Source organism: Paenibacillus sp. J22R67 (assembly GCF_059692175.1).
Genome location: NZ_JCAUAX010000006.1, coordinates 173,014 through 288,356, shown reverse-complemented (window position 1 = coordinate 288,356; position 115,343 = coordinate 173,014). Strand labels below are relative to the sequence as shown.

96 protein-coding genes, 4 tRNA genes and 1 pseudogene (2 of these 101 only partly in view) are annotated in these 115,343 nt (G+C 43.4%); 12 read left to right on the top strand and 89 right to left on the bottom strand.

Going from position 1 to position 115,343, the window contains the following annotated elements; translation table 11 throughout:
- From AC58VC_RS23315 to AC58VC_RS23200, 24 genes are all read right to left on the bottom strand, one after another.
- Positions 1-342, bottom strand: the 5' end (the start) of a protein-coding gene (locus AC58VC_RS23315) for a glycosyltransferase (protein WP_497371819.1). Its footprint begins 840 nt before the window's first position; only the first 342 of its 1,182 coding nucleotides appear in the window; the start codon lies at positions 340-342; its stop codon lies beyond the left edge, outside the window.
- Between the two features lie 17 nt (positions 343-359).
- Complete coding sequence (locus AC58VC_RS23310) at positions 360-1,472, bottom strand: polysaccharide pyruvyl transferase family protein (protein ID WP_497371817.1); 1,113 nt, start codon at positions 1,470-1,472, stop codon at positions 360-362.
- Positions 1,469-2,704 carry a glycosyltransferase gene (locus AC58VC_RS23305; protein WP_497371815.1) on the bottom strand — a complete coding sequence of 412 codons (1,236 nt, stop codon included), beginning with the start codon at positions 2,702-2,704 and terminating at the stop codon, positions 1,469-1,471. Before AC58VC_RS23305 ends, AC58VC_RS23310 begins: the two co-directional genes overlap by 4 nt.
- Complete coding sequence (locus tag AC58VC_RS23300; protein WP_497371813.1) at positions 2,697-3,299, bottom strand: acyltransferase; 603 nt, start codon at positions 3,297-3,299, stop codon at positions 2,697-2,699. Before AC58VC_RS23300 ends, AC58VC_RS23305 begins: the two co-directional genes overlap by 8 nt.
- Before the next feature lie 26 nt (positions 3,300-3,325).
- Complete coding sequence (locus tag AC58VC_RS23295; RefSeq protein WP_497371811.1) at positions 3,326-4,048, bottom strand: glycosyltransferase family 32 protein; 723 nt, start codon at positions 4,046-4,048, stop codon at positions 3,326-3,328.
- Between the two features lie 151 nt (positions 4,049-4,199).
- Complete coding sequence (locus tag AC58VC_RS23290) at positions 4,200-6,005, bottom strand: ABC transporter ATP-binding protein (RefSeq protein WP_497371809.1); 1,806 nt, start codon at positions 6,003-6,005, stop codon at positions 4,200-4,202.
- Between the two features lie 10 nt (positions 6,006-6,015).
- Positions 6,016-7,200: a nucleotidyltransferase domain-containing protein gene (locus tag AC58VC_RS23285; RefSeq protein WP_497371807.1), complete on the bottom strand. Its 1,185-nt coding sequence runs from the start codon at positions 7,198-7,200 to the stop codon at positions 6,016-6,018.
- 24 nt (positions 7,201-7,224) lie between these two features.
- Positions 7,225-7,626: a lasso peptide biosynthesis B2 protein gene (locus AC58VC_RS23280; RefSeq protein WP_497372137.1), complete on the bottom strand. Its 402-nt coding sequence runs from the start codon at positions 7,624-7,626 to the stop codon at positions 7,225-7,227.
- A gap of 38 nt (positions 7,627-7,664) precedes the next feature.
- Positions 7,665-7,964, bottom strand: coding sequence for a lasso peptide biosynthesis PqqD family chaperone (locus tag AC58VC_RS23275; protein WP_497371805.1), 300 nt, complete (start codon positions 7,962-7,964; stop codon positions 7,665-7,667).
- A gap of 3 nt (positions 7,965-7,967) precedes the next feature.
- Positions 7,968-8,894, bottom strand: coding sequence for an aldolase (locus tag AC58VC_RS23270; protein WP_497371803.1), 927 nt, complete (start codon positions 8,892-8,894; stop codon positions 7,968-7,970).
- A gap of 109 nt (positions 8,895-9,003) precedes the next feature.
- On the bottom strand, positions 9,004-9,141 hold the full coding sequence (locus tag AC58VC_RS23265) for a paeninodin family lasso peptide (RefSeq protein ID WP_497371801.1): 138 nt from the start codon (positions 9,139-9,141) through the stop codon (positions 9,004-9,006).
- A 14-nt stretch (positions 9,142-9,155) separates the two neighbouring features.
- Positions 9,156-11,090, bottom strand: coding sequence for an asparagine synthase-related protein (locus AC58VC_RS23260; RefSeq protein ID WP_497371799.1), 1,935 nt, complete (start codon positions 11,088-11,090; stop codon positions 9,156-9,158).
- Between the two features lie 195 nt (positions 11,091-11,285).
- Positions 11,286-12,311: a nucleotidyltransferase family protein gene (locus tag AC58VC_RS23255; RefSeq protein ID WP_497371797.1), complete on the bottom strand. Its 1,026-nt coding sequence runs from the start codon at positions 12,309-12,311 to the stop codon at positions 11,286-11,288.
- Positions 12,280-14,070, bottom strand: coding sequence for an ABC transporter ATP-binding protein (locus AC58VC_RS23250; protein WP_497371795.1), 1,791 nt, complete (start codon positions 14,068-14,070; stop codon positions 12,280-12,282). The genes AC58VC_RS23255 and AC58VC_RS23250 overlap by 32 nt, the downstream gene beginning before the upstream one ends.
- A gap of 23 nt (positions 14,071-14,093) precedes the next feature.
- A complete protein-coding gene (locus tag AC58VC_RS23245; RefSeq protein WP_497371793.1) occupies positions 14,094-14,549 on the bottom strand; it encodes a S24/S26 family peptidase in 456 nt (151 codons plus the stop codon).
- The gene (locus tag AC58VC_RS23240; RefSeq protein ID WP_497371791.1) at positions 14,536-14,805 is read right to left on the bottom strand and encodes a PqqD family protein; all 270 of its coding nucleotides are present in this window, start codon (positions 14,803-14,805) and stop codon (positions 14,536-14,538) included. Before AC58VC_RS23240 ends, AC58VC_RS23245 begins: the two co-directional genes overlap by 14 nt.
- Positions 14,805-15,524, bottom strand: coding sequence for a hypothetical protein (locus tag AC58VC_RS23235; protein ID WP_497371789.1), 720 nt, complete (start codon positions 15,522-15,524; stop codon positions 14,805-14,807). The genes AC58VC_RS23240 and AC58VC_RS23235 overlap by 1 nt, the downstream gene beginning before the upstream one ends.
- A 134-nt stretch (positions 15,525-15,658) precedes the next feature.
- Positions 15,659-15,865, bottom strand: a complete 207-nt coding sequence (locus AC58VC_RS23230; protein ID WP_497371787.1) for a hypothetical protein — start codon at positions 15,863-15,865, stop codon at positions 15,659-15,661.
- A 13-nt stretch (positions 15,866-15,878) separates the two neighbouring features.
- Positions 15,879-17,600 carry a hypothetical protein gene (locus AC58VC_RS23225; protein ID WP_497371785.1) on the bottom strand — a complete coding sequence of 574 codons (1,722 nt, stop codon included), beginning with the start codon at positions 17,598-17,600 and terminating at the stop codon, positions 15,879-15,881.
- A 21-nt stretch (positions 17,601-17,621) separates the two neighbouring features.
- Positions 17,622-18,851 (bottom strand): efflux RND transporter periplasmic adaptor subunit, encoded by a 1,230-nt coding sequence (locus tag AC58VC_RS23220; RefSeq protein WP_497371783.1) that lies wholly within the window; start codon positions 18,849-18,851, stop codon positions 17,622-17,624.
- Positions 18,852-18,947: 96 nt separating this feature from the next.
- The gene (locus AC58VC_RS23215; protein WP_497371781.1) at positions 18,948-19,613 is read right to left on the bottom strand and encodes a CpsD/CapB family tyrosine-protein kinase; all 666 of its coding nucleotides are present in this window, start codon (positions 19,611-19,613) and stop codon (positions 18,948-18,950) included.
- Positions 19,594-20,355: a YveK family protein gene (locus tag AC58VC_RS23210; protein WP_497371779.1), complete on the bottom strand. Its 762-nt coding sequence runs from the start codon at positions 20,353-20,355 to the stop codon at positions 19,594-19,596. The genes AC58VC_RS23215 and AC58VC_RS23210 overlap by 20 nt, the downstream gene beginning before the upstream one ends.
- A gap of 188 nt (positions 20,356-20,543) precedes the next feature.
- Complete coding sequence (locus AC58VC_RS23205) at positions 20,544-20,840, bottom strand: response regulator transcription factor (RefSeq protein ID WP_497371777.1); 297 nt, start codon at positions 20,838-20,840, stop codon at positions 20,544-20,546.
- Positions 20,840-21,874, bottom strand: coding sequence for an HD-GYP domain-containing protein (locus AC58VC_RS23200; protein ID WP_497371775.1), 1,035 nt, complete (start codon positions 21,872-21,874; stop codon positions 20,840-20,842). The genes AC58VC_RS23205 and AC58VC_RS23200 overlap by 1 nt, the downstream gene beginning before the upstream one ends.
- Positions 21,875-22,142: 268 nt before the next feature.
- Between AC58VC_RS23200 and AC58VC_RS23195 the strand changes: the two genes are divergently transcribed.
- Positions 22,143-22,883: a hypothetical protein gene (locus AC58VC_RS23195; RefSeq protein ID WP_497371773.1), complete on the top strand. Its 741-nt coding sequence runs from the start codon at positions 22,143-22,145 to the stop codon at positions 22,881-22,883.
- Positions 22,884-22,949: 66 nt separating this feature from the next.
- Here the strand turns inward: AC58VC_RS23195 and AC58VC_RS23190 are convergent, their stop codons facing one another.
- The 9 genes from AC58VC_RS23190 to AC58VC_RS23150 all read right to left on the bottom strand — a co-directional run bounded on the left by AC58VC_RS23190 (position 22,950) and on the right by AC58VC_RS23150 (position 35,714).
- Positions 22,950-24,662, bottom strand: coding sequence for a glycosyl hydrolase (locus tag AC58VC_RS23190; RefSeq protein ID WP_497371771.1), 1,713 nt, complete (start codon positions 24,660-24,662; stop codon positions 22,950-22,952).
- A gap of 272 nt (positions 24,663-24,934) precedes the next feature.
- Complete coding sequence (locus AC58VC_RS23185; RefSeq protein WP_497371769.1) at positions 24,935-27,157, bottom strand: glycoside hydrolase family 88/105 protein; 2,223 nt, start codon at positions 27,155-27,157, stop codon at positions 24,935-24,937.
- Positions 27,158-27,173: 16 nt separating this feature from the next.
- The gene (locus AC58VC_RS23180) at positions 27,174-28,913 is read right to left on the bottom strand and encodes a hypothetical protein (RefSeq protein WP_497371767.1); all 1,740 of its coding nucleotides are present in this window, start codon (positions 28,911-28,913) and stop codon (positions 27,174-27,176) included.
- Between the two features lie 9 nt (positions 28,914-28,922).
- Positions 28,923-29,873, bottom strand: coding sequence for a sugar phosphate isomerase/epimerase family protein (locus AC58VC_RS23175; RefSeq protein WP_497371765.1), 951 nt, complete (start codon positions 29,871-29,873; stop codon positions 28,923-28,925).
- Between the two features lie 88 nt (positions 29,874-29,961).
- A complete protein-coding gene (locus tag AC58VC_RS23170; RefSeq protein WP_497371763.1) occupies positions 29,962-30,984 on the bottom strand; it encodes a Gfo/Idh/MocA family protein in 1,023 nt (340 codons plus the stop codon).
- Between the two features lie 58 nt (positions 30,985-31,042).
- Positions 31,043-32,122 (bottom strand): Gfo/Idh/MocA family protein, encoded by a 1,080-nt coding sequence (locus AC58VC_RS23165; protein WP_497371762.1) that lies wholly within the window; start codon positions 32,120-32,122, stop codon positions 31,043-31,045.
- Positions 32,123-32,233: 111 nt separating this feature from the next.
- The gene (locus AC58VC_RS23160) at positions 32,234-33,910 is read right to left on the bottom strand and encodes a type 2 periplasmic-binding domain-containing protein (protein WP_497371760.1); all 1,677 of its coding nucleotides are present in this window, start codon (positions 33,908-33,910) and stop codon (positions 32,234-32,236) included.
- A gap of 61 nt (positions 33,911-33,971) precedes the next feature.
- Complete coding sequence (locus AC58VC_RS23155; protein ID WP_497371758.1) at positions 33,972-34,844, bottom strand: carbohydrate ABC transporter permease; 873 nt, start codon at positions 34,842-34,844, stop codon at positions 33,972-33,974.
- Positions 34,845-34,859: 15 nt separating this feature from the next.
- Positions 34,860-35,714, bottom strand: coding sequence for an ABC transporter permease (locus AC58VC_RS23150; protein WP_497372135.1), 855 nt, complete (start codon positions 35,712-35,714; stop codon positions 34,860-34,862).
- A gap of 252 nt (positions 35,715-35,966) precedes the next feature.
- On the opposite strand from AC58VC_RS23150, the gene AC58VC_RS23145 reads away from it, so the two are divergent.
- The 4 genes from AC58VC_RS23145 to AC58VC_RS23130 all read left to right on the top strand — a co-directional run bounded on the left by AC58VC_RS23145 (position 35,967) and on the right by AC58VC_RS23130 (position 41,419).
- Positions 35,967-37,829 (top strand): cache domain-containing sensor histidine kinase, encoded by a 1,863-nt coding sequence (locus AC58VC_RS23145; RefSeq protein WP_497371756.1) that lies wholly within the window; start codon positions 35,967-35,969, stop codon positions 37,827-37,829.
- On the top strand, positions 37,816-39,369 hold the full coding sequence (locus AC58VC_RS23140) for a response regulator transcription factor (RefSeq protein WP_497371754.1): 1,554 nt from the start codon (positions 37,816-37,818) through the stop codon (positions 39,367-39,369). The genes AC58VC_RS23145 and AC58VC_RS23140 overlap by 14 nt, the downstream gene beginning before the upstream one ends.
- Positions 39,370-39,544: 175 nt before the next feature.
- Positions 39,545-41,065: a sensor histidine kinase gene (locus AC58VC_RS23135; RefSeq protein WP_497371752.1), complete on the top strand. Its 1,521-nt coding sequence runs from the start codon at positions 39,545-39,547 to the stop codon at positions 41,063-41,065.
- A 201-nt stretch (positions 41,066-41,266) separates the two neighbouring features.
- The gene (locus AC58VC_RS23130) at positions 41,267-41,419 is read left to right on the top strand and encodes a hypothetical protein (protein WP_497371750.1); all 153 of its coding nucleotides are present in this window, start codon (positions 41,267-41,269) and stop codon (positions 41,417-41,419) included.
- 184 nt (positions 41,420-41,603) lie between these two features.
- Here AC58VC_RS23130 and AC58VC_RS23125 read toward each other — a convergent pair.
- The 14 genes and pseudogenes from AC58VC_RS23125 to lacZ all read right to left on the bottom strand — a co-directional run bounded on the left by AC58VC_RS23125 (position 41,604) and on the right by lacZ (position 62,331).
- Positions 41,604-42,028, bottom strand: a pseudogene (locus AC58VC_RS23125) (EAL domain-containing protein).
- A 108-nt stretch (positions 42,029-42,136) separates the two neighbouring features.
- A complete protein-coding gene (locus AC58VC_RS23120) occupies positions 42,137-42,310 on the bottom strand; it encodes a hypothetical protein (RefSeq protein ID WP_497371748.1) in 174 nt (57 codons plus the stop codon).
- A gap of 21 nt (positions 42,311-42,331) precedes the next feature.
- Positions 42,332-44,125, bottom strand: coding sequence for an adenine deaminase (gene ade, locus AC58VC_RS23115; RefSeq protein WP_497371746.1), 1,794 nt, complete (start codon positions 44,123-44,125; stop codon positions 42,332-42,334).
- A gap of 411 nt (positions 44,126-44,536) precedes the next feature.
- Positions 44,537-46,015, bottom strand: coding sequence for a four-carbon acid sugar kinase family protein (locus AC58VC_RS23110; RefSeq protein WP_497371744.1), 1,479 nt, complete (start codon positions 46,013-46,015; stop codon positions 44,537-44,539).
- Between the two features lie 6 nt (positions 46,016-46,021).
- On the bottom strand, positions 46,022-47,281 hold the full coding sequence (locus tag AC58VC_RS23105; protein WP_497371742.1) for a ribulose-bisphosphate carboxylase large subunit family protein: 1,260 nt from the start codon (positions 47,279-47,281) through the stop codon (positions 46,022-46,024).
- 33 nt (positions 47,282-47,314) lie between these two features.
- A complete protein-coding gene (locus AC58VC_RS23100; RefSeq protein WP_497371740.1) occupies positions 47,315-47,995 on the bottom strand; it encodes an aspartate/glutamate racemase family protein in 681 nt (226 codons plus the stop codon).
- 135 nt (positions 47,996-48,130) lie between these two features.
- Positions 48,131-49,855 (bottom strand): glycoside hydrolase family protein, encoded by a 1,725-nt coding sequence (locus tag AC58VC_RS23095; RefSeq protein ID WP_497371738.1) that lies wholly within the window; start codon positions 49,853-49,855, stop codon positions 48,131-48,133.
- 13 nt (positions 49,856-49,868) lie between these two features.
- On the bottom strand, positions 49,869-51,437 hold the full coding sequence (locus AC58VC_RS23090; protein ID WP_497371736.1) for a response regulator transcription factor: 1,569 nt from the start codon (positions 51,435-51,437) through the stop codon (positions 49,869-49,871).
- Positions 51,438-51,474: 37 nt separating this feature from the next.
- On the bottom strand, positions 51,475-52,293 hold the full coding sequence (locus AC58VC_RS23085) for a carbohydrate ABC transporter permease (RefSeq protein ID WP_497371734.1): 819 nt from the start codon (positions 52,291-52,293) through the stop codon (positions 51,475-51,477).
- The gene (locus AC58VC_RS23080; protein WP_497371732.1) at positions 52,293-53,162 is read right to left on the bottom strand and encodes a carbohydrate ABC transporter permease; all 870 of its coding nucleotides are present in this window, start codon (positions 53,160-53,162) and stop codon (positions 52,293-52,295) included. Before AC58VC_RS23080 ends, AC58VC_RS23085 begins: the two co-directional genes overlap by 1 nt.
- A 71-nt stretch (positions 53,163-53,233) precedes the next feature.
- Positions 53,234-54,595 (bottom strand): ABC transporter substrate-binding protein, encoded by a 1,362-nt coding sequence (locus AC58VC_RS23075; protein WP_497371730.1) that lies wholly within the window; start codon positions 54,593-54,595, stop codon positions 53,234-53,236.
- A gap of 111 nt (positions 54,596-54,706) precedes the next feature.
- Positions 54,707-56,461: a sensor histidine kinase gene (locus tag AC58VC_RS23070; protein ID WP_497371728.1), complete on the bottom strand. Its 1,755-nt coding sequence runs from the start codon at positions 56,459-56,461 to the stop codon at positions 54,707-54,709.
- Positions 56,462-56,628: 167 nt separating this feature from the next.
- Entirely contained in the window at positions 56,629-59,235 is a 2,607-nt protein-coding gene (locus AC58VC_RS23065) for a family 78 glycoside hydrolase catalytic domain (RefSeq protein ID WP_497371726.1), read from the bottom strand.
- Between the two features lie 15 nt (positions 59,236-59,250).
- A complete protein-coding gene (lacZ, locus tag AC58VC_RS23060; RefSeq protein ID WP_497371724.1) occupies positions 59,251-62,331 on the bottom strand; it encodes a beta-galactosidase, LacZ type in 3,081 nt (1,026 codons plus the stop codon).
- Between the two features lie 175 nt (positions 62,332-62,506).
- On the opposite strand from lacZ, the gene AC58VC_RS23055 reads away from it, so the two are divergent.
- Positions 62,507-63,409, top strand: a complete 903-nt coding sequence (locus tag AC58VC_RS23055; protein ID WP_497371722.1) for an aldo/keto reductase — start codon at positions 62,507-62,509, stop codon at positions 63,407-63,409.
- 194 nt (positions 63,410-63,603) lie between these two features.
- Here the strand turns inward: AC58VC_RS23055 and AC58VC_RS23050 are convergent, their stop codons facing one another.
- The 7 genes from AC58VC_RS23050 to AC58VC_RS23020 all read right to left on the bottom strand — a co-directional run bounded on the left by AC58VC_RS23050 (position 63,604) and on the right by AC58VC_RS23020 (position 70,802).
- The gene (locus AC58VC_RS23050; protein ID WP_497371720.1) at positions 63,604-64,647 is read right to left on the bottom strand and encodes a response regulator transcription factor; all 1,044 of its coding nucleotides are present in this window, start codon (positions 64,645-64,647) and stop codon (positions 63,604-63,606) included.
- Positions 64,644-66,431, bottom strand: coding sequence for a sensor histidine kinase (locus AC58VC_RS23045; RefSeq protein ID WP_497371718.1), 1,788 nt, complete (start codon positions 66,429-66,431; stop codon positions 64,644-64,646). Before AC58VC_RS23045 ends, AC58VC_RS23050 begins: the two co-directional genes overlap by 4 nt.
- An 85-nt stretch (positions 66,432-66,516) precedes the next feature.
- A complete protein-coding gene (locus AC58VC_RS23040; RefSeq protein ID WP_497371716.1) occupies positions 66,517-67,314 on the bottom strand; it encodes a carbohydrate ABC transporter permease in 798 nt (265 codons plus the stop codon).
- Between the two features lie 92 nt (positions 67,315-67,406).
- Positions 67,407-68,261: an ABC transporter permease gene (locus AC58VC_RS23035; RefSeq protein ID WP_497371714.1), complete on the bottom strand. Its 855-nt coding sequence runs from the start codon at positions 68,259-68,261 to the stop codon at positions 67,407-67,409.
- Positions 68,262-68,398: 137 nt separating this feature from the next.
- Positions 68,399-70,009, bottom strand: a complete 1,611-nt coding sequence (locus tag AC58VC_RS23030) for an extracellular solute-binding protein (RefSeq protein WP_497371712.1) — start codon at positions 70,007-70,009, stop codon at positions 68,399-68,401.
- 622 nt (positions 70,010-70,631) lie between these two features.
- Positions 70,632-70,713 (bottom strand) — tRNA-Leu (locus AC58VC_RS23025).
- Between the two features lie 17 nt (positions 70,714-70,730).
- A tRNA-Glu gene (locus tag AC58VC_RS23020) sits at positions 70,731-70,802 on the bottom strand.
- Positions 70,803-70,957: 155 nt separating this feature from the next.
- On the opposite strand from AC58VC_RS23020, the gene corA reads away from it, so the two are divergent.
- Positions 70,958-71,887 carry a magnesium/cobalt transporter CorA gene (gene corA / locus AC58VC_RS23015; RefSeq protein WP_497372133.1) on the top strand — a complete coding sequence of 310 codons (930 nt, stop codon included), beginning with the start codon at positions 70,958-70,960 and terminating at the stop codon, positions 71,885-71,887.
- Positions 71,888-72,150: 263 nt separating this feature from the next.
- Here the strand turns inward: corA and AC58VC_RS23010 are convergent.
- The 3 genes from AC58VC_RS23010 to AC58VC_RS23000 all read right to left on the bottom strand — a co-directional run bounded on the left by AC58VC_RS23010 (position 72,151) and on the right by AC58VC_RS23000 (position 72,815).
- Positions 72,151-72,239: transfer RNA gene (locus AC58VC_RS23010), tRNA-Ser, on the bottom strand.
- Positions 72,240-72,246: 7 nt separating this feature from the next.
- Positions 72,247-72,322: transfer RNA gene (locus tag AC58VC_RS23005), tRNA-Asn, on the bottom strand.
- A gap of 19 nt (positions 72,323-72,341) precedes the next feature.
- Positions 72,342-72,815: a SprT family protein gene (locus AC58VC_RS23000; RefSeq protein ID WP_497371710.1), complete on the bottom strand. Its 474-nt coding sequence runs from the start codon at positions 72,813-72,815 to the stop codon at positions 72,342-72,344.
- Positions 72,816-72,966: 151 nt separating this feature from the next.
- Between AC58VC_RS23000 and AC58VC_RS22995 the strand changes: the two genes are divergently transcribed.
- Positions 72,967-73,320 (top strand): hydrolase/acyltransferase, encoded by a 354-nt coding sequence (locus tag AC58VC_RS22995; protein ID WP_497371708.1) that lies wholly within the window; start codon positions 72,967-72,969, stop codon positions 73,318-73,320.
- Positions 73,321-73,394: 74 nt separating this feature from the next.
- Positions 73,395-73,559, top strand: coding sequence for a cortex morphogenetic protein CmpA (gene cmpA, locus AC58VC_RS22990; protein WP_090818813.1), 165 nt, complete (start codon positions 73,395-73,397; stop codon positions 73,557-73,559).
- 360 nt (positions 73,560-73,919) lie between these two features.
- On the opposite strand, the gene AC58VC_RS22985 is transcribed toward cmpA, so the two are convergent.
- From AC58VC_RS22985 to AC58VC_RS22955, 7 genes are all read right to left on the bottom strand, one after another.
- Positions 73,920-74,066, bottom strand: coding sequence for a hypothetical protein (locus AC58VC_RS22985; protein WP_497371706.1), 147 nt, complete (start codon positions 74,064-74,066; stop codon positions 73,920-73,922).
- 136 nt (positions 74,067-74,202) lie between these two features.
- On the bottom strand, positions 74,203-76,533 hold the full coding sequence (locus AC58VC_RS22980) for a Tex family protein (RefSeq protein ID WP_497371704.1): 2,331 nt from the start codon (positions 76,531-76,533) through the stop codon (positions 74,203-74,205).
- Between the two features lie 87 nt (positions 76,534-76,620).
- Complete coding sequence (locus AC58VC_RS22975; protein ID WP_028553893.1) at positions 76,621-76,971, bottom strand: type II toxin-antitoxin system PemK/MazF family toxin; 351 nt, start codon at positions 76,969-76,971, stop codon at positions 76,621-76,623.
- 3 nt (positions 76,972-76,974) lie between these two features.
- Positions 76,975-77,256 (bottom strand): CopG family ribbon-helix-helix protein, encoded by a 282-nt coding sequence (locus AC58VC_RS22970; RefSeq protein ID WP_028553892.1) that lies wholly within the window; start codon positions 77,254-77,256, stop codon positions 76,975-76,977.
- Between the two features lie 216 nt (positions 77,257-77,472).
- Complete coding sequence (gene alr, locus AC58VC_RS22965; protein ID WP_497371702.1) at positions 77,473-78,645, bottom strand: alanine racemase; 1,173 nt, start codon at positions 78,643-78,645, stop codon at positions 77,473-77,475.
- 444 nt (positions 78,646-79,089) lie between these two features.
- Positions 79,090-80,235, bottom strand: coding sequence for an outer membrane lipoprotein-sorting protein (locus AC58VC_RS22960; protein WP_497371700.1), 1,146 nt, complete (start codon positions 80,233-80,235; stop codon positions 79,090-79,092).
- Positions 80,236-80,379: 144 nt separating this feature from the next.
- Positions 80,380-80,685 carry a hypothetical protein gene (locus AC58VC_RS22955; protein ID WP_497371698.1) on the bottom strand — a complete coding sequence of 102 codons (306 nt, stop codon included), beginning with the start codon at positions 80,683-80,685 and terminating at the stop codon, positions 80,380-80,382.
- A 198-nt stretch (positions 80,686-80,883) separates the two neighbouring features.
- Between AC58VC_RS22955 and AC58VC_RS22950 the strand changes: the two genes are divergently transcribed.
- Complete coding sequence (locus tag AC58VC_RS22950) at positions 80,884-81,963, top strand: acyltransferase family protein (RefSeq protein ID WP_497371696.1); 1,080 nt, start codon at positions 80,884-80,886, stop codon at positions 81,961-81,963.
- Between the two features lie 55 nt (positions 81,964-82,018).
- Here AC58VC_RS22950 and AC58VC_RS22945 read toward each other — a convergent pair whose 3' ends face one another.
- The 22 genes from AC58VC_RS22945 to AC58VC_RS22840 form a co-directional block, all read right to left on the bottom strand.
- Positions 82,019-82,144, bottom strand: a complete 126-nt coding sequence (locus AC58VC_RS22945; protein ID WP_268894366.1) for a hypothetical protein — start codon at positions 82,142-82,144, stop codon at positions 82,019-82,021.
- Between the two features lie 83 nt (positions 82,145-82,227).
- Positions 82,228-83,634, bottom strand: coding sequence for an undecaprenyl-phosphate glucose phosphotransferase (locus tag AC58VC_RS22940; protein WP_497371694.1), 1,407 nt, complete (start codon positions 83,632-83,634; stop codon positions 82,228-82,230).
- A 6-nt stretch (positions 83,635-83,640) separates the two neighbouring features.
- Positions 83,641-84,507: a glycosyltransferase family 2 protein gene (locus AC58VC_RS22935; RefSeq protein WP_497371692.1), complete on the bottom strand. Its 867-nt coding sequence runs from the start codon at positions 84,505-84,507 to the stop codon at positions 83,641-83,643.
- Between the two features lie 96 nt (positions 84,508-84,603).
- Positions 84,604-85,551, bottom strand: coding sequence for a glycosyltransferase family 2 protein (locus AC58VC_RS22930; RefSeq protein WP_497371690.1), 948 nt, complete (start codon positions 85,549-85,551; stop codon positions 84,604-84,606).
- Positions 85,538-86,395 (bottom strand): dTDP-4-dehydrorhamnose reductase, encoded by an 858-nt coding sequence (rfbD, locus tag AC58VC_RS22925; protein ID WP_497371688.1) that lies wholly within the window; start codon positions 86,393-86,395, stop codon positions 85,538-85,540. Before rfbD ends, AC58VC_RS22930 begins: the two co-directional genes overlap by 14 nt.
- Positions 86,396-86,397: 2 nt before the next feature.
- Entirely contained in the window at positions 86,398-87,414 is a 1,017-nt protein-coding gene (gene rfbB, locus AC58VC_RS22920) for a dTDP-glucose 4,6-dehydratase (RefSeq protein ID WP_497371686.1), read from the bottom strand.
- Between the two features lie 18 nt (positions 87,415-87,432).
- Positions 87,433-87,978, bottom strand: coding sequence for a dTDP-4-dehydrorhamnose 3,5-epimerase (gene rfbC, locus AC58VC_RS22915; RefSeq protein ID WP_497371684.1), 546 nt, complete (start codon positions 87,976-87,978; stop codon positions 87,433-87,435).
- A 14-nt stretch (positions 87,979-87,992) separates the two neighbouring features.
- Positions 87,993-88,736 (bottom strand): sugar phosphate nucleotidyltransferase, encoded by a 744-nt coding sequence (locus tag AC58VC_RS22910; RefSeq protein WP_497371682.1) that lies wholly within the window; start codon positions 88,734-88,736, stop codon positions 87,993-87,995.
- A gap of 145 nt (positions 88,737-88,881) precedes the next feature.
- Positions 88,882-89,859, bottom strand: coding sequence for a glycosyltransferase family 2 protein (locus AC58VC_RS22905; RefSeq protein ID WP_497371680.1), 978 nt, complete (start codon positions 89,857-89,859; stop codon positions 88,882-88,884).
- A gap of 17 nt (positions 89,860-89,876) precedes the next feature.
- The gene (locus AC58VC_RS22900; protein WP_497371678.1) at positions 89,877-90,839 is read right to left on the bottom strand and encodes an NAD-dependent epimerase/dehydratase family protein; all 963 of its coding nucleotides are present in this window, start codon (positions 90,837-90,839) and stop codon (positions 89,877-89,879) included.
- 24 nt (positions 90,840-90,863) lie between these two features.
- On the bottom strand, positions 90,864-92,639 hold the full coding sequence (locus AC58VC_RS22895; RefSeq protein ID WP_497371676.1) for a thiamine pyrophosphate-binding protein: 1,776 nt from the start codon (positions 92,637-92,639) through the stop codon (positions 90,864-90,866).
- A 37-nt stretch (positions 92,640-92,676) separates the two neighbouring features.
- Positions 92,677-93,756: a CDP-glucose 4,6-dehydratase gene (rfbG, locus tag AC58VC_RS22890; protein ID WP_497371674.1), complete on the bottom strand. Its 1,080-nt coding sequence runs from the start codon at positions 93,754-93,756 to the stop codon at positions 92,677-92,679.
- Entirely contained in the window at positions 93,753-94,550 is a 798-nt protein-coding gene (gene rfbF, locus AC58VC_RS22885; RefSeq protein WP_497371672.1) for a glucose-1-phosphate cytidylyltransferase, read from the bottom strand. The genes rfbG and rfbF overlap by 4 nt, the downstream gene beginning before the upstream one ends.
- Positions 94,551-94,569: 19 nt before the next feature.
- Entirely contained in the window at positions 94,570-96,123 is a 1,554-nt protein-coding gene (gene rfbH / locus AC58VC_RS22880; RefSeq protein WP_497371670.1) for a lipopolysaccharide biosynthesis protein RfbH, read from the bottom strand.
- A complete protein-coding gene (locus tag AC58VC_RS22875) occupies positions 96,107-96,520 on the bottom strand; it encodes a GtrA family protein (protein WP_497371668.1) in 414 nt (137 codons plus the stop codon). The genes rfbH and AC58VC_RS22875 overlap by 17 nt, the downstream gene beginning before the upstream one ends.
- Positions 96,521-96,642: 122 nt before the next feature.
- Positions 96,643-98,592 carry a glucosyltransferase domain-containing protein gene (locus tag AC58VC_RS22870; protein ID WP_497371666.1) on the bottom strand — a complete coding sequence of 650 codons (1,950 nt, stop codon included), beginning with the start codon at positions 98,590-98,592 and terminating at the stop codon, positions 96,643-96,645.
- 354 nt (positions 98,593-98,946) lie between these two features.
- Positions 98,947-99,873: a glycosyltransferase family 2 protein gene (locus AC58VC_RS22865; protein WP_497371664.1), complete on the bottom strand. Its 927-nt coding sequence runs from the start codon at positions 99,871-99,873 to the stop codon at positions 98,947-98,949.
- 25 nt (positions 99,874-99,898) lie between these two features.
- A complete protein-coding gene (locus tag AC58VC_RS22860; RefSeq protein ID WP_497371662.1) occupies positions 99,899-102,178 on the bottom strand; it encodes a glycoside hydrolase family 99-like domain-containing protein in 2,280 nt (759 codons plus the stop codon).
- 11 nt (positions 102,179-102,189) lie between these two features.
- Positions 102,190-103,683 (bottom strand): coiled-coil domain-containing protein, encoded by a 1,494-nt coding sequence (locus AC58VC_RS22855; RefSeq protein ID WP_497371660.1) that lies wholly within the window; start codon positions 103,681-103,683, stop codon positions 102,190-102,192.
- A 3-nt stretch (positions 103,684-103,686) separates the two neighbouring features.
- Positions 103,687-104,592 carry an SAM-dependent methyltransferase gene (locus AC58VC_RS22850; RefSeq protein WP_497371658.1) on the bottom strand — a complete coding sequence of 302 codons (906 nt, stop codon included), beginning with the start codon at positions 104,590-104,592 and terminating at the stop codon, positions 103,687-103,689.
- 35 nt (positions 104,593-104,627) lie between these two features.
- Entirely contained in the window at positions 104,628-105,884 is a 1,257-nt protein-coding gene (locus tag AC58VC_RS22845; RefSeq protein ID WP_497371656.1) for an ABC transporter ATP-binding protein, read from the bottom strand.
- A gap of 30 nt (positions 105,885-105,914) precedes the next feature.
- On the bottom strand, positions 105,915-106,697 hold the full coding sequence (locus AC58VC_RS22840) for an ABC transporter permease (protein ID WP_497372132.1): 783 nt from the start codon (positions 106,695-106,697) through the stop codon (positions 105,915-105,917).
- 121 nt (positions 106,698-106,818) lie between these two features.
- Between AC58VC_RS22840 and AC58VC_RS22835 the strand changes: the two genes are divergently transcribed.
- Positions 106,819-109,329 (top strand): O-antigen ligase family protein, encoded by a 2,511-nt coding sequence (locus AC58VC_RS22835; protein ID WP_497371654.1) that lies wholly within the window; start codon positions 106,819-106,821, stop codon positions 109,327-109,329.
- A gap of 50 nt (positions 109,330-109,379) precedes the next feature.
- Here AC58VC_RS22835 and AC58VC_RS22830 read toward each other — a convergent pair whose 3' ends face one another.
- The 3 genes from AC58VC_RS22830 to AC58VC_RS22820 all read right to left on the bottom strand — a co-directional run bounded on the left by AC58VC_RS22830 (position 109,380) and on the right by AC58VC_RS22820 (position 114,053).
- Complete coding sequence (locus AC58VC_RS22830) at positions 109,380-112,421, bottom strand: DEAD/DEAH box helicase (protein ID WP_497371652.1); 3,042 nt, start codon at positions 112,419-112,421, stop codon at positions 109,380-109,382.
- Positions 112,418-113,686 carry a hypothetical protein gene (locus tag AC58VC_RS22825; RefSeq protein WP_497371650.1) on the bottom strand — a complete coding sequence of 423 codons (1,269 nt, stop codon included), beginning with the start codon at positions 113,684-113,686 and terminating at the stop codon, positions 112,418-112,420. The genes AC58VC_RS22830 and AC58VC_RS22825 overlap by 4 nt, the downstream gene beginning before the upstream one ends.
- 112 nt (positions 113,687-113,798) lie before the next feature.
- Positions 113,799-114,053, bottom strand: coding sequence for a hypothetical protein (locus tag AC58VC_RS22820; protein ID WP_497371648.1), 255 nt, complete (start codon positions 114,051-114,053; stop codon positions 113,799-113,801).
- A gap of 315 nt (positions 114,054-114,368) precedes the next feature.
- On the opposite strand from AC58VC_RS22820, the gene AC58VC_RS22815 reads away from it, so the two are divergent.
- Positions 114,369-115,343, top strand: the 5' end (the start) of a protein-coding gene (locus AC58VC_RS22815) for a GGDEF domain-containing protein (protein WP_497371646.1). It continues 3,261 nt past the right edge of the window; only the first 975 of its 4,236 coding nucleotides appear in the window; it begins with the start codon at positions 114,369-114,371; the stop codon falls past the right edge of the window.

The window sequence follows — 115,343 nt, the reverse complement described above, 5'->3', positions numbered from 1 at the left end:
GATTCCCTTAGATGTCCAGTTCCAGCTAATTTGTGCTCCATGCATCTTTTTAATTTTGTATGGATTTCTCAGCGCTATTGATCCTCTAAATCTTAAGTACAACTCTTTAAACTTTCTATTAATAATTAAATTTTTAACTCCGTTCGTCTGTCCTAGGATATAGGCTGGGACATCTAACACATTAACTTCTTTGGGGAGAAGCGGGAGATACAATCCATCCTGTGAAAACATAAGCAAATCTACTTGATATTTTTCATAATCAAATAAGGAAAGTAAAGATAATAAACTTTTCTCAGCTCCCCCGCTGTGCAAGGAGTCAATGACAAAAAGTATCTTTTTCATACATGAGTCCTCTCACTTCATTTCTGAATGGCAAGTACATCCTGTAAATATTTTTTTGAAAGTCTAATTTTCTCATGTAATATCGCATTGCTCTCTTTATAATTAATTTCTGATAGTACCTTTTCTAAGCTGTATTTCTCGTCAACAAGCCTATCCTTTAACTGTAAATCGTCTAACAAATCTCTCATTCTTGTATTTATTGCTTCATTTCTGTTCACAATAACGAACATTTTCTCATAAAGAACTGAAAAAACAGCTGCATGAAACGAGTTCGATATAACAAATTGTGCGTCTCTGACAAGAGATACAAATGTCTCAGGTCCATCTAATGTAAAATACTTATCTGCATATTTAAGCTTGCCTGAATAAATCGTGTAAATCTTATACCCCTTTGCCTTCGCGATTTCTAAAGCTATTTTCTTTATTAGGCTGCTGTTATCAAAATCGTATATAAGTATGTATTTTTCTTGAAATTCCTTTTTACACATGTCGTTCCAATCATTCTTGTCTAACAAAAACACGGGATCAACAACATGATTGGCTTTCTGAATATTCAACTTATTTAGGATTTCAACGCCACTCTTCTCTCTCACACCTACAGCATCTAGCCTCTCAACTCTTTGTTTTACAACCGGCTGATATTCGGATGCGATGGTATCTGTCGCGAAGCTTGCAGCATAAGAGGCCTTTATTTTTTTATCTGGAACAAAGTCTAAGTAGAACGCAGGATCCTTACCATTCTTGTGCAAGCAATTCCAAATTTGATCACTGCCACATATATAGGCATCCGCGTAAGGGGTATTATTCTTTAATTCCTCATTTGATTCATATCTCATCTCGGTAATTCGTAAGTAATCATCTTTAAATTTATCAAATGCCCTTTTCCTAGCTCGTTCTCGCAATCTACTTGGTATTTTCAATAATAAATAAAGATACTTGGTGACAAAGTTCTTCTCCCATCTAGGGTTATCTACGCTCCATAAATTATAATGATTACTTAAATAATCAGGTTTATAATCAATAATTTCTGCCTCATGACCGCTGTTCTTTAGGTATTTCAATAACCCATAGGCCTGCAACGAAGCACCATGATTATAAACATCATGGCAAGTAATTGTACAAACCTTCATACTGTCACTTCCTTCATTACATAGCTCTGCTCTGGAACATGCACTATGCTGTATAGTTTATTCAATTCATCGTTATTGCTATAATCCATTTGCAAGCAATTGTTAGCGAAGTTAGCTCTTAACTCACTATCTGAAAATAACCGCTCTATCCCATCCGCAATCCCTTCAACACTCAACCCACAAATGAAACCCTCTACCCCATCCTCAATCTGACTGCTCGCAGTTGGATAATTGGTAATCAAGATCGGCTTACCTAGTATTTTGGCCTCAGTTACCGTCACTGCTTTGCCTTCATACCTGGAGGGCTGGACGTACAAGTCGCATGCCTTAATATAAGGATATGGATTTACTTTCTTACCTAGTAACACGAAGCTTTCTTCTAAATGGTTATTGGCTATTAACTGTTTAAGTTCATCCTCGTAACCACCATACCCTACGACTAGCCACTTTATTTGGGTTAGACCTTTATCATGTAACAGTCTCAATGCCTTGACAGCCATATCAAAACCCTTAACATAAGAAAGTCTTCCAACAGATACAATGGTAAAACCATCTTGATATCTTTCATGTAACGGAATATCGCTTTCCGCCATCTTTCGAATAAAACTAGGTGAAGTAATATTCTCAATAAGCTTAATTTTGTCTTGTAAGGAAGGGTATGTGCTTAGAAATGCTTCTGTACATGCATCCGAGATAGAAGCTATAACATCGAACTTCTTCCAAGCTGCTAAGTCAATGTTATTATCTATTTCTAGCTCGCTATAGTCTGTATGGATCCAAGCTATTTTCTTAGCCGCGGATACCTTATTTGCCACAATATCATGAGGCCAGGCATAGCTAATAGCCAAATCGTAATTCTGCTTAAACCTAGGTAACACATAGGAAGTGTATTTAAGATCAAGCTGCATTTGAATATACCCAGAGCCTTCTTTTAAACGTCTAGCTCTAGCTTTCATAGAGGCAATTGTTTTACTCAGCAATCTAATAAATAAGGCCGAGAAATGTCCTTCTTTCAAGCAATCAATCATTGATTTTCTAAATACCGTGTATTTAGGTATCTGCGGCAGAAGATTAACTTTCTCCGGTATCAAGCTAAGAAAATCTCCTGAGTGATGACAGATGAATAAATCCACTTCATAGTTATCGTAATCGAAGCTTTCGAGCATGTTGATTAAGCTTCTTTCGATTCCGCCAATTTCCATGTCATAGACAGTAATCAGTATTTTACGCATATTGAATATAGCTCTTTTCCCTTTTATTTAAGAAGACTGTATTCGCAGGAACTTTCCCCTTCACTACGCTGCCAGCCGCAATTACAGCATTATCTCCGATGAACGTATCTCTTAGAATCACAACGTTCGAACCAATCCATACATTTTCCCCTATCACGACTTCACCTCTAACAAGATGATCCTCTGTTGCATTTTTAAAATTGTGGTCATGATCATTGATACTCACGTTCGGAGCTATCTTGGTATACTTGCCTATTGAAATCTTATAAGCACAATTAATATTACAGTTATCATTAATAAAAACTTTATCGTCAATCAGGAGTTCCCCATAGTGATCGACTCTTATGCTCGTATTTTTCCGGATAAACACGAATTTACCAACACGAATCCTAGCATGCTTGCTGTATGCCTCAATCCTGCTGTTAGCTTGAAGTGAGAATATGGATGATTTGATATTTTTAAAATAGATAAGCTTATTCAGATAGGCCCTCAGGATACCAATCACATGGGATAAATTCATAAGGATTGTGTAGTAAAGTCCCCTATCGCGGCTTTCCTTCATGATGGTAGATAGGATTTTCGCAAAGATACGCATCATACTGTTCTCCCAGAGGATTTATTTTAACTCATTAATTTTCGTAACTTAGCAATATTATTACCGCCGATAATCTTTGCCAGCAGCCATTTCATCTGACCCTTCAACCGCGCCTTAGGAGGCAACCAGCTCTTATAAAAATGATGCATGGCATAAGTATTTGAGGACATAAATGTCCTGCAGTTAATGTAATCATAGGGAGAAAAATACGTTTGGGGATAAAAGGTGCCAACCCCCTCTATGTCTTGATAGAGACCACTCGGCTCAACGCCCCAGTCTCCTAATATCTCCGTTATCAAGGCAACGTTGGTTAGCGAATCAAAAGAGCCATCTTCCCGAATGAAGTTCTTATTCTGATAGGAATCCATAAAAACTTGGATCAATTTATTTTCTTTTGCAGCCCCGATCGTACTCGTTGCAATAAAATTCTCCTGCTCAAACCCCCAGAATGACTCATGATGCAGCAGGTCGTCAAAGGATTTGAACACTTCAACATCGGTGTCTAAATAAATACCGCCAAAGTGATATAGCGCAAACACCCTTGCATAGTCGCTGACGAACGCAAATTTGCCCGCTTCATAAGCTTGCTTCACATAGGCGTTTCTGTTGACATCAAAGTTGTTTTCGTTCCACTCTATGAATTGATAGTCAGTGAGACGGTTATGCCAGCTTGCTATGCAGCGCTTAACGATATCTGGCTTTTCTTTCCCGCCAAACCAACAATAATGAATGATTTTTGGAATTGTCATTTGATAATCTCCCTTATCCGACAGCCTGTGCCTAAGGCAGCATAGTTCTTGATAAAGAACATCTGCTTATTCTCTATATTAGTTCTTTATAAAGAACATGTCAACCTTGATGTACTTCATTAGAGAACTTTTACACAGTCTTAATTCTTAACTAAGAACTAACGGCTAGTTGGTTGCCTAACAAGTTGGAAAACTGACCATCTCGTTCTCCGGCCAACTGGTCGTAATCTCCTTGTTGAATAACGCTCCCCTGATCCAGAACAATCACTTGATCCGCATTTCGTATGGTTGATAAGCGGTGAGCGATAACGACTAGCGTTATTTTTCCTTTGAGCAAATCTAGTGCCTCTTGAATCCCCGCCTCATTCTCAGTATCCAAAGCACTCGTTGCCTCATCAAGCACAAGGATGGATGGCTTTCTCAAGATTGCTCGGGCGAGCACAAGCCGCTGCCGTTCTCCACCAGAGAACCGCACACCCCTGTCACCGATGATTGTATCCAAGCCTTGAGGGAGCTTTCTAACGAATTCATCAGCTGCCGAGAACTCAAGTGCTTCCCACATCTGCCCTTCAGATGCCTCTGGGCTGATCATCAAGAGATTCTCCCGAATACTTGCATGAAAGAGAAAAGGATCCTGTGAAACATAGCTTATGGATTTCCGTAAGGACAATATCTTGTCATCCTGAAGCGGCTCCCCATCGATCAACACCTGCCCTATTTCGGGTTGCATAAGGCCCATAATGATATCAACTAGGGTACTTTTGCCGGCACCTGAACGTCCCACGATAGCTGTCATTTGCAGTGCCGGGATATGGAGGTTAATGTCCGTTAGTGCATATGTAGCCTCATTCCGGTTGTAACGAAAGGATACTTGGCGGCACTCAATGCCATATTTCACAGCTATCGGAGATACTCCTTTAGAATCCTGCTCATTCTCCGCATGAAACTCCCTGGCATTGGCGAATTCCTCTTGCAATTGAAGTAGTGAACGAAAGGCAGGAATGGAGGAAGCTATCTGTTCCATATTGGACTGTATGCTGGTAAAGCGTGGCCACAGCCGAGAGAAAATTACGATAATTAACAATAGCTGCTCCACTTTCGTGTGAAACAAGGTGACAGAAAGATAAATAAAGGAAGCAATTAATATCGCAGAGGCTGCTTTATAGAAAAATTGGGAAGCTGATCTTAGCTTTATATAATCAACCTGCTCATTCATTATTTTCTGAGTTAGGGAGTGAAACCAAGCTAGCCTGGATCCCTCCAGCGTATTGCTTTTAATGTCCTTAATGCCTCCAAGCTGATCGGTAATCCCAGCAAGAAAGCTTTGTGACAATTCGGAGGTTTGCCCACCAAGGGATTTCGCTTTTTTGATAAATTGACGAGAAAATAAGGTGAGGATGAAACCGAAGGCTAGAACAAAAAGTGTCATGACCGGAGATAGCCAAAAAGCTAAACCGATTTGAATCAGTGTAAAGATGACGGAAGCAATAAGTTGAAGGATTAACGTTGTTCCGAATCCCACTCTGGTTAGCTCCGTAGTTAGAGAGTTAATGAGATCCGATTTTCTACGTTTTATAAAAAAGATCCAATTCGACTGCATCAAAGCTGTATACGTGTCCAATCTTAGGTGACGGAGAAATTTCTGCTGAATGGTAGCTTCTCTAATGGTGAGAAACCGCTGCAACCAATTTTGGCCAAACATCAAGACAACAAACATACCGAGAATAAGGGGCAACCCTAATGCCTTCGGAAAATTTTGCAGAAAGGTCAAGAGGCCAGAAATCGGAGATGCACCTGTATTTACGTTGGCAATGCCGCTAGCGCTTATGATAGGAAGCAGCAAAAATACACCTGCACCTTCAAGTAAACTAATTAATACCATGCCAATGACGCTAATAATTAGTTTATTACCTGAATAAGCATACAGCTTTTTTAAATAATGAATGATGTAGCCCATGTGTTTCCCCCTATAGCCATGCCTGTTTCCGGGTTTTTCTCCAAATCCACAAGAAAGGTCTCAGAGGAAAATATAAGAAATGGAGGCTCTTTGGCAGCGGCATTATTTCCACATCCATCGGATAGGGATATAGAAAGCTTAGTACATACAGCAGCTTTAACTGAAAGGACATTAAAGTGAATAAGTGGCGTTTATGATATTTGGCAACGTCATCAGGCAGTGGTTCTTTATGCAGGTGAATCATTTGTTTAATATAGAATAAGGTTTCCTGTGCTAATTGTTTAGGTCGTTTTCCAACGGCTAGTGCGTTCAATTCCACAGGGATAGGAGTACCTAACAACTCAGAGGATAATAGAAGTGCTTGCCCTCCTACATGTTTTAGTTGATACTTTTTTAAAAGAAAACCTAATTTCCCCCAGCCGTGATGAATCCTTAGAATACGATCCATATCTAATAGCCAGCGAAGCCTTGACCATCCATGGCGTGCACCATGTGAAACCAGGAACATAAAGAGATCTTCATAACCCAACATATAAACAGGAGAACTTGTTAATGTGCTACGCCTCTTCCTTGCCCATAATTCGCTGAAAGCTGGTTCAAATGAGGGGCCGGGATTAAGTCTCCAATGAATTTCAAGCTTAATTTTCTTCTGAGGATGGAAATAGGTCATGTGATGATGTCTCCATCTCCAGTCATTCAAGACGGTCGAGAAGTACTCATCCCTAATGTATCCGCCATTTACCAGCAATTCATGTGTTTTGTCCAAATCATCAATGGAAATAAGCACATCCAAATCACTGCAAGTTCGCTTGGATAGATCATTATACAGGTCTGCAGCGAGGGCTGGGCCTTTAAGTAGCAGAACCTTAATCTCATTGTCGGACAGTAATTTGCAGAATTGCTCCATCTCTCCGCTTAAACGCAGCATGTGAAACGTATTGCGCTGATATTCATGGCGCAGCTCTTGAATTACACAGGATGGTACAACACTATCCATCGTTTTCACTTGATTAAATATGTAGGGATAGACACGATGATGCCGCGCTAGTTCCAAGAAGAGATTCCAATCTGTGCCCATAAACAGATCTTCTTGATAACGAGTTTTGCTTCCCTCGCTTTCGTTCTTCACGAATAGGAGCAGCAGTTTCAATTCATTTGGCAAAACAGCTAAATCCAAGTTCCAATCAGTTCCCATCGTATAACTCCCTATCCCTTGCCGCTATGGATTCGTTTTGGCGAATTTTCCAACGACAGTAAATTTCTCCATTCCTTCTTTGCCTGTTACATAATAATGCCCGCTTCTCAGCCATGCATGTGCAATCATCTTCTTGGATTCATCTTTGGCTGTTCCCAAATACAGGGTGCTTTCAATTCGGCGTCGATTTAGCATTTTCATACCTGCTATAGCCCTTACAAGACATTTACTTTCCCAGAGCGTGTACTTGCTCATAATGTCTATCGCACTGGATATTTGCCGTAGGATCATCCGATTCGTTTCCACTTGCATCGTGGATGTTTCATGCATCGCCATTCCAAGTGAAGGAGCTACCTTGGTGAACGGGAGTTTCACTAAAATACGAGCCCAGCCCAAGTAAAACAAAGCCTCTACGAATAGAAGCATCGTCCGTAAATCTAGTGAAAGTATAGCTTTGACTCGATTCACAGCTCTTCACCAGTGTGGATAAGCTTCTGGTCCAACAGATGCTTCAGAAATGAAAATACTTGTTCCTCACACACGGATTGTTCGACCTCATATTCTGTCATCAGGGCACTTACGATGTCTCCAACTGAAACAGGCGCAGCAATAAGTTCCCAAATACGGCCACCTATCTGGCCAAGGTTATAGTAGTTCCCGTTGGTAATGTTCATCATGACTTTGTCGCCATCCATATCACTAACGATGTTACCTTGTTCTTGTGCAACTTGAGTTTGGAGTGTGAGAAGTGGATTCTTAATCATTTGCTATTCCCCCTTATGGACGGTTTCGAGTATTAAGGATGTGAGCTCCGGAGCCGTAAACCCCGTAATCGGTCGATGCAATTGGTACATTTCAATGTGTTTGGAAATCTTCACTATCGTCTCAAAGTGCCAATCCAGAAGCTGCAATTGGGCTAGGAGGGAGCTTCGGAACGTCTGACAGAACAAGGTGCTGAGCCGCGATAATCCTTCAATGGGCAGCATGGCAACTTGATCATTCTCCGTAGGTCTCAGTTCAAACACCCCTGCTAGAGGGATTGGTTCTGCTAAAAAATGATCGGATACTGGAACCAGAAACTTCGTCTCTCTCTGGAAGATCGATTGATAATTGCTTGTCTCCATACCGAATTCCACTAAGCTTTCTTGCCAAAGCTTCTGTTGAGGGTAAGCAGGCATAACCATAGGAATCCCAGCTTCCGTAAAAGTGACAGCAATGACATCATCGCTCAGCAATTGATATCCTTTGTTAATAAAGGCCGATGCTAGCGTTGATTTCCCTGCTCCTGAATGTCCGACAAAGGCATAAGCCTTTCCGTCAATGGCAATAGCACTGCCATGGAGAGGGAGTATCTTCCTCTGCATGAGTAAGGCGCCCATGCATGATCCGAGTAGAAATAACCGAATCTTCGCCTCGTCTGCTCCAGCTATTGGTGAGACTTGAATGGTGTCTCCGTTTTGTATAGCGAATATGGCTGTATCCGCTACTTGAAACATGAAAAAGTTCTGCTTCACTACATAGATCTCATTCTGCCTGCCGGATTGATTCCACAAATCAGTCAAATCCGTTATCTCAATAGCAACGTTTATGGGCTCATCAGGACTCAACGCCTGCGACAACTCAGGCATCAATACATCACTGGCAATGCATAACCCAAAGGCTTTATAAACGACCTTATTTATGGTTTCTATCATTATTCTCACTCCAAATGTTTCGAGTCTTGTCGCACAATATTTTAATAAAAGCCCCTATACCTGTCACAGTATAAGGGCAATAGGTACCACTTTTCTAAGTTAGTAGCAATTAGCTAAAATGAATTGATTCTGTTGGATCCGGTTGAACTGCATCAGGGGTTTTGATCCCAGGACCTGCCATTGTCATCTTAACATCAAGAACTTCCAATGTTGGAGTTGCCCATTCTTTTTTCGTTAGATTTTGCATGTATTCACCCCCTCTCATGCAAATTTTTTAATGAATCTTGAAAATATAAGGCCACGCATGAGTATTCGAAAGCCGAATTGGTACACATATTCAGGCTTCGCAACCTTGATCTCTGATAGTGCCATCTTCAATTCTTGAACGTTTAAATACTGATTAATCATTGGATCTTGGATATACGCTTCAGCTTCCTGGATAAAAGCATCCCATGATGAGGCCATACGGTGTACACCATCAGCGCCTTGAACACCTCGTGTTCGCTGATTGAGCCTAATCTTATCAGGCAAGTAGTTGACGGTTGCCCTTCTGATTAAGGAACGATCTACACCATTTTGAACGTATTGTTCCTCTGGTACGGATAAACAGAACCGAGCGACCCTTAAGTCATTCGTTGGATCACGTTCCCAAAGTGAGTAGCGCAATGATAATTTGGTTCCTATTGTACCGTTTAAACTCCAATAATACAGTTGTTCGAATTGGGTTTTCCTGATCTCATAGGCACTCTGATTGGAGTAATCCGTCCTATGGAAACCGTGCTCTTGTATTTTGGAGTGAACATTTGTTTTCTGTGCGAACAGCGGGTTGATCAGGCTCGGAAATTCGGCTTCCTTGGGCGTAAATAATTTCCCGATGAATGGAAAGGCTTTCTTTCCTACCAACGAAAGGATTCGTTTCCTGCCGCTCCCCATATTGATGCTGTATTGCTTGGCTTCATGGTGAAGTTGTACCCATTTCATTTTCCTCATCAGCATAACTTGATAATCTAGTGCCGGTCCCCACGATATGGTCCAATTTCCTCTTTGTCCATTCAGCAGAATTCCAATCTCTTGCTGGTGAGCCTTCTCATAGATTCCCTTGAGCCAGAAGGAGTTTTCAAAAAATTTGTAAGGCATCTCCATCGTATCCAGCCAATCATCAATTTCACTCAGAGGACTTAGCCCTTTGAAGTCGAAATAGCTGTCGTTAATATTACCTACATGCTGTACAGTGGAATGAATATAAGGTCTTTCATCAGCGAATCGGCCTCTAGGAGTCCAATCCCCTTTGAAATCATCAACGGGAACATAACTGAACGTATGTAACCGTTTATTCTCGCTTCTCAACGTCCTTGCAGCAAAGCTTGCAACAGACCCTGAGTCGAGTCCACCGCTTAGATGAGCACCTACTTGACGGTGTGTTCGCAACCTCGCTGACACGGCTTGTTGAAAAACTTCGCGAAAAGCCTCTTCATACTCCCCGTTGGACTTTAGTAGTAACGGTTGCCCCATCGGTGAGCTGCAGTATCTAGTAAAGGTCACCTTGCCATTCACCACAGAAACGCAGTGAGATGGCGGTAATTGTTTAATATTTTCATACACGGTAGCTGAACCATCCATTGCATCTACCGTTAGAGGAATGGCTAGGAATTCAGCAACCCAATCTTCATTCAGCTTTTTGGGTATGTAAGGTAGAGCTAGCAGTGGCTGCATCAGGGTACAGAAGGTAATCCTGCTCTGGCCTTGATGAAAGTAAAGTGTTCGGCTTCCCGAGAAATCCCTGGCTCCAAAAAGCTTTTGTTTCCTCTCATCCCAAATCATAAAAGCGAAATCGCCAATCAAATGCTTCGGAGCATCCTCAGCCCATTTGTGATAGGCCAGTAAAATCAGTTCACTATCAGGTATCTCAGTTCTCCGACCTCGCTCTATTTGAAGTTTCTCAAATAATTCTTCTCGGTTATCTATAATCGCATCAGCCGTAATAGCTAACTTTCTATTCTGATCATAGTAGGGCAATCGCTCACCAATCGACTCTGGCGTGATCCACTGTGCATGACAGCCCAGGAAGATCTTCTCATGGTGCCATACCTGAACATCGTCAGCTGGATATTTCTCTAAATCGAACATCATACGATGACCATGTTCGATATTTATGGGCTCTTGATCATAATGGAATATCCCGGCTATGGCACTCATTTTATACCTCGCAGTACGATTAATTAATTGGTATTTCACTGTTGTGACGTTCTTTTTAAAGAACGATCGAATGAACTTATGCCTTCTAATGCTTGTTCAATAACCCCACAAACTTTTCATTTATTTGACCACTTGTCGTTCTTTATCGAGAACAATTTCAGAATATCATCTTACTTCTTTACTGTCAACTGCTAACTAAAACTTTTTCATCTCGCTCGAAAACATCATTTTTCCTAGATTACATATGAACTGAGCAAGCGCTGCCCAAGAGTGTGCAAGTGAATCAAAATTAAAAAACTTATTATAAACTTTACTTACAAATTGCTTGTAATTTCGACTTTTGCTCACCCTATATTCCCCATAAAAGTTGATTTTACTTCGGGAAGGTAATGGCAATTCTTTGATCTCCGATAAATGAGGAAAATAGCGATAGACGATGAGCAATGTCCTTATCATTCTTCGTAGCGTTTTATGTGATGCAGCATCCTCTAATAACCGAATATAATCAATCTGATCGTGCCGTGAATGGAGAACTTGTATAATGTCTATCAAATATTTGGGTGAATTCATATAATGACTCCAGCCATGTAGACAAATCATGTAAAAGCAATGATAAACAGACAGCTCCTTCACATACTGAAAAGAGGCCACCGGGGACGCTTCTCCCCAAAATTCATCCATATTTAAATTCGAAGTTCGCTCGATTAATAAATCCCAATGGAGTTCAACTGTGAGTGGAACAGAACAGTTGGGCAAAGATTTAGATAAGCTCCAGTGGAAATGTAACGCTGTGTGCTCTTGCTCGATTGTATAACCAAGCGATTTCACACACTGAATGGCTCGCTCCAGATCATGCTTCTGCACCAACACGTCAATATCGGTTGTCCCTCTAGCCCCAAGGTGACCAAAATAGGTTTCAGCAAAGTAGACGCCTTTAAGCGGAATCACTGGAATAGCCAACTCTTCGAATTTCTTAAGCAGCTGGTCCGTTTGATTTTTAATAAAAAAATTAAGGTATAACGTTTCGTCATAGGGCTGTTTTAATCGTTCTTGAAAAAAAGGCGGAACTTGAGACCATCTACCCTGCTGTTTAATTAGAAAATAAATCTGGGAAGCTACGCCAAAATACGCAATATCCTCAAGCGCTTGTTCATAAAAAGTAGCATCCAGAGGTAAAGAAGCCCGCGGATCATACAACGCGTGTATCAAAGGAATGATCATCACTTGGAACTCCTTTCTCTGATTGCAACCGGTATAATCGACGATACAACCCTTCCTGCCTAATCATCTCTTCATGACGGCCCATTTGCACGATCTTACCTGCATCCATGACAATAATGAGATCCGCATTTTGTATCGTAGATAGCCGATGAGCGATGACTATCGTGGTGCGATTATCCAGCAGCTTTTCCATCGACTTCTGCACATGATACTCCGTTTCACTATCCAGAGCTGATGTCCCCTCATCTAGTAATAGAATCGGCGCATCCTTTAATAAGGCACGTGCAATAGCCATACGCTGCCGTTGCCCACCGGAAAACTTAGACCCTCTCTCCCCGATCTCGGTATCATACCCACAAGGAAGAGATGTAATAAAGTTATGTATCCCTGCAATGGACGCCGCCTGTATCATCTGGGCATCTGTCATACCAGGTTTGGCTAGCTGCAGATTCTCTCTCACTGTACCGCTGAATAACACGGTTTCTTGGGACACATGTGCGAATAAGCTTCTCTGTTCAGAGACCGTTAGTGAAGCAGTCGAATGACCGTTTATGGTGATGGTACCTGCTTGCGGTAAATAAAAGCCTTGAAGCAAATGAAACAAGGTTGTCTTTCCTGCTCCACTTAAACCAACAATAGCAACGACCTTCCCAGCCGGAATTTGCAAATTAAATTGATCGAAAAGAGGCTTTTGCCCCTCATAGCTGAACGAAATATCTTTGAATTGAATGGATGACAACATAGGCTTGTAGGGAATCGCCTCAGGTAAATGGACGGATTCAAGCTCTATATCCAGGATTTTGAATATTCTTTCCATGGCGGAAACGGATTTCTGAAGGCCTGCCCATTGTCCGGCTAGCTCTGTCAGTGGATATACCAAATGGTTGACAAGGTTAATGAAGGTTAATAGTGCACCTACGGTTAGGATACCGTCTGAGACGTAGTAGGAACCCAAACATAGGCTTATCAGAAATGTGACGGAAGCGGCCGCTTGGCTCCCCACATAGAACCATCCACGCAATTTGGCATTACGCAGCTCTAGCGCATATAGATCCTGATTTCTACTTACATACTTGGCGAAAATGAACTTTTCCATTAGGAAAGAACGGATAACGAAGAGTCCGCTAAACGTTTCATTCAGCAGCACGTTCATTCGCGCTACCAAATCCTGAATTAACCGGTTATTTGTGCGAAGCATAACGCCAAAAATAACTCCGGAAACCATCGCAACAGGCGCCACAAGTACGCATACGAGTGCTAGTTTCCAACTGATTTGAAGCAAATAAATGAAAACAGCCAGATAGATGAACGGCAATTTAATCAAATTAATAAGACTGCTGCCAATAATCCCATCTAGGTTATGAATATCATTGGTAAAATGGGCTAGTAGATCCCCAGAATGCTTATCATCGATATGCTTTCCTGGCAGCTGCATGATATGTTTGAAAACATCCGCAGAGAAATCCCTTTTTACCCCATTCGTTGCGATGGTCTCCCACAGTGTAGTCAGATAGGTCGATGTAATGCTCACGACAACAAGAAAACCACCTAAGGGCACCAACCATTTCATACGTCCAAATTGACTATGAATGGCAGCATTCGTGAGATTACCAAAGAACCACGAGAATGACAGCGTCAAAGCGATATCTACGAATAACAAGAGGAATAGCCCCATGTATGCCTGACGATGTGTAACCATGTAAGGCTTCAATATGGAGTAAGTCGTGCGAACATCTTTTATTGTCAACATACCAATCATATCCGCGACACTCCACTGAAAGTCTAGACTTGAAAGCTTTCTTTTCGATTTAGGTAAAATCTTAATAATAACGCTATCATTGGAAATGTTAGAACGATTCGTCCCCAGACATAAGCAAATAGATCCGTTGCATGGATGATCCGCCTATTTCGCTCAATCCGAGTCAGCTTCCCAATCATTTGATCCAGTGCAATAGCTTCGTCGTGTTTTAAATTGGTGTCACCCTTACAAAGGTAATGTAACTGTTGATTCCTGGTGACCATCCGGCAAAATCGGTGCGCAACCAAGTTACCGCTTGATGTACAAAATAAAAGGATATCGCCTTTTTTGATATTCTCAGTCTTCGTGACGATGAAACGGCAAATATCTCCCTTTTTGATAAAAGGATACATACTTGTTCCTCGTGCCGGAAGTTCAATCCAGCCTCTTTTTCTCATCACACGAATAAGAAGTTGAAAGGATTCTTTATGAAACTGCATATTGGACCAAACCTCGCCCGATCATTTCCGTCAAAAATGCTTCAATATCCTCTTCGACGCTCTCGCCAACGAATGCGTACTCTTCGCGAACCGCTTCGCTTATGGAACTAACGGTCTGTGCTACGCCAAGTAGTGACCAGCAATATCCGCCTACTTCATTTAATTTCGTCAATGTGAATTCATCCGTGTTCAAAATAATACATTCCATATCCAGCTGAATGGACTCATAATCATTCATTCGAAGGTATTTGGTCATTAGGATATCAACTCCCAAAATGTCTCATTTTTTTGAAAATGCAGCTCGGAAATCGCAACCGAAGTGACCACATGCTGCAGCAGTCGGAAGATCTTCCTTGTTTCATCCAAACTGTGAGACCAATAAAACACTTTATTCATAAGAAAAAGAAGGCTGTTCGATTTGCTTAGTGGAACGATGTGATTATCCATGGCCTGATGCAGTAGATAGATGTTTGTTAAAGGACTAGTCTCATATGCACCTGATCTTACCAGTTCACTTCGAAATGGAGAGTCAAACACGGTTATCTGACCTGGAGCGATTTTAATAATGGTTGCCTCATCGGAAAGTAGTTCCCGAGGATACGATAGCTTAGCCGCAGTAGATTTGCCGGCTCCCGAGTGACCAGCAAACATGTAAGCTCTACCCTTATCTATCGCACATGATGAGTGAATCAATAGTCCCCACTGATGGTAAACCAGATAGGAGCTGTATAGATTCATAAGCGCATGTTTTAACGCCAACTCATCATGTACACAAATGTTAGAGTCATGATAATCCAAGCTAGTCTCGATCAAATAATCGGCCCTTTGGAATGAAATCTTATTCGATTTTTTGGAAATCTCCACGTGGTAGTCAACAAAAGCATTCCCATATCCTTCTTCAAGTTTAATGAAGAGATCCGGTTGCAGTTTGATTGTGTTTGCCAATGGAAAATTCCGTCCAATCCACTTTGTCATCTTTTCGGAGTCGCAAATGATTTGAATAAGATGCTCCCCAATTGTTGTGTGAATACGCGTCATTGTACATCCCCTTGGGACTTTATTGATAGTTGAGGTCAACGGCGGCTTGCCGTCAACCTCTTCGAAGAATTTTAATTAGGCTTACCATTCCCGCCGCCCTTATGGGGTCCATTATACGGAGGGTTGGGATAATTGATGCCCCCATTCCCTTTACCAGGATGATTCAAATTGCCATGTCCTTTATTCCAGCTCTGGGCTGTTTCAAAACGAACCGGCTGTTGACTTAGAACCATTGGACGCGTATATAATTTCGGTTCCTTCTTCGTTTCATCTTTCATCGCATTCGCTCTCCTATCGTTTCACAGTTTGGATAAGGCGTCTTGCTTCACCAAATGGCGTATCAATGATTTCATATATCCGAAGATATACCGTAGATTCCAATCGATCCGAGTTAAAATCGAAGGTTTGTGCTCCGCTGACCAGCTTATTATCACCTGTAAAGGATAACACCTTGGAAGCCAAGATTCTGTTTTTGGCATCGGCGAATTCCAGCCTCATTTTGGAAAAGCTTTGATCGACGACGATTTCATCCTGAAGTTTAATGGCAAAATCTAAATTGTTTTTATATGAGTAGGGTACACTTCCCTGTCCCATATTGTAGTTGATCCCCAGCGACCAATTATTCAAAGTCACCTGGAAAGGAAAGAAGGCTGCATCCTTATCGTCCGTCTCATCCATAACTTTCGTCTTGAACGCTGCAAGTGGAAGGTTGTAGGGCTCTACACTCTTTCCATCCGTAATTTCCATGGCCAACTGCTCGCCAGTTTCTGCATTCGGAATGATAAATGAGTAATAGATGACGTAACTTAGATTAGGGATGAGTGTTTCTACCTGCGTATCTTGTCTTGTACCTAGATATTTATTACCGCTATTGCTTGTAAGGATGGTCTGAAAAAGAGGAACCTGCAATGGGCTTTCACTCTTATTGAGCAGCTTGAATTTGGCAACAGCGGCCTTGAATCCGCCACCCGCACTTTCATACACGCGCAGATCTACCATAGAAATACTGATCTCTGGTCGAATCAGCTTCGTTAATGGGTCAATCTGAAGCGGCTTGTTCCATTCATATTGTGGCAATTGATTCATAAAGAACCGTACATCGTTAGCTCCTGGCGGTGTGATCGTCAATCTACCGATTAAATATTCGGTATGTTTTTTATCCTCGCTGACATAGTCTTCTGGCGTCAGAACCGATAAATTTTTCAAATCCATCTTATTTCGGATCGGAATCGCATAGTGGATATAGTTCTCCTCACCCAGTTCAAGGGTGATCGGATCTTTCTCTATTCGCTTTCCGCTGTAAATCTTATTCTCTGTTTTTCCATTTATTCGGAAATCAGGAATGATTGTTTTCTTATCTCCTGTATTCGTAACAAGTAATGTAACAATAGTCATCGGTCCGTCTGGCGTATTCTGTTCAGCAAGGCTGACCGGCTTGTACGTCAGTGTGGTAGACAGCACTGGAATCGTAAACTTATCTTCCCATTTCTTCACCGTTGACGGATCGGTTAGCTCAGCCTTTTCACCCTTCCATTCTATGTCTGAAATTGGCAGGGAAATGATTTTCTTTTCTTGCTTGGGATAGACGAATTCATCCACATCATAGAAAGAAAGTTCAATTAGTGAAAAGACATCATAGCGCTCAATGATCGTCATATAACTAAGCTCTACCGTCTCTTTGGGTTGAATGTTTTTGGGATTAGCCTGACTTGGACGCAAGATATATTCCAAACCTTCTTGCGTCTTAGCACGAACTTCATACTCAGGCACACCTGTTAGGCGATCTCCATCGTTATACAGACGTACAACCGTGCCGATCCTGCCTCCTTCAGAGGTTGTTTCATTTAAAACACTTTTCACTTCCACCTTGATATCACTCGTCAATGGATAGCTTTTTACCGTCGTTGTAGATGCATATTTTTCATCGGCCGCTACATGGAAAGCCGCTGATGGAATCACTAGTGAAACGGATAAAATGAACATAACCAACGTATGTTTCCAGTTTATTTTCAAGTCAAGTCACTCCAATTTTATTTATTGCTCTTCAATAGCGGTCATTTGAACTTTTTCTTTATTGCTTAATTGACTTGGACTCGTCTTTACGACTAGTTCTCCCTCTTTGAGTCCCGAAAGCACTTCTTGATTAGGCTCATTCAATCTGCCTAATTGGATGCTTCGTTTCTCAACGGTATCTCCTGTGAGTACGAATACAAAAGCATTGTCACCTTCTTTGACAATACTATAGGTAGGAACTGTCACCACAATTTGGTCCTTCTCTTCCGTCAATTGAAGCTTTAGCTTCGTTCCGGGCTTCAAAGACAACTCCTTGTTCGGCACCTCAAGATTAATTTCGTAGGCTTTCGTTTCCGGATCGATCACTTTGGAGATATAACTGATAGCTCCCTTATATCTCTCGTTGGCTCCCACTATGTAATAGGAGAGCTCTGTCTTGTTACCGATTTGATTCGTTTCTGCTTCCGATAACTGTGCTTTAATTTTAATAGGGTCCAATCTTTGAATGACACCAACCTTAGCTCCAGGCTGCAGCATCATCCCCGCTTCCATCGGCATCTCCGTCAATAAGCCGCTTACCGTGGCTTTCACTTCAAGGTTTTTCATAGATTGGTCAAGCTGCTGCAGATTAACCTGAGCACTTTTGAGCTGTACATCCAATTCATCAGATACTTCCTGCGGTTCTACTGCGCTTAGTTTCTGTTTAAGCTGATCCAGATCCATGCGGGCACTCATCATTTGAGTTTCCATCTGATATAACTGAGCTTTAGTAACCAGTCCGATATCATAATCGTTCTTCATTTTATTGTAATTTCGCGTTAAACCGGTCATCGCTAGTTCCATCTTTTGAATGGCATTGCTCATGTCTAACTTCTGGTTTTGCGTTTCTTTTTTAGCTCTTGCTTTTGCTTTTTCTATCGCGTCCTGAGCCGTTTGTACAGCAAGAGCCGCGGTTTCTCTCTGCGTCTGGAGATCACCGGACTTCAACCTGAGAATCACATCGCCTTCTTGAACCATATCTCCGCGCTTTTTCAAGATTTGATCAATATCCCCGGCTGCCTTGGCTGTTACGCCAAATTGGGCTGATGATTGCGCTTCTGCCGCACGCTCTAGCGGATCACCGATTTTTTGTTTAATGACCTTGAAGGCTTTAATGCTTTTCGGCGCTTGATCACTGTACATGGAATTACTGTCTGGATTATTAACTGCCGTATCTGAGCACCCTGCCAATATGCCAATGCTTAAAGTCAAAATGCAAAGGGTTCTCACGACTTTCGGTTGCTGCTTCCGCCGTTTTTTTCTCATTGGATATAAACTCTCTCCCCTTACTTTGATTTCCCGCAATGGTCAAAGATACGACGACGCATGATCGCTTTTAATTTCATTCATCACGACGCCAATTAGATTCACATTTGCAAGATGGAGCTCCTCTTTCACTTTCTTGGCAATACCGCGTTTCACTTTACCCGATTTGACGATGAGGAGTGTCCCATCGCACTTGGTTGCCATGATCTTGGCATCCGTTACAGTTAGAATGGAAGTGGTGTCCACAATAACCATGTCATATACCGAACTAAGTTCTGCCAATAAGACATCCATTTGATTGGATGCTAATAATCCAGAAGGATTTTGAGGCGTTGGACCCGATGTTACAATGGATAGGTTCTCAATGTAGGACTCCCGCACAATTTCGTTCACTGTACTCTGATTAACGAGGTAACTGGTCAGCCCTCTTCCATTATCTTCACGAAAAGTAACATGAATCGATGGATTTCGCAGGTCTGCATCAACGAGAACCACTTTCTTGCCTGTTTGTGCATACGCAACAGCTAAATTAATGGCTGTCGTGGTTTTCCCCTCACCTCTGCCTGAAGAAGTGACTGTAATCGTCTTAGCTTCACGCCCGAATACAGAACAATCAATATTAAATCTTAATGATCTATAAGCTTCTGATGCTGGAGAGCTCGGATTCCTTTGCATCATAATGGCAGAATCAGTGGCTTGTTTTGGCATATGCAATATCCTCTACTTTTTTTCTGGATTTATTTTTCTGCGTCGTCCTTAGTGCCTTGGTTTTCACCTTTGGTATGTAAGCTAAGGTCGAGAGTTCAAAAGCTTCTCGAACATCCTCATCCGTTTTCAACGTATCATCCAAAGCATCCAACAGAAGAATGATACCAATTGTAACAGCGAGCGATGCCACGAAACTGAGGATGATATACTGATTTGATTTTTGATTCACAGGTATAGGATTGTCCTGAACTTTGGCTCTGTTCAGGATGGTGATATTATCGACCTTCATAATTTTGGGGATCTCTGTTTGAAAGACATCTGACACCGCATTCGCGATCTTCACCGCTCTATCATGTGAAAAATGACGAGCCGTAATCGACATGACTTGCGTTTCATTGAGGTTCGAGACATTCACAATCGTAATTAATTGGTCGGTGGATACATTTAAGTCGGGGTATCGTTGAACGACTTTATCCATAATAGCTGGGGTTCTAATGATCTCTTTATAGGTATTAATGAGGGCCATGTTAACACTAATTGCTCCATAATCGATTTGCTCAGTGCCTAGTTGATCCTGCTCGAATGTTTTATTGACAATAAGTTTAGTCGAAGCTTGATAAATCGGGACGTAATTTGCCGTCGTATACATGGCTGTAAGAAGAGTACAACCAAATACAATCAATACAATTAACCACCATCGCTTCTTTATAATCATCAAATATTCTTTTAAATTAATTTCCATGTTTCCCCTCCGTGAGAAGTCATCTTTTTCAAAATTGAATGATACTATTTGTATCTTAATTCTATTACTACTTTAAGATACTTTTTGTATCATGTCAACAAGATATTCCTTTTTTAAGTTCCAAATCGTATCACGAAAAATGTCCATAAAAAAAAAGAAAAGCACCTCGAAAGGCCTTCTCTTTTTGTTTAATTCATTCCCACTGATTTAACTAAATTCTTCTCATTTGTCAGCCCTGAAACCATTAACGCTTGCTGTAAAAGTAGTGCAAGCAGCCGGCGCATCGAGCCGATACCAATTTTACTCATAATATTCGCTAAATGAATCTTGACCGTTTTCTCGCTAATGCAACAGCTTTCGGCAATTTCCTTGTTGGTGTACCCGTGAGTTGCGATAAGGGAAAGAATTTCCGATTCTCGCTGTGTCAGCCCATAATTCGTGAAGAATTGTTGCAAAACTGTATTCTCTGCGATTGAATTCTGCATTATACAACAACTTCCTTTATATGAATGTGGCGTTCTCGGCTAAGATCTACAAATACCTCATCAACTTTTACAAGTGGATTTGTATCATCTGTAGGATTAATATAGACGACTTCTGCCCAACGACCATCCGTTAGTTTTACTTTCCTGCCAACTAAACTTCGAATCATATTCTTCAATAACACGCATACGATTTGCGGATCCAACTCTCCAAAAAGACCTGCGCGCATCTGTCGCACGACTTCATAGAATGGCATCATGTCTTGGTAAGGCCTATTCGAGGACATCGCATGGAACACATCGGCAACGGCAACAATCCGGCTAAAACGATCGATTTGGCTATCCTTTAAACCCATGGGATATCCACTTCCATCTGCTCGTTCATGGTGCTGCAAAGCAACAAGTGACACTCGATAGTTAATTCCAACAGTCTCCCTAAGCATGTTATAACCCCGAATCGTATGCTGTTTCATGGTGTTGAATTCATCTTTGGTTAATTTCCCCGGCTTCTGGAGAATGTCTTGCGATATTTTAATTTTTCCAACATCATGCAGGGTAGCAGCTAGCGCTAACAAAGGTATCTCTTTATCCGGCAATTTAAGCCATTTTCCGATAAGTGTCGAAAGTATGCCTACACCGACATTGTGCTGATGTGTGTACTCATCTTTGGCTTTCACAGCTTCAAGTAATTCAAATAAATCAGGATGTTCGGCCGCTTGCTGCACAATTGGAATGAGTTGATTTCTAATTTCAAACAAAGGGATTTTATTCTCTGATTCCATTTGCTCGAATAATTGTTTGGCGAACTGAGCAGCTTTCTGTACTAGAAGTTCTGAAGAATCTTGGGAGTCGGTGACTACTAGTTCTTGTTCCAATTGCTCTTGGGGATTTGTTGTAATAATATCCATGAAGTCAATACGATGCTGTCTGAATAAATCTAAATGTTCTGCCGTTAGAACCGTTAAGCTTGGCGCTAATACGAGTCCATAGCTCGTTGTTACATCGTATTTCAACATTTTCCCCGTAAGTTCTCTCAATTAACCCCGCCCCAATTATTTCAAAATATAACCAATTTCTATTATATACGACAAATTAGGATACAACCATGGGAGGTAAATCCCGTATTTTTCCTTTGCTAATAGGATAAAAAGCCTAGCCCCTTCATAAACCCAAATATAATTAGGACTATTGGTATAGTTTGGCAAAATCTCTCCTGCTGACCAGTTCTAACCGTGACATTCGTCTAGCCCCCTGCATATAGTAAGTATCGACTAATCCGCTTTAACCTAAGGAGGACTTACATCCATGACTTCAAACAAAAAACAAGAGACTCGGAATTTGGAACGGGACAACGACGTATTGCAGCAGCCCGAAATTGACCCTGCGTATGCGGATTCCTATCCTGGGCCCGTGCCTTATGCATACGGTTATCCTGTACCGCAGGCCTACGCTTGGGTACCTGTATATGACACACGCATGCTTGGACTTCCCGGCTTAACTGGATTCCCAGGGCAATCTGGATTCCCAGGGCAATCTGGATTCCCAGGGCAATCTGGATTCCCAGGGCAACCTGGATTCCCAGGGCAATCTGGATTCCCAGGGCAACCTGGATTCCCAGGGCAACCTGGATTCCCAGGGCAACCTGGATTCCCAGGGCAGCCTGGATTCCCAGGGCAACCTGGATTCCCAGGACAGCCTGGATTCCCAGGACAGCCTGGATTCCCGGGGCAACCTGGATTCCCGGGGCAGCCTGGATTCCCAGGCTCAGGCGTACCAGGTGGCAATGAGCAAGCACCAACATCGGCTCCACCTGCATACACCCCGCAAAAGCCGCATAAAACTGCCGGTTCTACATTTGCAGTAGATCCGGGTGGCATTAGACGCTGTATGTTCCGTTTCACTTATGTATGGTTGAGCAATGGTCAGCAGTTCTGGTATTATCCGATCTTTGTCGGTCAAAATTCCATTGCAGGCTTCCGTTGGAATGGCTTCTCCTGGATGTATTTCGGAATTGATTTGCGTTTCATTGATTCCTTTACTTGCTAGCAGGAAAAGAGAAATGAATGCAGAAAGTCCGTCACACACGTTACGTGGATGTCGGACTTTTTTGTATTACACGGCAGCTGTGTAGATCGCCATCCCTGTTATGCCTGGATCGCCTGTTATCCGCCGTACCTCCATATTCAATACGCCATCCTTCACGGTGACACTGTAAGGACCGTATTTGGCCCAGCTGCTTAGCGTTAGCAAACCAATTGGAGTCGCTGTCACCTGCACACCTTCAAGAACCACATCAAAGGTGCATGAATTGGATTGATAACTTTCAAGGGACCAAATATATACTTGATAATTGCCGCTAGACAGCGTTTGAGCAACCGTAAAACTGGATTCTGAAGCATACACTCTAGAATTAAGCATTACGCTTGAAGCGCTATCAACAGCAGGAACCGGGGTGATGGCCGGTAAGTTTTCGTATGTTTGAACATTGGATGAGTACAATAATAAACCATGATTTCCTGCTAACCATCCTTGTTCATCGATCGTCACAGATGACCCACCGAAATTAATGCCACGAACAAAATTCGTATAAATGGCATCGGTTGTCACAGTGAGCGGTGGCGTAAAAGCCGAATTATTCCCCGCAGCATCTTTTGCTTTTACTAAAAAACGATACGCCGTATTCGGCAGCAGACCCGTCACTGTAAAGCTGGTCGTTGTCGTAGTTCCCGCTAAGTTTGTGTTATTTACATAAATTTCGTATCCCGTTACGCCAATATTATCTGTCGAGGCCGTCCATGTTAGTGTAACTGAGGTCATTGTCTTGGAAGGCGCCGCCAAGTTCATCGGCATTGTCGGTGCTTGTGTGTCCGGAGCTGGTTGTGTTGGGGGAATATAGACCTCACTTCGATTCAATGTTCTTCCTACGGAAGTCGTGTATAAGCCATTTCGCTGAGCGAGGGTATTATAGTCATACAAATGATTCGCCCACTCCATGAACCATGCCCATTTGGGTTGGTTATTAAAGGTTGAGCTGGGGAATAATTGGCCGATCTCTGCAACGGCAACTGGTTTCCCACCTGAGATGGCCACGAGACCCTCATAATATTCCTGCTTAAATGGCTCGTTACCGTACATATATAAATCCGTGCCTAATATATCGCATTTGCTTGTCCCTACGAAATGTGTCAAGTAAGGATTAATGTCTGAACTCTTGGGCGCATTCGCATTCCAGACCCAAAGTAAGTTATTTAAGCCGTGAAGATTCGTAAACCGGTCATACATAATGTCCCAGAGCACCTTATAATTTTGCTTCTTCCCCCACCAGAACCAGCCACCGTTCATCTCGTGGTACGGGCGCCATAGAACAGGAACATTGGCATCTCTGAGCTGTTTCAAAAAAACCGCAACTTTATCATACTCCAAAATAAGCCAATTGTACTCCGCTGTACCTGGCGTGCACACACGGTTGAATTCCGCATCGGTCGTACTCCTTTGAACATTTACCCAAGTATAGGTTGTGAGCGGATAATTCTGGTGCCACATCATGGTCACTATACCGCCGCTTTGAAAATATTTCTTCGCTACATTCGTTACATTCTGTCTTTGAGATGTGACCTGCGCTGCTGTCTGACCTGAAATGGGCCCCATTTCATACCCGGCAACACCAGGATAATCACCATACAGTTTGTTAATCTCATTGACATAACCACTCGGGTCCTCTAGCCAGTTATGAATACCCGTTAATGTTTTGGAACCTGATATCGTATACAAGTAATTCAGAACATCAATTGCCTTTTGGCTAGCCTTTGAATTAATCGGAAGCATCCTCCTACTCACCTCGCAATGTTATGGTTTAATGGCACGCTTTTATATGAATCTAGCAGACTTACTGCTGCCACAATCCTATACTATGCACCTGTAGTACTATTTGCTTAGGTAAACTGTAAAAAATTGTAGAAAACACAAAAAAACCTCTAATATTTCGAGAGAATCTCTCTCGCACACTAGAGGAAAGAACTATAAATCACATTTATGCCAGTAATCGACAAATTAAAATAGAACTTTTTTAACATAAAATCCGCCGTGACTGACTGTCCTTACTCCCATCTCGCCAGCTCCATTAACCCATCTTTCAGCTTCACGATCTCCGTACCCGCCAGCATCATAATGCCTACCCCATGGTTATCGTTCGTGACGGTAAGCAGATCCTTCTTGTAATAGTCCGCTGTAAAAGCATACCTTGAGCCGCTGCAAACGCCATGCACGTTACCCTGCGCGTCAATGGCATACCGCGTCAAGCCATCCCAAGCTTTGAGCGCAGCCTGTATGAACCGCTGCGGCTCCTCGAGCCAGCCGAAGCGGACGCCTCTGGCGAACGAATACGCAAACATCGCCGTACACGAAGCTTCTTGGTATGCGTCCGTATCATTCAACACCTGATGCCACAATCCGCTCTCTGCTTGAAGCTCGGCATAACCCGCGCACAGCTCGTTAAAGAATCGGACGAGCTCAGTGCGAAGCGCATGATCTGCCGGCAAAGCCTCCAGCACCTCGGTCAGGGAGAATAAAGTCCATCCGTTGCCGCGTCCCCACGGAATCCTCGTTGGCATCCCGTATTTGAAATCAAATACGTGGGACATGAGGCGCTGCTCCGGCATAAACAAGTAGTTCCGGAATAATAGGAACTGTTTAGCCGCTTCATCAAGCGCTTCACGGTTTCCCGTTACCGCCGCATAACGGCACAGGAAAGGCGTGCTCATATAGAGGTCGTCGGCCCACATGGTATTCTCCGAATACTCATCCTGACACACGCGATAAAAGGCTCCGTCTTCCTTCCGCTCCAGCTGCTGCAGCATGAAGTCAGCGATCCTCTCCGCAATCGGCAGGTAACCCGAATGCTTATCTTCTTTATAAGATTCCAGCATGGCAGATCCGAACGAGCCGCAGTTGTCGAGCATTTTCATCATGACCAGCTGCTGATTAATAGCCGGGAACCCATACTGCTCGCGGTCCCAAAGCGAATACTCGAACATGTCGGTGCAGCTTTGAACATGCTCCTGCGCATACGAGAGAATATCCGGTCGTTCCAGTAAACGGCCTGTCTGCAGCAGACCGTAGACGGTCACCCCCAGCGGATAATCCCAGCGAGCAAAGTTGGTAACATTCCCGACAGTCCATTTATTACTCAGCATGGCGTTCTCATAATAGGGACGAATCCACGTCTCTGGGCGGTCTAAGCGCCAATAATGGTTCGCAAAAACGCGCTTCGTCGTGGCGATTTCGCTGTCATTCAGCTCCACGTCGGCATCAAAAGGGCCCAAATAGAGCCACGCCTCGTCCGAACCATGCACGTCTACAGGCGAATGGAACGGCACCCGATCTCCTCCCACATACGCATGTAAGGTAAAGCCCCAAGAACGTGAAGTGAGCTCGCACTCGCTGCGGATCACTACATCATGTTTGCCGAAAGCAAGCGGCACCTCCACTTGGAAGCTGCCTTCCGTCTTCAGCGCAGCAACCTGATGGCCGTCTACCCAAACCGTCAGCGGTCCGGTTGTGGTCCCCTTTAACATATAAGGACCTTTGCCGCTGCCGAGTGCATCCAGCTGAGTCCAAGCGTATGCTCGCTTTCCGGGCTGAAGGCCGAACAAGCGCTCACAAACCTGCAAAGCTAACTCCTCTTCGCTCCAATCGCAGGCCGGCAGCCAGGTGACGCCTTGCTCCTTCTCGGAAGAGAGCGCTGCTGGCAGCGGGCTCCCCTCGTACAGATCGGAGTCGACCGGAACGGAATACACCCATCCTGCTTGCCCCGCTCTTTCTGCAAAGGGTGAACGCACATTGAGGATTCTTACTTTGGCCTCATCCGATCCGAATAAACATCCGAATCCTGCTGGCGTCATTTTGGCTTTTATCCAAAGACGATTCCAGCCTTTTACGAAATTCAGGTTTAACTTGACGGTCGCATCGGGCTTCAGCTCATCCATAACGTTGGAACGATAGGTAAGCTCCTCATTAAAATAAAACTGAATCGGACCCAAACACCTCATCAGGACGTCTAGATTCCGATCACCATCACTCCATACAAGCGAGTAAGCATAAGAAATTTGACCCTGCCTTGCCTCTGGGAATCTATGACAAAGATTGAGATCGAATAAGCCCTCGTCATTTTGCAAAATACCTGACCGATTGAACGCCCGAAAGGCAAACGGCACAGGAGGATTGGCCCCGATATACCGGTCAGCAAGCACTTTTAGCGTACGTTTTTCGTCCCTGCCTAAACGAGACTGGATGCTCTCTTGCTCATTGAAATAGGTTGTCATCTCTCCACAATCCTTTCTACAGCAGCCGTACCGTGAAGGTTCGGTCGAATGGCGTCACCAGGTTCACATGGACATATTGGCAGCCCGCCGGGTGCTGATCTTCTCGAAGTATAGGCAATAAGTGTTCGAAAGCTCCTGAGGATATTTCAATGCGGTCTTCCTCCACACGGTAGGTCATAGAGCCGCTTTTGAGGAAATATTTCCCGTCTCCTGCATCATGCAGATCGTCGCCCTCTACAGCCCCTTCATTACCCAGAATAAACGTTAGCTGCGTAAGGACGTCTTCACGCTCATCAGAATGAATGCGGATCGTCCAATCGGACGTATTTGGTTTGATCTCAACCCGCAGCTCATGCGTTTGCAGATGTGTCATCGGCCGATGCTGATGCGGCAGCAAGTACCACGGACTTACCGAGCCTTTCGCCGTAAGGGGAAGGTGCTGCTGCGGGATAGGTCCGTTGTAGCCTTTTTCCATAACGACACCTAGTCGATAGACACCATCTTCAGCGGTTAGCTGATCGAATTTGACGATACCCGGCGAGAAGGACGTGGACAGCTTAATGCCCAGTAGTCTTACTTTCCCATGACGAAGCGAAAAGAAAGAGGGCGTTTGCGGCATAATCGTGATGCTCTTATCCTTCTCGCGAATGCGCACGACTGGCGCTCCGAATGCCAGATGCATGGAGCTGTGCTGAATTTTGAGATGATGGCCGATCGTCTCAATTAAGCCCAAATGCTCATTCATAGGATGATATTGATTAAGGATGCAAGCATAGTGATCAGGCAGCTCAGCGCGCTGCAAGTCACGGATAGTTTTCTCTATTTCCGGATAAAGCAGCACATGCAGCAGAGCATTATTGTTTACACCATCAGGACGTTTGACGAAAGCAGCAGCATAATCGCACATGGTTGCAAAAACTGGATCCTTGTCATGTGCGGCCATTAGGCGATAAATCGTATAGTAGGTAGCCATGTCGTAGGTTTGGCCAAAATCCTGTCGGCCCGAATAGTCCGTCACCACTTCACCTGACGGATGGATGAGATAAACCATCATACGTAGATTCCGGCGCACGCTTTCCAATAATTCGGGACGATTCAATACACGAGCCGTATGATACAGCGCAACATTACTGACGGCATTGTAGATTCCGTTGCTCCGCTCGGTCCATTCACCATCTGCCGTAATGTCTAAGCCTTCAGACAGCCATTCATCCGCTCGCGCGAGGAGCCCCGGCCTCTTGAAAATGTCATACAGCTGGGCTAAGGCAGCCGTAAGAACCCAGCGATGATTCGGCGTATGGCAGCCGCCTGTCAGCATTGCCGGTATCGTTCGTTCAAGAAATAGCTTTAGTTTGTCTGCTATAGGCTGTAGGACCGACCAATCATGACCAGTGAGCAGCTGATAAATCTGCGCTACACCGCCAATTACAAAACCAGTGTCAGGCGGAGAGTTATAATTCGTTGAACCTAGCGAAATCGTCCCGTCCGCATGCTGTCTATTCAGCATGAAACCTGCTGCTAACTCCAAGGCAGCTGCTAAAGACTCGCTATGGTAGAATCTGGAGTCTGGATTCACCAAAGCCGTTGCCCATGCAGCGATATAAACAGGCGTACTATGATGGCTTGCGCGCGCAATACCCGTCTCGTCTATCACTCCGCCGTAATACTTGGAGGATGGATCGAGTACCTGGTTGCTTAGCGCAGCGGACGCAAGCTCGTCATTTTTCCCAACTAACTGCTTATATACGAAGTCCATATTCATCACCTATTGCCCTTTCCTAGCCGCTAGTTTACTTGTGATAAGCCTGTGGCTCTCATCGATCTCATCCGGTTGACATACAGCCTTCAACTCGTACACTTTAACCTTTGCTATGTCGATAGCCTCAAGGAAATGATCAAAGCCATGCAAATCCTTACTGTGTACATAGGGACACCAATGGTCAGAAAGCCCGAGTGTTTCATGAATATGCACACCATATATATAGCGCTTAACTTCTTCCAGCTCTTTCAAATTGTCGTACAAACCCATTCGATCCATCATCATGGCATGACCGATGTCGTACCAAAGACGAACAGGACTGCCCTCCAAATTGTCGCAAATCGTTTTGGCCTCCATCAGCGTCGGCATCTGATACGATCTCGAGCGCGTTTCGATGCCAATCGCGATAGACCATCCTTTTTTCGCAGCATAATTACTTACTTCGTCCAAGCTATCTTGAATCCGTTTCGTATACCGAGGACTCAGCCGCTCGCGCCTCTCCAACATATTCTGCCACAACGCTTGATACTCCGCCGAAGCCCTCCCGTGATCCTGATAGAGCTTCTTCAAATCCAGATCGATATTATATTCAAAAGGCACCTCGCCGGGATGTACGACGACAGCTTTGGCCCCGTATCGGTTGGCATATTCCATGGACCGAATGAGCAGCTCCACAGAGCGCTTGCGCTTCTCTTCATCATCAAAGCCCAGCATAACGGAATCGGTATCGTAATCCTTATCGTTGATGAATGGAAATACATTGTGCACGCTCGAAACGCCAATTTCCCCTTTGTCGATCATCGGTTCAATGGTTCTCATCATCTCTTCGGTCACATTGTAATTCAGCTCTACATGGCGGAATCCTAATCCTTTGATTTCTTCAATCATTTCCCGGCCAATCGTATGTTTCTTAATGTTCCAGCAGGTTGAAAACGAATATTCCCCTTTGTCGATCATCCTTTTGCCTCCTTATGTTATGAAAAAGACCAGATCACCCTTCTTCCATATGTAGGGGATGAACTGGCCTTTCTACGGGAATGCCGCCTTATTCGGTAAGATCTCGCAAATAAAATGCTGTGCCCGTTTGTGCCGATCGCGTCGCTGCTTCCATCAAACGCGTCAAATCAAGCGCCAATTTAATGTTATGAGAAGCTGTTGTTCCATTTTGAATATGCGATACCCATTGTTCGAACGGGGTTGGAAGATTCGCAGGCAGATCCTTGACAACCTGCCATCCTGCTGCCGCATCAGCTGACAGCTTGGAGCTGCGCATATACACCAGATCATCGGTTCGAGAATATTTCATGCTTCCCTCGGTCCCTTGTACCTCAATGTCGAATTGTGAGTAGTTGTTCACAAATCCCGCTTCAACAATCCCTAGTGCTCCGCTTGGGTAACGTAAGGTAGCTACCGCACTATCCTCTACCTCACGTCCTGTGATGTAGCCGAAGCTAGCGCTGACACTTTCCGGTAAACCCAGAAATAAGCGGGTCAAGTACATCGGATGGCAACCCAGATCCATCATGGCTCCACCGCCGCACGGCTCCAAATCAAAGAAATACGCAGGCAGTGAACCATTCGGATTTTGCTCAGTTGGCAGAGCGCCGTTATGAGCAAGACGAATACGCACCGTCGTCAACGTGCCAAGCAATCCGTCATGAATAGCGCTCGTGATGCTTTGTGCAAAACCCGTGTATAGCCGTGGCAGAGATACCGTCAGCTTCACACCAGCCTTCTCAATGGCTGCTAATATTTCCTTGCATTCCTTCGTTGTGGTAGCAACAACCTTTTCGGTAAAAACGTGTTTACCCGCACTAGCCGCGGCGATAATCACATCCCTGTGCATCGTTGTTGGTGTATCTACAATAACGGCATCTATCTCCGCATTGTCCAGAAGCTCTTGGATATTTTCATAAAACCTAACATCATACTCTTCAGCTTTACTTCTGCCGCGCTCTGCATCCTCATCCCAAATAGCCACGATTTCCGTATGGGGATGCTGTTTAGCCATACGCGCGTAGTCTTTGGCATGAACATGCCAAAAGCTCAACATCGCAACTTTCAACATAGGGCAAGACCTCTTTTCCGGTCATTTGTCGTTCATTTGTCGATCGTTTGCCGATCATTTAGTCAAAATAGACAGCTTTTCCAGTTCGATTCGATTCATAGATGGCTTCAAGGATTTCCGATACAACGCAGGACTGCTCTGGCGTCACAGTCGGCTCTTGATCATGAAGGATGGCATCAATCCATAGACGAATTTCTTTATCCTGCATGCTTTCTTTCTTGCCTTCATAGAAGTCAGCGCCCTTGGCTTCGAACTGCATCTGGTTCACATACAGGCGGCTGTGTCTCTCACCATTAATGCGCAAGCCATCCTGCATATCAGCTCCGCCTTCCGTGCCGCAAAGCGTGCACTTCGCTTCCTTGGTATCCAGCGTGTTGAGCGCCCAGCTTGCTTCAACCATAATGGTAGCGCCATTTTTCATGACGATCATCGCGAATGCGGAATCCTCGACCTTGAATTTATTAGGGTCCCACGGTCCCCATGAATTCGCGGCGTTTTCTTTGCGTGACAATTTATGATAAGCGGTGCCCAGCACCACCTTGGGTTCATAGTTATTCATTAACCACAGCGTTAAATCAAGAGCATGCGTACCGATATCGATCAGCGGACCTCCGCCCTGTTTCTCTTCATCCAGGAACACTCCCCAAGTCGGGACACCGCGTCTGCGAACTGCATGTGCTTTAGCGAAGTAAATCTCGCCTAAATCACCATCTTCAACGACACGTTTCAAATGCTGGCTATCTGCACGGAAGCGGTTATTGTAACCGATTGTTAACTTCTTCCCCGTGCGTTTGGCAACCTCCACCATACGGCGGGCATCCGCTGCTGTTTTGGCCATCGGCTTTTCGCACATGACATGCTTGCCTGCTTCCAAAGCGGCAATCGAGATTTCGGCATGCGTATCATTCGGCGTACAAATATGAACAACATCAATCATAGGATCTGCCAGTAATTCGCGGTAATCATCATATACCTTGGCACCCGGAGTGCCAAATTTCTCGGCTGCTTTGTGCGCGCTTGCAGGAAAAATGTCGAAGAACCCTACTATTTCTACTTGTTCAATTTTGCTCAGGCTCGGTAAATGCTTCCCCGTTGCAATACCTCCACACCCGATGATGGCTACTTTAACCTTATTCATTGTAGTTCCTCCCATGATGCAATCCCTTATTAAAGAAGATGCTGGACAGCGAGGAGGCGCCTAGATGCGCAGGCAGCCTAACCGATATCCAGCCCTTCCTTCAAGAATGACTTACTTGACTGTTTCCATTTGTTGTTTCGCGATCGTCATAGCATCCTTTGCTAAGAAGGCTTTATCTTTGTTCTCTTGATACCATTTGTTCATGAAATCTTCGAGCTGCTGACCGCCTGCTTTCGCCCAAGCTGCTTGCGAGTCTTTAATCGCTTGATCTGGTGTATATTTAGCGCCGCTAAGAATCGCTTTAACGAATAAGTCGCCTTTTTCTTTCAGAATCGTTGTGTTAATAACTTGAAGATCTGCGCTATACACAGGCATGTGGTCACCTAACGCAATCCCTGGATATTCTCTTTGCGGGTCAAAATAGAGCTTCTGAACCTCTTTATACATATCCATTCCCGCTTTTTGCGCTGGCACTTCCGCATTGAAACCATTCAGTACATACGTACATTTATCAACGCCTGATGAGAAGAACATCGTATAGTCATACGCGTAAGCGACTTCATTCTTGGACTTAGCAGGGTCTATCGCTTGTGGACAACCATTAGGAGCTTTCTTCCAGTGAGTGCCTTCTTCTCCATTGACAATCTTATTAGCCGTTTCCGGCTTCATAATAAAATCAAGATAGCGGCCAACAGCTTCCGGATCTTTGGCTTTCGCATTCACAACAGTCGTCATCTGAACAGGATTATCGATTGCGCCAGTAAATGTCCCTAGCGGTGATTTCGGATAACCTAATGGGGCCACACCCGCTCCAGGCACATTTTTCTGCAGTGTCGTAAGGTCGTTCATGATAAAGTCATACCAACCACCGGTGAACTTCACGTAAATACCGATCTTGCCATTCAAAAAGTCCTGTTTCGCCTTAGCGCCATCTTTATCGTTGATATAGTCTTTATCGATCAAACCTTCATCATAGAGACGTTTCTTGAAGGTAAGCGAAGCTAGCTCTTTGTCCCACGCACGGACCACTTTGCCATCCTTAAGATCCCAAGCTAGCAGCGAACTAGATGAGCTCTCTCCAAACATCTCATTGATGGCTTGCTCGGAATATGTGCTCATATTGAGGCCATATGTATCCTTTTTACCATTCCCATCGGGGTCTTGGTCAGCAAATGCCTTAGCCACATTCAGTAATTCGTCCGTTGTTGTCGGCATAGCAAGATTCAATTTCTTCAACCAATCTGTCCGAATGAGCAAAATATGAGCTGGAACTGCTTCTTTGACCTTACCGATCTCGTACAACTTGCCATCGGGTTTCGTCCCTGCCTTTTTCAATTGCGGATATTGAGTCAGCAGCTTCTGGTACTCAGGCATGTATAGTAAAATGTTATCAATAGGAAGCAGTTGTTTTTGATCATACAGACTACCCCTAAATGGTGTGTTATACTCGTTGACGATATCCGGTGCGGAACCCGATGCAAACAGAACGTTCAATTTCTTCGTTGAATCACTGCGGAGGATAGGTACAAACTTCACGTTCGCAGGCCCGTTTTGGTTAATCCATTTGCTCCAACGATTCTCTTCATACGATCCTTCCGATGCAGGTACGGCACCGCGATCGTACATGGATACCGTCACATCTCCACGTTTGGCCGGCTTCTCCTCACCCGGTTTGCTGCTTGTCGTAGCTGCTGTTCCTTCTGTTTTGTCACTGCTGCAGCCAACTAACGTTGCTCCAAGAGCGACAACCCCTACGGTCATTCCAAGCCACAATCTCATGTTTTTCATGCGCATTTTCCCCCTGCAAAATTTTATAGTGAAGTTTTGTTAAACGGGAACACCAACGATATTAACCCTTAACGGATCCAAGCATTACGCCTTTGACAAAATACTTCTGCAAGAAAGGATAAATTACCAGCATAGGCACAACCATCACAACAACACCTACAGCTTTCACCATCTCTGTAGCAACCGCAGCTTGCTCCTCGCTATTCAGGGAAGGAGAGTTGAGCAGATCGTTCTTTTGCAGCATCGCTTGCACGACGACCGTTAAATTCATCATTTCGCTTTTGTTGATATACATCAGCACACTCATGAACGCGTTCCAGTAATTAATGCCATAAAACAACGCTAGAGTCGCCAACATCGGCATGGATAACGGTAATATAACTCGAATGAGCAATGCGGTATCACTGCATCCGTCAATTCGCGCAGCTTCTTGCACTTCATAAGGAATGTTCTCAAAGTAGCTTTTCATCAGCAGCATATTGTAAGTACTAATGAATCCTGTCAACCATAAGGACCAATAGGAGTCAATGAGATGCATGTTTTTGACAACCAAATAAGTTGGAATTAAACCTCCAGCGAATAACATCGTGAATACCATACCGAGAACCAGATAGCGACGAGCGAACAAATAGGATCTGGACAACGGATAAGCAGCTAAAATGGTGCCGAGTAAACTTAATACCACGCCGACTACGGTAATGAACACGCTATTTTTGAACGCATTGAATGCTGGGCTTGCGATGAAGAAAATTTTGTATGCTGTGAACTGCAGCCCTATCGGCCAAAAGAAGACATGACCTGAATCTACAGACGTCCGATCGCTCAGCGATAGCGCAATGATATGAATAAATGGCAGGATGCAAGTTAAGGCAATTAATGCAAGCAGCACGTAGTTTACCGTATAGAAAAGCTTTTCTCCTCTAGTCGCTTTCAATACATGTCCTCCTCTCTAGAACAAGGCTTGATCAAACTTTTTGGCTATCTGATTGGCAATCAGGACGAGACTGCAGCTAATGACCGATTCGAAAAGTCCCATGGCTGTCGTTAAGCTGAATTGTGAGCTGCCTAGCCCTATTTTATAAATGTAAGTACTGATAACCTCCGACACATCCGCAACTGCAGCGTTCTGTAAGTTATAAACCTGATCAAACCCAACCTCCATAATCTTCCCCATGGCTAATATCAGCAATAAAATAATCGTGTGCCGAATGCCGGGAAGCGTTACGTGCCACATTTGACGCCACTTCGTAGCTCCATCCATACAGGCTGATTCATACAGCGAAGGATCAATGGTCGTGAGAGCAGCCAAGTAGATGATGGTACTGAAGCCCATTTCCTTCCAAATGCCAGATGCTATGAAAATGCTTATCCATGAATTCGATTCGTATAAAAAGGTAATTGGCTCCAGATCGAACAGTTTGAGCACCTTATTGATGGAACCATAATCGGTTGCAAATAACGATAATACGATACCTGATACAATGACCCAAGAGAAGAAGTGTGGTAAATAAATAATCGTTTGCACCCATTTCTTGAACCACGACTTCCTGACCTCATTGAGCAAAATAGCTAAGAAAATGGGAACTGGGAATCCGAGTACCAAGCTCAGAAAGCTCAGCCAAAATGTGTTCCAAATGATTTGGAGTGTATTGGAGCTGGAAAACAAAAGGTTAAAATTCTTCAGCCCCACCCACGGGCTATTCCATATGCCATCCGCAAAATTATAGGTTTTGAAAGCGATAACAAGTCCGCCCATAGGCCAATATTTGAATAACACATAATAAGCGATAACTGGAATTAGCATGATGAACAAAGGAATGTTTTGTTTTAATCGCCTGCTCCGGTTTAAAGAAGCTGTCTTGTGCAGGTTCACAGATGATGAAGTGACAGGAGGTTCTTCGATTCGACTGCTCATGCTTGCTCACTCCCTAATTCTTTGGTATGAATCCTATCATAACGGGTTCGTGTATCAAAACCCTTAAAAAATTATAGAAGATTCTATAAATTCATTAGGTAATGGATGGAAGCGATTTTTATATGAACAAAATATTGTATAATGTCCTCAGCAACGTTATGGCTTGCAAACTATAAGCAAATTGGGGAATCTGAGATGCAAATCTGGCGACAACTACTCATAGGCATCAACCGAAGCTTTAGGATCAGATTAATTATTAGCCTGTCCGCCATCATTTTACTTGCCTTCGGGATTACCGGTTATTTGACTTATCAGTATAATCTGAAACTGTTTGAAGAGGAGATCAGCAAGCAGTTTTCCCGCACCAATGAAGAGGCTTTGGCCAAAATCGAAATGAAGGTTCAGGAAATCGTACGCGTATCCCAAACCGTGGTATTCAATCCGCAAATTGAAATGCTCATCAAACGAATCAATTCACAAGAGGATTCCGATGCCTTCAATCTGTACTATGATAAGAAACAAATTGAAGAGCAGATTTTCCAAATCAAATCAGACGCGCCTTATATTACAGGGATGTATCTGTATGACTTAAACGGTAATCCTTCTTATTTCAGCTACACGACTTCTGCGATCAAGAACTTGGATGACCCAACCTTCCAAACCATTCAATCTAAACTAAGTGACACCTATGGGAATTTAGCCTGGATGAGCATGCCTCTGCCTAGCTCCATTGAACCGAGTGGCTTCAGGCAAACTATTATTATCGCTAGGCTGATGAAAAATAGTGCCCTGCAAACGTACGGTGTTCTCGTGATGGCCGTGGATGAATCATTTTTTGCTGGAATTCTAAAGGAATTAACCAAAGATGGCACAGGCGAAGTCTATTTGTACAACGAATACAAAGAGTTGCTGTATAGTAATTCCACGCATGAAACAGCTGAGAAAGCGCAGCTGCTAATGGATATGAGCGAAACCCGTGTGATGAACAATCATCTGTACGTACAGGGAGTATCCAAAGCGACCTCCTTCAAGCTTGTCAGCTCAACATCCCTTTCCGACATTCAACTTAAAAACAAAAATTTATCCAAGCGTATTGTTTATACCGGCTTAATCAGTATTCTATTAACGAGCATTCTCATCGTCATCTCGACAGGCAAGCTCTTGAGACCGATCAAGGATCTGCTGCTTGGACTGCGCAAAGTACGTTCTGGTGACTTCAGCGCCCGCATTGAAATCCGCACCAAGGATGAGCTGGCCTATATGGGCGAGAGCTTCAATGCCATGGCCGAGCAGGTCGGCAGGTTGATTACGGAAGTGTATCTCACGCAGCTAAGCGAAAGAGAAGCAGAACTCAAGGCGCTGCAGGTGCAGCTCAACCCTCATTTTCTGCACAATATGTTTAATGAAATTTATTGGAAGCTGTATTTGCAAAATGAAAAGGACACCGCTGCCTTAATCGCCACCATTTCGGAAATGCTCAAATACTCCCTGATGCCCGTCCGGACACTGACAACCGTGAGGGAAGAATTTCAGCAAATTCGCAATTATGTGAAGCTGCAAACCGAATTATTCGAACCTGATTTGGAAACAATTATCCAAGCCGATGAGCAGGTGCTCGATAACGAGATGATGCGCTTCCTTCTCCAGCCTCTTGTAGAAAATGTATTCGTACATAGCTTTCGGAATAAGGTCTCACATAAAGTCTTGCTCATTCGAGCTCGTCAGCATCTTGATCATTTGGAAATTGAAGTGACTGATAATGGCTGCGGCATGGATGAATCTGCGATCGCTATCCTGCTGGGACCGAAGGGCACTTCTCTGCCACAGCGCTCAGATGGCCGGGAACACCTTGGTGTTCGCAGTGTGGTCAGACGGCTAGAGCTCGTTCATGGGCAGCCTTACCGCCTTGAAGTTGAAAGTGTTGTTAATAGCGGAACGACGATGCGCCTAATCCTGCCTAATCAACCAACAAGAAAGGAGCTGAGCCAGCATGCTGAAGGGTAACGTAGTGATCGTTGAAGATCAGCCTAACTTCCGTAAGGGCTTGATCAAAATGTTCGAAGAAGGACAGATTGGCTGGAACGTTGTCGGGGAGGCCAGCAATGGGCAAGATGCACTAGCATTGGTCGATCAGGTCAAACCCGATCTCGTGCTTACGGATATTCGCATGCCTGTCATGGACGGAATCGAATTTGTAGGGCATCTAAGGAAACATTATCCGGACCTGCTGGTCATCATCCTTACAGGCTACAAAAATTTTGAATACGCCCAGGCAGCCGTCAGGCTCGGAGCGCTCGATCTGCTTATTAAGCCTTGCACCGAACAAGATGTCATGCAGGTTATGAATAAAGCCTCAGAGCGGTACTATGAGAAATATGCTCAGCAGCAGCATCTTCACGCCCAGCGTAAATTGCAGCAGGATCAAGAGCTGCGTGCAGCTTTGTTAGATTTGCCTTCGTCGTACGAAGCCATGAGGAACATGGATGAGCTTCTTCAGGCGAAGGAGCTGTGGCTGCTTCAGCTCAGCAGCGAAGACTTGGCCCTCAAAAACTACGGCAAATCGGACCTCAGCTTACTGCAATTTGCTTTCTCCAATATCGCCGAGGAGCTCTTGAAGGGCGCTGGCATTCATGCCAGGCTCCTCTTGGTTGAACATGATCGTTTCGTCGTGGTCGCGGATAAGCCTGGGCCGGACGAAAGCTTCATACAAGCTGTGCAGGATGCTTCTTTAGAGTACTTGAACATTCGTGTGAGCGTTCAAGCTATGGGCGCTGCTCCCTCTCATAAGCAGCTTGCTGAATTCTATGAACAATTCAAGAGCAGTGAGACCTCTTCAGATTCTGTTGACAGGCGGAATGATAAAGAAGCGGGAACAGGCTCAGGCATGACGCTCTCCTTGAATCAAGCGAAAGTTAATGAGCTGGAAATGAAGCTAATGTCCGCTATTCTGATCGCACAGGAGAACGCGCTGCAGCAGCTTCTTAATCAGTTGCTTATCGATCTGTCCCATCAGCCGCCTGAAGATATGAAAATTCAAGCGCTAACGCTTTCGATTGCTTTGCTGGGAACCATTCAAAAACAGTTCGATCCTGACGGCAAAGAAGCGACAGCAAGAATACCGACCGACATGCCGCAAGCGCATTGGACGGTAGAGGAAGTCCTTCGCTGGGCTGACGCGCAGGTGAACAACTTCCTGCTTCTATTTAATAACTGGCAGGCGTCCAAGAGCGACAACGTCATCGAAAAAGCTACAAAATACATTGAGGAGCACTACAATGAAGAGTGCCGTTTAACGGATGTGGCCGCCCATCTTCACCTTAATTCCAGTTATTTTAGCGTGCTATTTAAGAAAGCAACTGGCGAAAGCTTCACCCGCTTCGTAACCCGTCTGCGCATGGATAAAGCAGCTCTATTGCTGCGAAACACGGATATGAAAATATTCGAGATCGCTTGTGCCATTGGCTTCGACGAGCCGAATTATTTCACCAATGTATTCAAACAGCAATTCCAGATGTCTCCCAAGGAGTATCGGAATCGAAGGTAAAAAAAAACATCAAAAATTAAAGAAATCCGTGACATAAACCGACATATATTGAATCCAACTTCGTTTATAATCTATAAGATGAAGATTGCCAATTCTATACAAGAGTCGGGAGTGTTAACCGTTGGTCATCAAGATAATCAAACATATAGGCATCCCCTTTATTTGTTGCTTGACCATGGTATCATCCATAGCAATGGGGAATGCACCGAATATCATCGCAGTCCTTGTATTGGGCTGCGCTTTTTACCTCAGCATCGCCCTCGAGCGAAAGTTCCCTTTTCTAACCAACATTCAGTTTATATTCCTCGCTCTGTTTCATTGGTCCAGTCATTTGAATTGGTGCTTAATGCTGTATTATATTTTAATCGCCTTTTCCATTCAAAACGGGCAGAAGTATGCCTACACCATGCAGAGGGCACTCATATACATCGGTTTATATACGATCATCCGTCTATCCTATGTACCCTTTACTACCTACAATCTCGTAGTTTCGATCTATGATATTGCAAGCGCCATCCTTTTCGTGCTGCTTGTACAATATGTTCTTAGATCCGAGTCAGAAAAGAAACGTTTACGCGAGGAAAATGATTATCTCACGACGCATGATCCGCTGACGGGGCTACTGAATTATGAGGGCTACGTAACCACCATTGAAAGCTTAATGGTTAAGCGCTTTAATTTTGTTTTAGTTTTATTAGATTTCCAGGATTTCAAATCGGTGAATTACGAGAATATACACAATGGTAATGAAACATTGAATCAGATTGCGCTTTTGCTCGGCAGCATATTCTATGATTCTTATGCGATGTCGCGTTACGCGGGAGATCGGTTTGCCATCATTTTACCAGCAAAAGAGAACCTTATTTCTAATATTAGCGAATCCTTGGATTCGAGAATCTTAGGCTTTCAAGTGACTTACAGCTTTGCCCAGCATCCGCTAGAGGCTTCGACAAAGGAGGAACTCATCTCTTTGGCCGAGGAGCGCTTGTTCAAAAGCAAACGTGAAATATGGCTCAAACGAGAGGAGCATCTTTTCCGCTCCGAGAAAATGAAAATGATCGGCGAACTAGCGGCAGGAATGGCACATGAAATTCGCAACCCGCTTACAACGATCAAAGGCTTCATGCAAATCGCAACCAAAAGCGAATACAATATCCAGCCTTGGCATGAATTGATTATGAATGAAATTCGAAGAATGAATGAGCTGACCGCGGAATTCCTGCAATTCTCCAAACCGCATATCAGCAACATGAAGCCGGAATCCATTACGGAGTGTCTGGACCGGGTCTTGTCACTAGCAGAATCGGATGCGCTTTATCGCGGGCATACCATCATTTTTGAAGATACGGAAGAAGCGCTTTATATCTTCATCGATCGGGATAAAATTGTACAAGTTTTGCTCAATCTGATCCAAAATGCTTTCGAAGCGATGAAACATCCCGGCAATGTTCACGTGCGCATTAAACAGGAAAATGAACTCGCGATCATTGAAATTGAAGATTCTGGCGAAGGCATGACCGAAAACCAAATGGAGCAAATCTTTAATCCCTTTTATACCACCAAAGAAAATGGGACAGGTCTAGGCCTCTCCATTTGCCAGAAGATTGCCGTTGATCACGGCGGGTCGCTGGAAGTGAAAAGCGCGATTGGCCAAGGCTCCATCTTCAGCTTTAAGCTTCCGACGGTTGAAGTTTAGCTGCCGTCCTCCTTTTCCAGCACACAAACAGCAGATCGGGAAGCCTCCCAGTCTGCTGTTTTGTGTTATTCAATGAAGGCTGCTCGGCGCTTATCTTTTGTCAAACAATTTCTGGAAGGACCACGTTGTTTATTTCCTTTTACCCTCATACATTATATATCAGTAGTAGTCACAAAATCCCCTTTGTAGGAGGAAACAGGAATGGCTGCAGAATCAAATAAACCTGTGTATTATGATGGAAGCGGTATCATTCAATTGCCGCCTGAGAAAACGGTTCCGGGGGACATCATTATTAAACCTACAAATGTGAACAATATGCCTGTCCCGATTCCTTATTTTCCTTATTTGCGTTAAAACGCTGACACGGACAAAGCAGAAGCAGAAGACCGCCAGGGATAGGCCCTGACGGTCCGTTTTACTACGCCATATTGTTCAGTTTGGCTCCTTTCACATAGATCGCTTCAAACTCCTCAGCCGTTAAAGGAGCTGCAAACAAATAACCTTGCACCTGATGGTAGCCGTGAAATGACTTCTAACTTTAGACTTCGGCCCATGGCAATAATTGCTTCAATGAGTGAATTGTCCGAATGAGGCCCGAGATGCGCTGTACGAAGGACTTGTCAATTTCAAGCGAATTGATCGGGAATTTCTGCAAGTAACTGATCAACGAATACCCAGTACCAAAATCATCCACAGCCAGTCTTACCCCCATCCGATTAAGGGTCCTCAGCTTCTCAAGCATGCTGCTTCGATTAATTTCGATGCTTTCCGTCATTTCGAGTTCCAACCATTTAGGCTCCAATTGATACGTTTGCAAAATCTCATGAATCGATGGAATAAACTGCTCATGGTGAGCTGTACCGCCGATATATTGACGGCCATCGAGACGGCATCTAATCCTGCGTCCTGCCGTTTCTTCATTTGCGCCGCAGCCGTATGGAGCACCCAATGGCCGGTTTCTATAATTTGACGGGACTCCTCGGCAACCGGGATGAACGTCTGTGGTGATGTAAAACATCGTTGCAGTAGTGGAGAGCCTCGCGGGAGATGCGGTAACGATGTAAAACATCGTTATACGACGCACGCAGCTCGAATCCGCGCAGTAGGCGCTACTGCAACGATGTAAAACATCGTTACAGTAGCGGAAAGCCCCGCGGGAGATGCGGTAACGATGTTTAACATCGTTACACGACGCACCCAGCTCGGATGCGCGCAGGAGCGCTGAAGAGGCTGCCCCAAGCTCATTGGGACAGCCTCTTCCAGTACCTAAATCAGCTCCACATCAATCAACTTAAACTGTGTCACATCAACAATGCCACGGTTTGAAATCCGAATTTCAGGGATAACAGGCAGAGCTGTCAATGAGAATGTCATAAACGGCGCATTTAACGGACAGCCAATCTGTTTCCATGCTCCTTCCAGTTGAGCAACCTCTTCAACGACTTCAAGCAAAGACTTATCAGACATAAGGCCTGCAATCGTTAACGGTACTTGAGCCAGCACACGGCCGTTCTCAACAACAATTGTACCGCCTCCCAATTTGACAAGTTCATTAGCGGCGAAAGCCATATCCTGTTCATTAATTCCCATAACAATTAAATTGTGGCTGTCATGCGCTACGGTAGAAGCTACTGCGCCGGATTTCAATTGAAAGCCGCTTGAGAAACCAAGCGAAATTTCGCCCGTGCCGCGGTGCCGCTCAATGCAAGCAAGACGGACAACATCCTGCTGGATATCCGGCTGAATGATCCCTTGCTCGACACTTAATGTGGCTGTCATTTTCGCTGTTCTTGCACTATTTTCAATCACCTGTATGACATTGACGCTCGTTCGCTCTTCTTTACCGCGGCTCTTAAGCTGAAAGTCCTCCGCTGTGAGCTCTCGCTTCACTTTCATGGAGCTGCGAATATGTGCCGGATACACATAGGTAGGAAACTCCGCGACAAGCTTACCATGGTCAAAGATGACCTTCCCATCCGTAATGACAGTTACAGGTTCCACTTTTTGCAAATCATCGAGCAATAAAATGTCTGCGCATTTACCTGGCGTAATACTGCCTAGATCTTTATCGAGTTTAAAATAGCGCGCCACATTGATGGTAACCATTTGAATCGCTGTGACAGGGTCAACACCTTCTTCAATCGCACGGCGCACCACATGATTGAGATGCCCTTTCTCAATCAGTGTTTGCGGACTGACGTCATCCGTGACGAGGGAGATGTTCGACGTGTTCACCTTATCTTCTGTGACCACCTTGATGACTTCTTTGACATCGTGCCAAGCAGAGCCTTCACGAATCATCAGATGCATGCCCATACGGACTTTGTGCAGCCCTTGCTCGCGCGTAACCGTTTCGTGATCGGAGGTCACGCCAGACGCGATATAGGCTTGCAGCATATGGTCATCCTCGCTCGGGAAATGCCCCGTGACTGCCTTCCCGCTGTTCATTGTCGCTTCAATTTCGCCGCACATTTTGGGGTCCCCATAAACGACACCAGGAAAATTCATCACTTCACCAAGCCCGACCACATTGTCCCACTGCAGTCCCTCTTCTATATCTTTCACTTCCAAGCTCGCACCCGCATCTTCCAAATCTGTCGTCGCAGGCACGCAGGACGGGAAGGTTGTGAATACTTTGAGCGGCAACTGCTGCCCCTCTTCATGCATCAGCCTAACCCCTTCGGACCCAAACACATTGGCAATCTCATGCGGGTCCATGAAAATCCCCGTTGTCCCTTTGGGCAGCGCCGCCTTGGCAAACTCAGTGACAGAAAGCATGGTACTTTCAACATGCATATGACCGTCTAGGAAACCAGGAGCTATGTACTTTCCTGCTGCATCAATGACTACCGTTTGATCACCAATCGTGTGGTCTGCATGCCCAACGAATGCTACTCGTCCCTCTGCCACGGCGACATCCATATGCGCAATTAATTCCCCTGAATACACATTCACCAGTGTGCCATTCTTAATGACAACATCAGCAAAAGCGTTACCCATGGCGACTTTAGCCAGCTTCCTGCTCACTTCAACTAATTTATTTCTTTTATATTGAGTCATGTTTATTTTCTCCCTATTATGAGTTTCATCTCCTATTATAGCCCATTTAGATGACAACCCAAAGCTGAGAAAATAGAAAAAGACTACTCCTGCAAGGCTGCAGAAAATAGTCTTCTATGAAATTAATGTTGTCTTTTTCTCGAAACCTTCAGAAAATATCGCAACACGCTGCGAACTTGCATACGGCCGAAAATCATGTAAAACATACAGCAAAATCCACCATTTTTGTGAATTCTGATGCCAATCATGTAAAACATACATCTAATTCAGGATTTTAGCCGAGTATTAGGCATGACTCAGTAATTTTGATGTAGGAAATGCAGGATGATATATAAAAACCGCCTCATGCCGTGAATTTGCTGTAGGAAATGCACCTTCTCGTACTACTGGTGGGAACTTGGCTAACCGTAATCAGCCCCCACGACTGTACCCCGCGACCCGCTCAAAAAAATCCACTCCACCAACCTGGCCGCCTTTGAGCACGAGCTCCAGACCGTCAAACGAAGGCTCATTGGCATAAGCAAGGCAAAGCGGTCCGCCCGGGTCCAGAATAGAAATGCACTCTAACGCGTACACGCCTAGCTCTCTCGTCACATAACCCGAGGTGTCTCCTCCCGCTATCAAAACACGCGAAATACCGAGCTGACTAACGAGCTCTTTGGTCAGCTCGCCTAGCGCATTGCCAAGCAGACGGCTGCTGTCTTCAGATCTAATCCCCTGAGCAGACAGTACCTTTTGCATGTGTTCAATACTTTCATCGTTTGGCCCCGTTGCTGAGTACACGATTACGCTTCTGCCGATTGCCAGCCATTGCCGCGCTTCTTGCAGCAAAGCAGCCTTTGCTGCTTCCCGCGTACCTGAGCTAAGCAGCTCTTCCATTGGAACACGAATGCCCATAAAACCGACCTTCAGTGCTTGCGCGATCTGACCTTCGGTTACCGGCGAGCAGCTGCCTGAAATCACTAACAGTGGCCCAGCCTGTGAAGCCTCAGCACGTAAACTTCCTCCACGGCTATCTGTTGCAGCAGCCGAACTCCCCGCATCTTTTCGCCAAACAGCTCCGAGTGCGTACTCTACACCCGAAGAACCGATGACGAATAGCCCGTCTTGATCGTCAGCCTCTTCCCAAATCATTCTCCCTGCTACTTCCAAGCGCTGCTCATCCAAGACGTCAAATAGAAGCAGATCCGGCTGCTCTTGGCGAACAACTGTCTCCAAGCGCTCCCGCACCTCCGCATACGAACCCTCTAACGCCTTTATATCCAACAAAGAAGATTTCAGCGCTGTCTGCTGTGCCAAATGCTTGCGAAGATCCGCCTCCGCCATAGGCGTAACCGGATGTTTGGACATCGTTGGATGACGATCCAGCCGATGCACGATTCCTCCTACGCCGCCAGCTGCGAAATGGTTGCCGAACAGCGTATATCGGCGCAAATATGGAACGCCGACAAGCAGCGGAATGTACCGGCCGCCGAATACCTCGCGCCCGATTTCCGCCGCTTTGCCGATGCTGCCCGTGCCGGGTGAGGAGTCGAAGGTCGAGCATATTTTATAATGCACGACTGCGGCCCCAGCCGCTTTTAGCGTCATAAAAAGCGGACGCAGCTCCCGCTCCATCTCTTCGGGAGTCAAGGAGCGTCCTACACCGGCAACGCCGAAGCAATCGACGTCTTGAAACTGCTTCAGCAGCAGTTCAGGCGTCGGGGGCTCTAGGAACAGGACGGTTTTGAGTCCCGCCTGAAACAGCGATTCCAGTACATCCGTAGAACCAGTGAAATCGTCGCCGTAATAACAGAGCGGCCTCCTAGCGGGTCGCTTAGCGGTTTGCTCAACGATTTGCCCATCAGTTTGCCCCGAGGCAGGTTCAAGCTCTTTAGGGGTGTCGTCCATCCACCTTCACCCCTTCCCGTATTTCTCGATCGCCCGTTGCAGAGAAGGATGCTGCGCCGCATAAACATCCAGCGGTATTCCCTGGACCGCTGCTTCCCAGCCAAGCTTCATGCTCTCAAAGCCGGCCGCAGGGCCATCCGGATGAGCCAGCATGCCTCCGCCGGCCAAATGCATCACATCTACCGTCCCTGTTGCCTCATAGGTAGCTGGAGCTGTCCCCGCCCACTGGGCTGAGGAAACGACAGGCATCGTTTTGTAGCCGCCGAGCAGCGGTGCCGTGCAAGCGGCAATAGATCGAACCACCGACTCGTTGGTTTCGTAAAACTTACTATTTAAACCGTTAACATGCAGATGATCTGCTCCAGCTAACCGGCAAAGCTTCTGATAAGCCGTAAATTCAATCCCCAGCAGCGGCGAACGCGTTAGCATGCCCCATTGATTGCGATGCCCATGAATGGGAACCTCACTGAATTGGTTCAAATATGTCAGCCCCGACAGTCCGATGCTGAGAATACTGACCATCACGCAAGTGCCGCCCGCTTTGACAACCAGGTCATGGTTCTGGCGCAGTTCGTCATGATCCCCTGTGATGTTAAAAGCATACATAAGCTTCTTGCCCGTAGCATCCGCAGCTCGCTCTACTGCCGCCATGACAGCCTCCACTTTGTTTGCTAATGGCGCATAAGGCGGATTCGCATTCAATTCATCGTCTTTGATGAAGTCCATACCCGCTCTCGCCAGCTTCTCCACCAGTGCCGACAACTCGCCAATCGATAAGCCTACGCTGGGCTTCACAATCGTCCCAAGGATCGGCCGATCATACACGCCCGTCAGCTTCCGTGTCCCCTCAATCCCGAATTTCGGTCCAGGGTACCGCACCGTAAATGCTTCCGGCAGTTCCAAATCCAAGAGTCTGAGTCCTGACAATTCCTGAAGCTCATACAAATTGCCTGCAACTGCAGACATTAGATTCGGTATAGAGGGTCCGAAATTATGAAGAGGAAACGATACCGTCACTCGCCCGCGACGATACTTGCCGTCATGACCCGGCGGCGTCTTTGCTCCCGGCAGGGAGGGAGTATCCGTATCCTCCAAGGGTTCGATACGCTCCACTCTTGCGCCATGCCGCTCTTTCACGGCATCCGTCTCTCCAGGGACAGCCGTGAACGTCCCCGTGGACTGCTCGCCAGCGATGGATGCGGCAGCTCGCTCCAGCGAATACGCCGTTTCCACCAGATAGACGGCTGTTACACGATCTTGCTCCATTTGGTTTCTCTCCCTTCTCTCAGCCATCCCGCCTTAAGATCCTGTCTTCGTTTCTTTGACTGCATCAAGAATAGCCTTCACATGCTCTACGCCGGATCTTGGGGAAGAAAGCACAGGCTTGCCTGTCGCCTCCGCCAACGCTTGCTCCATGCGCGCCATAGACCCTTGCGCCAATACCAGCACATCGGCGGCATCCGTGGCTCGCTTCGCCGTTTCCAACAATAAACGGTCATGCTCTTCCGGTTTACCGCTAATCAAGGCATCAAAGGCACCTTCCGCGAGCCCGCTCACAAGCTGCACCTCTCTGCCGGCTTCATCTGCCTTACGCTGAATGAGCCGCAACGTTGGCTCCAAGGTAGATGGCAGTGTTGCCAGCACAGCAATTCGCGCGTAGCTGGCTACCGCTTTGGCAGCCATCCATTCATCGATTCGGACAATGGGGACGCCAATGGTCCCCACAGCCTCATCCGCCACATCACCAACGGAGGAGCATGTGTTGAGGATCACATCCGCACCTAGTTCTTCCGCATGCCGATAATACTGCACCAAATGACGAGACACGACTTCTGGAATGTGCCCAGCACGCACGACATCGCCAATCAGACTGTCATCAATAATATTCACGAGCCGGATATCCGGCAGCATTTCTTGAAACACCTTTTTCAAAGGATCAGCCAAGCCCTGACCTGTATAAATCGCAACAACGGTTTGCATAGAACTCCTCCTAGTCGCTTGCACTCCAAAAGCGGAATGTCATTCACTCATTTACTCATTTACTCATTTACTCATTTACTCACGTACTCACGTATTCACGTATTCACTTACTCCCTCGCTCTTCCACTCACTCATCTACCATACAAATTCCTTATCCAATCGACGATACTCCCCAGCCCGCATAGGAGCCTCTTCAAATACCTGACGCCCGCTGTACAAAGGTTTCTTCGTGCCTTTCGGCGTGATGTTTACAACGTCGTCACCGCGCCATTCCGTCTCAAAAGTTTGACCTACGGCATTCTCCAACGTTTTGCGGAAACTCAGCGGGAAGGTCACCGTAATTTTCTCACCTGCGACTGCAGAGCCAAGCAAGAGGAAGTGCTTGTTCACCCAACTGCTCGCCTCGCTGCCTTTGCCTTCAATGACTTCCCCGCCACGTTCACGAACAAACTTAATTTTCGTAAAGCCAGCCCACTCTGGAATTCGGATCTGCAGACGAGAAATGTCCGTGTGAATATCGAGCACGACTTTCCCTTCATGAGGCAGGTAAGAGCTGACATCAAGCCATTTGGAGCCGCGGTTCAAAAGGAAATTGACGCTGATCGTCCCTTTTTTCTCCGTGATCGTGTTACTCCAGCCCATGAAGAGCCCGCGTGTTCCTGAGCCTAAACAGCAAATCTGCAAATCGTTCGTATGACCGCGTCCTTCATTCACATCGCAAACGAAATCATTAGGCGCCGAATAGCCTGCAAAGGAACCCCGCGTCCGCTCCGCTACTTTATAAAAGCTTTTGTTCGCAGGAATGTCAGCCGACTTATCATCCGCTTCCTCCACCCAATCCAGATCGAGCAGCTGTGACTCTGCCAGATGGTTGCGCAAGAACCGTTCCACGGTTCCCCAATATTCCACATAGCCGCTTTGTGCCAAGGTAATCCCCGTCGCGATTAAATCAACCAAGGAGCATGTTTCATGCTCATAAGCTTGTTCGTGCAGATCACCCGGCGTCCAGCCGAAGTTCGTGCATTTGGTCAGCGCCCAGTCGTAGCATTTCTTGACCCATGCGAGCATCGCCGCATCGCCTGTGAAGACACCGAACCTCGCGATGGCGTCAAGCGTGCCAATCCGCGTATGGAAATGTCCGCTCCGATAAGCAAGTGAGTCGTTGAAGCTGCCATCCTGATTGAATACTCCGCTGCGCTCCATAATTAATGCCGTAAAAAATTGACATAGTTCAAAAGCGTCCTGATTGCCCGTCAGCTCATGATATTTCAGCAAAGGCATGACCAATCGGCCGCAGAAGGCTGCCGGATCCGGCGCCAAACGCAGCTGTATGGCGTTACTCGACGGCCAGCCTGTTTCTTTGTATTCCGAAGCCGGATAATACCAGACATCGCGCTCTTTGATCGCGATACGCTTGAGTGCCGCCACGTGACGGTCGGCTGCTTCTTTGACCACAGGGTCTCCAGATTCCATGAACCAAGTCGTCAAAGACAGAATAACCGCCCTTTGATCAATCAGGTTCGCATTCGGCTCCCAATTGCGGGTTGGATTGATCTGTCTGTAGCTCATCCCGTCTTCTTTGAAAAAAGACAAAAGGTTCGCACGGTAACGCTCCTCGACCTCTTTGCCGAACTCATCTCCCGACATATGGCGAGCAAGAATTAATCCATCGATCATACGTCCGTGTGAGGAACCATAGTCCCAATCACCGTGCGTCATGAAAGCAGGTTTGTGCATCAAATCAGCTGCAAAAAACGGAATATAGTTATGGTCGCGATCCGCCATGCCGATCATGGCATTGATGGCGTGTGCGGCGCGTTCTTCGAGCATAAGCGTATCGGGAATTAAATGTTTCGACATACGTGTTCTCTCCTTATTGGTCCGCTTGACCGATGGCTTTGCGGTATTCACCGATGGTCATGCCGATTTTTCTTTTGAAAATTTGGCTGAAATACCGGTAATCCTCATAACCCACCTTTTGCGCGACTTCATAGTTTTTGTATTTCGATTTATTCATCAGCTCTTTGGCCTTATGCAGACGGATATCGGTTAAATAATCGACGAAGTTCTTCCCGGTCATCTTTTTGAAAATCCGACTTAAATAGTCAGCATTTAAATAATAGCTGCTGGCAATTTGATGCAAGGAGAGGGACTGATCGTAATTACTCTCCATCCATTTTTTCAGCTCGCCGACAACCTTCTCTCCCTGCTTTTCCCCGGATTGCCCATAGAAACAGAGCACAGAAGGCAGCAAGTCATCTTTGAAAATCTTTTTCATGGCCTCCACATCATGCCGTTGGTGAATCAGCTCCGAATACATAAGCGTATTTTTGCCGCAAATCTCCTCTAGTCGGACATCTTTCGCCTGAAGCTGCTTCTCCACCGCATGCAGGAGTAAATCCGCGCTCCATTGCAAATGTCCAACCGTCGTACCATCGCTTACGAATGCCGCAAACAATCGCTCGAATTCTTGTTCCACAGCCTGCTTATTTCCGGATTGGAGCACCCATAAGAACGAGTTCTCTCTGTCCTGCGGATAAATACCAGATAAATGCACCGCATTGTTCTCTGCACAAAGCAAGGCGTTCATAGCTGACAGCTGTTTCCCTGATAAAGCTTTCCTCGCTTCGTTATACGCCTCGCCTAGCTTGGCAGCCTCTAGCTTCCTAGTGCTCATGCCAAAGCTGAAACTAACGCTGCCGGCCTGCTTTAAGGCAGCGAGCACACTTGTGTGCACTCGGCTGAAATCCTTGGGCTCCAGCCGGGTTCCACAGAGGGCAATCGCGATCTCTCGGCTGCTATCCTGCAGCGTCGTAACCTCGTATTCCCATCGCCCCCCGAAAAGGAAGGGCCTCATGCGGTTTAATTGCTCATGAATAGCCGGAAGCAGACGAGCATAATCGCAATGCTCTTGAAAGGTGTCCGTGTGACCGAGCATCAACGCGTATTCGCCGGCTTGCCAGCTGGAAGGAATGGAGATTTCCTCCCCTTCCTCAGCATGCAGCAGCAGCTGCCGCAGCCAATCCTCCCCTTGGACGCGGGATGCTTTGCGCTTCTGCGCTTCGCGCCCATCAAGCTCCATAAGCGCCTTTTCCACGACCGCAGCAAGCTCTTCCTTTTTCACCGGCTTGAGCAGATAGTCAAAGGCTTTATGGCGAATGGCTTCCTTCGTATATTCGAAATCCGAATACCCGCTAATCACAATCGTCAGTAAGTCCGGCAGCTCTCGGCACAACAGGCCAAGCAGCTGTTTACCGTCGAGGCCAGGCATACGCATATCCAGGAAGAGCAGGTCCGGCTTTTTGTCCAAAGCCATTTCATAGCCTTCTCCCCCGTCACTTGCTTCGCCAACAAGCTCCAAGCCCCATTCGTTCCAGGAAATAGACTGAATTAATCCTCTTCGTATCCACTTTTCATCGTCTACAATGATGACTCTCCGCATTTCCTGTACCTCCTCAAAGCTTTAGATTTCGCTTAACTCAGCCTTTCATAGAACCCGCAGTCAGTCCGTCAATAATGTACCTTTGCAGCAATAAGTAGATGATTAGAATTGGTGAAATCACAAGCACCATGAAGGCGAAAACAACGCCCCAATTCGTGCTGTACATCGTTACAAAATTGAAGATTTGCAGGACAATCGTCCACTTCGTACTGTCTGTCATCAAATAGAAGGGTCCAAAGAAATCGTTCCAGACCGAAACCATGACGACAATGGATACGGTTACAAGCACCGTAAGCAGCAGCGGTAAAATCATTTGCCAGTACAATCGGAAATAGCCGCAGCCTTCCAGCAAAGCCGCTTCATCCAACTCTCTCGGAATCGACTTCATGAAGCCCACGAGCAAAAACACAGCAAAAGGCAGCAGCACCGCCGTATAATACATAATCAGACTGAAATACGTCCCTTTAATATGAAGATCACCCAACAGCTTAATCGTAGGCACAATGGAAACCGGGACAATCAGCCCCATAATGAACATGTAATAAGCTCCTTGCAGAAAGCGATCGTCTCTTCGTTGAATAATGAAAGCAGCCATCGAGGCAAATAAATTCACACAGACGACAACTAAGACGGAAATGAGAATACTATTTTTGAACCCCCGCCAAATGTTTGCCTGCTGAAAGACTTCCTTATAATTGGTAAAATGCCATTCTGAAGGAAGCGATATGCCGAATAGCGCCGATTCCCGAATGCCTTTAAACGAATTGACCAGAATCATCAGGAAGGGAATCAGAATCAGACAGGCCAAGCCAATTGCGACGATTTCCAGTATCCAGAGTGTCCACTTTTTTCTCATCACATCTCGACCTCTCTCTTCTTCATCGCCATCAGTACGGGAACGCCAACAATGGTGACAAGAACGAATAAAACAACGTTAACTGCCGTCGCGTAACCGAATAAACCTGTGCTAAACATGCCGCGAATATAGGTATAAAATACTTCTGTGGTATAACCTGGACCACCTTCTGTCAGCACCATGACCATTTCGAACACCTTCATGGAACCGATCATGGAGAGAAGGACGTTGACGGTAAGAGCCGGAGCTAACAGCGGGAATATAATGGAGCGAAAACGCTGCCAATATTGCGCCCCGTCCATGGATGAGCTTTCAATTAGATCCTTTGGAATAAACTGCAGACCAGCCAAATAAACAACCATCGAGAATCCGGCAACACGCCACAGGTCAGTCACGATAATGGAGAACAAGGCATACTTAGGATCATTCAACCAGTCCTGCACCATGAAATGAAGCCCGACCTTATCCAGCGCTGTGTTGACAATGCCATGCTCAGGATGATAAATCGCTCGGAAAATATAGCCTATGACAATCGGCGCAATCACATAAGGCAGAAAGAAGATCATGCGCAGCAGATTTCGCAGTTTAAGTGCTTCATTCAAAATCAAGGCTAATCCTAGTCCCAAAAAGTTCTGCATCAAAGTCACAACCGCCGCAAAAATCAAGGTATTAATCAAAGCCGTTTTCAACCGGGGTTCTTTGAACAACTCGATATAATTATCGAGCCCATTGAAGCGAATCTGCTCCGCGTTAATATTCCAGTCCGTGAAGCTGTAATAAAACCCAATGATCGTTGGGGTAATGAAAAATAGTAGAAATACGGCGAGAGCCGGGAATGAAAAATAAAGCGGATATTTCATCTTTCCCATCTCGTCTCCCCTCCTTCATGTTAAAGTGTTCCGGCCGGAAGCAAGTTCCGACCGGACAGTCTTAGATCCGCTTATTTGAAGCCATCAAGCAGCTTGGCTTTGCCGTCTTTCTCATAGTTCGAGGAGAATTCCTTCAGCGCTTTGTCGACGTCTCCGTCGATGAAGAACGTTTGCAATGTTTTTTGGAAATCAGCGAACGTTGGTGTCAGACGATTCTGCACATTGATTTTCGCTTTATTTGCATCAATCAGATCCTTGACCGTTTGCTGCACAGGGTACAAGCTGCTCTTAGCGCCTTGAAAAATCGGGATGCCTGGGCTTGTTTGGTAGTACAGATCCACCATCTCCGGTGAAATCATGAATTTAACCAACTCAGCAGCTACATCGGCATTTTTCGCTTTGTTCGGAATCATCAATTGGTTCGGCGGCGTAATCATCGCTGTCCCTGCATCTGCAGCGGAAGGGAAGGGGAAGAAGCCAATTTTGTTCGTTACGAACTCTTTCCCGAATTTCTTCTCCAATTGCGGAATAATGCCGTCTAGCATGAATGCCATACCTACTTTGCCTTCACCCATCAAATTTTGCAGCTCATCGAATGTGCCTGCCAGCGGATTGGATTGGATCAGTCCAAGATCTTTTAATTCCTTTTGTTTCGCGAAAAGGTCTTTGAGTGCCGGAATATCGGCCAGCTTGAGCGCATTCTTTTCTAAATTTTGAACCCCTGCATCCCCGATGGCCGGGTCTACATTTGATACCCAACCCGTGAAGTAGAACACTTGCGGCGGCCAGCCGTCTTTGACTCCTTCATAGAAAGGTGTGACGCCTGCAGCCTTGATTTTCTTAGCGCCTTCGATCATATCCGCATAGTTTTTGGGAGGCTGAATGCCCGCTTTGGTAAATACATCCTTGTTATAATAAATGCCCATCATGCCCGTAGCTCCGAATGGGACACCATAAATTTTCTTGTTCGCATCAGCTTGAAACTCTTTCATCGTCGGAATAATACGATCCCATACGGCTTGATCTCCCGACCACTCGCGAAGCGTTTCAGAGGCTCTTAACTTGACGTATTGCTTAGGGCCTGGCTGCATGAGGAAAATATCTGGGAAGTCGCCCGTGGAAAAGCGTGTTTTCATCATGTTGTCGAAGTCCCCGCCAGGCAGCGCCTGCAGCTCGACCTTATTGCCTGTTTTCGTTTCGAACTCTTTAAATATTTTATTAAAAGGTGTGGCATCAACCGTATTGGCAATCGCAAACGTCAGTGTGACAGGATCCTTCTTCGCTGGTGCCGGTGTTGATGCGGCTGTTGTAGCACCAGGCGATGCAGCTGCCGGTGTGCTGCTTCCCGAGTTACCGCCGTTAGTTCCACAAGCCGTTAATGCCATAACTGCCGCAATGGATGCAGACAGTGTTACCGTTTTCATATTCCTCATTTCTGTACCCCTCCTTTAATGTTGCTTACAGAATTGATTATATTGCAACCGCTTACTTATGCCCCATGCACGATAACGACTTTCTATGTTGAATATTCCTACATCCTGCTTTCAACCGAGTTGATGGACCAGTTTCAAGGTCACTTCCGTCCCTATCCCTTTTCTGCTTTCAATACTGAATTGGAACTGCTCCCCGTAACGAATCGTATACCTGGCGTATACATTCTGGACGCCAATGCCGCCGCTTGCCGCAGACAGCTTATATTCCTCCTGATAGAGCGGTTGTCTGAGCGACGCTAGAATCTGCTCCAGCCGTTTCTCCGAGATGCCGACACCATCGTCTTTGACTTGGATATACGTCCATTCCCCTTCCTTCCACGCCTTGATGTGAATCGTGCCTTTTCCTCTTTTACGTTCGATCCCGTGGAAAACGGCATTTTCAACCAACGGCTGAAGGGTCATTTTTAACATTGGAAAATTGTACAGCTCATCTTCGATGTCTAAGCGATAATCAATCTTGCCTTCGAAACGAATGCTCTGAATATTGATATACGCATCAATCTGCACGAGCTCTTCCTGCAGTGTGACGACTTCGTCGGTATTTTTCGTGTTATAGCGAAACATATCGGCCAAAGACTGCGCCATTTGGCCAACCTCCTCCACGTCGTGGTAATCGGCCATTGCTTTAATGCTATCTAGCGTGTTGTACAGAAAATGCGGATTAATCTGGGAATAGAGCATGGCCAGCTCCATCTGCTGCAGCTTAATTTGATAGACATACTTCGTTTCAATCTGCTTCTGCAATTCATCCTGCATAGCGTTGAAATTCATCGCGATTCGGCCAATTTCATCTTTCCTTTTAATATCCACCCTCACGGAGAAATCGCCTCGTTTAATGTGATTAACGGTTTTGTATAGATCCAGAATCGGATTGGTAATACTCCTTCCGAACAGCAGCGACAGGATCGCAGTCACCAAGAAAGCGACCAAAGCCGTCCAGAATGCTGCCGTTTTGATGGAATCAAGCGAGCTGAATATTTCCTTTTTAGGCATGATGAGCACGGTTTTCCAATTGGAATATTGGGAGCGGGTGTAGGAAACAAGCATGGTCTGATCACCGCTTCCTGTCCAAAACTTGCCGCCATCCCCTTTAATCTCGGATAATGCCTGCGTATCCATGTCGGCCGCATGCCCGTCTGCCGAATCGAATATCGGATTATTAATATCATTTAATATCAGAAAGCGGCTATTCTTCGTCAGGTCAGCACGCTGGCCAATGCCTTTAAATAGACCGTAATTATAGTCGGCGCGCACCACAATAAATCCAGTCGGATTCGAGAAATCGCGAATGAGCAGCGAGGTTGAGTAAGCTGTTGAACTCTCCTCCTGCCCGCTGACAGAAGGGGAGCTGAAGAAATTCACAAGCCCGTCTTTGGCAATGGTTTGCTTAAACCAGTCGGCATTCAGCACCTGACTCGGGCTGCCGAATGAGGTATTGTCGGAGGAATTGAGCAGCTCTCCATCGCTGTAATAAATTTGAAAACGGATAAAGTCGGGAATCGGCGTAATGTTAAAGCTTTTCAAAAACAGATCTCCAAGCTTCTGACGAAATAGAAACTTATTCTGACTGTCCATAGTCGGGTAAGCATTAATGTTGTCAATATAATCCTGATTGTAATAGGGAGCGAGGAGCAGATTTCTTTTATTATGAAAATCATTATCCATATTAAATTCGATCTGACGGACGATTTGCGAGCTCGCGGTTTCTACGCGTTCCGCCATAGAATTGTAGGAAATATAGAATGAAGCGGTTCCAATTAGAGCAATGCAGAAGAGGATAATGACAAAATAGCTCAATAGCAGCATCGTACGAATTCTCGGAAATAGGATCTCTAGTTTCTTCCTCAAGCCTTCCATCCAACGCATCTTGGTGACCTGCCTTTCTTTCTATGCGAAAACAGCCGGAGCCAGATGGAGGCAGCGCTAACGCTCACCCTCTATCCGATCCCGGTCTGTATCTTAGGAACTTGCTTTTAGTTTAGCATAGAAACACTTTCAAACACATAACTTCCTGAACCTACCTTGTGCTCCGATGCAGATGGATCTGGCAATTGAATGGTTGCCGTCGTATTGGCAGGGACATCCACTTGGAGATGGAAATCTCCTGTTTCCGATAAACGCCATTCTACCGTAATGCAGCCGTAAAGAGATTCATAGCTTGCCTTCACCCAGCTCAAGTTCCCGCCCGGTTTCGGTCTTATAATGACATGCTGAAAACCAGGCGACGCAGGATCTGCTTCAATACCAGCCATATACCGGAACATCCACTCGCCAACGGAGCCCAGAGAATAGTGATTGAAGGAATTCATCGACGGCGTCTGAAAACCTTGCTCCTCCGTCCATCCATCCCAGCGCTCCCAGATCGTCGTTGCCCCATGTTTGATGGAATACATCCAAGACGGGAACGCTTCCTGCGTCAGAAGCTTGTAAGCAACATCCAAGCTGCCATTGTCCGTCAGCGCCGGCAATAAGTAGCCTACGCCCAGGAATCCCGTTGATAAGCGGTCGCCTCGCCCCTGAATGTCTGCTACAAGACGATCACGCGCTTGTTTGCTCTGCTCTTCCGTCAGCAGCCCGAACTGCAGCGCTAATACGTAAACCGTCTGCGTGTCGCCGTGAATACGTCCATCCTCAGCGACAAAAGCCTTGCGGAACGCCGCAGCGATATCGCCAAATAAAGCTTGATATTGGCCCACTTCGTCTACTTTGCCCAATACACCAGCAATTTGCGCAAGCAGCTTCGTGCTGTAGGCGAAATAAGCTGTTGCTAGCACTTCGTTCGGCGTGTCAGCCCCGATGGACAGCCAATCGGCATAATTGGCATACCCTGGGCGCACTAGCTCGTCAGTGGTATTTTTCAAATAATCCACCCATTTGACCATCGCATCATAATGCGTCTCGAGGACACGAACATCGCCGTACATCAGATAGATCGTCCATGGGATAATGACACCGGCATCTCCCCAACCCGAGTTGTCCGGGGCGAACCAGTTCAGCCTCGTATTCCAGTTTTTATGGCGAATCCACCCTGCATCTGGCGCAACATCCGTAAATGCCCCTGAAGGCTGCTGGCAATCCACCATATCCCAGACATATTTGCTGAAGAATCGGGAGACATCCATATTGTAAGCCGCTGTACGGGCAAAAATCTGCGCATCCCCTGTCCAGCCTAACCGCTCATCCCGCTGCGGGCAATCCGTCGGCACCGACAGGAAGTTTCCACGCTGCCCCCAAGTAATGTTCGAATACAGCTGGTTCACCATCGCGTCGGATGTCTCCAGCTTCCCGGTAACGGGTGTATCGGAGTGAACAACTTTCCCTGTAATCGTATCCAGATCAGGTTCACCTGGGTAACCAATCAATTCGACATATCGGAAGCCGTGGAACGTAAAGTGAGGCTCATAGCTTTCCTGTCCATCTCCTTTTAGCATATAGTGATCCTGCTGACAAGCCTCTCGTAAGTTATCCACATATAGTGTGCCATCTGGATTCAGAATCTCCGCATGACTTAATGTAATCATCGTTCCAAGCTCACCTTGAACCGTGACGGCCGTCCATCCAACCATATTTTGGCCCATATCATAGATATAAGTACCAGCTGCTGTCTTCTTTATGCTGATCGGTTTCATCGTTTTGGTGATGCGGATCGGAGGCTCAGTCGCTGCCACGAGAAGTCCGTTATACCCTGAGCGCACATCCGGCGCTTCCCAGGCTGAATCCACATAACCGGGCTCGTTCCATCCAGTCAATTCCTCTCTTGCGTCGTAGGCTTCCCCTTTGATCATATCCGAGTATTGAATCGGCCCTCTGGTCGTTGTCCATGAACGATCCGTCATCACGCTTTCCTTCGTTCCATCTTCATAATCCAAGCTTACCTGCATGAGGAAAAACGGTCTTTCCCCGTAAACTTTATCACCGAGGAATCCCACAGTCCCCGCGTACCAGCCATCTCCCAAAATAACGCCAAACGCGTTATCGCCAGTCTTCAGTTTGTCTGTTACATCAACCGCCTGAACCTGTACACGCGTGTTATAATCCGTCCATCCCGGGGCAAAACGATCGCCGATCCGCTCGCCATTCACATGCAAATCGTAGACGCCTAATGCTGTCGCATAAGCAATGGCTCGCTTCACCTTTTTCTTGACCTCGAATGATTTCCTGAAAAATGGAGATGGCTGCATGAGGGCTCCTGGCTCGGATTTGCGTCCGATCCACTGCGCCTTCCAATCGCCTCGCGACAATATGCCCATCATCCAGAACGCCGTCTCGCTCCATTCCGTGACCGCACCCGCTCCGTCCCAGACGCGTACTTTCCAATAATAGGCCCCTTCAGACTGGAGCGGCTGACCCTCATATTGCACATGCGTCGATGCATTCGAATTCACCTTGCCGCTGTCCCACATATCCGCTTGGTCACTCTCTAGCTTTTCCCGAGTAGTGGCAACCATAATGTGGTACGCGCTCTGCATGACTCCTTGAATATCAGCGTGCAATTGCCAGAAAAGTCGAGGCTTCAGGACATCGAGGCCAATCGGATTCAGCATATATTCGGTTTTACAAAGTGCAACTCGTATCGTCATAAGGTAACCCTCCATTTATAGTGTTGTTGAAAGTGAGACAGGTCTTATACGAATCGTAAAATTCATCGGCTCAGCTTTAATCAAATAAGTGTCGAGCGTAGGCGCATAGCCGCAGCTATGATTGCCTAGGCCGCTTTGTCTGGCATCCAATTTGACAATGGTTTGATCGACCCTTGTCAGATGATGAACATGCTTGGTTGTCGTCAAATCTTCCGTCGTGTAGTGATGAACACTTGTGTCAAAGGTCGACTCTCCCGTGAACAGCAGCCCAACTCCCTCTTGATTCACAAGGGATGACCACCGTACATCCGTTTTATTGCCATTCTCCTGCGGCTTAATATACGGCACGAACTGATCCTGTACCGATCCGCTGTATACGCCCAGCTTACCGCTCTCCTTACGATCCGCATAACATTCGTGCGGCCCACGGCCAAACCATGCCAGTTGGTTGAAGCTGTCAGGCATCACAAGCTCAACCCCGAACCTAGGCAGCGGTGGCAGTTCCTCTCTCGGTTCAATGTGCACAGCCAAGGACACTTCACCGTCTGCAGCGATGGCATAGACCACGCGGGAATCACAAACGATCTTCCCGCCTCGCGGCCCAACGATGGATTTCATCGTGATTCTGCAGCCTCCCGCTTCCGTGCGATCCACCACGACCTCGCGCACATCAGTGACAAGTCGATTGTAGCCCGCTTTCACCCACTCTTTGGCGAGGTGGACGTCGTTATCAACCGGAGCCCGCCATAGCTGGAGTTTAGGGCCTGCCGTCAATAAGGACACTCCTTTGTACATCCACGTTGTCATTACGCCTTGATCCCTGTCGAACACCATATTGAAATCTTGGCCTGTTAGCGTAATTTGGCGGGAGCTTTCTCGGATCGACAATGGGCTTGACCCCTGAATAGCTTGGTTCGGATCTTGTGTCTCGGCAATGGTTAGTACCGGGATATCAGCCCAGGCAATTTCATGACCCTTTTCAGCCCAAACGACAGAATCGCGCAGCACAAAACGGATGTGAAGCCAGTATTCACCCTTATTCTTCAGCTCGTGTACGTCGATGGGGATGTGGATATCCTCAGACAATCCTGCAGGGGTATGCAGCCTCGCAAGCTCCCCTTTCTCCACCGTGACACCGTCTCGCCACAAGCTCCATGATCCCTGCAAATGGGATAACGACACAAAGTCATACCTATTCTGTACGCTCAGCTTTCCTAAGGTGACATCCATAACCTCGATTTTCACCGGCTCAATCGCCTTCTTGTACTCTAACAAGGATGCTTTGATTGAACGATCGGGGAAAAGCAGCCCATCCAAGCAGAAATGGCCGCTGTGCGGTTCTTCCCCAAAATCGCCGCCATACGCGTACCACGCTTCATCTGCTCCTGCTTGCTGCTTAATACCTTGGTCCGCCCATTCCCAGATAAGACCTCCAAGCAGACGAGGATACGTGTAGATCGCCTCCCAATACTCCTGCAGATTCCCAACGGAGTTACCCATGGCATGCCCGAATTCACACATGAGATATGGACGCTTATCGTCCTTGCAGCCTTCTTGAATGATCGTTTCCACCGCAGGGTACATCGAGCTGACGACATCAACAACGGGTGCATCGTAGGCACGTTCATAGTGAATCGGCCGAGTTGGATCGGCTTCCCTGATCCATGCCGCCATGGCATCGTGGTTGGCTCCGTAACCGGACTCATTGCCAAGCGACCACATGATAATGGAGGGATGATTTTTGTCCCTTTCCACCATTCGTTTCGCCCGCTGGACGAACGCCTCTTCCCACTCAGGCTGCTGAGCCAGATGACCCTCATTCCCATAGAAATGAAATCCATGTGTCTCAAGATCCGTTTCGTCGATGACATATAAACCAAAACGATCACACAACTCCAGCCATCTTGTATCATTCGGATAATGCGATAGTCGAACCGAATTGATATTGTGCTGCTTCATCAAAGTGATATCCCGCAGCATCGATTCCATCGTTGTCACATAACCTAGCTCAGGATCGAATTCGTTACGATTAACGCCCTTAATAATAATCGGACTGCCGTTAACGAGCAGCCGTCCCTCCTCGATTCTAATGTCCCTGAAACCGACGTGTATGTTTTTGACCTCTATGATTTGCTGCTTTTTATCGTACATCGTGAGTAATAACGTATATAAGTAAGGCGACTCCGCCGTCCATAAACGGGGTGACAGCACCTCGTGAACTAGCTCTGCCACGGGTTCATCCTGCCGCACATGATGGTATCGATCACAGACAATATGACGCTCCTTATCCAACAAAGTCATCCGAAGTTGATAGAAGTCCGACTTCAAGAATGGTGCATCCGTTACGCCAGCCAACTGGACTCGAACCTCTAAGCTCGCTTTCGCATAGCCCTGATCCAAACGAGTCCTGACTCTAGCGTCCCTCACGGATACTTGGGGAGAAGACAGCAAGTAAACGTCGCGAAAGATGCCGCTCATTCGCCATTTATCCTGGCTCTCTAAATAACTGCCATCGCACCATTGATAAACTTGCACGGCAATCACATTCTGTCCCTCGCGTAAGTAAGGGCTTACATAAAACTCAGAATGAAAGTGACTCCCTTGGCTGTAGCCGACGAAGTGGCCATTCATCCAAACGTGAAAGGCTGAATCCACACCTTCAAAAACAAGATGAACCCGTTGCTTCTTTTCTGTTTCTTGGAAGTGAAACCGGGTTCTGTAGCAGCCAACCGGATTATGATTCGGCACATAAGGCGGATTGATCGGGAAAGGATACGGACAACTGCTGTAATGGGGTCTCCCATACCCGTGCAATTGCCAGTTGGAAGGGACTGGTATTGTAGACCAATCACTCGTTTCAAAGCTGTCCATATAGAAATCAGCAGGCACTTCTGCCACGGATTCCCCATACTGGAAAGCCCACTCGCCATTCAAAGGCTGCACAAAGGGCGATCGTTCTCTCTCATTTGCCAGAGCACCCTCCCAATCGCCATATGGAATTAAATCCGCATGCGGCAGCTCTGTATTTCTCTCTAAAATGCTTAGATTTTGCCAATCTGGAACGTGATCTCCAGGCATCATGTTATTCGCCTCCATCGTGTATCCTTCTCAGCATAGTCGACGAATAGCCATGATGACTATTCAAAAATCCGACCACTTTTGTTGTGAAAACTGTGCTAAAACAAGTCGGGATTTTCTACAGTCCGATGCGCCTTGTCTATGTGATAATAAATGGACAAGATCATCCGATTGGCTAGGGAGTGATAACGTTATGGAAAGACGTGAATACGGCAGGACGGGCATGCAAGTTAGCGCTCTGGGATTCGGAGCTGCAGAGATCGGTTTTATCGGTGCTGATGCTAGAGAAATTTCCTATTTACTAGAAAGTGCGCTGGATGAAGGCCTCAATTTGATCGATACAGGTGAATGTTATGGGGATAGTGAAACGTTGATTGGCCAAGCAGTGAAACATCGCCGAAATGATTACTACTTGTTCACGAAGTGCGGCCATGGGAAAGTAGCTGGTTACGACCGGCCGGATTGGGAACCTTCGCTGCTAGAAGAGACAATTGACCGGAGCCTAGCACGCTTACAAACGGATTATCTCGACGTGGTGCATCTACATAACTGCTCGGAAGCCATTCTCCGTCAAGGCGACGTGATTGATGTGCTCCTTAGAGCCAAAGAAAAAGGAAAGATTCGCTTCGCAGGATATAGCGGAGATCACACTGCCGCCAAATATGCCGCCCAATGCGGAGCCTTTCAGTCCCTGCAAACCTCCGTCAGTATCGCCGACCAAGAAGCAATCGAGCTGACGCTGCCTGAAGCGGGCAGGCGAGGTATTGGCGTTGTTGCCAAACGCCCTATTGCAAACGCGGTATGGATCGCCCCTGAGAACATTGCGAATGATCGGCATCAAGAGTACTGGAACAGGCTTCAGCAGCTGGATTACGACTTCCTGAAGGTAGGTTCCAGCGATGCGATCGGAAACGCGCTGCGTTTCACCCTATCCGTGCCCGGTGTGCATACAGCTATTGTAGGTACTGCCAAACAGGGCAGATGGCAGGAGAATGCGCAGTGGCTTACGCAAGGAAATCTGACGTCGGACGAGTATGAAGCTATTCGCTTGCGATGGAAAGAGCGAGCGCAGCCGGATTGGCGCGGATTGGGCTGAACGGGTGGCGCGAAGAGGTGTGAATTGGCTGGAGAGCGGTGCTCACTTTTGATTACCGGGAAATTCTCCCGTTAACGATTCCCTTACGCCAAAAACCTCCAATTTCCACTTACATAAGTGAATTTGGAGGTTTTTCTCTACTGGCGATGCGATCGGCAGTATATGAAACCTATGGAAACCCGCTATTGTACGCGCTACGATCTCCACTTACTTTGGCGATATTCTGTGGGGGTGAAGCCCATATGTCGTTTGAACATTTTGGAAAAATGAACATAGTCCGAAAATCCAACAGCAGCGCTAACTTCATACACTTTGTTAGCCGACTCAGAAAGCTGCTTTGCGGCTTTATCCATTCTCAATCGGATCAGATACTGACTGAACGGAACGCCAAGCTCTGTTTTAAACATATGGCTGAAATTAGCCGGTTTTACTTCAAGCTGCTGGGCAATTTTCGTTAATGTAAGATCAGGATCACCAAAATGTTTGTCCACATAGGCAATTCCCGCTTGAATCACCTTGCCGTATCCCCAGTTTCTAGTTCCTCGAATCGTTTTCATAGCAGCATAAATATGACTGATAAATGTATCGAAGTGATGCGTCATCTTATCGAAACCTCGCGGAAATGGTAACTCTTGCCCCGCAGCAGAGCGAAACTCATCTTCCAACAAGGCGATATAACCCATAAGTTTTCTTTCCATGTCATAGGCAGACAGCCTATTCTTCATAAGTTCATGCTGTAACGAGTTCAGCTCTTTCTCAATCTCCAGCTCCCGAAGATTCCATAAATCGTTAGCCAGCTGCTTGGCACTTGTTTTGAAAGACCATAACTGCTCCTTGTTATCATGAACAATGCGTGCTTTCTCTAGTTGTAACTTCTCCCGTAAAGCATTTAACGTTGGCAGCAGGTGATCCTCATTAATCGGTTTCAATAAATAATCTGCTGCACCAGCGCGCAGAGCCTGCTGAGCATATTCAAACTCCCCATAACCGGATACTACGATAACCGCTGATGAAATACCTTCCTGCTTAAGGGCCAACATAAAAGTCAATCCATCCATCACAGGCATACGAATATCCGTAATAATGATGTCCGGCACGTGCAGTCTTGCCAGTTCCAGGGCCTGCTGCCCATCCTCGGCTTCCCCTACGATTCTGAATCCTTCGGCTTCTGACTCCATCAGAGCAATCAGCCCCATTCTTACGATTGGTTCATCTTCGACAACGACGACGGTCATCATACAGATTGCTCCTTCCGGTAAGGCATTCTAATCTCGACAATTGTTCCAATGCTCTCTGAGGCTACAATGGAAAGGCCGTAGGGCTCACCGAATTCCAGTCTCAGCCTGCTGTGGACATTCCACATGCCGATCCCTCCAAAAGGAGCGCTCGCTTGCAGCATTTGCTCCTCCGACATAAAGGAGAAGGCTTGGTTATACGTCTCCACTAGATCTGGCGGCATCCCCCTGCCTTTGTCAATAATCAGAAGCTTTATTCCAGCATCATCGAAGCTAGCTCGGAGACCGATATACGTAGGTTTTATCGAATAATCCTCATAACCATGAATAAAGGCATTCTCAACAATCGGCTGCACAGTGAGACGAAGTGTATGAATTTCCTTCAAACAATTGAGGTCCAGATCTACGTCTACTTCCAAACTCTGATAGCGTTCCTTCTGAATGTGAATATAGTTGAACATGTGCTGGATTTCTTCAGCGAGGGATACCGTGTCCTCTGGATTATCGATGCTGTACCGGAATATATCGGACAACCATACCGTCATCTGACTAATCGGTTTAACCTTAGCGATGATGGCATAGGCATTAATAACTCCCAGCGTATTATACAGAAAATGGGGGTTGATTCTCGCTTGAAGCATCTGCAGCTTAGATTCTCTTTGATGAATAGCCATTTCTTTTTCCTTCTGATGGGACGTATGAATCATGTTAATTAGCCGATTCAAATCTTCTAACATCAGATTAAAACCTCTGTTCAAACTTCCGATTTCATCCTTACGCATTGGAGCGCGTATACTCAGATCGCCCATCTCCACTTTTTTCATTAAATTCATTAAGTGCGAGAGTGCGCGCGTGATGGATAGTGAAAAGCTGAGAATAGTCACAAAGGCCAAAGCGATTAGCAGTAAGACAAAACCAAGGGTTAGATTTCGAAAATAGATCAAATCTTCCATCAGTTCCCGCAGCGGAACTTCCGATACAATCGTCAACCCTGTTGATGCTGAGCGATTAAACACAACAATTGATTTGCTTGCACCTGTCCCATTCGTAAAATAAGGTGTATGTATGTTGTCGAAGCGACTCTTATACATATCCGGAAGAAGCTGCTGCCACTTTTGCGAATCAGGGTGGTACAGATATCTGTCGTCCGTGTTCACGATGGAGATAATCCCTGTTTTACCAAGTTGAGCTTGGTTAATAATGTCGGTCGTTCGGTCCAAGGATAAATCAATGATGAGATAACCTGCTGTTACATACGTTTCATTATCTATGATTCTTCGAAAGACCGTAATAACCTCCGTACCGTCACCCGTCATGCTGATGCCCAGAATCCGAAAATTGTCCTTGTAGTTGTCAGCGAATTCCTTTCTATACCTGTCTACACGATCTGAGAAAGCTATATTGCTATAATAAGGACCTTTCAGTGAAATAATGGACAGTCCATAAATATCATCTCGATTATATACCATGTTAGGAATGAGGTCTGCTCGGATACGAGAGCTTAAATCGTAATAGTCATATTGATTATTAGGGTCTATTTTGACAAACTGCTGTACGAGAGGATGGGCAAGCAAAGGGAGCGTCGCCTTCTTAATATCAGAGAAATAGACATCAAGGTTATAATTTATTTGGCGCATAAGCTGTTGATTATTATTAATGGCATTATCCTCGATGGTTTCCATAGAACGGTCGTACCAGAACTTGCCAAGGATTAAAAACGGCAAACAGAAGAATCCGAAGAAGAGCAGAACCAGCTTTAACTTAATCGTCATCGTCTTGATTCGCATTTCGCATTCCCCTTTTTCTTCCGTCTGTGCTTCTAAGTTGTCTATTATAAAAATAACTTATTTTACGAAATCAAGATACCCTTATCTATTCTTTGACCGAACCCAGCATAGCGCCTTTAACGAAATGCTTTTGAAGAAGCGGATATACAATAAGAATCGGCAAGGTAGCGACCAACACGATGCCCGCTTTCATCATTTCTGGCGTAAACTGTGTACTAAGTTGGAAATCGCTCATTCCAGTATTGGCACCATTGTCTACAATGAGATTACGCAGCAGAACCTGAAGTGGATACAAGTCTCGCGAACGAATGTAAATCGTTGCTGAGAAATAGGAATTCCATTGGCTAACCGTATGAAATAAGGTGATGGTAGCGAGTACGGGCATCGATAATGGTAATACAATGCGAGCGTAAATGCTCAATTCCCCACAACCATCCATTTTGGCTGCTTCAAACAACTCCCCAGGAAGTGCTTTAAAGAAAGTTCGAATAATGAGAACATAGAACGCGCTCATCGCCCCAGGAATAATGAGTGACCATAGCGAATTAATCATGCCCAACTGCTTGACTAATAAGTAACTCGGAATCAAAGGTACAGGAAAAACGAACGTAACGACAATCAGTTTCATGATGATTTGCCGCCCTGGCATCATTGGCCTCGTGAGCGTGTAGGCTAAGAGCGAACAGAGGAGCAGCGTCACAAGCGTTCCGATGACAGTAATATAAATGCTTACTCCCATAGCTTTCCAAATCTCATCTAACGCAAAAATAGATCCATAGACATCAAACTGCATGCCTTTGGGCCAAAGCCCTACCAATTTGGCATTCGCATATTCCGGGAGGCTTAGCGACACGGCCAATAAATGAATTAAAGGCGCAATCATACTCAAACTGGTTACAACTAAGACAGCTATATTTACAACTGAAAACCATTGAAAGGAACGAGCGATTCTCAGGTCAATCCCCTCCTGTTTGTCTAATAAACACTTTCACCCGTCGTCTTTTTGCTCAATGTATTAACCAAAGTCAACAATATCAAGCCAATAACTGATTTAAACACTCCGATTGCGGTGGAATAACTATACTGGCTGTCTAATAAACCAACTCTATAAATATACGTGTCAAATACTTCACCAACATCTCGCACAAGCGGATTTAGGAACATTAGCATTTGCTCAATATTGGCATCTAATAGATTCCCTACTCTTAGAAGCAATAGAACTATGATTGCCGGCATAAGCGATGGCAGCGTAATCGACCATATTTGCCGAATCCTACTAGCTCCATCTACCGTAGCAGCCTCATATAAGCTCGGATTGATTCCAGCAAGCGCGGCCAGATAGATGATAGTGCCCCATCCAATTTCTTTCCAAATGCTAATAGATATTATCGTTCCAAGGAACGTTGTGGAATTCCCCAAAAAGTCAAAGGGCCCGAGGCCAAAATGATCAAGCAGTTGATTCATCCAGCCCTTAGCGTCAAGAAGATTAGTAAAGATACCGCCTACAATGACCCATGAAAGGAAATGCGGCAAATACAACATCGTCTGAAGTGGACGTTTCAACCACATTGCCCGTAATTCGTTCAACAATAATGCTAGAATTAATGGTGCGGGGAAACCGAATATAATGGAGTAAAGCCCAAGTTTTAATGAGTTGCGCATAATAATCCAGAAATCATCATAACGAAACAACGTAAGAAAATGATCCAGCCCCACCCATTTGCTGTGAGTAAACCCTTGAAATAGGTTGTAATTCTGAAAAGCAATGATATTGCCAACCAGAGGGATATATTTGAACGTGAAAAAGTAGACTAAACCGGGGATTGCCATGAGGATAAGCACCCAGGATTCTTTGAGTCGGATCTGTGCAAACAGGGCGTTCTCCCCCTTTGTGAAATGATGTGGATCGAGCAATAGGAGATCCAAGTCAGACCTAATCTCGATCCACGCTTAGCTGGGTCCATTGATTATTTAGTATTGAACTTGTTATACCATTCTGTCGCTTCTTTAATAGCGGCATCGCCGCCTCGTTTTTTCCATTCAACCACAAAATTGTCGAACGCCGAATCAAGCGGTTCACGTCCTGTAAGCACCTTAGCAAACATGTCCAGGAAAAGCGTGCCTTGAGCAGCTCCAATATTTAATTCCGGATGGCTTGCGAGTGACTCCAAGCGAGGCATGTATTTAGCTTCATTGGGGATAAGACTCTCTTTTGATGTCGCATAACCCTTTGTAATTTTGTCAGACTCCGGCAGAGCCTTAAGCACAAGCGGAGCTGCGAATCCAATTTCACGCGGGTTCAATGAAACTTGATACATTTGGAAAGCATTCTTCTCTACATTGACTGGCTGATTAATATCGTACTTAATCTGTCCGTTTTCTTCCGAGAAGTTTTGCCCTTTGATGCCATAGGCAAAAAATTGATCAGCGTCAGGACTGCTGTAAGCCCACTCCAGATACTTAATGATGTTCTCTGGATTTTTGGTCTTGGCCGGAATCACCCATACGAAATAAATCTCATCCGATTGCAGTGCCATTCCCTTATCACCACGCGGGCCTTGTGGGGGGGCAATCATGCTAACAGAGGCAGTGGGTTGGTTAAGAAACGTTTTTGCTGCGTTATCCTTGCCGTACCCAGCCAAGTATTGGTAAACAGCAGCGCCCCAAACGCCAACTTCCCCTTTAGCAATGGAAGCATTCTGCTCATCTTCTTTTTTCACAAACAAATTGGGATTAATGTATCCTTTATCGTATAACTGCTTGTAGAAAGCGATCGCTTCCTTCATTCTTGGGTCGATAATATCAGGAACGAGTTGCCCATTCTTGAGGCTCCACTTGTTCGTATGAACACCGAATGCAGGTGTGAAAATATCCGTCCAAATAATATTGTTGAACATGCCTAAGCCATACTCATCATTTGGATCCCCATTGCCGTTCATATCTTCTTTTTTAACCGCTTCGAAGAAAGCTAAGTACTCATCAAGTGTCTTAGGAGCATCCATTTTCAGCTTATCAAGCCAATCCTGGCGGATAAAGATAGAACGATCAGCTGGTACCCCACGGGTAACGGGTATGCCAAAAATTTTACCGTCCTTAGAAATACGAGGACTTTTCCAGAATTCTGCAGGTATTTTCTTTTTTAACGTAGGCGCGTATTTATCAATGAGAGGACCGAGTTCGAGAAAAACACCTTGATCGACAGCACCGCTGTGAATGGTAGATACTACACTGTCCGTGCGGATCAAGTCGGCTAGATCACCAGATGCAAAACGAAGGGATAACTGCTGAGCATAATCGCTATGTCCCAAGAAATCATACTTAACATTGAAACCAGATAATCGGTTCAACTCTTTTTTGTAGATATCATCTTCTTTGGCTTGTTTCGCATAGGCGAATTCGGAATGGGACAAAAGAATATGAATGGGCACAGTGGCCGAAGTACTTGAAGTGGACGTTGCTTTGGGATCATTAGAAGAATTACCACAACCGGCTAACATAACAACAGACATCAAAGCTCCAACTATCGTGACAGTACTCCGTTTGCGTAAGAAACGATAGTTATTCGAAAGTGCTTTCAAATGAAGTAGCCCCTCTCTATAAACTTTATTATCATGGGCCCATGATAGTTTTCATTATATTGGCACTTACAAAATATTTACATGTGTTTTTAGTCGGAATTATGTGTTTATTCAAAATACTTCACACACGAAAGGACAGTTCATTAACGAACAATAAAAGCAAACGTAGCTTGCTAAAGTGTTCAGTTCAGGGTAGCTTTGGTTGAACTGTGCGCGTAAGCGGGGCGGGAGATGTTATGGCGGGGCCCACGAATTTGGATAGGAGAGTGGAGACTTTGTCTGGCCATACAAATCCTGCAAAAAGTGCAGCAAATTTGGCGGAAGTCTTCGATTTCGACTCATATCCTGCAAAAAATACAGCTAAATTGGTGATTTCTGCATATGTAGGGTAAAAGGCAATGAATGCCATGTACTTTTTACATGTTTATCTCTAAAAATGGAAAAAGTGAGATCATTTGCTGTACTTTTTGCAGTTTGTGGGGCTGGATGGGACACCTTTGGCGCGAGCGAGACTCCCACGCTGGCGTTAAGCTGGTTTTACGACGTTAAGATATATAAAATACAAGAACAAAAAAATCTGAGACTCCTTATACATCAAGGAATCTCAGATTTTTTCTTGGGATGCGGTCGGAGGGATTTGAACCCTCACGCCTTGTGAGCGCCACCCCCTCAAGATGGTGTGTCTGCCGTTCCACCACGACCGCATAAGAGGATAATAAACTGACCCGTAGGGGACTCGAACCCCTGTTACCTCCGTGAAAGGGAGGTGTCTTAACCACTTGACCAACGGGCCACGAAAGTCAGTAAGCTTGTGCAGCCCATTTTGACGACAATTGTTATTATAAAGGATCAAATCTCAATTGACAAGTGCAAAATCTGGATCGCTTCCGGACAAATATGGTATGCTGAAACCAATTCAACCTAACCGAGGTGTTTGGTTTGTCATCCATGCTCATATATGAATCTACACAAGCAACCGTCCACGAGGAAGAGGTACGCGTTCCAGCCCCAAACGAAGTCGTTTGGGTGAGAATGGAGAACCCCTCACCAGATGAAGTCAAGCACGTCCTTGGTAATGTGTTCAAGTGCCACCCGCTCCTCGTTGAGGACGCCATCAAGCTAAACCAACGACCGAAGATGGATACGTACAAAAATCACATCTTCTTGACCTTCTTCGCGGTATCTGAGGGGCTGGAACCCCAGGAAATTGCGATCGTGATCGGCTCTAATTTTGTTATTACCGTGTACAAGGACCAGCTTCCTTTCATCGATCAGCTCTATCACACGTGCCAAGAAGTGCCTGAACGAATCAGCCATCCTGGCGCAATTCTACATGCCATTCTGGATCGCTGTGTCGACGATTATACCGTCATCGTGGAACATCTGGACGATCGTCTGGACAGTATGGAACAGGCCGTGTATCAGAACCCTGCGATTCGCATCGCACAGGATATTTTCCAGCTGAAAAGGACCATGCACCAGCTTCGCCGCGTCATTGTCGATGAGCGAATTACCCTAACGGCTATTGCGCACCACTCCTTCCCCTACACACGTGAAGAAGATGATGTCTACTTTCTCGATATTATGGACCACATCTCACGTGTCGTAGATTCCTTGGACATTTTTCGTGAATCGCTGACTGGGCTGCTTGAGCTTCAGATGAGTATGAAATCCGATCGCATGAACGAAATTATGAAAACATTAACGGTTTTCAGCACGATTTTTCTGCCGCTTACCTTCATTGTCGGTGTCTACGGCATGAATTTCAAAATCATTCCCGAGCTAATCTGGGACTATGGCTACTTGTATGTTTGGATTCTGATGATTGGCATCGGATTCTTGATGTGGTACTTTTTTAAACGCAAACATTGGTTCTGACTACGCAAACTATGAAAATCGAAAGGCAAACTTTGACTCATCACTTCCTGCATCTCATTCCTTCTAGACCCCTTAGCGGAACTACGAGACGCTATTTAGGCGAAAAGCGAAGTTTGGATGCTGAAGAGGACCTACAGGCTCTTATTTCAGCTTTTCTCCCTAAAAAGCTGAAATAGCGTCCCACAGTTAAGCCCTATCATTATCTTCAAAAAAAATAAGCCCAAACGGCGCAAAAGCCATCTGAGCTTATTTCCAAAACGATACGGAGAGAGAGGGATTCGAACCCTCGCACCGCTTACGCAGTCTAACCCCTTAGCAGAGGGTCCCCTTATAGCCACTTGGGTATCTCTCCAAAGATATGGCTCCCCGAACAGGACTCGAACCTGTGACAACTCGATTAACAGTCGAGTGCTCTACCAACTGAGCTATCAGGGAATGAATAAGTTTTATTTTATTATGAAGGCGTTGGTAAGTCAAGTGTATACGATTTCAATTTTCCCTTACACTTGCCGCAGGCATACTTGCGAACATCCACTTTTCGCTTTCGGAAATACTCCGTTTTGCAATTAACGCACTCCAGCCTGTATTTATAAGCTCTTTGCTGACGCGCCTGCGGAAGCGATTGACAGAAGCGGGAACCTCCAACCTGCGCGAGCAGCGACTTGAAATCATGATCGCGGTGCTTATAACCTTTTTTTAATATATGTAAATGATAATGGCAAAGTTCATGTTTAATGATTTTCTCAATTTCCTCACGACCAAACGTCTCCCACTGCATCCAAGAGATTTCAATATCATGGGATTTGGTAAAATAGCGCCCTCCCGTCGACCTCAATCTTCGGTTAAAACGCGCCTGATGAACAAACGGCCTTCCAAACGAGGCCAAAGAAATTTGCTCAATCCACTCCTGAAGTTCCCGATCCTCCATCCCCTACGCTCCTTAGATTTTTCATTAGAAACTTTCATCGCAAGCTCATCTTAGACAAGTTCTCACTTGAATTTGTACCGTATGTACGGCTATACTGTCAAGTAGAAAAGAAAGATCGAAAGCTTTATACAGAGAGGATTTGACCAATCAAATGCCACAAATGCGATATGCCATTCTCAAGCTCGACCAGCAAGTAGAATTTGTTGCGATGCCATCTTCCTATTCCTATCAACTAACAGCTCTGAATCAAAGGTTGCACAAAGAATTAGATAAACTGACTGCCGACGATGTCCCTCAGCTTCCTAGAGTGATTGCAGAATGTGATGACCTGGAGCTAATCGGAACGACGTATACGCTCATCCAAGGATTAGAGTATATCAATCGTTTGGAAAAATCCTTTGCCGGCATTCAGGAGAAATCCTATCCGCTGGTCTCACTGCTAACTGAAATCCGCGCCCTTCAAGCACAGCTCGAACAGTGGTACGAAGAGGAATTTGAAGCATAATGTCATAAGGACCTGCACCCTACTCCCCTTTCCTTCATATGCTATAAGTACATGGCGAAGAAGGGGATGGGCATATGCCGCAATGGCTCTGTAATCAATTAATGCGGGCCTTCCAGAACAAAAACCGCAGACAAATCCGATTGCTGAATGATAGCTGGTACTTTTACCGCACCCGCCGCTCACAAGAGGAGTGGCCTGACACCCAATCGACGGACGGACCGGGCAAACGTAAATTCTGATAAAAGGGCTAGTACTTGTTTGAAACAGGTGCTGGCTTTTTTGCCGTAACCGTTACATAGAAGCAGCAATCGTAAATAAAAAAATATGTTGCATATTCGAAATGAGCCCACTATACTGTAAATAAATGTAATAGTCCGTTGAGTGAAGCACACTTGATCCAGCAGAGTAATCTGCGGGTCAGTGTGTTTTTTTGTTATCTAAACATATATAAAGGGAGCTGAAGATCTGTGGTTTTACGTCGTAGAACGAAAAAAGGTCAAGGAGACAACGTGTATCTGCTGCATGAAAGAAAATCGTCTTATTCCGTACCTAACACCCCTAACTCCTCCTATACGCCCTTTCTGTGGGAATTAAGGAAGCTAGTTATTCTGGACGTTGCGAGGCGCTGTAATGGCCAGATCCGTATCCAGGACATCGCTGCCGAATGTAATGTCCCTTTTCGCATAGCCTCCGAGTGGCTGACCCGTTTGGCGAATGAGGACATGCTCATTGCGGTCGTTAGCCAACAAAACTCCGTTGTATATTCTGTGAAGGAGGTGGGACAGCCCCCAAACGAGGATTAATTTCAATTTCTGGTTGGAGAGGATGATGTGGAAAAAAAAGCAGCCGGCAGCTCATCGCCGCCAACTGCTATCTATTTGCTTATTGCTGCGGCTTTTTCATGGTCAAGCCGACGCGTCCTTTTTTCTGATCCACGTTCAGCACCCATACCTGAACAATGTCTCCAACGGAAACAACATCCATCGGATGTTTCACGAAGCCATTCTTGAGCTGGGAGATATGCACCAGCCCATCGTTCTTAATGCCGATATCGACGAAAGCACCGAAGTCGATGACATTGCGCACCGTGCCGGTCAATTCCATGCCCGGCACAAGGTCTTCCAGCTGCAGCACGTCAGTGCGGAAGATCGGCGCGGGGACTTCTTCCCGCGGATCCCGCCCAGGACGCTGCAGGCTGTCTAAGATGTCCCGCAGCGTCGGGACACCAACACCCAGCTTCGGAGCCATCTCCTCAGGCTCCAGCGTTTGCAGCAGCGATAGAAGCTGCTGCGAGCCCAGCTGCGCCAGTTCCAGGCGCAGCTCCTTGAACAGCCGATCCACGACGTCGTAAGACTCCGGATGGATCGGGGTGTTGTCCAGCGGGTTCCGGCCGCCCGGAATCCGCATGAACCCGACACACTGCTCGAAGGTTTTCGCGCCAAGGCGCGGAACCTTCGACAGCTCCTGTCGGGAGCTGAACTTGCCGTTCTCCTCGCGATACTTGACGATGTTCTTCGCCAGTGTCGCGTTCACGCCCGACACGTAGGAGAGCAGAGACGGGGACGCCGTGTTGAGGTCCACACCGACATGGTTAACGGCCGACTCTACGACGGCCTTCAAGTTCTCATCCAGACGTTTCTGCGAAACGTCATGCTGATACTGCCCGACGCCGATGGCCTTCGGCTCGATCTTTACAAGCTCCGCGAGCGGGTCTTGCAGCCTCCGCGCGATCGAGATCGCGCTACGCTCCGCGACATCGAGGTCAGGGAACTCCGTCTGCGCCAGCTTCGATGCGGAGTACACGCTCGCCCCCGCTTCGCTGACGATCAAGTACTTGAGCTTCTGCTCCTTGATCTCGGCAATCAGCTCCGCCACAAACTGCTCCGTTTCACGGGAAGCCGTTCCATTCCCAATGACGATCAGCTCTACGCCGTGCTTGCTGATCAATTGCTTGAACTTCGCCTTGGCTTCCGCCACCTTATTATTAGGAGGTGTTGGGTACGTCACGGCGATTTCAAGCATTTTCCCGGTGTCGTCGATGACGGCCAGCTTGCAGCCTGTCCGGTAAGCGGGATCGACACCGAGCACAACGTGCCCTTTGACGGGTGCTTGGAGCAGCAGATTACGCAGATTTTCTGCGAAAATCTTAATCGCTTGCTCCTCGCCCATCTCTGTCATTTCCCCGCGCACTTCGCGCTCGATGGACGGTGCGATTAGACGCTTGTAAGCATCTTCGACAATCGCACGAAGCACATCCTGTACAACGGATTGCCCTTTGATAATCTGCCTAGCTATATAATCATGAATTTTATCTACCGCAACAACCATGTTAACCTTAAGAATTTCCTCGCGTTCCCCGCGATTGATGGCAAGAATACGGTGAGGCGGCAGACGCTTCACTGGTTCCTGATAGGCATAGTACATCTCATAGACGGACTCAGCCTTTGCATCTTTTGCCTCTGTATGTAATATCCCTTGATCCTGCGTGTATCTACGCACCCAGGCTCTAATCTTAGCATCGTCCGCCATGTTCTCCGCTAAGATGTCCATCGCGCCTTGGATGGCGTCTGCCGCGCTTGCTACCTGCTTGTCCGCATTTATGTACCGCTCCGCTTCTTGATCGAGCGAGCCTTGTCTAGGCTGCTTCCAGATCCACTCCGCTAGCGGCTCTAAGCCACGCTCTTTGGCTACGCTTGCTCTCGTCTTCCGCTTTTGACGATACGGTCTATACAGATCTTCGATTTCTTGCAGCTTTGCAGCGCCTTCAATCGATTTACGCAGCTCGTCTGTCAGCTTCCCCTGCTCGTCGATCAAACGCACGACCTCCAGCTTGCGATCCTCGAGGTTGCGTAAATACTGCAAACGCTCCTCGATGTCTCGCAGCTGGTTTTCATCTAGCTCACCTGTCATCTCTTTCCGGTACCGCGCTATAAAAGGGATTGTATTCCCCTCATCCAGCAGCCCCATCGTCGTTTTCACTTTACCCGTGGGTAGCTGCAGCTCAGCGGAGATCTGCTTTAAGATTCGCTCTTGGATCTCCGCTTTCTTTTCTTCAGAGAGCACGACTTTTTCCTTTTGCTCTTCCTCGTATTTGTTCTTAGCTCCCTTGCTTCCGGGCTGCTCTTCTTCTGCTGCGCTCTGCACACCGGTATTTCCGGATGCTTCGCTTGCTGAGTGGAACCATTTGTTCATCATCGTATCCAATATCGTCATTGTTATTCCCCACTTCAATTGAATTCAAGTATGTAAGCAAACCAAAAAACGAGGGAACCACTTACCCTCGTCCGTTCCTGATCCTATTCAAAATTCTATCAGTCCCACACTAATTTGCAAAGCGTCGTCAACCTTTCGCATCGTTTCTTCATCCAAATGCGTAATTTTGTCCGTAAGCCGTTGCTTGTCAATCGTTCTGATTTGTTCAAGCAGAATGACCGAATCTCGATCGAATCCATGCGTCTCCGCGTCGATTTCCACATGCGTGGGTAGCTTTGCCTTTTGGATTTGAGCTGTAATCGCTGCAACAATCACGGTTGGGCTAAAGCGGTTGCCGATATCATTTTGGATCACTAGAACAGGACGAACTCCTCCCTGCTCCGACCCTACTACCGGCGAAAGATCTGCGAAAAAAACATCGCCACGTTTCACAATCACTTCTTACACCCCGCTTACTAAGCGATCAAGCGTTCCGTCCGCTTCTTCCTCCGCTTGAAAAGCTTCAGATGCCATGCTGAGATTAATTTTCGCCATCTCCATATATCCTCGCTGCATGGATTCGCGTAGACTGCGCTTTTTGCGTTCAATTAAATACAGCTTCATTGCCTGGCGAATAAATTCGCTGCGATTGGAGTTCTCCTTCTCGACAATGCCGTCCACTTCTTGCAACAGATTGTCAGGCAAGCTAATCATGATCCTTTTCGTATTATGCGCATTACTCACACTCTCGCACCCCCAGAAACGATACAAAGACAATATTACCAGTATGTCAACTTGAAAACCAAATTATACAATAGATATATGCATCCAGTATATCAAATATGTTACACCTATGGATATAAGATTCTTCACTACGTATTCGATAGCCTACTCTAAAATCCCTCTAAAGGAAGGATACTTTTTAAATGGTAAATTCATGAATTAGATGAGACCCAAGATCTAGTAACGATGACGCATCAGCGGATTAATGGCATCCACTCGTTCGCCGCCGCGCACATACACACGTGCGACCCGATGTGAAATCATGCAAATCACTTCATAATTAACTGTACCTAGCTGACGAGCAATATCTTCAGCCGTAATGCGTTCTCCATCCTGCTCCCCAATCAGCACAACCTCATCGAGAGCCTGCACATCCTTAACGTCGGACACGTTGATCATACATTGGTCCATACAAATTCGGCCGACGACCTGCACTCTTTTACCCCGAACCAGAACCTCTGCCTTACCCGAAAGCATTCGTGAATACCCGTCCGCATACCCAATTGGCAGCGTACCGATCTGCTCTTCGCCTTTTGTATGATAGATCGTTCCATAGCTGATTCCGGAGTCTGGCGGCAACGTTTTGAGATGGACGATACCTGTTTTGAGACTGAGCACAGGCTTCAACGCAATTTTCGTTTGATCCACGTCCTCGGAAGGATAAAGCCCATACATCGAGATGCCGAGCCGTACCATCGAATACGTGAGACCAGGCAAATCAATAGCCGCTGCGCTGTTGCCTGCGTGTATATACGGAAACGTTACACCCTTATCTATAAAATGGCTCACAATACGCTCAAAACGACGATACTGCTCCAGCGTATAGCTTTTATCCACTTCATCCGCATTCGCGTAATGCGTGAATAATCCTTCGACCTCCACATTCGGCAGCGTCAGCGCTTGCTCGATGAATGGAATTGCATCCGCTTCCGTATGCAAGCCAAGCCGACCCATGCCAGTATCCAGCTTGATGTGGATTTTCAGCTTCTTCTTATGCTGCTGTGCCTGCAGCTCCTTGAGGACATCATGACTATAGACCGCTATCGTAACATCAAGCTCTCGTGCCCGCTCGACTCCCTCAGGAGGCGTATAGCCTAAAACCAGAATAGGTGCGGTTATTCCTGCATTCCTTAGCTCCAGCGCTTCATCAAAAAACGCCACACCCAAGTAATCCACACCTGCGGCTAAAGCCTCTTTGGATACTTCTACAGCCCCGTGTCCGTACGCATCCGCTTTAACGACTGCCATCTGTTTCATTCCTGCCGGCAGTATCTTCTGAAAACCTTCAATGTTGCTTCGCAGAGCATCTAACGAAATTTCAACCCACGTGGGACGATAAAAAGCATCCACCAGCGTTCACCTCTTTTTCCAAATGCAAAGGACAAGGGAAGGCCCGCTCCATGCGAGCAGCAGGACTCCCCCTCCAATAATTCCGAACCCGTTAGGACCGATAAACCTATGTTAAACCGAGTCACGAAACACTGTCAACCGTCCTTTGGGCTTAAATAAGGCGAAATCGCGTCATATCCAAACAACGCTTTTCATGAGCATGTTTGTTCGCATGTCCATCTCCGATTGGAAATCGGCTGAAGGCTACTCCACTCGTACATTTGAAGCACTTAGAACTCTTATCCGAAATCTTTGAGCCTTCATGGGGCGCGCCTCTCTATTGGCACACTTTCCCACATTAATTTTCTCTGATAATCGCATAAAAAGCCGTATTTTAAAGGTCGAGCCTGCTCTTTTTTTCATTTACAAAGAAAGACCTGCTCCTAAGAGCAGATCTTTCTTTGGTTATTTTCCGGATTGGCCTTCCGTCGCCATCGCCACTTTAATCATTTCATTCGTCGGCAAATCGCCTGTCGTTAATCTGAACTCTACGCCGTCATTCGTCCAAGTAAGAGTCTTCTTATCTTCCCCTGTGAGAACGCCAATCGTGAAGCCGAGATCCACAATATCACCTGGCTGCAAAGACACCGACTTCGCCTGAGGTCTAACCTCAACCATACTGAAGTTGTACTTCCCTTTATATCTTAAAAGGACCGCTGCGTCTTCACCTAGCTTCATATCCGTAATATCTTGCTTCACGACATCCTTAGGCAGATAACTCGGTTCAATAATGCCGATACTTTGCGGTTTGCTTGCCGCGGCATTCGGCTTCGTAGCATCCGTTTTTGTGCCTGTGGCAGCTTGATCGGACTGCCCACCTGTTGCGGACAAGTTTTTGTCCGTTACACTAGCCGCTGGATGGTCAGCATCCGTTACCTTAACATCGGACATCGTCGGCAATGTCTGCATGTTCCAGCTCGTCATGTTGCGCTCCATTTGGAAGTAATCCTTATCAAACTTCGCATCGAACTCGAACTTCGTGAAATTCACCTGCACCATCACATTTTGGTTCGTATCGGACACTTGAACCTGCGTAGGTGCCAGTGTTTTTTTATTCAGCCAAATTTTCTGGCGAGACAGCTGCTCATTCTGATAATTCGCCGCCACATCGAACACATACGTATCATTGTCCGTTGTAAACTGGCGATCCTTGTCCGCGATAATACTTCTAGCTAGAGATTGGAACAAGTACACCTGTCCTTGATTCTCCGGCCAGTCGCTCTGGAAACGGAAGCTTTTCTTCAGATGCGGCGTCAGTACGAATACGCCCTCTTCATTACGCAGCACAATTTGCGTTACATCCTTCGATGCATTGGTCAGCGAAATCCGGTAGAAATGCTCCGGCGAGAACGCCACCTCCACCTGATACTCCTGCGGCTGTGACCCTGTGTGCAAAATCATGCTGCCTGAAGCCTGATAGCTATCCGCTTTGCTGATCACATGATCCAAATCCTTTACGATAGATCCTGCATCTTTCTTGCCTATCCCGCATCCTGCGAGAACCAATGCTAAGCACATCACCACTGCTACCATCCATGTGACCCGGCGCATTCGATCATCCCCTCACTCATGATTAACATCAACATAGTACATGCATATGAGGGGACTTGGACGATTATGCAGCCAAGCTACCAGCTTGGACGGATTTAGGCAAAAAAAATAAGACTAGCTCCAGATTCGTCTAATCTTACTCATTTATTTCACTAATTTAAGTGTACGAATACTCGCTGCGTGTTCCATCATCGTTACAGCAATTCCTGCAATTTGTTCACCTTGCTGCACTTGAACCTGTTTGATTTCTTGTAGAGTGTCATCTACTTTTGACATTCTGTTATCCAAATTATCCATTCTGTCTTCCATACTACCCATGCGGTCTTCAAGATTACCCATACGTCTGTCCATACTGTCAACTCTGTCTTTAATGGCCTTAACATCCGCGCCAATTTCATTAATTCTACCGAGCATGGCACCTAAAAACTCACGATCCGTCATTTCAGCCATTTGCCATTCCTCCAACCAATAAACTTAAGTCCTTTAATTATAACCTAGGTAAGGAGCAAAAAGAATCCCTCAAAAAAATGAATTCGCCTAATGAAACCATTTGTTTAAGCTCATCTTCAGATTGTATACATACTTTTTTCACAATCATCTGGCATGATGATCTTTTAAGGATCCATTCATGAACCGGAGGAATTATCATTGAACAACAACCAAAAAATCACACTCCAAGCCTCAAGAGGAGCAGCAGCATTCTTTGTACTGCTTTTCCATATCTCTGCCATGTCCTTTAAGTATTATCAATACGACTTTCTAGGGATCAGCTCGATCGGGAGATCAGGTGGGGTAGACTTCTTTTTCTTATTGACCGGCTTCCTGCTCTATCATACATATGGCCACAAAATCGGCACCCAAATGACCGTTCTCCCCTATTTAACCAATCGTCTCATACGTATCTATCCCTTCTACTGGCTAATTACACTCGTTGTACTGCCTGTCTATTTTTTTGTTCCGAGCTTTGGATACGGCTTTGAAACCCATAAGGCTACGATTATTAAATCATTTCTGCTGCTCCCTCAGGCTCATGGCCCCGTATTGCCGGTTGCTTGGTCGTTAAGTTACTTTGTGCTATTTTATTTGGCTTTCAGCCTTCTCCTTGCTCTTGGGAAAAAGCCAGCATTTATATTCGCTTCTATTTGGATTGCCTTAACCTTATGCCATTTCTTGCGAGTGCCGCTGATAAGTGCCGATATCGACCGTCATTTCTATTTAAATTTTCTCTTCAGTGATGTGAATTTAGAGTTTATCGCAGGCTGTTTATTGGCCAAATGGGTGGAGCAACATAAAAGTAAACATTACAAATGGTTGATTTCTATCGGAGCGTTTGGGTTTTTACTTATATGGATCAATAACAAATTTCAATTTGCTCCTTATCACAGTTACCTGCTATACGTTATTCCGGCTATATTTGTACTGCTAGGCGCTTCTTCCGTACCTGAGCGACTTCTACTGCCTTGGTGGGTGCAGACCCTCAGTAAGCTAGGAAATGCTTCTTACGCCATTTTACTTACGCACCTGATATTCATTTCAATATTAATGAAACTAAGTGTGGCCACTCATGTGGTTAACTACATGGGTTACCTAGTAACAAATATACTCATTGTAGTGTGTGTCGTGCCACTGTGCTATATAGCATACAGGCTGGCTGAAAAACCGCTTGTTGCGGGACTTAGAGACGTAACAAAGTTAAGTCCATCCCGCTCTTCAAAGCCTATCTCCTAACGAAAAAGACTGCTTGAGGCTATATAAAACGCCCCAAGCAGTCTTTTATTTATTTTCACCACATATACACAATACCGGTAATAATACCTGCCCAGATCAGGGAACCGAACACCACACCAACAATCAAACCTTTGCCGATTGAAAAGCGTTCATCTTGGTAAGCGTCATCATGATCGATCATAAAAAAACCTCCCCGCACACTAAGTATATGCCTAGTATGGGGAAGATGTTGACGAATCATGCGGTTGAGGTGAAAAAATTTAATTAATACGCATTTTTATTGATAAAGCCATTAATAATCGTTCGCCAAATAATTTTAATATCGAAGAGAAAAGTCCAATTTTCAATGTAAAAAATATCGTGTTTGATACGTTCTTCAATCGAAGTGTCTCCACGCAAGCCGTTGCTTTGCGCCCACCCCGTAATACCCGGACGAATATGATGCTTCACCATATACTTCGGAACTTCTTCCTTGAACTGTTCCACGAAATAAGGACGTTCCGGCCTTGGACCGACGACACTCATGTGCCCAAATAGCACATTAAAAAACTGAGGCAGCTCATCCAAACTCGTTTTGCGCAAAAAAGTTCCGACCTTGGTGCGCCGCGGGTCATTTTCAACCGTCCATTCCGTATTAGAAGCACTTTCCGGCAATACATTCATGCTGCGAAACTTATACATCATAAAATTCCTGCGGTTCAGTCCAACCCGTTCCTGTTTGAAGATTATAGGGCCAGAAGAGGTTAGCTTAATCGCAATGACAGATGCCAACATCACTGGCGCTGTAATAATGATTGCTGTAAGAGAGAATATGATATCAAAAGCCCGCTTGAACAACCGATTTCGGAACTCATCCAGAGGAATATCCCGCACATTAATGAGCGGCATCTCCGCAAAATTATCGAAATAAGGACGCGACGGTAAGAAGTCATAAAAGTCCGGAATGATTAGAGTTTTAACACCGACCTTCTCGCAAACATTGATAATATGACCGAATTTACGATGGGCATCCAACGGGAGTGCAATAATGACCTCATCGACAATACTATCATTCAAAATCGATTCGAGGTCATCGATTTTGCCAATAATCGGTTTATAATTCTGGTAAGGAATTTCGTGCTTTTCTTGATAGTCATCAAGGAATCCAACAACCTCATAACCTAACTCCGGATGCTGTCTGAGCTTCGTGTAAAACTGTCTGCCGAGCGTTCCAGCTCCAAGAATAAGGATAAATTGCTTATTATAGCCCTTCTGTCGAACTCGCTTCAGCGAAATTTTGATCATATAACGATAAAAGCTGATGGCTAGGATATTGTTCACTAGGAAAAGCAACAGATAAGAACGCGAAACGTCTACCTCTTTTAAAATAAACAGAAGACTTAAGAGCAGCAGCAAGCTGAATACATGGACTTGAATAATTTTAAATACCTCATAGGAGAACTGCTTCTTTCTCTTCGGCGTATAAAAATTAGTCATATAACTGATGAAAATCGCGATTAGCGCGTAGCTGACACTCCACATCAAATAATGCTTAATTGGCAGGGGTGAATCGAAAGGAATCCAACCACTTTTAAATTTCAGCCACCAGGAAAGTAAGAACACGAGCTGAATACATATGAAGTCGGCCAGTGCGTATAGTTGGGTCAAAAAACCTTGACTCTGTCGAATCAATGTAAATCACCTCGTTGGTTTTAGTTTATTTCTTGCTAAGGATAGCCCTAACTTCAAGCCTACGCCTATGTAAACTGCCATATTTGTCATCCAGGAGTATTTCTGACGATAGTGTTTATTATGGAACAAAATCATCGCACGATGAAACTCATAAATGATTTTATAAGGTTTCCTTCGACTGCTCGCACCTTTGTAATGAATGATTTGAGTCCGAGGGTAATAATAATTTACCCAACCTGCCTCTTTAATTCTATAACACCAATCTATATCCTCACCATACATAAAAAATTCCTCATCGAGCATCCCTACTTGTTCAATAGCCTCTCGGCGGATTAACATGAAGGCACCTACTAGGGAATCGATACCGTATTCCTCATCAGGATTCAAGTATCCTAATTGATATTGATTGAAGCGTGGGATTTTCGGGAAAAGCTTTGAAAACCCGAAGGCATAATAAAAGGACGCTGACGGCGTCGGGAAGCCCCGCTTACATGCTTTGTCGAGCGAACCGTCTGGCAGTACGATTTTGCAGCCACTGGCGCCTACGATCGGATTCTCGTCCATGAAACGCAGCATCGTCTCTAATGTGTCCTGTTGGACGATGGTATCGGAGTTCAGTAGCAGCACATATCTCCCTTTTGCTATACGAATACCTTGGTTATTAGCTTTTGAGAAGCCAACATTGTCTTTATTTGCGATACAGATGACTTGGGGGAACTGCTCGTTAATGGACTGAATGATGCCGTCATTTGAAGCATTGTCAACTAAGATAATCTCGTAAGTGTATGCTGTAGCTGACGATAATACTGACTTTATACAGGCTAGCGTTAGGTCATGTGTTTTGTAATTAACGATGATAATTGATAAATCCAAGGGGAAACCTCACTTGTCTTAATTTCATTACTGCTATTATAACATGCGAATATTAAAATTAGCCTAAAAAAATAAGACTAGCTTGTGCTAATCTTATCATTCAAACCATTTATTAAGTTGGCTTGGCGATACTCTTTGCTTACTACGGATGGCATGTCTCTTCTTGCGGAGATCCGAATATTTACGAAAGAAGTCAGCCCAAGCTCCTAGCAGCTTGGGTTCTCTTACAAGAGCATAGGCAAAACTAAGACATTCGTAAATGAATAGTGGAACAATATGCTTTAGCCTCATTGTGGCGGTATCGTTTTTTACCATCATTTTATAACGATTAATGTAGGACAGTCTTCTGACAAAAAGCGGTTTACTGCTCCTTTCGCCCTCTTTCCAGCCTCGCTCGTGATACGCGACAGCAGATGGCTCGTAAAGAGCCTTCCACCCTAGAAGCTGTGCTCTCCAGGCGACGTCTACATCTTCTTTATAGGCAAAAAAGTCTTCATCAAAAAATTCGCCATCTAAACTTATGTCGTTAATCATCTCTCTAGCGTACATGGCCGCGGCACCTGAGACACCAAACACCTCTTCAGCTTGGTGATATTGACCGCTTGGTTGATGTGCGCCTCGGTCAAATGCTCTACGAGCCTTGTTGATGACAAGCCCTGTGCTATCAATGCGCTTTGGATCGGCTTTGAAAAGCAGTTTCCCTGTTGCGCTGCCTGCACGTGGTGTGTTCTCTATTGCTTCTATTGTCTTAAACACATAGTCTTTATCAAGCACCACGTCTGGATTTAGAATCAGGCAAAAGTCTGAATCAGTCATTCTTATTGCTTGGTTGTGTCCGCCGGCGAAGCCGTTGTTTTTTGTGTTTTTTACAAGTTGAATCTTAGAGGTCCACTTTTGCAGCTTCTCAAGCGTATTGTCTTTTGAAGCATTATCAATAATAACGATTTGATTTATGGGGTAGGATTGCATGATGACTGCCTCTAAGCAGTCATCGATGTGTTCAGAACTATTGTAGGTCACTATATGGATGCTAGCGGATTGCATTACTCACTCCTAATTCCTCTAAAAAAGCCTGTAGCCCCTCACGCCAAGGTCTCAAGTCTTCAAATCCATTCGCACGAATGGCCATATGCTCCATTGCCGAGTATCGCGGTCTTGGTGCTGGTCGCAGAAACTCTTCTGTAGAGCATGGCTCCACAAACATCTTCTTTCCACTCTCTTCAAAGATAGCATTTGCAAAATCAAACCACGAACATACGCCTGAATTCGAAGCATGATAAATACCATAACGCTCTGTCTGAATAAGCTGCTCTAGGAAATTCGCAAGGTCAACCGTATAAGTTGGTGATCCGAACTGATCATTTACAACCTTCAAACTGTCGCGATCTTGGGCAAGTTTAAGCATGGTTTTCACAAAATTCGCCCCATACAAACCATAAACCCATGACGTCCTTACAATAAAATATTTACTAGAAAGCGTTTGAACGAGGTGTTCCCCCGCTCGCTTTGACTTTCCATAAATACTTTGGGGGTTCGTATTATCATATTCTCGATATGGCTTTGTGTCTGTCCCATCAAAAACATAGTCAGTGCTAATATAACAGAACTTAGCCCCAAATTTTTCAGCAGCAATAGCGAGATTCCTTGTCCCAAATGCATTGATTTTATATGCCAAGTCTTCTTCCGTTTCAGCTAGATCAACTGCTGTGTATGCAGCGCTATGAATGACAACATCCGGCTTGAGGGATTCCAGAATTTCAAGACATTGATGTTCATTTGTAATATCAAGCTGCTCTCTTCCTAAACCATGAACCTCATGATTAGTGCCTAAAATTTTTACGACATCTTGCCCTAATTGGCCATTAGCCCCTGACACTAAAATCTTCATCTCTAAACTCCTAGGCGTTCGCCGTATTGCTGAGCGAAATATTGTTGATATTCACCTGTCTGAATTCGTTTCCACCAGTCCTGATTATCTAGATACCAACGAATCGTTTCATGAATACCCGTATCAAAATTATGCTTCGGTTCCCAACCTAGCTCATTTGTAATCTTTGTGGCATCAATACCATATCGACGATCATGTCCAAGACGATCTTTAACGTACTGAATTAATGACTCTGGTTTCCCCAGTTCACGAAGAATCGTTTGCACGATTTGAATATTCGTTCTCTCATTATTTCCGCCAATATTATAAACTTCACCGTTAATTCCTTTATGTAAAACTAAATCAATCGCACTGCAGTGATCCTCTACATACAACCAGTCGCGGATGTTAAGTCCATCTCCATATACAGGGAGGGGCTTGTCATTCAAAGCATTGGCAATCATTAATGGGATTAACTTTTCCGGGAATTGATAAGGTCCGTAATTATTGGAGCATCGGGTGATATTGACCGGAAGGCCAAATGTCTCATGATACGACCTAACTAGAAGATCCGAGCCAGCTTTACTAGCGGAGTAAGGACTATTGGGAGACAATGGTGTGTCCTCCGTGAAAAGACCTGTTTCTCCAAGTGTTCCGTACACTTCATCTGTGGAGACATGAACGAATTTCTTTACGTCATACTTCCGCGCTGCCTCAAGCAACACTTGAGTACCAAGAACGTTTGTTTTCACGAAGACATCTGGTTCTAGAATACTACGATCCACATGCGACTCCGCGGCGAAATGAACAACGGTATCTACGCCCTGCTCGAACAGGCTGTTAACGAGCTCTGAGTTCGTGATGTCGCCTTTTACGAAAGTATAATTGCTGTTTTCTTGAATGGATCTTAGATTCTCAAGATTCCCTGCGTAGGTTAATGCATCCAAGTTAATAATTTGATAGCTCGGATAACGTTCTAGCATATAATGAACGAAGTTGCTGCCGATGAACCCGGCTCCGCCGGTTACGAGTATTTTCATGTGCGTAAGACTCCTGTCTTAAAAATTTATTTCCGCGTCTTTAAGCAGCGGATGCTGTTGATCTTTATCAGAAAGGATTGGTTTAGACGTAGGCCAATCAATACCTATCGCTGGATCGCTCCAAAGTATGCCCCTATCATGTTCAGGGGAATAATACTCGTCCACTTTATAAAGTACTTGTGTATTCGGGACAATCGTACAAAAGCCATGAGCAAATCCTTGTGGAACAAGCAGTTGGCGCTTATTGTCCTCGCTTAGAATAACACCTACCCACTGACCAAACGTTGATGAGTCTTTGCGAATGTCAACTGCCACATCATAAATAGCTCCCGATGCTACACGGACTAGCTTTGTCTGAGCTTTGGGATTCAACTGATAGTGTAGTCCACGTAGTACGCCTGTTTCCACTGATAAAGAGTGATTATCTTGTATAAATTCATGTTTAATTCCAAGTTCGATAAACTTTGCACGACTGTAACTCTCCATAAAAAAACCCCGATTATCCCCATGGACATCGGGCTCAATAATAAATAATCCTTCTAACTTTGTAGAAATAATATTCATAGTATTGGCACCTCTTATAATTTAAGTTTCCCAAATTCCTCGCCAAAAAGCATATCTTTAGCCAATTCATTTGCTTTAGCTAGAGAGGCATGTGTTCCGGCATCCGTCCACCAGCCTTGAAGGATGTCATAAGTCAGTTCTTTTCTTTCAATGTATGCATTATTAACATCAGTAATTTCTAGTTCCCCGCGGCCGGATGGTTTAAGTGTCTTAACAATACCAAACACAGAACTATCATACATATAGATTCCTGTTACTGCAAAATTACTTTTCGGACGTTTTGGCTTTTCCTCAATCGAGATGATATTTTCTCCCTGCAATTCTGGCACACCATATCTTTGAGGATCTTGAACCTCTTGAATAAGAATTTTAGCACCATTACGTTGAGCCCTAAAATTATTAACAAATGGAACGATGCTCTCTTCAAATACATTATCTCCGAGAATCACGACCATTTGGTCATCCCCAACGAAATGTTCAGCTAGATCTAAAGCTTGAGCAATACCACCAGCCTCATCCTGAACTTTATAAGTAAAGGTTACATCCATTTCGCGACCGCTGCCAAGTAGATTTACAACATCGCCCATGTGGTCTTTGCCAGTAACTATGAGGATGTCAGTAATGTCAGCTTGCTTAAGCTTAGCAACTGAGTGAAAGATCATCGGGTACTTACCGACAGGGAGCAGGTGTTTGTTAGTAACTTTAGTTAAAGGATAGAGACGTGAACCTGTTCCACCAGCTAAGATAATGCCTTTCATTAATAACACCCATCCTTCTCTTGTTTCTCTTTATGTGTTGTTAGACTTCCTTTTATTGAATATATCCTATTAAGACTTTACTATAACATGTGCATTGGTAAAACTATAAGTTGCACTCAAGGCTTTTTTCTGTTCACACAATTAATTATAAACACATTACATTTTCCTTCTTTTCCGAATGCTCATTGTTTTCACTAAAATTAATTCTTTCCTTTTCAACTACCAACGGTCGTTTCAATACTTGCGTATGAATTGATCCAATATATTCACCTATTATTCCAATAAAAAATAATTGTATAGATGAAAAGAAGAATAATCCAATTACAAGTGGAGCAATTCCTACTTCAAAGTAATTCCAAAATATTAACTTCGCTAATAAATATAGTATAGCGACAATAAAACTAATAGCTGACATACCAAAACCTAACATTGCAGCTAATCTTAAGGGTATTTTTGAATGATTAGTTATTCCTAGCATTGCTATGTCATATAAGGTATAGAAATTATTTTTAGTAATCCCTCTCTTTCGAGAAGGTTGAATATAATTAAATTTAAAACTCTCAAAACCAATATCAGAAATTAAACCTCTAAAGTACGGATAAGGATCATCGATTTCTCTTAGAACTTTTATAACTTGTTGATCATATAAGCCAAATCCCGTGTTGTTTTTAGTCAACTCAATTTCAGACACCTTATTAATGAAATTATAATACATCTTTCTAATAGCAAACATTAATCGAGATTCTTCACTTTCACTTTTAACACCCAATACAACTTTGAATCCTTCCTCCCACTTTTGAACAAAATCCCTTATCATTAAGGGTGGATCCTGAAGATCTGCGACCATTAGGATCACAGCATCTCCTCTAGCTTGAAGTAAAGCATGGTATGGAGATCTGATGTGTCCAAAGTTTCTTGAATTAACAATCACTTTTACATTCGGATCTTGTGATGCTAACGCCTTTAATATAGATACGGTCTCGTCTTTTGATGCATTATCAATAAAAATATGCTCATACGTGTATCCAATAAGGCTATTACAAGTCTCCTTAACCTGTCTGTACAACTCTTCAACATTAGCTTCTTCGTTATAACATGGGGTTACTATACTTAGTAATTTCATTTCTTCACCTTATTATGTTATTTTTTAGATCCATTGTACATATATCTAATTTCTCCTTTTATACATTCAAGTGAAGTGTATATAGGGTAATAGGATAACACAGTATTACTCTTTGAATTGATTGAATAATAATTACTTTTCACTCCAGATGGTGAAGTCAATGAATACGATTTATCAATTTCAATTTTAAGGCCATATTCTTCAATAAAATAATTAAGTATATCAAATTTAGGAATCGGACTTAAACTATATACATCAAAAACATCATTAATCTCTTGTTTAGCAATACATAGTTTAACTAATTCAATAAAGTCTTTAGGGTGAATGTAATCTCTCACTATATTGATATCATTTGTCCTAAGAACCTTATCCTCTCGTAGACATCGAATAATGTCTGTAAGTAAGAATTTTGAACTTATATCAATAAATCGGCTAAAAAAACTAAATACCCTCAAATCAACGATATTAAAATTATCAAATGCTCTATGTTTAGCCTCTGTGTATAGCTTTGTAATCCCATAACTATGTGTTGGAAGGAAATTGTTAATTTCTATTTCGCTTTTAGTTTTCTGGCCAGCTGCTTGATCAAATGCTGTAGAGTATGCAGCACCACTACTTAGGTTAATATATAATGCTTTGGGATGGGAGTGTAAATAATTCAATATTAAATTATCGTACTCCTCAGTCACAGTAAATACTTGTTGCTGTTCTTGTTTAGATTTAGTGGAATCAACTATACCAATACAATTGATAATCACATCATATGAATGTAGAGTGAAATGCTCCATATTATATAATGTAAACTTACTTTTAATCAGCAAATTATCATTTATAAAGTGTTCTATTTTAGAAACCGATCGGGCAAACAGAACCAAGTTATACTTTTCTTCTTTTGACAAGTAATAAATCAAATTTTTCGCTATATGTCCTGTTGCGCCTAAAATAGCTATCGTTTTTGTTTCCTTTATGGAAGTATTCATATACTGCCTCCAAAAATTAAAAACCTATTTAGGTACTTCCATTTCTTCGACTAAGTCAATCAACATTAATCCTCTCAACTCATGTCTTTCTAGATGTGGAGACATATCTTCGATAGGTCTATTGACTACTAGTTTAGGATTAACGGTAGTATTTTGTTCTAACGCTACAGATATAAATACTGGACCTTCAATGCTAAATGCTTCTTCAATCCTAAATTTTGCTTCATCCATTGTTGCTATATGAAAAGCGGGAATATTATATGCTTGAGCAATTTTCAATAGATTTGGTGATGAATACACTGTAGATTGCTTTCGACCATCAAAATACAAATCCTGGAACTGCCTAACCATTCCTAGACAATTATTATCCATAACAAATATTTTTATAGGGAGATTGTGTTTAGCAATCGTATCAAATTCTTGAATATTGACCTGTATGCCCCCATCACCTGCTATAACAATCACTTTATTTTCATTTACTAGTGAGGCCCCAATTGAAGCAGGCAAAGCAAAGCCCATCGCACCCATTCCACCAGAGTTCAGCATTCGTTGTTTTTCTTTTATTTTAAAAGACTGTGAAGCCCACATTTGATGCTGTCCTACATCTAAGCAAATTACATCACCTTCACAACTCATTGATGATAGTAACTCCATAAATAGGTTAGGATCTATATGCTCTTGTGGTGAGTCATAACAGCGTGTAGGGAATTTATCTTTCAAGTTTTTAATCGTTTCATTCCACATTGCATAGTCAGGCTTTTGATATTCCTTGAGCTTTTCATTTAATAAGTTTAAAAAACTCTTCACATCAATTTGAATCGCAATATCTACTTTAATTTTTGCATTCAATTCATTGAAATCGGCATCCACATGTATCTTTTTCGCTGCTCGCCCAAAGGTATCTGGTCTTGTCCCAGTTTGTCTGGAGTCAAGTCTAGAACCTAATATTAAAATTAAATCACTATTTGCTAGAGCTAAATTACTGTACCTGTTCCCATAAGAACCGATTAATCCAATAAACTCTTCGTTTGTATGCGGTATTACATCGAGACCCATTAATGAAGTGACCACTGGAATTCCCGTCAACTTTACAAGTTGTTGTAATTCATCAGCTGCATTTGCAGTTCTGACTCCTCCTCCTGCTAAAATAACAGGTCTTTCTGAGTTTTTAATCAGTTGTAAGATATCATTTAGTTCTTTGTCTGAGGCATTCTTATTAAATTCTGATTGTAATTCTTTATATTCTTCGCTGTCATAGAAGCTCAATAAATTCTCAGGGTTGATACTTTCCCTTTGTAGATTCATTGGAATGTCAATTAATACAGGACCTGGTCGACCATTTTGAGCCAAATAAACAGCTTTCTCTAGATGATATCTTATCGTTGAGGAGTCAGTTACAAGTTCTGCATATTTAGTTAATGATTTAACCACACTTACAATATCAGTTTCCTGAAATCCAATCTGCCTTACAGGTCTATCAAACTTATATTCATACGTATTTACCTGACCCGTAATGAATAAACAAGGTACACTATCAAAATAGCAACTACCAATACCAGTAACCAAGTTTAAAGCTCCTGGACCGCTTGTTGCCATGGCTACCCCAAGTTTACCATTCAATCTTGCATAAGCTTCTGCAGCAAAAGCACCTGCTTGCTCATGACGCACCGAAACACAATGGATATCATCACGTAAATAGACAGAATCCAAAAGATGTGCTATGGCTCCACCAATAAACTCAAAAACGTGCGAGACTCCCTCTTCTGCAATAAAATCTATAACATAATCTGAAAGTTTCATTTGATTCACCTTATCCTTATTATGTTCTAACTAAAATTTACTGCAGATTACAAGAAGTAATATAATCATCAATTTGTTCAATACACACAAGTCTCATATCAGCACCTTCACGATACTTATGAGTCCATGAAACAATGCTCTTCAAAGTTTTTTCAAGTCCCCAGCGCGGCTCCCAACTTAAGTGAGACTTTGCCTTAGAACAATCTAGTTTTAAATAATGAGCTTCATGAGGGTTTTTACCTCCATCAATTCGATAGTGGCTTTTCTCTCCCCAGATATCACATATTTTGTCTACTATCCAACTTACCGGCCTTGCATCATTATCTGATGGACCAAAATTCCAAGCTTCTGCATATTGGGGACCACTTATATATAACTTTTCAGCTAGGAGCAAATAACCACTCAATGGTTCTAAAACATGCTGCCATGGCCTTATTGAATTTGGATTTCTTATAATAATTTCCTCTTCTTGTAAAAGAGATCTAATACAATCAGGAATTAAGCGATCTACCGCCCAATCACCACCACCAATTACATTTCCCGCTCTTGCAGAAGCTACAGCAATACCATGCTCGTTATATTTCTCGCGATTAAAGAAAGAATTTCTATAGGCGGATGTCACTAGTTCTGAACAAGCCTTACTATTGGAATATGGATCATATCCCCCTAAAGGTTCATTTTCACGGTAACCCCATTCCCATTCTTTATTTTCATAGCATTTATCCGTTGTCACGTTTACAACAGCTTTTACGCTTTCAGTTATTCTTACTGCTTCAAATACGTTTACTGTACCCATAACATTAATAGAGTACGTTTCAACCGGGATTTTATATGAATCTCTAACTAGTGGTTGTGCAGCCATGTGTATAACAATTTCTGGTTTAAAATCGGATATTGCTTTTTTTATTGATTCTAAATCTCTAATGTCTGCTATTGTTGATTTTTCAAGTAGCCCCTCTATATTACATAGTTCAAATAAACTTGGTGATGTAGGAGGTTGCAAAGCATACCCTGCTACTTTTGCTCCCATCTGTGTCAACCATAAACATAACCACGACCCTTTAAATCCTGTATGACCCGTTATGAATACTCGTTTATTAATCCAGAATTCAGTCATACATTTTTCACCAAATCTTTTCCCCAAATTTTCCAAGGAGCTTTGTTCTTGGCCCAAAGTTCTTCCAAATGATTTTTATCACGCAATGTATCCATAGGTTGCCAGAAACCATGATGTTTATAAGCTGATAGTTCCCCGCCTTTCGCTAGATTTTCTAGCGGGTCTTTTTCAAATATAGTTGAATCATCATTAATGTAATCAAATACTTCAGGTTGACACACAAAGAAGCCAGCATTAATCCAAGATCCGTCACCTCTAGGCTTCTCTTGAAAGCCGCGAACCTCATTTAAATCTGATATGTCCAATGCGCCAAATCTGCCATCTGGTTGAATAGATGTAACAGTAGCCATTCGTCCACTTAATTTATGGAAATCAACTAATTCTTTAATATTTACATCTGAAACACCATCACCATAAGTGAGCATAAAGGGTTCGTGTCCAATATAAGGCTGAATTCTCTTAACCCGACCGCCTGTCATCGTATCTAGCCCAGTATTTACAAGTGTGACTCTCCATGGCTCAGCTGAATGATTATGGATTATGTTCTCGTTATCGTTTCTAAAATCAAAAGTAACATCAGATTCATGAAGAAAATAATGAGCAAAATATTCCTTAATATAATAACCCTTGTAACCAAGACAAATTACGAAATCATTGAATCCATAGGAAGAATAAATTTTCATAATATGCCAAAGAATCGGCCTTTGTCCAATCTCGATCATTGGTTTAGGTTTTAAGTGTGATTCTTCGCTTATTCTTGTTCCATATCCACCTGCTAATATGACTACTTTCATTAACATATCCCCCTGGTTACTAATTTTGTTTAGTTTTAACAAATTCAATAATCTTAAATACCATGTAATCAATCATTTCATCGGTTAATCCGGGGTATACACCAACTAGAAACGTATCATTTAAGATTTTATCAGTATTTGTCAAATCACCATGTACCCTGTAGTTAACTCCTTGAAAAGCTGGTTGCCTTGTTAAATTACCAGCAAACAGCATACGTGTTTGAATTCTGTTACTTTCTAAATACTTTACTATTTCATTCTTAGTAAAACCTACATTCTCACGAAGAGTTAGAATAAATCCAAACCAACTGGGTTCAGAATTTCTAGTTGCTCTAGGCAAAATAAAATAATCATTAAGTTCTTTCAAGCCTTCGGAAAGTCTATTAAAGTTTCTTATTCTTGCTTCTACAAAAGAAGGCACTTTTTTTAGTTGCTCTACCCCAACTGCAGCCTGCATGTCAGTTACTCTAAGGTTATAACCAATGTGTGAGTAAGTATATTTGTGATCATATCCATATGGAAGTGTTCCAAGTTCCCATCCAAATCGTTTCTTACATGTATCATCGCATCCGGATGGACACCAGCAATCTCTTCCCCAATCTCTAAATGATTCGATAATCATTTTAAGCTGAGCGTTGTTTGTATAGACTGCTCCACCCTCTCCCATAGTCATATGGTGCGGTGGATAAAAGCTGGATGTAGCAATATCACCAAAGGTACCTGTTAGTTGTCCATTAAATTTGGATCCTAATGCATCACAGTTATCTTCAATCACCCACAGATTATATTTCTTAGCAAGCTCAATTACCGTATCTAACTCGAATGGGTTACCCATAGTATGAGCAATCATTATTGCCTTGGTTTTTGAAGTAATAGCGCCTTCAATTCGGTCTACCATAATGTTATATGTTCCTAGTTCAACATCAACAAAAACAGGGATTGCCCCGTTCTGTACGATTGGAGTTACAGTAGTTGGGAAACCAGCAGCTACAGTAATCACTTCATCCCCAGGCAATATGCGACGATCTCCTAATTTAGGAGAAGTTAGAGCCGAGAAAGCTAGTAAGTTTGCTGATGATCCTGAATTTGTTAGTAATCCGTATCTTACACCAATAAAATCTGCAAATTCTTTTTCAAATTGCTTACTGAACCTTCCTGCTGTTAACCAAAAATCTAAAGAAGAATCGACTAGATTTTTCATTTCTCTTTCATCGTAAACGCGGCCTCCATACGATATAGAGGATGCCTCCAGGCTAAAGGTCTCTTTTTTTTCATGAAATGTTTTGTAAAACACTCCAACCTTAGAAAGTATCTCAAGTCTCATTATCCTCTCAGCCACATCTCGAGGTATACTTTTTAAAAATGTAATTTCACTTTTTCTAAAAAGCTCCTTATCTCTAACATCAAGCAACATGTTAGTGGTATCATTTATACCTACAACAATTTGATAATTTGGGTCCGATATTTCTTTCATACTTAGTTTTACAACTTCATAATTTTCTGTATTTACATTTGTTATAATAGCTAATTCATTAGTTGATTTTTTTTGAACTAAATCATTGATTTTCAACATGTTCTTCACTCCTAATATGTGTTTTACTAATTTTAAAACTCCAATACCTATGACCAATGAAACTAATTAAAGTTGTTATGAATAGTGCAAAAAACTGTGAAAGCAAAGGAGCTATTTCTAAATAACTAACAAATATAGAAAGAACAAATAGATTAATCAAGAAAGAAATAACGTAAACACCTGAAAACTTTAACAGATTTTTATAGTTATAACGTCCTTTTTTAAAGATCCAGTTACTATTCCAATAATAACTGTGAATCACTCCTAGAATATGTGCAAATAACAATGAAATTATATAATTTAAATGAAAGAATCTCAAACAAAGAAAGTAAATTGTATAACCAAAAATAGTGTTAAGTACACCTACGATTAGATATCTAACAGCTTGGGATTGCATTTTTTTAAACCTTTCATATTCTAGATTATCAAATCCTTAATCCTTTGGCCGCTTATTCAATTAAAACTGTTTCTTACTGCATGGCCATTATTCAGAAACGATAGTTTATAAATCGAGTATACTCAGTTAACACTAACGACGTAATCGGTTTGGACGTATGCAACAATATCATCGTTTACTAAATATATTCCTAAAGAATATTCACCCGGATTTATATTCTTTTTTTCAGTCATGAAATTAAAACCAGCAGAATCCAAACTAACTTTCACATTTTTAATTTGATTGTTTAAGTCTGACCTTAGAACAACAGACGTATCGAATAAGTAGGAGTTATTAGCGGATTTTAATTCCAGATAAATCTTGCTCTTTTGACTTGGAAAGTCATTAATAAATGCAAAACCATCGATATTAATATTTTTATCAACTTTTATATTTTGAACATTGAATGAATTAAGTAATCTATTGGGTGCTAAACTTAAATTAGAAACAATTTTATTTTGAACATGCGCCGTATCTCTTGAAAAATTTACAATAATTAAACCATTCTTAACATCAACACTGCCTTTATCAGGCCAGTGTGGCATATCCTCGGATAATTTTTTTGCCTGTTCTAGCTGTTCAGACGTCGGGAGAATATAATTATACCCCAGTTGTTCAAAAAATTTATTTATTCTAAAGACATTCCCATTATCATGGGCGAAAAAAGATGTTATCGGTTTACCTGCTATTTCAGAAAAAACACCATATTCAGGAGGCAATAAATTGCTAACATGGTAACCAACTGGAACAACAGGCAGCTCTGGTGCTTCTCCATAACCAAGTTCCTCAATTTTCATACTAATTTTTGTAGCTAGTGTATAATCCTGTTGGTACTTTAAATAATCCGAAAAAAAGAGTTGATTGGTAATCTTTAATTGAAAAACGACAATCATTATAGTCAATATACAATAAGGGATTCTTAATTTAAAAAATTTATTACTTGTACAATAAATGTATACTAATACCCAAACTGCTGATACAAATAAAGTGGTTTGGAAACTGCTTCTGTTCGGCGTATAGTTGCCCAATGCCAAATTCATGAGTAACACTGAAATATTCAAGCCAACAAAACTAAGTAAAACCACCATATTTCTATAATTTTTACTAAATAGAATACACAATAAAATGATTATATCAAAAGCGAACGTAATTGGCATTGTAAGTATATTGAAGTTTCCACCTGTAAAGCCTTCTATTTGAGTCTTGTAATACGCTAGTAAATTGCTGATAATGACATTGATGTTTTGTTTGTTCCAGTTCATAAAACTATCTATATATGGGCTTTTCGCATGAAAATATTCTTGCAAAATTTTATTAAAAACAAGATAAATGAGCACTGCTATGGACAAGCTCACCGCCGCTCTTATAACCATGAAAAAATATTTTTTAAACTTAATTGGATGACCTTTTATGTTTTCATCTAAAGTATACATCAATAGAAAGAAAAACAGACCCACCATATAATAAGCGATAAAACTTTGATAAATAGAAGCAGCATAAAACATAAAAAAAATAGAGACTATCATTTTTAAGCGAGACGACTTATATAGAAGTGAATCTAACATAAAGCATATAGAAAGCGTTGCAGAAAATAATCCCACAGACACTTCAAAACTATAAGTAGAAAAAACAATGTAATCTGCATTAAATGGAAAGGTTACAAATATTGAGAATAAAATGAATTTAACAGCCGGTCTTTCTGAATTTAATTTTACAACTTGGTTGCATAATACAATTGCTGATAAAAACAAAAATATAACAGCTAGAATAGCGCTATAGCTGCCTATTGTTGCAATATGGCCAAATAAATACTTTAAGGGAACGACTCCAAATCTACCAAACCCAATATAGTCCTTGTAACCAAACATCCTTTCTTCATCAATTGAGAGTGAGTAATTTGTCATCTCAAATCCATATGTTAAAAAACATATTAATAAACTTATAAAAATAAATAATTTATTTGAAGTGATAAATATAGCAATTTCATCGTATTTTTGACGAAAAATAGTGGTTAATGTTTCTTTTTCTTGCATAATAGTGTGCCTCCATTTAATAACCAGACTTTAAAGCGATAATAAGGGAAACTCACGAACGTCTTTCCACAATGTAAACATAGCAACTCCTCCAATCAAATTAAATAGCCCCCGTTCAAGTGAAGGCTCTCGGTCATGAATAAACATTCATATTCATTGCCAACTTGGGGAGCTCATAATGTATTTTTGTTCAAGCGCAGGATTAATAATAAATCTTTGCTGAAAATTTTCGACTAGTTTTTATATATGTTCTTACGCTACTTCTCTGGAAGAGCAATTTTTAAGTAATTTGTTATTATCGGTAATATCTTACGTAAAACAGCAATTTTCAAGCACTTCTTTTTAGCATTTAAATTATCCTCTAACTTTTGTTAGAAGATAAAAAATTAATAAATTAAAATAATTTCTTAAAGACTTTGAATATTTCCAAAAATACATCATACTAGTCTGATTTAAAATTGTATAATATTCATCTTTCCAATAAGCTAAGCAAGGCGCTTTCAAGTTTTGTGGTTTCCTTAGTCTTGTTCGAAAAAAATAATTACCTAAAATCAATTTAACTTCTTTATCAACTACGTCATTTAACTTTAAAAACGTGTTATTGCCATGCAGCCGGTAGAGATAACTAGTTTCTTCAACAAAAATGGGCTCAGTCAATAATAAAGCTCTAAGAATAAAATCCCAATCATGACAATACTTAAAATTTCTAAATCCTTCAATTTTATTAAATATATTACGAGAAAACAAAAAGTTCCCTGTAGAAATTGCAATATTGTGGGGGATCAACCCCCAACCAATGGTAGGAAAGTGAACTATTTTTTGCTGTAAATCAATAAAAGTACTCGCTAGTTCATTACTGGAATCTAATAAAGAATTATCAGCATCGATAACTTTAACTGCAGAAAAAGCAAACTCACCATTTTTTTCTAGCATTGATTTTAATAATAATTCTAGTCTTTTGGGTTCATATAAATCATCAGCATTTAATATTGTTATCCACTCTGCTTCGCTATTCAGGATTCCTTCATTAATACTAAAATGTGCACCTTTATTAATCTTATGAATAATTAGCTTAACTTTTTTAAACCTTTTTTGATACTTAGAATCATTTAATATTTCTTCCAAAATTTCCAAGCTTGAATCGGAAGAACAATCATCAACAACTATCAATTCAATATTCGAATAGGTTTGTTCATAAATTGAGTTCAAAGCATCTGCAATGTACTTTTCATAATTATATGAAGGAACCACTACGGCAATAGTTTGATCCTGAGAATACATAGGATATACTCCTTAATTTTATCATTTATTTACTGTTGATTGCTCTTTTCGTTGCCTCTAGATATCTCCTTCCATATTTTTCGTCGGGCTCTAAATGAGTTCCTTCAGCCCACTCGTTCCAAGCATTTACGAAAATGATCTGATGATTATTATCATTGTAGTTTTTTGTATAATCAACTAAGCCAGTTAACCAAGTTTCATATTTTTCAGGTGATGCATTATAGAAAACATTTGATGCCTTGCCTCTTCTGGCTGTATTATCCCAACCCAACATAGCACCTCTGAATAGTGTAAAATCCTTATTATTTTCTTTTTGAAGCGCTCTTTCAAGCACTTCATTATAATTATAAATATTGCCACTAAACTCAGTATCTAAAGTGCTAATTTCTTTAGAAATTTCAGAAGCAACTATTCCATGTGGAGGAAACTCAACTGCCGAATTACATCCATAGTCATTTGGATTAATTAGACCAAATGACTGAACCATACAAATATGTATTTGATCTAGTCCATTATTTTTGGCAATTTCTCTCCAAATACCAATTGTTTCTTTTAAATCAGGAAATAAATCAGCCCTATATATTAGAAGCAGAGGAGCACCATTAACATTTATATATCTTTCATCCTTCAAAATTGGCAATACTTCTTCTATAAAGCCAATATCGGTTTCATGATTATGCTCTTGTTTCATTAACACTTCTTTTTCTTGACCATCCCAACGTCTACTCCAACTTTCATTAGCCCAACAAATGCAAAATGGTAAATCATATTCTTTGTTGGCCAGTATATCGTTCAATGGTTTCTCTAATAAACGTTTACCATTAAACCAATAGTAATAGTAACAAAATCCAAAAATATCGTATTCTTTAGCTAATTCTCCTTGTTTTTTCTTCATTATTGGATTCAGCATTAAGTCATAGTAGCCTAAATCTGTAGGAATATGAGGCTGATAATGTCCTTCAAAGAGTGGTTTTGCCTTTCTAACATTAGTCCATTCAGTAAATCCTTCTCCCCACCATTCATTATTTTCAGGAATTTCATGGAATTGAGGTAAATAAAACGCAATTACTTTAGGTTTAATTTCATTTCCCCAAGTATTGTTAGTATTTCTACGATGGTAGAGAACCTTTGGAATGTAATTCAACTTCATATTATTATCTAGTTTAATTTTATGATTGATATACTCATAATAGTTAAAATCAATTGTATTTGTCGCTTCTTTTATTACTTTGAAATTCACGAGAAAACTTCTATTATTTTTTATTTTAGTTTGTATATGATTTACACCATGTTTTTTTAATTCCGCAAAGTGCTCATCAGTATCCACAAAACGATCTTCATCGAAGAAAACAATGTCATATTTACTTTCATTTTGAACTTCAGTAAAGTAATATAAGCTATTAATAGCTAAATAATCTTCTTGATCAAGAACGAGAATAAATTCATTTTTAACACTACTGAGGGATTTTCTTATTATTTGATTATATTCAAATTCACCAGTATTGATTATTGAAAGCTTCCCTTCTCCATATTCATAGTTACTAATAAAGTCTCTGAATTCTTTATTTTCTTCACTAACGGTGTCAGAACATCCCAATATTATTTGCCAATTTTCATATGATTGATTATCAACTGAGTCAATTGCATTTTTCAACCAATCTAATTTTACATTTGAATTTAAAGGAATTATTATACTATAATTAATATTGGAATTATTAAACTTATTATCAATAATTTTATTTTCCTTCAGAAACGTATAGGGAATATATGTTTGTTGATTATTTGTAAAATTTTCTTTGTTATAAGCTGCTTCTTTAACTTTATTTAAAAACCAAGAAAATCCATTCGTTTTTATTTTTTTACGGATTAGATTTATTGTTTGCAGGAAAGTTAAATTGCTACGTCTTAATTTGAATTCATTATATTTGTAGACTAATTGAGAAAAAGTAGATATTTTTTCAATTTTCAAAAAACTCATTTCAAATTTTCCTGGACTATCCCCTGGATCTATTCTAATTTTTTTAATTGATTTCTCGAAAAAGAGAATCGATTTTTTTTTAATTTTTTCAGTATTGATCGAACCAATAATAAATGATTCTTCCTCATTAAAACCATTGCCTGAATCAACATAAAGCTTCAATTTTCGTATTTCATCGCTGTATCCCTGCCACTCAATTTGAATCCAGCCACTAGAATATTCACTATCTATAAGAAATTGAGGATCATAGTTTTCGCTTTCATAAAATCCTTCTGTTAATTCTGCAATCCCATAGTATGGCCTTAATCTTTTTTGATTTAAATTCATTTAAAATCTCCTTATTTTGTTTTCAATTTTTTTTTTAGTTTATAGAAATCCCAAGGATTTGAATTTATTAATTGGCTAATTATATCTTTATTTTCATTTAATTCTTTTTTCAAATCAATAATATCTTTCAACAAATCATTATTCACTTCCAATATGTTATTAATTTCAGCCTGAGAAGAACTCACACTTTCCTTTAAAATATTAATTTCATTATTTTTCTCTTTGTAAATTTCTACAATTTGATTATTGAGTAATGCGATCTGATTATTGAGTAATGCGATCTGATTATTGCGTAAAGTGATCTCAGTTTCATAAAAGCTCAAATTCTCTTGTTGATCAGTAATTTTTAACATAGCTGAATCCATATGATTTTGGATGGAAAATAAAAACGAGTCACTAGAAACTTCCAGAAAATTGTACTTAACACTTAGTTTATCAACATCATATGGCAAAGAGAAATACAATTGCGGATCTTTAGTGTCAAAGAAGAAAAAATCGTTACCAATAGTACCCCTAGAATTAGAAAAATCCACATTAATATTTTGCTTTATACTCTTTGATTCTGCTATTATTTTTATTTGAATAATACATGGCTTATTTAAAGGATCGAATCTGTAATCACCCTTTTTAAAATTTAGAAACATGAACTCTTTGTAATTTCTTTCTATTTTCTCAGTGATGCTGTATTCTTCTGTGAACATTTGATTTTTTTTCTCCGTAAACAATTGAGCTTCATAGTCAGGTTTATCTATATAGTAATATTCAATTTTCTTTTTTTCGTATTTTTTCAGAATCTCTTTTTCTTTATCTGTACCAACAAAACTACTGAAACAATTAGACATTTTAATGTATTGCTGAACTTCCTTTTCTGAAATATTCACATATTCTAAAACATCTTCAAAGGAAATTTTTCCTATGAAGTAACTTAAATTATTATAATAAAATGTATTCAGCGCTCTAAAAATAATGAAATTTATGGGAACCGGTTCTTCGACAATCCATTCATAATCAATTACATGTGCAACTTCATTTGTATCAATTATGATATTATCGAAATTCAAATCAATATTTGAGACAGGAAGACATTGCAATCCTATAAGTTCTGGGTAGTAACCTTTCAATGACTCAGAAAGTATCTCTCCATTAAAAACTAGTTTTTCACCACTTAAATTTGTCACAAATGACTGAAACCAGCTAATTTTTTCCTTTATTAATACATGATCCTGATTTATCAAAAAATCAATTAGGTATTCACCAAAACTTTTACCATCTATATAATCTATTAAAATACTATCATCATAGAGTTCCAATTTAGGCAAATTTATTTTAGGTAAATTTCTGCTTAAAATATCGTAATTTTTAAAAATTTGACCTATATGCTCAATTGCAGTTTCATTTAATGCAGTTTTTTTAACAGAAACTATATTGTTTTCTTCAACGATAGCTGTTTTAATTTGAAATTCTCTTGCTCTTTCTCGGCTATATCTAACAAATAGCGTAATCATTATTTATTCCCCTTTTCTTGCAATTACTAAAAAGGAATTTGAAAAAAACGAAAAATTTCCATTTCCAATAATATTGTCTAAAGCAGCATTTTCGTCAAAGAAATTCATCCTATCCCTATCATAATTTGGATAACTTCTAAGCTCACCTTGCAAAGGAAGCCGAGTATCAGAGTAAATCGTGTCTGTTATTTTATAATCTGGAAAAGGATAGTAATAATGAATATTTTGAAAACCTGCTAAATTAAGTAAATCTGTTAACTCTTTTTTGGAAAAAGTAGATATATTTCTATTATCTTTGTAATTCTCAATACTATCGAATAGCCTGCCAGTATGATCCTCTTTTGCTCCTGCCCAATATTTTAGACCGAATTTATTTTCTATAGCAATTATTAATTGACCAGATGGCTTTAAATATTGTTTAATTTTCTTAATAAAATCAACCGTTGGATTTTGACTCTTTATAAATCCTGCAGCATATTCTAAAACCCCAATTAAAGTAACATAATTAAAGGTTTCACTTAAACTAACATCAAAAAAGTTTCCCAAGTATATGTCAATATTAGTTGAATATTCGTGGCGATAGGCATTTATTAAAGAACGTTTTTTAGATAGTTCAACACATGTAACTTTATTTGTTTTTTTCGCGAATAATCCTGTCATTGCACCACAACCAGAACCTATTTCCAAGAGATTTTCATTCGGTTTAAAATCATACCACTCTAATAAATTATGCCTTTTTGGCGACAAGTGATATAAAATGGGCCATCTATTGTCAGAAGAAAGCAGCGCATTCATATTTTTCGTATTTTTTACATATTTTAATATATCTTCTTCAATTAATCCATCAGAATACAAATCCTCACCAGCGTAGTAATCTTCATTTATCGATACTCCACCAATCTTAGTCATATAAGGTAAGCCCCTTAAAATAGGTAATTTTTTTATTATTCAAGTATTATCTCACTATTCAAATCAAAATAACCAACGCTATTCTTATTTGAAATAACATGAATATTTACAATATCATATAGTCTATGATAAACAACAAATTCAGACGATTCAAAACCAGTACAGCCTAATGAGATCAAATAATCTCCACCTTGAAGCGTATTTTCTTGTTCAAATGTTACATCGATAATTTGATTCTTGCTGAAATCGCCTGTTAATACAGATTCAAGCATAGTATTAGTTCCTGTTAAGTCTGTTCCTTTAAGATCTTTTATTGTAAAAGCAAATATGGGATTACTAATCCTATCATTGAATTTAATACGCAATTTTAAAGAGAATTGCCTTCCTTTCATGATTGCATTTGTTATATCTTTATTATGATCCATAACTGCAAAATCAACAATCTGAGCCCTAAAATTTCCGTACTCATCCAGATCAGGATTTAAGACAAGAGACTTTTTCCATTCGCCCGATATATCCTTTTTAGCATGTTCTATTAAATTTGGTTCGTTGTTTATATTTATTTTATGCAAATTTACTAATATTTTTTTATAAATATCGATCATTTCACCCGGTTTACCACTATCTACTATCTTACCTTCATTTAGTACTATAGCCCTGTCACAATACTTCATAATACTGCTCATGTCATGTGTTACAAATAAAATTGTTTTGCCCATTTTCTTAAATTCTTCGAATTTTTTATAACATTTCGCTTGAAAAAAAACATCTCCAACTGAAAGTGCTTCATCGACTATTAAAATATCTGGATCGACATTAATTGACACCGCAAAGGCTAAGCGAACAAACATTCCGCTTGAGTATGTCTTAACAGGCTGATAAATAAAGTCCCCTATATCTGCAAAATCCAAAATTTCTTTTAATTTCAAGTCCATTTGACTCTTGCTAATACCCAGCATTGTTCCGTGAAAATATATATTTTCAATCCCAGAATAATCCGGATTAAACCCTGCACCAAGTTCAAGCAATGCCGAAATTTTTCCTTCAATCTCCATTTGTCCAGCTGTAGGCGTAAGAACACCTGTTATGATTTTAAGTAGGGTTGATTTGCCTGATCCATTTTTCCCAATGATTCCAACAGTCTCTCCTGCATTTATGTCAAAAGTAATGTTCTCTAATGCGAAGAACTCTTTATGGAATTTTTTGTTAAATGGATACAGAGCTTCAATTAAGCGATCAAATGGTTTCTTATACAATTTGTAGATTTTTGTTATATTATTAATCTTTATCATAATATTCCTCACAACTTTCAAAGCATTTTTTTAAAGAATATCAGAAAAATGTTTTTTTAACTTTTTAAAAGCAATAAGTCCTAATAGAAAGAAAGCAAATGAAATAATCCAGAATGTAAAGGTATCCCCAGGCTTCTCCCAAAACCAATTAGTCCCTAGAAAAGAATCCCTGTAGCCTTCAGCTATGTAGTACAACGGATTTAACTTAAAAAGTTTTAAGTACTTTTCTGGCAATACATCTAATGACCAAACAATTGGTGTAATCCAAAATCCTAATTGTAATGCTATTGAGACTACTTGTGATAAATCCTTAAAAAATGGAACAACTGAGGAAGTCAGCAAGCTTAATCCAGTTAATAGAAAAAGCAAACAAAATATATAGTAAATTAATTGTAATATATATAGTCCAGGATAAATATCATAAAAAATAACTATAATAATGGTAAAAATCAAAAAGAAAAGATGAATAAAGATCGCGGAAATTACTTTTACAATCGGTAGCATTCCTATTCTAAATACAACCTTTTTAACTAAGTAACTATATTCAAAAAAGCAACTTGTAGCTGAGGATAGTGCTTCTGAAAAATAAAACCAAGGTACCATTCCGCAAATTAGCCAGGGCACAAAAGGTATTCCTTCAGTTGTGTTTGAACTCTTAAATCCTATTTGAAAAACAAACCAGTACAATATGATAGTTATCAGAGGATTAGCAAGTAGCCAAAAAAAACCGAAATAAGATCCGCTCATTTTCTTATTAAAATCATTAAATGAGAGCAGGAACATTTGCTTAACTACATGGAAGGAAGCATTCATTATTGACAATCACCATTCCCCTAAAATATAAAATACAGTCTTTCACTCATTCACATTTGGAAACTCCCTTCCATCTATGCTAAAATAAAGTCGAACTTTAGCGAAGAAGGAGACTGTCTTAATGAGTGCAAGTAAGAATGCCTACGCGGCGTCGCGTGCAAAATCGAGTGGAACGATAACAACAGAGAAAAGTTCTGTTATCTTTTGGTTTTTAATTGTGTTTACGGGCTTGTTCATGTTCTGGGCGCCATTTCAGCGGGCGTTGTTTAACGGAGGAACGTATGATTTCGAGCGGTCGATCTACTCGGCTTCGGTCTGGTCCTCTATCATCATGCTGCTGATTGCAATCCTTGCTTTCTTTGTTTTCAAGCTTAAGGAACAAAAAGATGTATTAACGATTCTAGTACTCATTATGCCTCTTACTTATGTCATTTCTTTGTCGAACTCGGCCTCGCACTATTTGGCAACGAATATGGTCTATATCCAAATGCTGTATGCAACCTTCTTCATTTTAGGTGTATTTCTGACAAAAAACAAGCTTGGTGTGTCGATAGTTGCAAGTTTATTGATGATATCGGGATATATCATTGTTTTATTCGGACTTTTGTACTGGCTCGGTAATGGAAGCTTTGCAGCGCACCTGGTTGGTTGGTTCGCGTTTATGGATTCACCGAGTTTATACCGCGATGCGATCATGACGGATTCGAACGGTTTGCGTCTGACTTCCGTTTTCCAATACGCGAATACATACGCGGCTTTCTTAATTACTTTATCACTCGGAGCATTGTTCTTCATTGTGAAGTCCCGCAAGTGGCAAACGGTTCTCCCGCATGCGTTCTTATTGGTGCCAATCCTTATTTCATTCTGGTTGACGCTGTCACGTGGTGCGATTGTAGTTATACCAGTCGTTTTCTTGATTATGTTGTTCTTCTTTTCGATAAGCAGACAAATTCTTGCTCTCCTTCAGTTCGGGCTAGCTTTCCTAACGTCAATCCTAATCCTTCAGAAGGTAACGGATATCGGAATTGGGTTACAAAAACAGCCTAGCGCTTCTGAATCATGGCACGGTTGGTCAATTCTGCTCATTGCTTCTGTAGTTTTCGCTGTGGTTGCTGTCGTTATTCAGCTCTTCGTAGCTCCATGGTTAGAGCGTGTCACAGCTCGGTTCGACTCCAAAAAGTATGCAACTTTCATTCTTCCGGTAGCGGCTATCGTTGTTGGAGTACTAGGCGCAATTCTAATCCTAAGCGATACTGGGTTCAAAAACATTCTTCCTGACAATGTAAAAACGCGGGTAGAAAATATTAACTTCCAACAGCACAGCGTTCTAGAGCGTGGAACATTCTACAAAGACGCTGTAAAACTTTGGACAGACTATCCGATTATTGGTGCCGGCGGTGGTGCTTGGGCTTCTTTATATGAGAAGTATCAAAACAATCCATACACAAGCCGACAGGCTCATAACTTCGCCCTTCAATACTTGGTTGAGACTGGAGCGCTCGGATTCCTTGCTTTTGTTGGCTTCGTAATTGCAGTCATGCTGTTCTATATACGAAGCTATATCAAAAGTTCACAGGAGAAACGAGATCTGCACTTCCTATTTTTCATTGTAACGATTTCACTCTTGGTCCACAGTATGATTGACTTTGATTTGAGTTATGTGTATTTGGGCGCTATTCTTTTCCTTGCTCTTGGCGGATTGCTTAGTAACAGTTCTTCAGCACCGCTTCGTATAAAAAATGATTCTACTGTGCTTCACAAATCATTCCCGGCGCTGCTGGCTATCTTGTCGATTGTGATGTTCTACATCTCCGTTCAGCTCGTATCGGCGAATGGTTCCTATAAAGAAACGCTTGCGGTTATCAAAACAAGTCAAGATTACAATCAGATCATTAAACCATTGGACAAAGCAATTTCTCTACATCCGGCTCATCCAGATTATTTGTTAACTGGCCAAGTGAGCAGAATCGGAATTCTGCTTCAGGTCTACAATCAAGTGCAGAAAGAAGATCCAACAAAAGCAGAACCTTTTTTCAATCAGGCCCAAGATCTAATGAATCAGCTTTTGAAAAAAGAACCGCATAACCGCGCGGTGGCCATGCAGCAGCTTAATATGCTTCTTATTAAAGGAAAGCACGATGATGCGCTAAACTGGTCTAATTCTCAGATTCTCAACTATCCTTGGTACACGGAGATGTATGAAAAAAGCATATCTCTAAACATTGAGCTTGCGAATCAAGCTAATACCAAAAACAATACGCAAGAGTATAATAAAAGACTTGATGATGCCCTAACAGTTTACAAAGAAGTTCTTGCTCGCGTTGATTCCCTGAAAAACTTGCCTAAAGAGCAAGCACAGGGTCGTCCTTTTGCCGTTACACCAGGTATGGCTTTGAATGTTGGTCAAATCAGCTATATGCGTGGAGATTACGCTGGTTCTGCTTCAACGTTCCAACCGTACATTACTGATAACTTAGATGATCAACCGAATCGTGTTCTGATCAGATGGTATTTGGCTGCTTTACAGAAACAAGGCAAGAACGATCAAGCTTTACAGGATAAATTAATTGCTAAAGACCCTGCTGAGAAGCAAAACATTGAAGCGATTATTGCTGCTAACTTTCCAAAATAGTAAAAAAAGAAGCGTCACATTCACATGTGGCGCTTCTTTTTTGTATCCCTTTATTTCTCCACCCACTCCCGCCGAAGCGCAAACAGCTCCCGCAGCTCACTCGTCGACATCTCGGTGACCCAGTTCTCGCCGGTGCCGACGATCTGATCGCTGAGGCCTTTTTTGCGTTCGATCATCTCATCGATACGCTCTTCGAGCGTACCTAGCGTGATGAACTTGTGCACCTGAACATCGCGGCTCTGGCCGATGCGGAAAGCCCGGTCCGTGGCCTGGTTTTCCACGGCGGGATTCCACCAGCGGTCGAAGTGGAAAACATGGTTCGCCGCGGTGAGGTTTAAACCAGTTCCTCCTGCTTTCAGCGAGAGGATGAAGATCCTGCAGCGCTCCGCCTCCGGGAGCGCCTCGTCCTGGAAGCGCGCGATCATTTCATCGCGCTTCGCCTTTGCCACAGCCCCGTGCAAAAACAGCACGGGTTCACCCCGCTCCTGCGCGATAACGCGCTGCAGGAGGTGGCCCATCTCGACGAACTGGGTGAAGATGAGGCAGCCGCCTCCTTCGCTTCTGAGTTCGTCGATCATTTCAAGCAGGCGCTCCAGCTTCGCTGAGCGCACAGCACTCCCGGGGGCTACCCCAGCCCCCGCACGATCTCCTTCCTTCAGAAACAAGGAAGGATGATCACAAATCTGCTTCAATTTCATCAGAGAAGCCAGAATAAGCCCTTTTTTCTCCATAACGGAGAGACTATCGATTCTTTCCATCAAGCTTTGCACAACGTTCTCGTAGAGTGCCCCCTGCTCGGGTGTCAAAGCTACATAAGCTTTGGACTCCACTTTCTCAGGTAAACTCAACTGAATCGCCGGATCCTTTTTGACTCGCCTTAGCAAGAATGGGCGGATCAATCGCTGAACGCGTGAAGTCAGTCCCGGAGCGCCGTCAGTGCTTTTTTCAATAGGTCCCACGTAATGATGAGTGAAATGGCGCAGCGTACCGAGGTACCCTGGATTAATAAAGTCAAAAATTGACCAAAGCTCGGTCAACCGATTCTCCATAGGCGTACCCGTCAAGGCGATACGGTGGTGAGCATTCAGGTCGCGAATCGCTTGGGATTGCTTGGTATAAGCGTTTTTGATATTTTGTGCCTCGTCCAAGCAAAGCGCGTTCCACGTCAAGCTCGATAATTCTTCCTCATCCAGCAGAGCAATGTTGTAAGAGGTTATAACAAGGTCTGCGCCTACCACAGAAGCTTCGAACTCATCCCCCTTTGCACGCTGCGCACCGTAATGGAGATGCACTTTGAGAGATGGCGCGAAACGCTCAATCTCTTTTTGCCAGTTGCCAAGTACGGAAGTTGGACATATCAGCAGTGAAGGTACTTTGTTCGCAAACGGTTGTAACTCTGTTCCTGTTCCTGCTCCGATTCCTGTTTCGGTGTCGGGTTGCGCTTGAGCTGTTGATTCTCCAGCATTACTTGCAGCAGCTTTTACCGCCAGCAAATATGCTATAAACTGCAATGTCTTCCCAAGCCCCATATCATCCGCCAGGCAACCGCCTAGGCCAATCCCTCGTAGAAAAAGAAGCCACGACACCCCTTCCGCCTGATAAGGCCTCAGATCAGCTTCCAAGCCGTCAATCTGGGTAAACGGTAGTGATTTCCGCTGATTAAGCTTCCTCAGCAAGGTCTTAAGCGAGCTGTTTAGTTCAATATGGACCTTGAATTCTTCCTTCCGCTCACTGATGGAAGAGGCAGCAGCCGCATCCTCCGAAGGGTCGTCCGAAAGCTGCATCTCGAGAACATCCCGAAAGGAGAATCCCTTCTTCTTCTCCCTCTGCCGCATCGCGGCTTTCATCTGCTCTAAGTCTGCAGGATTCAGCTGCACCCATCTGCCGCGAATATAGATCAGCCTTTTTTTCTGCTCGGTAATCTGATGAAATTCTTCCTCAGATAGATCGACACCGCCCATGGCAATTCGCCAGTCGTATTGGATAATGTGGTCCATGCCAAACATTGGTTTACGCGAAGTGCCCACTGAGCTCCGCACTTTCGCTCGCAGCTGGGGCCTTGCACGGCTGAGTTTTCCCCACCACGAAGGCAGGAAAACGGAGATGCGCGCAGCAGCGAGCAGCAAGCTTGATTCCGTAAGAAACTCCCAGGCCTGGTCGTCCGATAACTGCTCTACGATCTTCCCCTGCTGAAACTCACTTTCAAGCTGTGGTAAAATACGCAGCACCCGATCTGTTTGATTCTGGATGCTGGCACCAATTCCCTCCTGCCATGCCTCAGGAACTCTCCCCACCAGACTATTACCCGTCGCACTGAATTCCACGAAATGATTGGCATCCTTACGATCCTGCGCGATGAATCTTAGACGCCAGTCAGCTCCGTTATCTTTGGCAGTCGTCGTCCCGTCCACATAGGTTTCCGCATATGGCTCCACGAGCTGCACGCAGATTTGGTAAGGTGTACCTTCCTGCTTCCAGCCAATCGCCAGCAGCCAATCATCCTCCTGCATCCAGTTTACATCGGCTGTTGGCCCTTCTTGCAGAAGTACATTTCCCTCCGATAGGCGGCTCCATGCCATACCAATGTCCGACTCAGGTGCTTCTTTCACCATTTCCAAAGCTGCACTATTAAACCAATCAAGCCAGAAGTCCTCTCCCTGCCGTCCGCTGTATAGCTGCTCAAGCTCTCCTAGTTTTGCACCTGGGAGCTGTGGCTTCCACCCCATGCCGCCTTGGAGCCAGTGCGTAAAAGATGGCATGTACCAACCGGCTGCTAACGCCTCTTTAAACAGTGCAGCCCCTTTTTTCATCAAGAGTACATCCGTATCCCAGGATAATTTCCCATGCAATAAAGCACCCGGCGCAGCCAAATAATCCAAAGCCATATAAGGTGTCACGACCAGGCACTCACCGTACCCGGTTCGAATGCTTTCGAGCTGTGTGCCATAAAAAGATCCTTCATGCCAAGCAAATAGCAGCTTTCGCAGTGCATAGCCTGGTACTTCATTGGCCTGCTCTGTCTCTCCATAGAAGGCGAAGCTCCCTGTGGGAAGTTTTTGCACTCTAATATGTATCTGTGACAAGCTGATCATAACAGTAGCTTCCCTTTCCTTAATTCCTCTTGAAATGCGCGGTACCGAGCATACTGTTTGATAAGCTGCACCAAATAGGCCTCAAATCTAGGCGTTTGCTTCAGCTTTTTATAGGCAGCCGCCAGCTTTTTGAGGAGTTTGACCGCTTGTTTATACGATTCACGATTTTTAACTTGGAGGATTTCTTCAATCGCATAATGATAAAGCGGCAGTAATGCGCGAACATCGACCTTTTCAACCATTTTCAGCTGATTAGAATCGATATCAAGGGGAGATAAACTTAACAAAAGCATCAAATCTGCCCAAGTCCGATACTCCTCTTTCCCCAGTAAGAAACGAGAATAGTGCCGATAACTGCCAGGAAGAAGCCCCACCATGGCTTTCCTATACTCTTCTTCAAGACCAGGACCACTCGCTGCCGCCTCTTCCCACAAATCAAAATACTCGGCTGCATGATACGTTACTTCCTTGCGGATCACAGGACCAAGCCATCTGAGCCATTTCAACAATCGATCCCACTGCTCGTCCTTCTCAAAAGATCTCAGATACCCAAACCAATCCCCTGGCTCGATCACATCAATGCCTGTTACGACGCGATCCCAAGCATTTTCGTCCTCACCAGACAAAATATCAAAATGAGCTAAAGCCAAGACCGCCGCTTCATGCTCAGTTTTACTTCTCCCTCTATCGCCTGCAATTTTCCTTAATCTTATAAGCTCGTCCACTACAAATTGTTGATCATACAACAAACCAGACCACAGCCGTTTACTGATCTCATACCATTTGCCTCTGGAATCCCCTGCTACCTCCTTAGAAACTTGTACGGCCACGTATGCCGCGAGCTCCTTCAAATGCTCTGGGTACTTCCTCTGTGCATGTTCCATATCGATGTTACGCATGACGGTTGTCAGCTGTCCCTGACTGTGCTTCGTAATTTTCGAAAAAAAGTAACCTGCATTATAAAAGAAGTCATACATACCTGACTTCGCATCAGCCAACGCATCACAGAGCTGAGTTAGGTATAAGACAACTTGGATATCATAGATACCCCTAATTGTCAGTTCCCAATCGTCAGCAAGTTGATTGAGTTGTCGCCACGCCCGCATATATAATTCCTCAACGCTAAAAGCGTTATATACTTTTGCATTCGCATATTGCTTATCAAAATAGATGATCCATTCCGCGCACGTTCCTGTCTCCTTTGGGGTGCTAACCGGGCCGCGGGCCGTTAAATCAAATTGTGGTTTAGCATCTAGTTCATGCATGCCTGAACCTCCCTCACTCAAAAAAGCTATCTATTCATTATACAGGAAAAGGCGTCCATCGATAAAAAAACCCTAGCTGGAATCTTCGCAGATTCAGACTAGGGCGTCATCATTATTTGTCGCGCATCATACCTTGGTGCGGATGCGGGTGAGTACCGCAATACTCATCTGTCTCTTCATACGTACACACATGCTCATAAACAGGTACACAATGATGTCTATTTACGATTTGAATAGGGTGAATAACTTGAACCTTTTGCGGATGATAAAAATCTCTAACTATTCTTTCTGGACTTGTCATTATAGGGTCAGCTGGGGGACACTGAAATTGTTTTCCTTGGCTAGGTTGATTCGGTTGGTAAGCCATTGTTTAACTCAACTCCTCTTTAGGTTTGAGATAGTATACGTCTATGCCTAGTCCAAGGAATGTACCAATGCCTAGTTTCTCAATAATTAGGCTCTTTTTTTACAGGCCAAGCAGGTAGATGTCCAAGCAGAGTGAAAAATGACAGGCTCCCTTCTCTTATCATCTAAAAGTTAGCGATTCGTCACGGCACTTTTCAGCAATTCTTCTCCCATTTCGACTTTATTTTTGTTACAATTAAGAAATCAGTCCTAATTGATCGAAATATCCTATCCCCTACATGCAGAAACCCTATACTTTAGAAGGAGTGGGAGTAAGATGAATACTACAACCCAAAGAAATTTCTCGGAAACTCGACATCTAACTTACTCTCGCACTTTTGACTATTCAGAAATGCATTTTAATCATAAACTATGGTCTTACTTCCCTTATAAACAAATTGAGAACCGTCTGGTCTCTTGGGCGGAAGCAGCTCAGGGAGAGTATTTCCGTCAACCAACAAGTTGGGAACTCCTGGATGGGGATCTGATTATACAGCTTCCCTCTTTACCGGACGGCTTTGTCCCCTTTTCACAACTGCACAATGAGCAACTAACCGACGAAGTCAAAGCGAAGCTTCTCACCCCCCTATGTAAAGCGCTTTCAATACTGCATGATAAACAGTTTTATATGGGCTTTTTGTCGCCAGACATGCTATTTTTTCATCCAAAAACACTAGCAATTCTTATTGATGTCCAACCATTCCCCTCCGCCATTGAGTTTATCAATCACTTGCTGACGGACTATCCATACAGCTTATTTCCGCGTTATGCGCGAAGATTTCTTTTATCACGTGTTGCCGATTTTGAATCTATTCACCTCCTGATGGAGTCGATGTACGACAACCATGTACCTGCTGCTTTGCAACCTCTTTCTGAACGTCTCCATGCTAAGCCTGAAACCTTTCTATTTGCTGACGAGATTGCCACAGCCCTGCTTGACTATTTGCATCTACCAGCAGAGCCGCAGCCTGATACGCACACCCGAGTAAGCTCAAAATTGCTGCACCCGGCTGCTTCCCCTATTTCACAGGAACAGCAGGAGTGTTTTCGTGATTTTTTGAAATCGAATGAAGATCGACTGTTAGGTCTCATCTGCGAAGATGAGGCTATTCGTTTCGATTTATACGCGCAGCACATTAATGAAGTCATTGAAAAGGGGTATTACTTCAAAATCGTCTCGCAAGAACTGCCCTATTCGACGCTTCGTGAAGTGGTCTCCAGAACGCTGCACAGAGCTTACGATATTCTGCCA

What these genes read in the sequence shown, in the direction of transcription:
- AC58VC_RS23055 (WP_497371722.1), top strand. Translation starts at nt 62,507, where the DNA reads ATGGAAAGACGTGAATACGGCAGGACGGGCATGCAAGTTAGCGCTCTG.
- AC58VC_RS23075 (WP_497371730.1), bottom strand. Translation starts at nt 54,595, where the DNA reads ATGAGGAATATGAAAACGGTAACACTGTCTGCATCCATTGCGGCAGTT.
- AC58VC_RS23205 (WP_497371777.1), bottom strand. Translation starts at nt 20,840, where the DNA reads ATGCAGAATTCAATCGCAGAGAATACAGTTTTGCAACAATTCTTCACG.
- rfbH (WP_497371670.1), bottom strand. Translation starts at nt 96,123, where the DNA reads ATGTTGAAAATCAATGATTTAGTTCAAAAAAAATCAACTAATGAATTA.
- AC58VC_RS22960 (WP_497371700.1), bottom strand. Translation starts at nt 80,235, where the DNA reads ATGCGCCGGGTCACATGGATGGTAGCAGTGGTGATGTGCTTAGCATTG.
- AC58VC_RS23235 (WP_497371789.1), bottom strand. Translation starts at nt 15,524, where the DNA reads ATGACAAAGTGGATTGGACGGAATTTTCCATTGGCAAACACAATCAAA.
- AC58VC_RS23275 (WP_497371805.1), bottom strand. Translation starts at nt 7,964, where the DNA reads ATGATTAAGAATCCACTTCTCACACTCCAAACTCAAGTTGCACAAGAA.
- rfbB (WP_497371686.1), bottom strand. Translation starts at nt 87,414, where the DNA reads ATGAAAATACTCGTAACCGGCGGAGCCGGGTTCATCGGCAGCAACTTC.
- AC58VC_RS23300 (WP_497371813.1), bottom strand. Translation starts at nt 3,299, where the DNA reads ATGCGTATCTTTGCGAAAATCCTATCTACCATCATGAAGGAAAGCCGC.
- AC58VC_RS22930 (WP_497371690.1), bottom strand. Translation starts at nt 85,551, where the DNA reads ATGCAATCCGCTAGCATCCATATAGTGACCTACAATAGTTCTGAACAC.
- AC58VC_RS22895 (WP_497371676.1), bottom strand. Translation starts at nt 92,639, where the DNA reads ATGAAACTTTCAGATTATGTTATAGATTTTATTGCAGAAGAGGGAGTC.
- ade (WP_497371746.1), bottom strand. Translation starts at nt 44,125, where the DNA reads ATGACTCAATATAAAAGAAATAAATTAGTTGAAGTGAGCAGGAAGCTG.
- corA (WP_497372133.1), top strand. Translation starts at nt 70,958, where the DNA reads ATGCTCATATATGAATCTACACAAGCAACCGTCCACGAGGAAGAGGTA.
- AC58VC_RS23265 (WP_497371801.1), bottom strand. Translation starts at nt 9,141, where the DNA reads ATGCAAAATCTAACGAAAAAAGAATGGGCAACTCCAACATTGGAAGTT.
- AC58VC_RS23270 (WP_497371803.1), bottom strand. Translation starts at nt 8,894, where the DNA reads ATGATAGAAACCATAAATAAGGTCGTTTATAAAGCCTTTGGGTTATGC.
- AC58VC_RS23250 (WP_497371795.1), bottom strand. Translation starts at nt 14,070, where the DNA reads ATGATTGGTATGTTGACAATAAAAGATGTTCGCACGACTTACTCCATA.
- AC58VC_RS22840 (WP_497372132.1), bottom strand. Translation starts at nt 106,697, where the DNA reads ATGAATGCTTCCTTCCATGTAGTTAAGCAAATGTTCCTGCTCTCATTT.
- AC58VC_RS22875 (WP_497371668.1), bottom strand. Translation starts at nt 96,520, where the DNA reads ATGCAATCCCAAGCTGTTAGATATCTAATCGTAGGTGTACTTAACACT.
- AC58VC_RS23310 (WP_497371817.1), bottom strand. Translation starts at nt 1,472, where the DNA reads ATGAAGGTTTGTACAATTACTTGCCATGATGTTTATAATCATGGTGCT.
- AC58VC_RS23110 (WP_497371744.1), bottom strand. Translation starts at nt 46,015, where the DNA reads ATGGACGACACCCCTAAAGAGCTTGAACCTGCCTCGGGGCAAACTGAT.
- AC58VC_RS23285 (WP_497371807.1), bottom strand. Translation starts at nt 7,200, where the DNA reads ATGGGAACTGATTGGAACTTGGATTTAGCTGTTTTGCCAAATGAATTG.
- AC58VC_RS23185 (WP_497371769.1), bottom strand. Translation starts at nt 27,157, where the DNA reads ATGACAACCTATTTCAATGAGCAAGAGAGCATCCAGTCTCGTTTAGGC.
- AC58VC_RS23035 (WP_497371714.1), bottom strand. Translation starts at nt 68,261, where the DNA reads ATGGCAATCCCCGGTTTAGTCTACTTTTTCACGTTCAAATATATCCCT.
- AC58VC_RS23190 (WP_497371771.1), bottom strand. Translation starts at nt 24,662, where the DNA reads ATGCTTCCGATTAATTCAAAGGCTAGCCAAAAGGCAATTGATGTTCTG.
- AC58VC_RS23230 (WP_497371787.1), bottom strand. Translation starts at nt 15,865, where the DNA reads ATGAAAGATGAAACGAAGAAGGAACCGAAATTATATACGCGTCCAATG.
- rfbG (WP_497371674.1), bottom strand. Translation starts at nt 93,756, where the DNA reads ATGACTGAATTCTGGATTAATAAACGAGTATTCATAACGGGTCATACA.
- AC58VC_RS23280 (WP_497372137.1), bottom strand. Translation starts at nt 7,626, where the DNA reads ATGCTTCTATTCGTAGAGGCTTTGTTTTACTTGGGCTGGGCTCGTATT.
- AC58VC_RS23150 (WP_497372135.1), bottom strand. Translation starts at nt 35,714, where the DNA reads ATGCTAATTCCAGTTATCGCTTATTATGTGTTATTCAAATATTGGCCT.
- AC58VC_RS23085 (WP_497371734.1), bottom strand. Translation starts at nt 52,293, where the DNA reads ATGAGAAAAAAGTGGACACTCTGGATACTGGAAATCGTCGCAATTGGC.
- AC58VC_RS23305 (WP_497371815.1), bottom strand. Translation starts at nt 2,704, where the DNA reads ATGCGTAAAATACTGATTACTGTCTATGACATGGAAATTGGCGGAATC.
- AC58VC_RS22865 (WP_497371664.1), bottom strand. Translation starts at nt 99,873, where the DNA reads ATGTATTCTCAGGATCAAACTATTGCCGTAGTGGTTCCTTCATATAAT.
- AC58VC_RS23145 (WP_497371756.1), top strand. Translation starts at nt 35,967, where the DNA reads ATGTCCTCAGCAACGTTATGGCTTGCAAACTATAAGCAAATTGGGGAA.
- AC58VC_RS23240 (WP_497371791.1), bottom strand. Translation starts at nt 14,805, where the DNA reads ATGACCAAATACCTTCGAATGAATGATTATGAGTCCATTCAGCTGGAT.
- AC58VC_RS22945 (WP_268894366.1), bottom strand. Translation starts at nt 82,144, where the DNA reads ATGATCGATCATGATGACGCTTACCAAGATGAACGCTTTTCAATCGGC.
- AC58VC_RS23070 (WP_497371728.1), bottom strand. Translation starts at nt 56,461, where the DNA reads ATGCTGCTATTGAGCTATTTTGTCATTATCCTCTTCTGCATTGCTCTA.
- AC58VC_RS23195 (WP_497371773.1), top strand. Translation starts at nt 22,143, where the DNA reads ATGACTTCAAACAAAAAACAAGAGACTCGGAATTTGGAACGGGACAAC.
- AC58VC_RS23095 (WP_497371738.1), bottom strand. Translation starts at nt 49,855, where the DNA reads ATGTCGAAACATTTAATTCCCGATACGCTTATGCTCGAAGAACGCGCC.
- lacZ (WP_497371724.1), bottom strand. Translation starts at nt 62,331, where the DNA reads ATGGAGGCGAATAACATGATGCCTGGAGATCACGTTCCAGATTGGCAA.
- AC58VC_RS23080 (WP_497371732.1), bottom strand. Translation starts at nt 53,162, where the DNA reads ATGGGAAAGATGAAATATCCGCTTTATTTTTCATTCCCGGCTCTCGCC.
- AC58VC_RS22825 (WP_497371650.1), bottom strand. Translation starts at nt 113,686, where the DNA reads ATGCATGAACTAGATGCTAAACCACAATTTGATTTAACGGCCCGCGGC.
- AC58VC_RS23290 (WP_497371809.1), bottom strand. Translation starts at nt 6,005, where the DNA reads ATGGGCTACATCATTCATTATTTAAAAAAGCTGTATGCTTATTCAGGT.
- AC58VC_RS23215 (WP_497371781.1), bottom strand. Translation starts at nt 19,613, where the DNA reads ATGCCAAAACAAGCCACTGATTCTGCCATTATGATGCAAAGGAATCCG.
- rfbC (WP_497371684.1), bottom strand. Translation starts at nt 87,978, where the DNA reads ATGAATATTATTTCTACAAAGTTAGAAGGATTATTTATTATTGAGCCC.
- AC58VC_RS22905 (WP_497371680.1), bottom strand. Translation starts at nt 89,859, where the DNA reads ATGAAATTACTAAGTATAGTAACCCCATGTTATAACGAAGAAGCTAAT.
- AC58VC_RS23160 (WP_497371760.1), bottom strand. Translation starts at nt 33,910, where the DNA reads ATGAAAAACATGAGATTGTGGCTTGGAATGACCGTAGGGGTTGTCGCT.
- AC58VC_RS22955 (WP_497371698.1), bottom strand. Translation starts at nt 80,685, where the DNA reads ATGGCTGAAATGACGGATCGTGAGTTTTTAGGTGCCATGCTCGGTAGA.
- AC58VC_RS23210 (WP_497371779.1), bottom strand. Translation starts at nt 20,355, where the DNA reads ATGGAAATTAATTTAAAAGAATATTTGATGATTATAAAGAAGCGATGG.
- AC58VC_RS22870 (WP_497371666.1), bottom strand. Translation starts at nt 98,592, where the DNA reads ATGCAAGAAAAAGAAACATTAACCACTATTTTTCGTCAAAAATACGAT.
- AC58VC_RS23165 (WP_497371762.1), bottom strand. Translation starts at nt 32,122, where the DNA reads ATGAATAAGGTTAAAGTAGCCATCATCGGGTGTGGAGGTATTGCAACG.
- AC58VC_RS22860 (WP_497371662.1), bottom strand. Translation starts at nt 102,178, where the DNA reads ATGAATTTAAATCAAAAAAGATTAAGGCCATACTATGGGATTGCAGAA.
- cmpA (WP_090818813.1), top strand. Translation starts at nt 73,395, where the DNA reads ATGCCGCAATGGCTCTGTAATCAATTAATGCGGGCCTTCCAGAACAAA.
- AC58VC_RS22910 (WP_497371682.1), bottom strand. Translation starts at nt 88,736, where the DNA reads ATGAAAGGCATTATCTTAGCTGGTGGAACAGGTTCACGTCTCTATCCT.
- AC58VC_RS23050 (WP_497371720.1), bottom strand. Translation starts at nt 64,647, where the DNA reads ATGATGACCGTCGTCGTTGTCGAAGATGAACCAATCGTAAGAATGGGG.
- AC58VC_RS22820 (WP_497371648.1), bottom strand. Translation starts at nt 114,053, where the DNA reads ATGGCTTACCAACCGAATCAACCTAGCCAAGGAAAACAATTTCAGTGT.
- AC58VC_RS23090 (WP_497371736.1), bottom strand. Translation starts at nt 51,437, where the DNA reads ATGCGGAGAGTCATCATTGTAGACGATGAAAAGTGGATACGAAGAGGA.
- AC58VC_RS23105 (WP_497371742.1), bottom strand. Translation starts at nt 47,281, where the DNA reads ATGGAGCAAGATCGTGTAACAGCCGTCTATCTGGTGGAAACGGCGTAT.
- rfbF (WP_497371672.1), bottom strand. Translation starts at nt 94,550, where the DNA reads ATGAAAGTAGTCATATTAGCAGGTGGATATGGAACAAGAATAAGCGAA.
- AC58VC_RS22850 (WP_497371658.1), bottom strand. Translation starts at nt 104,592, where the DNA reads ATGACTAAGATTGGTGGAGTATCGATAAATGAAGATTACTACGCTGGT.
- AC58VC_RS23130 (WP_497371750.1), top strand. Translation starts at nt 41,267, where the DNA reads ATGGCTGCAGAATCAAATAAACCTGTGTATTATGATGGAAGCGGTATC.
- AC58VC_RS22900 (WP_497371678.1), bottom strand. Translation starts at nt 90,839, where the DNA reads ATGAATACTTCCATAAAGGAAACAAAAACGATAGCTATTTTAGGCGCA.
- AC58VC_RS22980 (WP_497371704.1), bottom strand. Translation starts at nt 76,533, where the DNA reads ATGACGATATTGGATACGATGATGAACAAATGGTTCCACTCAGCAAGC.
- AC58VC_RS23000 (WP_497371710.1), bottom strand. Translation starts at nt 72,815, where the DNA reads ATGGAGGATCGGGAACTTCAGGAGTGGATTGAGCAAATTTCTTTGGCC.
- AC58VC_RS22995 (WP_497371708.1), top strand. Translation starts at nt 72,967, where the DNA reads ATGCCACAAATGCGATATGCCATTCTCAAGCTCGACCAGCAAGTAGAA.
- AC58VC_RS23045 (WP_497371718.1), bottom strand. Translation starts at nt 66,431, where the DNA reads ATGCGAATCAAGACGATGACGATTAAGTTAAAGCTGGTTCTGCTCTTC.
- AC58VC_RS22845 (WP_497371656.1), bottom strand. Translation starts at nt 105,884, where the DNA reads ATGATAAAGATTAATAATATAACAAAAATCTACAAATTGTATAAGAAA.
- AC58VC_RS22835 (WP_497371654.1), top strand. Translation starts at nt 106,819, where the DNA reads ATGAGTGCAAGTAAGAATGCCTACGCGGCGTCGCGTGCAAAATCGAGT.
- AC58VC_RS23040 (WP_497371716.1), bottom strand. Translation starts at nt 67,314, where the DNA reads ATGATTGCGCCTTTAATTCATTTATTGGCCGTGTCGCTAAGCCTCCCG.
- AC58VC_RS23135 (WP_497371752.1), top strand. Translation starts at nt 39,545, where the DNA reads ATGGTATCATCCATAGCAATGGGGAATGCACCGAATATCATCGCAGTC.
- AC58VC_RS22855 (WP_497371660.1), bottom strand. Translation starts at nt 103,683, where the DNA reads ATGATTACGCTATTTGTTAGATATAGCCGAGAAAGAGCAAGAGAATTT.
- AC58VC_RS23140 (WP_497371754.1), top strand. Translation starts at nt 37,816, where the DNA reads ATGCTGAAGGGTAACGTAGTGATCGTTGAAGATCAGCCTAACTTCCGT.
- AC58VC_RS23180 (WP_497371767.1), bottom strand. Translation starts at nt 28,913, where the DNA reads ATGGACTTCGTATATAAGCAGTTAGTTGGGAAAAATGACGAGCTTGCG.
- rfbD (WP_497371688.1), bottom strand. Translation starts at nt 86,395, where the DNA reads ATGAAGATTTTAGTGTCAGGGGCTAATGGCCAATTAGGGCAAGATGTC.
- AC58VC_RS23175 (WP_497371765.1), bottom strand. Translation starts at nt 29,873, where the DNA reads ATGATCGACAAAGGGGAATATTCGTTTTCAACCTGCTGGAACATTAAG.
- AC58VC_RS23100 (WP_497371740.1), bottom strand. Translation starts at nt 47,995, where the DNA reads ATGCAAACCGTTGTTGCGATTTATACAGGTCAGGGCTTGGCTGATCCT.
- AC58VC_RS23260 (WP_497371799.1), bottom strand. Translation starts at nt 11,090, where the DNA reads ATGAGTGCCATAGCCGGGATATTCCATTATGATCAAGAGCCCATAAAT.
- AC58VC_RS23255 (WP_497371797.1), bottom strand. Translation starts at nt 12,311, where the DNA reads ATGATCATTCCTTTGATACACGCGTTGTATGATCCGCGGGCTTCTTTA.
- AC58VC_RS23245 (WP_497371793.1), bottom strand. Translation starts at nt 14,549, where the DNA reads ATGCAGTTTCATAAAGAATCCTTTCAACTTCTTATTCGTGTGATGAGA.
- AC58VC_RS23295 (WP_497371811.1), bottom strand. Translation starts at nt 4,048, where the DNA reads ATGACAATTCCAAAAATCATTCATTATTGTTGGTTTGGCGGGAAAGAA.
- AC58VC_RS23120 (WP_497371748.1), bottom strand. Translation starts at nt 42,310, where the DNA reads ATGAGCTTGGGGCAGCCTCTTCAGCGCTCCTGCGCGCATCCGAGCTGG.
- AC58VC_RS23170 (WP_497371763.1), bottom strand. Translation starts at nt 30,984, where the DNA reads ATGTTGAAAGTTGCGATGTTGAGCTTTTGGCATGTTCATGCCAAAGAC.
- AC58VC_RS23065 (WP_497371726.1), bottom strand. Translation starts at nt 59,235, where the DNA reads ATGACGATACGAGTTGCACTTTGTAAAACCGAATATATGCTGAATCCG.
- AC58VC_RS22830 (WP_497371652.1), bottom strand. Translation starts at nt 112,421, where the DNA reads ATGATCAGCTTGTCACAGATACATATTAGAGTGCAAAAACTTCCCACA.